Source organism: Sulfuricurvum sp. (assembly GCF_049587615.1).
Classification (GTDB): Bacteria; Campylobacterota; Campylobacteria; order Campylobacterales; family Sulfurimonadaceae; genus Sulfuricurvum.
The window spans coordinates 1-115,343 of record NZ_JBAVEF010000050.1; the positions used below are offsets into that span (position 1 = coordinate 1).

Below are 115,343 nucleotides of genomic sequence, written 5' to 3' on the forward strand. Positions count from 1 at the left end.
AAAGGTCAACGTCTTCGAGAAAGTCTCGAACCGTTTGACCTACTTAGTTTTCAATGATCTCAAACTCAAACTTAACCCTTCTTTCGAAGCGTCTCATCGTTTGTGGACGGGAATTATAGGGGAAATCAATAAAGATGTCAAGAGGTTTCTGGGAAAATATGTAAAATATGTCAAAAAGTTTTTATTTTTTATTCTTGTGCCCCAAAAATGTAACTTTTCTACTCATTTTACCCCTCTAAAGGCTACTTTTTACCCCAATTATCAAATGAACGGTTAATCAAACTCTTGTATAATCACTTTCGTAAAATCCCTTATAAGGAAAAAGCTATGGCTTTATATGATCGCGAATACGCACGAGAAGGTGCTTTTGGTTACGAGAGCGCACACAAGAGTGAGGCGCAGATCGTTTCGTTTGTTAAAGATACTTATAAATTGTTTGCCGCTTCGATGTTGGCAGGCGGGGTAGGTGCTTATGTCGGTATGCCGTTTGCCGGTGTGGTGGCGGCGAATTACTGGTGGATTGCCATCCCTTGGATGCTTTTCGGTATGTTTGGTCTTCAAATGATCAAAAACAAACCGGGCGTTAATATGATCGGATTGTTTGCGTTTACATTTGCAAGCGGTGTTATCATCACTCCGCTTCTTAGCCATATCCTCGGAATGGCAGGCGGTGCAACCATCGTAGGAAATGCGTTTTTCATGACGGCGGCGTTGTTTGGTGGTCTTAGTTTCTTTGCTATTAAAAGTTCTAAAGACTTCACGACGTGGACTAAACCGATTATGATCGCTTTCTTTATTATATTGGCGGTTTCATTGATCAACGTCTTTTTCTTGAAAAGCCCGATCCTTTATGTAGCGATTCAGGCAATTTTCTTGCTTGTTATCAGTGTTATGGTTTTGATCGATACCCAAAATGTCATCCGTGGTGCGTATGAAACACCGATGGACGGTGCTATCGCTTTGTACCTCGATTTCTTTAACTTGTTCGTCACCATGCTTCAACTCTTCGGAATTTTCGGAAACAATGATGAATAACTCTCTTCCGCCCGAACTCCTTCGGGTGGTCGATGCCAATCTCAACCGTCTCAAAGAAGGTATCCGTGTGATTGAGGATATAGCGCGCTATGTTCACAATGACAAGGAACTCTCCACCTCCCTTAAAACTCTCCGCCATCAATGCCGTATCGAACCCCTCGATGCACTCCTTGCCTCACGAGACAGTGTCAATGATGTACTCCGTCCGACGATGCAAAGCGAGATGAACCGTACCGATCTGCGTTCTATAGTGATAGCGAACTATAAAAGGGGACAGGAATCGGCACGGGTTTTGGAAGAGCTCTATAAGATTGTAGAACCGAGTTTAAGCGAACGGTTTAAAAATATCCGGTACGAACTCTATACATTAGAAAAGAAAAACCTTTTAGACTCCAACGAGAGTCATTGAACTCTAAACACATCGCCATTATCGGAGCAGGACCTGCCGGACTGATGGCAGCGGATGTTTTATCTGCGGCCGGGATGCGTGTCGAGATTTTCGAAGCGAAACCTTCTGTAGGTAGAAAATTTCTCATGGCGGGCAAGGGGGGATTAAACATAACCCACAACGAACCGATGAGCAATTTTATCCGCCGCTATGATCAACCAGACTGGCTTAAGCCTATGATCGATACTTTTGACGCCACTAGGATCAGAGCATGGATGGAAAGTTTGGGGGTGGATTCGTTCGTCGGAACATCGGGACGGGTTTTTCCCACCGAGATGAAAGCCGCGCCGCTGTTACGGCGATGGCTCTCTTCGTTAAAAAAACGGGGGGTTCGCGTCCATTGCCGCCATTATTGGCAAGGTTTTACCGATAAGGGGGATTTACGCTTTGCAACGGCAGAGGGTAAAAAAACCGTGGCACCCGATGCAACGATTTTAGCTCTAGGGGGCGGAAGCTGGGCAAGTCTCGGCTCAGACGGTGCGTGGATCACTATTTTAGCGCGCAAGGGTGTGAACATCAGTCCGTTATTACCCTCTAACTGCGGATTTAAAGCAACATGGTCCCCTTTCTTGCAGCCCCATTTAGGCAAACCGTTAAAAAATATCTCGGGATGGGTCAAAGGAAGTGAAGAGCATGCCAGCTCCGCCGAAGCCGTTTTGACAACCTACGGTATTGAGGGGGGATTGGTCTATGCACTCTCTCGGCCGTTGCGGGAAGAAATTATAGCGCACGGCTCGGCAATCCTCTATTTAGACCTAATGCCCCATATGAGCGAGGCTGCCTTAGTAGCACGCCTCACCTCATCACGTAAACAATCGTGTGATAACACATGGCGCAAAGCGAATTTGGAAGGGGTTAAAGCCGCGCTCATTCGGGAAGCGTTACCCAAAGAGCAATGGGGTAATCCCATCAACGTTGCGGCGTGCGTAAAGAAATATCCCATCACCCTGACCGGAATGCAGCCTATCGACGAAGCAATCAGTACTTCCGGCGGGGTGATGCGCGAATCACTGAATGAGGATCTTATGCTGCACACCCTGCCGAATGTCTTTTGTGCGGGTGAAATGCTTGATTGGGATGCGCCGACGGGCGGCTATCTCTTGACCGGATGTTTTGCCAGCGGAGTATTTGCGGCAAAAGGTGTTTTAAAAACTTTCGTTCGCAGTTCGACACGTTGAATCAGTGGCGGCACTCGCCGTCATGGCAATAGATTTGTTTCTCAACGTATTCTTCGGAAACATGAAGATTCGTACACGAACCCAGCAATCCGTAAAGTTCCATCTCCGCTCCGCTGATGTGACGAATCGTATTCCCTTGCTCATCGATAAAGACAAATCGCTCATATTTGTGTTCATTCTTTTTAATGTGCTGCGAGAAAATAACATATTCCGCTTTTTTTAGATCAGGAAATTTCTCGCAGGTCGCAATAAATTTTTTGCATTCTTTATCTATTTTTTTGATTTCCAAAAATTCGGACTGAATCGCATCCCTCAAGACAGGCATAAGATTCGGCATAACCTCTTTAAGGTTGTCGTATTTTTCAATTCCGCGCATATAAGCTCCTTTACTAGAATCCTATTTATCTAGGGATAGTATAACGGTTTACATCAAAAATATACACTTCTTTTGATTTAACCTTTCATTATAAATAAGAGTTCAAATTGGATTAGTTTTGTTCTCGCTTTTCCAACTCTTGTTCAAGTCCATGAAACACGCTCTCCATCATCTGCGAGTGGATCCGGCCGAGATTTACGAACATTCCGATCAATCCTATCAGAAGACCGTCGGCTTCTACATCCAATGTATAGCTCACCGTACAACCATGGGATAGAGGCTCGATATTCCACTCTCCGGTTCCGGTAATAAATCCTCCAAAATAGCGAATAAGCATCCGGCTCGCACCATTACTCGACTCTACCCGGCAAAAGAACTCTTGTCCACCTGAAGGTTTAATCCGCAGTGTGACACCGGCAGAGTCACCCTCTGAGAGGAGTTTGAGATTCAGCGACTTCGGCCACCACTGCGGATACTGTTTGATATCCGCAATCACCGCCCAGACACTCTGAGCAGAATAAGAGATCATAACCCTATCATCTGCATATATCCTTGTTTTCATCACAACCCCTTTGCCCTATTATAGAGATATTGTAATACTTTTTTACCCCTGCTCTTGGTACCCTTTCTCCCTATATCGGCCATTAGAAGAGAGGAAAAAAACACTGCAAGCTTATATTCGGTAAAATGCCGACAATAACCGATCAAAAAAGGGCTTTATGCATACGTTGGCACAACTGCGTTCCGGAGAGCTAAAGGGGATAAAACGGCTGACCCTCTCTGAAAATCTGACAACTTTTCCCGAAGAAATCTTCGAATTGGCCGATACGCTGGAGATTCTGGATTTGAGCAACAATCTCCTCTCTTCGCTTCCCGAAGAGATCAGTAGACTAACGAATCTGAAGATCGCCTTCTTCTCCAACAACCGCTTCACCACCGTCCCCTCTTTCAAAGGGTGCGAACACCTTTATATGGTAGGGTTTAAAAGCAATCAGATCGAAACATTCGACGAAGAGGTTCTCCCTGATAGTATCAGCTGGCTGATCCTGACCGACAACAGACTCAAATCCCTCCCCCGATCCATCGGAAACTTAAGCAAACTCCAAAAATGTGCTTTGGCAGGAAACCGCCTCGAAAAACTCCCCGAGGAGATGGCCGCGTGTCGAAACCTCGAACTCCTCCGCCTCTCAGCCAACAATCTCAAAGCAATCCCCTCTTGGCTGAGGGGTCTGCCGAAACTCTCGTGGCTCGCTTTTTCGGGAAACCCGTGCAGCGCAAAGGCGCAATTCACCCTTCAAGAGACCGTCTACGAATCGTTACAGGTCAAAGAGAAATTGGGTTCGGGAGCTTCGGGGGATATTTACAAAGCCTACTCGGAATCGCACGAAGAAGAGGTAGCCCTGAAGCTTTTCAAAGGTGCCATCACGAGCGACGGATACGCACACGATGAGATGAATGCCTGCATGAGTGTCGGGGAACATCCGAACCTCATCAAAGTCCTCTCAAAACTGCAAGGCTCAGAGCGTCTGGGGCTGGTATTGGAATATATCCCTAATGTTTACCGCAATCTGGGGCTTCCTCCCGATTTTGAGACCTGTACGCGCGATACATTCACCGAAGAAACCTCCTTTACCCCTGAAACCATCTACAAAGTGGCCAAAGCAATCGCCTCCGCTAGCGCTCATCTGCACGCACACGGACTCATGCACGGCGATCTCTACGCCCACAACATCCTCATCAACGACGAAGATCACTGCTATCTGGGAGATTTCGGGGCGGCGAGCTTTTATGAACTGCACCAAAAAGAGTTTGAGAGGATCGAAGTGCGGGCATTCGGATGTCTGCTTGAAGATATGCTCTCACTCTGCCCCATCAAAGAGGGGACTATCTATGAGAAACTGGAAGAACTGAGAGGGAAATGTATGAATGAAGCGGTAGAGGAAAGACCGCTTTTTAGGGAGATGGGATTTTAATCTTTTTATGACGTAATAAACACAACCTCAAATTCGAGGTAGTTCAGAGGATAGGTTTCCATCAGCCGTTTCGTCTGCGTAAAATCGAGAACCCTGCGTCCGCCGCTCACTCCGCTGCGCTTGATATAGCGAAACATCTCCCGCACCGAATCAAATTCCAATGTCGTGTGAAGCACTTCGAACTGCGCATCCACATATTTTTCGGAAATGGCAATCACCTCATCACTGGAACGTAACAACGGTGTGACCCCAGCACATTCATGAAGCGTTTTAAAGGTTCCTGCGGTGAAAATTGCCAAAGACATGGGGGTGTTGAGGGAAGCGAGGGATTGTAACACCCCCTCCAAATCATCAGCCCATTGCAATGCCGATGCCGAATAGATGCGATCGAAGTGTTCATTCCGCAATCTCTCAAAGAGTGCAGGATCGTTAAAATCCCCCAAAATCAATTCCACGTTCGGTGACGAGGGATGATGTTCGAGCATGGAGGCGGAAAAATCGACACCGACAAAACGTTCCACTTCCCAATCAATCAACGCGTAGAGAGTGCCGTTTCCGCATCCCAAATCCAAGATACGCTTTGGCTGACCTTCCGTAGAGGCAATCAGCTTATCCGCGACAAGGCGCTGAATAACATTGCGGCTCCCGTATTCGGCGGCATAGCGAGAAAATTCATGGCAGGCATTACTCATCGGCGATTGACCAGCAATGCGATGATAAAGATGACCAAAAGGCACAGTACAATCGCCGCACCGCTCGGGAGGGAGAAGAGATACGATGCACTAAGACCGATCACCACCGAAATCAAAGCGATGGCAATCGAGAGGAGGGTTGTCGGGTAAAAACCCATTCCGAATCGGATCGCGGCAACAGGGGGGATCACCATAAGCGCACCGATGAGGAGTGTACCGACGACCCGAATGGAAAGGGCAATAATGACGGCAATAACGCTTACCAGCATAAAGTTCAGGAGGGTGACGCGAATCCCCCCTGCGCGGGCAACATCCTCATCAAACGCGATAAAGTAGAGCTCTTTGAAAAAGGCTAACAGCAACGCCATCGCCAAAGAGCCGAAAATCCCCATCACCCATAGATCTTCCGTACTCACCGAGAGGATCGAGCCGAAAAGATAGCTAAAAAGGGAAGCGTTAAACGATCCCGCCATCGAGACGATCACAATGGCAAGGGCAAGAGAGCCCGAAAGAAAAATCGCCAATACCGAATCGGAATACATCCCGTGAACACTGCGCAGGTACTCAATCATCCATGAAGCGGCCAGCGAAGCCAGCACCGCCATCCATAACGGGCTCATTCCCAACAAAAGTCCCACCGAGACCCCGACGAGGGAGACGTGGGCTAATGTTTCGCTGAGGAGCGAGTAACGGCGAAGGACGATAAACGAACCACTCAAAGAGGCAAGAATAGCAATCATCAACCCTGCGATAAACGCGCGCTGCATAAAGGGGTAATCAAACATTTCGTATATCATTGCAATCCTTCGTATTGCGAACGGCAAAGGAATAAAATCCCTTTGCCTACGCTAGCCGCTGTGGCACATGCAGCTTGCGAAAAGCTTAGCCGTAGGCGACAGCAAACGCTTGCCCCTAAAGAGGCAGATTTATTAATGGTTATGGGACACAACATGAGCAGGGGTCCCGTACAATCGGCTCATCTCGTCACATCGGGTCATTTCGGCCGGATTTTGGGAAACCAACAGCGTCTGATTCACAAATAATACGCGGGTGATATCCTCCGCAATCACCCCGATATCGTGGGTGATAAAGAGGATAGACATTTTTTTCGTACGGTTGAGGATACGGAGAAGTTCATAAAAACGGTGCTGCGATTCGACATCGACCCCCGTATTGGGCTCATCAACGATCAAAACATCCGGATTGGAGGCCAAAGCGCGCGCAATCATCACCCTTTGACGCTGACCGCCGGAGAGGTTGCCGATAAGACGATCGGAGAGATCAGCCACCCCCATCAGCTCCATCGCTTCGAGGATCGATTCTTTGTCTTCGACGGATTCGAATCCCAATATCCCCCGTCGTGCGTATCGTCCCATCGCGACTACTTCGCGCACGGTTGCCGGAAATGTACTGTCCACTAAAGCAGAGCGCTGGGGAACGTAGCCGATACGGTTCCAATCGCGAAAACGTTTTTGGGGGATGCCAAAGAGTTTGATTTCCCCCGATGTCGGTTTTTCAAGCCCTAGCAAAAGGCGGACAAGGGTTGTTTTTCCTCCCCCGTTGGGGCCGATAATGGCGCAATACTCTCCCGGTAAAATACGAAACGTAGCCCCTTTGAGAACAAGATTGCCTTGCCGCTCAAAGTTGAGGCTGTTCACTTCGAAAAGACTCGGGAAAAATTTCAACGGCACTCCATCGCTTCACGCAGTTTTTTCAGATTCTCACGCATGATCGTAAGATAGGTTTGACGGGATTTTAACTCATCTTCGCTAATATTTTCCAGCGGTTGGAGCGCTACGGCTTTGGCACCCGTCTCTTTTGCAATGGTTTGGGAGACGTTATCGTTGATCAACTCTTCAAAAAAGATCGTTTTCATCCTGTGCTCTTTGACCACTTCGACCACATGGGCTACCGTTTGCGCGCTCGGCTGCTCATCGGATGACAGACCGATCACCGAAACGTTTTCAAGGCGGTTGGCATGGGCAAGATAACCGAAAGCATCATGGTTGGAGATCAAGGTACGGTTTTTACACTCGGCTAAACCCGTAGAAAACTCCAATTTAAGCTTTTGCAATTCGGCAATATAAGTGAGCGCATTTTTATGAAACTGTTCTGCTTTCACCGGAAGAAGTTTCGAGAATTCACCGTCCATCACCTGGGTCATTTTAATCATGTTGTCAATATCGAGCCAATAGTGAGGATCATACGCTCCATGATCGTGGTTAGCATGTTCGTCATGGTGCGCATCACCATCTTCTGCTTCATCATGATGTTCCTCTTCGCTTTTTTGCAACGCAACGTGCTGACTCATATCAAGAATCTGTGTTGTTTTCGGAAGGGTATGGGTCAAACTCTCCGCCCACATCTCGAATCCTGCGCCGTTATAAATAAACATTGCTGAATCCGAAATCTCGGCAACCTGCGATGGATTAGGTGCAAACATATGCGCATCACTTCCGAGCGGAACAATGGAGTGAACATCGATTCCATCACCGGCTACTGCATTGGCAACTTCCCAAAGCGAAAACGTACTGACAGAGACCATCGGTTTACCCGCTGATCCCTCTTCCTTTTTCTGAAGTTGAGGAGAAAAAAAAGTCAGCCCCCCGATAATCGCCAAAATAATACTTCCAAATACCAATAATCGTTTTGCATCCATTTTTAAATACCTTTGCTCTCTTTTTATTTTAGAATTTTAGTTGAGTTCCATTAGAAATAAGATTAAGGTTTTCGATTCAAGGGCGTTTATAATCACAGCGTAAACCCTTTAGCGCGTAAATAAGAAATAATAAGCGATCGTCGAAACAAAAATTGCAATGAAATATGCCAGTTTTTTCTTTTGGGTACATTTTGAGCACATAGCAGCCTCCCTTTTTTAAAGAGAACATTTTAGTCACAATCTCTTTAAAAGAGAGCTTCATCACCCTCTTATCAACACTGTGCTATAATCGCGAACTTTTTTATTAGGTAAGGACTAACATGACAGGTATTCTGCTCATCGTGCAAATCGTACTCGTAGTGATGATCACTATCGCGGTACTTTTGCAAAAAAGCTCCAGCATCGGTCTGGGTGCTTACAGCGGCTCAAATGAATCGGTTTTTGGAGCTAAAGGACCGGGAAGCTTTTTAGCCAAAGTAACTTTTTTTCTCGGATTTGTTTTCGTTGTGAATACGATCGCATTGGGCTATTTTTATGCGCAACAAAAAAATGCTTCCGTTGTCGATTCTATGGTTGAAACGACTGAAGTTGCCGCGCCAACGATCAATATCGTAAACGATACCAACACCACCAAATAAGACGAAGGGGAATTTTATGTTAAACGAAGTGTATGAGTTTTGTGAAGAGAAGATGCAAGGGAGTGTTGAGCATATGCTCAGCAATTTCCGTACGCTCCGTACCGGAAAGGTAACGACAAAAATCCTCGACAATATCCGTGTTGAGAGCTACGGTTCACTCGTTCCTCTGGATCAAGCGGCAAGTGTTTTGGCAACCGATGCGACCACCATCACCATCTCTCCGTGGGACAAATCGATGCTGAACGTCATCGAAAAAGCGATCATGAAAGCCGATATCGGGGTCAATCCGAACAACAACGGAACCGATATTAAACTTTTCTTTCCGGCTATGACGGTTGACCAACGTCATGACACCGTCAAAAAAGCAAAAGGGATGGCAGAAGATGCCAAAGTAGGGGTCCGCAACGACCGCAAAAAAGCAAACGATAAAATCAAAGTGCTCGAAAAAGACAAACTGGTAACCCAAGATGACTCTAAAAGTGCGCAAGACAAAGTCCAAAAAATCACCGATAAATACATCGCTAAAATCGAAGAATTGCTCAAAAACAAAGAGCAAGATATCTTGACGGTCTAATCATGGATATCAAAGCTATTTACATGAACGCCAATGCCATGCTTGAGGGGCATTTCAAACTCAGTTCAGGAAATCATTCGCAGTATTATCTCCAATCGGCAAAAGTGCTCGAAGATCCTAAAACTGCAAAACTCCTCGCCGATGCGTTAGCGGTAAAAATCCAAGACAACGGGATTGAAATCGATACCGTTTGTGCTCCGGCACTCGGCGGATTGATTGCCGGATTCGCCCTCGCAACCGCACTCGACAAACGCTCTATCTTTGCGGAGCGGGTCAGCGGTGAAATGCAGATTCGACGCGGATTTGAAATCACTCCGGGTGAAAAAGTACTCATTTGTGAAGACATCATCACCACCGGCGGCTCAGCAATGGAAGCGGCAAAGGCAATCGAAGCCCTCGGCGGAGTCGTCGTCGGATTTGCAGCGTTAGCGAACCGCGGATTTTGTAAACGTGACGGAAGTGCCTTGGAACGCAAAACCAATTGTGCATTACCAAGCGACAAACCTCTTTTTGCGCTCGCTGATTTTGACTTCGAGATGTACGCACCTGACAACTGCCCGTTGTGCGCTGATGGAAGCGAAGCTATCAAACCGGGAAGCCGTGGCAACTAAATTCTTCTGTCATTCCGTGCTACGACACGGAATCTAAATATACTAGATCCCGTATCAAGTACGGGATGACAATACAACATAAATCAAGAAAAGAAACAACTATGGAAAATCCTGAAAAATTTAAACTTGATATTGCCTATCTGCAAAAAGTGCAGCGTACCCTTCGTAAAGCGGGCAATATTTTCCCCAACGAAAAAGAGTTGGTTGCAACTTTGGAAGATTTAATTATCAAAGCCCAAGACGATACCTCTCTCAATACCTACTACCACATGGCGCAATACCTTAAACAGCGCCTCAAAGAGCTCAAAGCCAATCTGGATAAGCCTCTCGAAGCCGTTGACGTTGCTCTTGAAGATTTGGAGTGGTCTATCCGCTATCTTCAATGGCTCGTTACCGAGCAAAAACCCGTTTAAATCTCACAATAAAGGGCTTCGGATACCAAGCGTGCCGCGACTTCCTTTTTCCCATCAATCGTAATCGATATGGGAAGTCCCCGAAGTGACCGTTTTTCTTCCAAACTCACTACTTTCACGACCAGTTTGACATTGGGAGCATATCGGATAATCGTTTCACAAATAAGCCTCTTTTTTTCGAGATTATCGAGGGTTACGATGATACTCACAGCATCTTTCGTGCATAATTTATCCAAAATAGCGGTTTTGGACATATCCCCGAAATAGATCTCTTGCCCATCACGCAATGCCTCTTCAACATGCTTGTAACTGTTATCGGCGACAACGTAATCGACCCCTTCCGTGCGCAGCGCTTTCGCCACAAATTTTCCAACTATCCCATACCCGCAAACAATGACGTGGTTTTTACGTCCAGGAAGCATCGCAAAGGTTTCGGTAACACTCACATTTTTGAAAAAATAACTGCTGATTTTGGATAAATTGGCCAGAATAAACGGTGTGAGTATAATCGAGAGGACAACAACCAAAACCAAAATTTGGGAGAGTTCAGTCGGAATAAGTTTATAATTCCCTGCCAATGCAAAAATAGCAAACGAAAATTCTCCCACCTGAGAGAGGGCAATCGCCGTTTTAAAGGCGATTTTTGGTTGGGAATGGATGCGGACGACCCCGAAAATGACAACGGCTTTGACCAACAAAACGGCGAAAAGGATCGCCATAATTTCACCCAGATGGGTCACAAACAACGCCAAATCGATCTTCATCCCGACCGTAACAAAAAAGGTCCCCAACAGCAGATCTTTAAACGGGGCAATGTCCGATTCAACTTTATGATGATAACGGGTTTCGGCGATAATCATCCCCGCCACGAATGCCCCCAGCGAATAGGTAAAGCCTGCATACGACGCCACTAAAGATGAGGCGACGACAATCACCAGAACCGATCCCATAAACAACTCGTCTACTTCGCTTGAGGATGAGAAATGGAGCAGCCACGTCATAACCCGTTTGCCGATGATAAACAGCAATCCGACAATGACCACCGCACTGATCGCGGTTTGCAGCAATACCTCTGTGATATTTTCACCGTCAGAACTCAAAAAACCGATCAAAATCAAAATAGGGATGACGGCGATATCTTGAAAAATCAAAATTCCAGTCGATTTCTGACCATAAGGGCGTGCAATCTCTTTTGTCGATTTGAGATAACTAAGAACCACCGCCGTAGAAGAGAGGGAGAAGGCCATCGACGTAATCAAAGCAGTTTCAAGCGATATTCCAAATACGCCGTACGCCAGGGTAAAAAAGATAAGCGCCGACAGGATTACCTGCAAAGAGCCGTTAAAAAAAACATCCTTTTTCATTGTCGAGAGGCGCTGCAGGGAAACTTCCAGCCCGATCGTAAACATCAGAAAAACAACCCCGAATTCGGCAATTACCTCCAGCGTATGGGAATCAGCCATATGACGCAGATCAAAAAGATAAGCGACCGTCACCCCGGTCAGGATATAGCCGATGATCGGTGAGATCCCAAATCGTTTCAAGATAAGATTGACCACAATAGAGAAGCCCAATGCTATCGTAATGTAATAGAGTGCCGATTCCATTGAATTCCTGACTACTGATTTTTGTTTTTGAAGTAGCTTATTATAAGTCTTAAAAGTATATAATACGTTCCTTAAGAAGAGCGGCAGTTTGTCGACATTTTGGATCTTCACGACCCATTTAACCCCATCGTAAAAATGCTAAGAGCTAAGGAATGATTGAATGACCAAATATATTTTTGTAACCGGCGGTGTACTCAGTTCACTTGGAAAAGGGATTACGGCAGCCAGTATCGGCGCACTTCTCAAACATTCCGGCAAACAAGTCGGCATGCTCAAAATCGATCCTTACATCAATGTCGATCCGGGAACGATGAGTCCGTTGGAACACGGTGAAGTTTTCGTAACCAAAGACGGCGCTGAAACCGATTTGGACATCGGAAATTACGAGCGTTTTCTCAATGCCTCTTTTTTGCGTACCAGCAACTTTACTACGGGACAGGTTTACAGCAGTGTCATCGAACGTGAGCGCAGCGGCGGATATCTGGGGCAAACGATCCAAGTCGTTCCTCACATCGTCGGAGAGATCGTTGACCGTATCAAAAAAGCGGGCGAAGGACATGAAATTCTTGTCGTCGAGCTCGGCGGTACCGTAGGTGACATCGAGGGATTGCCGTACATGGAAGCAATTCGGATGATGAAACACGATGATGAAGTCGAAGGGACGTTTTTTATCCACGTTACTCTGATCCCCTTCATCAAAGCAGCCGGCGAGCACAAAAGCAAACCGACCCAGCACTCGGTTCAGGAGCTTCGCCGTATCGGTATCACCCCGCAAATGATCATCGCCCGCAGTGAAGAGCGTCTTCCGAAAACGTTCAAGAAAAAACTGGCTCTCGCCTGTGACGTCAGCAATGATAGCATCATCGAAGCGATGGATGAGCAAACCATTTATGCGGTACCGCTCAGCTTTTTACAGCAAAACATCCTCGCGCCGATCGCAAAAGAACTTGATCTCGGTGAACTCAAACCGGATATGGAACAATGGGATTCTCTCGTCAAAAAAATCGTCTCTCCAAAACACCACGTCACCATCGGTTTTGTCGGTAAATATTTGGAACTTAAAGAGTCGTATAAATCACTAATCGAAGCGCTGATCCACTCCGGTGCCCATCTCGATACCCGCGTAGCGATCCACTGGGTTGACAGTGAAAAAATTGAGACACAAGGAGCTGAGGCACTTCTCAGTGATTGTGATTCCGTCCTGGTTGCCGGCGGCTTCGGGAATCGCGGTGTCGAGGGAAAAATTCAAGCGATCCGTTACGCACGTGAAAATCGCATCCCGTATTTGGGAATCTGTTTGGGGATGCAGCTCTCCATCGTTGAATATGCCCGCAATGTATTAGGGTATGCCGATGCGAACTCGATCGAATTCAATCCGCAAACAACCCATCCGATGATCTATCTCATCGATAATTTCATCGACCAGTCGGGTGAAACGCAACTGCGAACCCACCACTCGCCGATGGGGGGAACTCTTCGTTTGGGCGAATATCCGTGTGAAACGAAAGAGGGATCAAAACTTCGTGCAGCCTATAACAACGAACCGCTTATTTACGAGCGTCACCGTCACCGCTACGAAGCCAACCCGACCTATCGCGAAGCACTTGAAGCGGCGGGAATGATCGTTACCGGAGAATCTCACGGTCTGATCGAAGCGGTTGAGATACCGTCACACCCATGGTTTTTAGGGGTACAGTTCCACCCTGAATTTACCTCACGTCTCCAAAGTCCGAATGCCTCTATCCTCGGATTTGTGAAGGCAACGTTTGCAAATGCCAATCCTGCCTGAGGTTCCCCTTCTCGATCATACCGCACTGGGAAGTTTTTTAGCACGCCGTTTTGAGGCGCAAAGCGAAAAGCTCTCCGATATCCCCCATCCCAAAGAACTTAAAGATGCCCAAAAAGGGGCGGAACGGCTTGCTCGCGCCATCTTGGGCGGTGAACGAATCGCCCTCGTCGGGGATTACGATGTCGATGGGGTCACCTCCACCGCAATCGTTAAACGTTTTTTCGACCTCATCCCCTACCCCCTTGTCACGACGATACCGAACCGTTTTACCGACGGATACGGGGTCTCTAAAAATGTGCTGGAGCGGCTGGATGCCGATGTTATCTTTACCGTCGATAACGGGATCAACGCGATAGAGGCGGCAGAGGTGTGTAAAGCCAGAGGGATTGACCTCATCATCACGGATCACCATACCCCCTCCGATACCCTCCCGAACGCGTATGCCATCATCAATCCCAAACAGCACGATTGCCCCTATCCGTTCAAAGAGATCTGCGGCGCACAGGTAGGATGGCTTCTGATGGGTCTCCTCAAACAAGAGTTGGGATTGTCCGTCGATATGCGCCAGTTTTTCCCGTTTCTCGCCCTCGCCATCATTGCTGACGTGATGCCGCTCGTAGGGATTAACCGCGCTATCGTCAAAACCGGGCTGGAGATGATGCAGAGCTCACACCTCTCCCCCTTTGTCCTGATTCGCGATTTTCTAAACCGTTCCACTGTCTCGTCAGAGGATATCGCATTTCAAATCGCCCCTCGAATCAACTCGGCGGGACGACTGGAGGATGCTTCCATCGCTCTGGAATTTCTCCTGGCTGACACCACCGAAAAAGCCTACCATCAATTCGAGCTCCTAACCTCCCTCAATACCCTGCGTAAAGAGACGGAAGCACAAACCACGCACGAAGCAATGGTACATGTTCATAACGACCAATCGATCATTGTCGTAGCAGGTGAGCACTGGAACGAAGGGGTCGTAGGAATCGTTGCATCACGCCTCGTCAACCATTTTCAAAAACCGGCCATCGTATTGAGCATCCACAACGGTATCGCCAAAGGCTCAGGACGCAGCATCGGCAATGTCGATCTCTATACCCTGATCAAATCCCAAGAGCACCTCCTCGCGAAATTCGGCGGTCATAAAATGGCGGCAGGGTTATCGATGAACAGCGATTATGTGGATGCGTTTCGTCAAGGCATTAACGAAGCGGCAAAGGGGGTAAATCCTTCCGATTTCATCCCTCATAATGAAATTGTCGGGGAGTTGGAGCACGAAATAATCAATTTTCAGCTCTTAGAACTGTTGGAGAAATTCGAGCCCTACGGCGAGGGAAATCCCCGCCCCCGTTTTCTCATCCGCAATGCCGATGTGGTCACCGTCAAACTTTTCGGAAGTGATCAGTCCCATAGCCGATTGGAGCTTCGCCCCTCCAGGGTAAGCCAAAAAACACTTGAACTCATTGCCTTTCGACGCACCCTTGAGTGTCCTGAGGATAAAAAAATCTCCTGCAGCTATACCGTCAATAAAAACGAATGGGGCGGCCGTGTCTCCCTCCAGCTTATGGTGGAGCGGATATTTTGATCTTTCGTCGATTCAGCGTGCCCGCTTTAGCTCTCTTATTCACCGGATGCCTCACGCAAAATACGGCGTTACCCTATTCTTTACGTATCACGGAGGAGGGTCTTGGCGCCATCCACGCCGACACCCCCTTTGATCAGGTGAGTACTTCTCTAAGCGGCTTCACCTTTGAAAAGCTGAGCCAAATTTCCCCCGACCAGAGCGAAATGATCTATCAAATGAAACGGGGAGAAAGGGTACTCGCCCATATTGTCTCGGATCCCTCCGGCAAAAAGATCGCGACGATTCACATCCTCTCTCCCCTTATCAAAAACAAATACGATCAAGGAGTCGGTGATCCTCTCCCTCGGGCAAATACGCTGCTGTGCACAGCAGAGGAGTGCCGTTACCAAGATGAGCCTTCCCTCAGCTACCGAATCGATCCAAATCAACGAACCATTCGCGAAATAACCTTTTCACGGCTATAATACGGCATGGACACATTTTTTATTGAATTTCGCGATCCCCTTTTCGGTGTTGTCGTTTTTTTTATCCTCCTCTTCACCCTCTCCTTTCTGAGTTACTGGTGGGGGCGGTATAAAGCCGCACGCGAACATCGTGATCTCGAATCTTTTTTGGGCAAATTCGAATCGATCGGTGAGGGGGTCAAGCTCACCGAGCAGGTACAGACCAACTCCCTCTCCTCCGAATCGTGGCTGTTGCTGGCACAAAGCTTCGAGCATCAGGGAAATTATGAGAAAAGTGTGGAGATTTATCACGCCCTCCTCTCCAAAAACCGTGACCCACTTTTTCAAAAAGATGCCCTTTTGCTCCTCGGAAAAAGCTTTTTTAAAGCCGGTTTTTTAGAACGCTCGCGTCAGACCTTTCTCCAAATTTTAAACAATGCCCCCCGAACACCTCAAGCCTTGCACTTTTTAGGACTTATCTACGAACAGCTCCAACAATACGATAAAGCACTCGAAGTCATGGAGTCTTTATGTGAACTCTCTCCCGACACCGTCAGTGAAAAACTCTATTTGGAATGTCGAATCCTTATCAGTGATCACCGAATCGCTCTGGATGAAAAAGCTGATAAGTTAATCGAACTTTACGAAACGCACCGTCATATGGGCTATATGGTTTTCGAATGGCTTTTTACCTATCGTCCGCTTTTGGGATGGAACCATTTTGATCAATCGCTGAGTGAACGGTTAAGCGACGTATTGTGGCGCATAGGGGATGAAAATCTTGATTTGGATATAATTGCAAGCAACACTTTCTTGCGTGAACTCTTCACGGCAAAAGGTTCCGTCGATCTGGCGGCAGGGAGTTCGATTTTCGAACTCGATACCCTTATTGCGCTCCGCCGCTGCGGTGAGATGAAAGCAACGTTGCAGTTTGAATACACGTGTGATAAATGTAAACAAATTTCATTTTTACCGTTTCACCGTTGTCCTCATTGCCATGCCATTGATTCAGTTCAAAGCATAATGAACCTCTCAAAGGAACGGTTTGAAGAAAATAACTCTCTTCAGTGACGGTTCATCTCTGGGGAATCCCGGACCCGGCGGGTATGGAGCCATTTTACGCTATGGAGACAAAGAGCGTATCCTCCGTGGCGGAGAAGCGCATACGACGAATAACCGGATGGAGCTGCTCGGAGTCATCGAAGGTCTTCGAGCCCTCAAAGAGCCGTGCGAGGTAACCGTTGTCTCCGACTCCAGCTATGTGATTCGCGGCATCAACGAATGGCTGGAGGGGTGGGTTAAACGTAATTTTGCCAAAGTCAAAAATCCCGATCTGTGGCAAGAATACATCACCGTCTCCGCAGGACACCGTATTAACGGGATATGGGTTCGAGGGCACGACGGCCATCCCGAGAATGAGCAATGCGATGTGATCGCACGCGAAGAGGCGGAAAAATTCAAAAACGGGATAAAATAATACTCGTCAATCCGTTCGCGGCAATACGATCGGAGCGAACGGAAATATTCATACAAAAGGATAAGGCAGAAAAATGAACAACTTAGAAGCCCTGCAAGAACGTTTGGGGTACACCTTTAAAAACAAAGAGCTCCTTATTGAAGCGCTGACGCATAAAAGCTACAAACAGCCCTACAATAATGAGCGCCTTGAGTTTTTGGGAGATGCGGTACTCGATCTCATCGTCGGTGAATACCTATACAAAAAATTTCGCAACTTTGATGAGGGAAAACTCTCCAAAATGCGTGCCTCCCTCGTTAACGAGGGGGGATTTACCTCATTGGCTATCCATCTCAAACTCGGCGACCATATCTATCTCTCCAATGCCGAAGAGAATAACAGCGGCCGAACCAAAAGCTCGCTCCTCTCCAACGCATTTGAGGCGGTCATGGGGGCGATTTATCTCGAAACGGGTTTGCAGAAAGTCCAAGAGATCACCATTACCCTTCTTGAACACGTCCATCCGGACATTTCTCTGGATTCCCTTTTTAAAGATTACAAAACTTCACTGCAGGAACTTACTCAAGCCCATTACGGAACAACTCCCGAATATCAGCTCATCGCCGCCCACGGCCCTGACCATAAAAAAGAGTTTGAAGTGGCCGTCATTATCGACGGCAAACGGTACGCTTCCGCGCAGGGAAAAAGTAAAAAACAAGCCCAGCAGGAAGCGGCACAAATCGCATTGGAGATGTTAAGCAAGGAGCTCAAATGAATCGGTTCGGAGAACGCTTTACGATCACCACATTCGGTGAATCCCACGGAAAAGCGATCGGATGCGTCCTTGATGGCGTCCCCGCAGGACTCGTGATCGACGAAGATTATATCCAAAGCGAACTCGACCGCCGCAAACCGGGACAAAACGAGTTTGCAACGGCGCGTAAAGAAGCTGACAAAGTCGAAATCCTCAGCGGTGTATTCGAAGGGCTCAGTACCGGAACTCCGATTATGATGGTCATTTACAACACCGATCAAAAAAGCGGCGACTACTCCAATGTCAAAGATATTTTTCGCCCGGGGCATGCCGATTTTACCTATTTTCACAAATACGGTCTTCGCGATTACCGCGGGGGCGGACGCTCATCCGCACGTGAAACAGCCGCGCGCGTTGCCGGCGGAGCGGTGGCGAAACTGATGCTCTCACAGCTCGGGATTTCGTTTCACAGTGGTATCAGCGCTATCCACGGTATCGAAGCCCAGACTCTCGACTTTACCTATCCCCCACAAAGTCCTATCTATGCTCTGGATAAAAATGTCGAAGAGGCACAGAAAGCGGCGATTTTAGAAGCTAAAAACGGACACGACTCGGTCGGCGGGGTAGCGACAATTAAGATTTCCAATCTTCCTATCGGACTGGGTGAGGGATTGTATTACAAACTCGATGCGGTTCTCGCCGAAGCGATGATGGGGATCAATGCCGTCAAAGCGGTCGAGATCGGCGAGGGGATTCACAGTGCTGAACTCTATGCAAGCCAAAACAACGATCCGATTACTCCCTATGGATTTAAAACAAATCATTCGGGGGGGATTTTAGGGGGGATGAGCAACGGGGACGACGTGACTCTCCGTGTCCATTTTAAACCGACCCCTTCCATCTTTGTCGATCAAGAGAGTATCACTACCGATAACGAAAGCGTTCAGGTCTCCCTCAAAGGGCGGCATGACCCTTGTGTCGCCGTACGCGGTTCCGTTGTTGCCGAATCCATGGCGGCATTGGTTATTGCCGATATGGTGCTCCTCAATATGGGATCGACTATCAACGGAATTAAGAACTACTACGCTTAAGATTATTTTTGCTACCATAGAGAATTCCTATAAAAAGGGTTCTTTGTGCTGAGTACAACTCAAAACTGCTACCTCTTAGATACCTCCGTAATTTTAGATGACCCGACCAACATCCTCCGTATCAGTGACGAAAACCAAAACGGTGTCGTCATTACAAACATCGTCCTAGCCGAACTCAACAGCAAAAAAGACGATATGCGCTCCGAAGCGGGGTTTCAGGCCCGCGAGTTTTTCCGCCTCGCCGATGTGGCATGGGGTGAGCCGATCAGCTCGGTTGAACTGCCGCAGTGCGTACGAGAGCGGATCGAGCTCTCTTTATGCCAAAACGACCGTTATTACCGCCTATCGCTCAATTTTGATCGCTCCTTGCATGGGGGAGAAGCCAATCTTATCGATCTCTTTATCGTCCACCGTGAACACTATCGTATCAGCAGCTCTTTTTCAGAGCCAAAGGGGATCAACGATGCCAAAATCGGCGAAATTGCCGATGATTATGATCTCACCCTCCTCACGAACGATATGTCGTTTCGGATTGCCGCGGAGATTCGGGGGATTCAAACGCAAAGCATCCGAAACAGCAGTGTTGAAGCCCCCGAAGAGATCGATTTTACCTACACCTACGAATACGAAGAGACCCCTGCTCTTCCCACGGATATTGTTCATCACAATTTTGACCAAATCACTTTTATCCAGAAAGCACTGAGTACAACCTCCGAAAGGTATGAAACAGGGATTCAGCGTCATGCCTTTAGTTTTAATAACCAAATCGAGTGGTGTGACTTCGATCGCCGTTTCGGAGAACATTTCAATGAAGAGCTTGTTCGGCCCCTCAATCTGGAGCAGAAATTCTATTACGCAATGATGACCCATCCTCAAAACTATGTCACCGTCGTAGCCGGTTCTACAGGTTCCGGAAAAACCCTCGTTGCTCTCCAAGCGGGGTTGGAACTCGTCGAAGAGGGAATCGTGGAAGGGATTGTCTATGCGCGCAATACGGTCACGGCCAATGATCCGCAAGCGGAACTCGGTTTTCGAAAAGGGGACGAAGAGCAGAAGCTGAGTTTTTTCATGTACCCTTTATATGCCGCAATCAACTTTACCATCGAATACCAAAGCAGCCGTTCGATCGATGCACGGGTTGAATATACCGGGAACATCAACTCGATCAAACGGGAAAATGCCACCGAAATTTTTATGAAAAAATACAACATTGAGGCGATGGACATTGCACACATGCGGGGAACAACGATTTCACGCAAATTCGTTATCATTGACGAAGCACAAAACATGACCAACGCAACGCTCAAGCTGATCGGGACCCGAATGGGAGATGAAACCCGTCTCGTTGTGATGGGAGACCCGGGACAAATCGATCACCCGTTCCTCTCCAAACGGCGTAATGCCTTGGTTAGCCTGCTGAATAAAGCGCAGCACAACGATTTTATTGCGGGAATTCAGTTACGGCATACGATACGAAGTCAGGTTGCGGATTGGTTTGATAAGAATTTCTAACTTACTTTTCTGTTTAGTCAGAAAAGTAGCAAAAGATCATACCGTGATCCAAGAACGCTCGTTCCTCTCGGCACTACTGCCAACGGAGCGGCTCTAGAGTTTGGATCACGGAGATTTGTTTATGAAATAAAATATTGTGCCCTCACACCACACCAAGAGCAAGGTCGCGTGCCGTAGGGCAAACGCGTACCGCCAGCGTTCTGGTGTGAGGGCGATTTTCTTTTCGTTCTTTTCTTTTCTAAAAAGAAAAGGACAAAGAAGAAATTAGATCGGCAATACGCGGATTTTTTGTGACAGTTTTTCTTTCAGCGTTGCTTCGATTGCGTACAACGTCCCCGTACTTGAACTCGCACAGCCGTTACACGCACCTAAATAGCGAATATAAACATCGATATAATCCGGTGAATCTTTAATATCGATAACTTCCATATTACCGCCGTCCATAATCAAAAACTGGCGGATTGATTCATCAACGACGCTGTCAATCGCTTTGATTTTCTGAACCAATGTCATCGCTTCGAAATCACCATGCGCTCCGGCATCGGCCGCTGAGCGCATTTTCTCTTCATCCATCTCACGGCGGACATCGGCCAAAATATCGACAAGATAGTACTCACGCGCTTCATGACCGCCCGGTTTGATACACGATTTACAAAAACCGCCCGCTTTCGTATAATCGGTCACCTGTTCGATGGTTTTAAGGTCATTGAGTTTAATAACCTCACGGAGGGTTCCAAGGCTCACGCGCGCACATTCACACACAATGATCTCATCTTCAAAACTCGACTCGTCGACACCGAGATACAATCCCGCCGCTTTTTTGATGACGTCGTACGCCATAACAGAACAGTGCATTTTCTGAGGCGGAACCGCAGGAGTTTCCGGATCGTCGCGAAGTGCCATCTCAACATCGATATTGGTGATTTTAACGGCTTCTTGTACTTTTTTACCGATACAAAGCTCTGCCATCATATCCGAACTGGCAATTGCCGTACCGCATCCGAAACTTTTAAATTTCGATTTGACAATCGTATCGCTCACGGGGTCAACCGCCCAGTACAAACGAACCGCATCACCGCAGCTCTCCGCACCGAAATCGGCAACGATCAGCTTGTGTCCTGATGCTGTGCACTCTTCCTCGGTGATTTCCCCTTGGTTATGAGGATTGTTCATCAATGTTGTAACTTTATTGGAGTACTGATCCCAAAGAGATCCGCCTAATAAATCATTTTTTGCCATAGTAGAATCCTTTAATAATGTATTCCACAGGCGGTTGCTTCACCACCTGCTGTAGGTTGTACGATTGCGTACGAACTTGAAATCGAACGCAAACGCTTGACTGCCGATTCAAACCGCTCAATGACGTAATCGATCTCTTCATCGGTCGTGAAACGGCTTAAACTCAAACGAATCCCTGTGTGGGCCAACTCATTATCAGCACCGATCGCCAGCATGACCGTATTGGCTTCGAGGTCTTCAGATGCACACGCCGATCCCGTAGAAGCACCGATGAGAGCATTGTTCAGATCCCATAGCATCCCCTCACCCTCAACACCGCGAATCGAAATCAAAATAGTGTTCGGGGTACGGTTATTACGATTTCCTACCACCATAACATCGCTAAGCCCTGCAAGAAGGGCATCTTCCAAACGGTCACGTTTGGCACGGATCGACGCCATTTTCTCTTCGATATTCTCCGTTGCCAGTTCGATTGCTTTCCCCATACCGACGATATAAGGGACATTCAATGTACCTGAACGGCGTCCCCCCATATGTTCTCCCCCATTGAGCAATGGCGAAAGTTCTTGGGAATTTCGGATATAAAGGGCTCCGATCCCCTTAGGGCCGTGAAATTTATGGGCAGACATTGACATAAAGTCAACATGAACGTCCTGCATATCGACGGGGATTTTACCCACCGCTTGAACACCGTCGGTGTGGAAAAGGACCCCTTTTTCTTTACAGATTTCGCCGATCTCTTTAATCGGGAAAATCATTCCGGTTTCATTGTTTGCCCACATAACCGACACGAGTGCCGTTTTTTCGGTAATAAAACTGCGCAGAGTATGCGCTTCAACAATCCCTTGATCATTTACGGGAAGATAGGTAACTTTGACCCCTTGCTCTTCGAGAAATTTGCAGGTTGAAAGAACGGATGGATGTTCAATTTCCGTCGTAACGATGTGGTTCTTATCACCGTTGAGGATTTTATCGACCCATACCGATTTCAGAACCCAGTTGTTCGACTCGGTTGCACACGAGGTAAAGATAATGTCATCTTTATCACTGGCATTGATCGCTTTATACATCTGATTGATTGCTCTGGTGATCGCAGGATGCGATGCAGTACCAAAGCGGTGGAGCGAGTTCGGGTTCCCGTAAATCTCACTGAAAAAAGGGACCATTGCCTCTACGACGGCTGGATCGACCATCGTTGTCGCGTTGTTGTCCAAATAGACTTGCATTTCATGCTCCTGAAAAGGGTTTCTAATAAAAGACTAAATTAGTCTTGTTTGATTTTTGGGATAATAGTGCAAACGATGTTATAGTAACCTTAAGGGTTTTTTATATTTAGGCCGGTTTAAGAATACTCATACTTTAGTCTAGATTGACTGTATTTTACATTTTTTTGTTAAAAAAATTATTTTTTAATTCAAGAAATACCTATTAATCGTTAAAATATTTTTTTTAGTTTTTATATAAAACGATATCACTATAAGGAAAATCATGCCTTCATCCAAAATCCTTCTCTCATTCGTCGCGTCCGCGTGTGTCGCAACCCTCTCCTCCGGTATGGAGTTTCAGGTATTAGGAGCCAAAGCAGCCTCTATGGGGGGAGCCGGTATCGCTACTTCTCCCTCATCGCTTGCAGCGTACAACAACCCTGCCCTTTTGGCGAATAACCCTGAAAAATTCAGTATCCACCTCGGTGCTGGAATCGGACTTAAAGATACGGGAGCCGGAAAAGCCGTTGGTGATTTGAGCGATCTTGATTTTTCTGGTGTATCCGATTTGGTTGATGGGAATGCTCAAAATGCTACCACAGAACAAATCGATACGCTCACCCAAGCACGAGATATTATTCTCGGGATGGATGGTACAGGATTTCAAGTCAATCCTACCGCTGATTTAGCCATTTCATTCGGCTCCTTTGGAACAGGACTATTTGGTACGTCCGATATTGGTGGAATAGCCAATGTCGATCAAACCCACACAGATTTGATTTTCGAGACATCAACTCCTGGTCAATATATTAACATTCTTACTTTCGATCCTCTCAATCCTGTCTATTTAACCACCACTGATTATCAAGCATCTTCTCTTTATTACGCTGCAGTGGATGAATCCAATACTAATAAAACCACCAACGTCGATATCGTAGGTCTCGCGGTTTTTGAGATTCCGCTTGCTTATGGACATGCTTTTAATACAGAATACGGTTCACTTTCTGTTGGGGGAGCACTCAAATATATGAAGGGTAAAACATTCTATAAAAGCGTTGCGCTTGATGATGATAACGCCCTGGATAATATCAACGACAATGCTGTTGACTCTTCAAGCTTCGGTATCGATTTGGGTCTTGCCTTCAAACCTGAATTTTCACAAGAGTTAACTCTCGCATTGGTAGGTAAAAACCTCAATACCCCCTCTTTCGATAAAATCGGTGGTGGAGAATATGAGATTAAACCCGCGGTTCGTGCCGGCGGTGCATACAAATTTAACGAGTGGGCAGAACTCGCGATGGATGTAGATCTCACTGAGAATGAGTCCCTTGTTGGGTACAACACCCGCTATATCGGCGGTGGAGCAAATTTCGATCTCAGCGCACTGGAGCTAAATATCGGTTTGATGAAAAACATTGCCTCCAATGACGAAGCAGGGGTAATCTACACTGCCGGCCTTGCAACAGGGCCTGATTGGCTTCACTTCGAGCTCTCAGCACAAATGTCAAGTAAATCAGGAGAAATTGATGGAAGTTCTTATCCGAAACAAGCGATGGTAAACTTCGCTATTTCATCGGCTTTCTAAATCAGTTAGGGGAATGAAGGCTCTTTAAAGAGCCTTCATTTTTTCTTCAAATAAAACTTTATCCAGACTGTTGTAAAAACCTTGGTACCAGGTACTATCATCAATGTTCCCACTTCCGACCATTGCGTAGCGACCCGTCAAAGGAACCGGTATCGGTAGACTAATCCCTGCAAACCCGAGCTGACCCGTATTTGATTTCTTTTCCATTACATTGTAACTTGCGATCATAGCAACGGTAGAGGTATTGGCATCCAGCGCTTTAAAAGATAAGGAAACCGTTATTTCTGTAATAGTTTCTTCATTATACTGATCCCCTTTTGCGGTCAAGACCCCATTTTCTTTCGTAACCGTAACCACATTCATATTTGACTGCATGAGCGTTTTTTTAAGCCCTTCAAAGAGCTCATCCAAACTACACATTACATCTCTTTGTTTGTAACTTGCATTTCCCTGATTGATACCATTCGATGCAGGTTCAGCCATCGCACCACTTAAAAAAAGAACGCAAAGCAATACTATCTTTTTCATATTACTTCTCCGCAACAACAGGTAATTTACAACTAAACGTTCCTATATGTTTTACTTTTCCGTCAACAAATTTAATAATTAGATTATGATAGGTACGATTCTCCGTCTTGGCATCACAAACATCCCCTTCATACTTCCAAATCTCTTCATTGTTGATTCTTTGCATGCTTGTCGGTTTCATAGGCATAATAGCGTTCACCGCACTTTGATTCATATCATTCGTAATCTGATACGAGTTACCCATTACATCTGCCAAGGGAGGCTGTTCTTTAGCACCGCATCCTACTAATACAGCGGCTACAATTCCAACCGACACAACCTTTTTTATCATCCTCACTCCTTGAAAAAATTTAATCGAATCCCCTGATTCTCTATGTATTATATCGTTTTTTTTTATTTCATCAATTCTATCATCTGATCAATACACTCTTGAAAATGAGTGTTACTCATCGCTTCTTGAGACAAAAATGCCTCCATCTGCCCTTTTTTAGCAATCGCTTCGTCCAGCTCTTTGTCGGTCCCTTTCACATACGCTCCGATACGGATCAACATCTCATTCTCTTTTAGAAGTGTATAAAGACGGCGAAAATGACGAACGGCAAGAAGGTGCTCGGGAGTGATAATGTCGTTCATGACCCGTGAAGCGGAGTTGAGGATATGGATCGGAGGATAAATTCCAAAATCGGTCAGTTCGCGTGACAAAACGATGTGACCGTCCAAAATAGAGCGGGACTGATCGGCAATTGGATCGCTCAAATCATCCCCTTCGACCAGGACGGTAAAAAAAGCGGTGATCGAGCCGTTCCCCTCCTCTTTTCCCGCACGCTCCATCAGTTGCGGCAGCAAGGTGAGCGAAGAGGGAGGATACCCTTTTGAGGTTGGCGGTTCACCGAGGGCGAGACCGATTTCACGCTGCGCCATCGCAAAACGGGTCACCGAATCCATCATAAAGAGGACATCCTGACCTTGAGCTTTAAAATACTCCGCCACACTCATCGCGCTGAACGCCCCGTATTTACGCATCAACGGCGAATCATCGCTGGTTGCGACGACAAGGACGGTATTCTCCAAATTGCCGCCGAGACTTTTTTCGATGAATTCGGGAACTTCCCGTCCCCGTTCCCCGATGAGGGCAACTACCTTGATGGGAGCATCCGCACCGCGGACAATCATCCCCATCAAGGTTGATTTCCCCACACCGCTACCGGCAAAAATGCCGAGTTTTTGCCCTTTTCCGCAGGTGAGCAATCCGTCGATCGTTTTTACCCCGACGCTGAAAGGCTCATCGATCATTCCCCGCTTCATCGCCGCAATGGGGGCTTTGATAATGGATTCGAGATGAGTACCCGCGATGGGGCCTTTGCCGTCAATGGGATTCATAAACGGATCGACTACCCGCCCCAGTAAGCCTTGACCCACCTCGATCATCATTCCGCTTTGGTTCGGATAGACTTTGTCGCCGGCACGGAATCCTTCCACAAACCGAAACGGGGTGATAAAAAAACGGTTGCGTTCCACCTCGCTCACCATCCCCAGCGCCTCCGTACCGCTGAGTTCAGACACCATCAACACCGTATCGCCGATGCTCACATGCAACCCTTCGGCAACAATCACGGTAGGACTTATTTTGGTTACGGTACCAAATACCGTTGTGAGTTTTTCAACCCCCAAGCGGCTACGCAATGCTTTTAATGGCATGACCTAGTAACGGTTACCGGTAGAAGAGTTGATGAGGCTAAAAAACTCCATCCGTGTCTTCTCATCGCGTTTAAATAATCCGCGCAGTGCACTTGAGGTTGTTGTAGAGCTGATCTTCTCCACACCCCGCATCTCCATACACATATGGCGTGCCTGAATAACAACCGCTACCCCTTTGGGAGAAACCGCTTCCATCAACGCATCGGCAATCTGTTCGGTTAACTGTTCTTGAATCTGCATCCGTCGTGCAAACACATCAACAACACGGGGGATTTTAGAGAGTCCCACCACTTTTCCATCGGGAATATAGGCTACATGAGCACGTCCGATAATCGGGAGAAGATGGTGTTCACAGGTGGAGTAAAATTCGATGTCTTTAATCAGTACCATCTCATCATTGCTACTCGCGAACATAGCCGAATTCAAAATAGTCTGAGGATCTTCTTTGTAACCGCCGAACATAAACTCATACGCTTTCAAAACACGGCTTGGAGTTTTTTCCAACCCTTCTCGATTCACGTCTTCACCGACGTAGCGGATCATTGTTTTAACCGCTTCTTCAAAGTTTTGCTGCTCATTTTCTTTTGACATCGGCACTCTCATCGTTAAAAATATTGTGTTGTTAAACTATCTCTATTACTCTATCATTACTTTGCTTTTATTTTAATTCAGCGTAGCATTAACCCTTTTTGGATATTATTGCCACCATTTAGTCTAATACGAGACGTCAACAAAAGGGATTCAATGCAAATTACTACGAACAAAATTGACTCAGCCAACGCGAAAATCAACGCGGCTATTACACGCGGAACGATCGATTCTAACATCGAAAAAATCGCCAACCAACTTTCCAAAGAGGCAAAAATTGCCGGCTTCCGTAAAGGTAAAGTACCTGTAAGTGCAGTCAAAAAACAATACGGTGAACGTTTGATTCAAGATGCCGAAGCACAAGCATTGCGCGATCTTTTAAGCGCGGGTCTTCAGGAGATGGCAATCGCAGCTGACGCATTGATCGGAGAGCCTCAAATCGCTAAATTTGAGAAAAACGACAACGGCATCGATGTTGAAGTCATCATCGCTACCCGTCCTGCCATCGAACTTGGAGATTATGCGGCAATGGTTCCTGAAGTTGCAAAACCCTCAATCGATGACGCAGCCATCACCGCGCGTATCGAAGAGTTGGCAAGCGCACAAGCTCCGTTGGTTAACGTAGACGAAGATCGTGCACTTGTAAGTGGCGATACCGCTCTTCTTGACTTTGAAGGGTTTGTAGATGGCGAAGCGTTTGAAGGTGGGAAAGCAGAAAATTTCTCTCTCCGTTTGGGCAGCGGCCAATTCATCCCGGGATTCGAAGATCAAGTGATCGGAATGAAGAAAGATGAAGAAAAAACCATCGATGTCACTTTCCCTGAAAACTACGGCGGAGCGAAACTAGCAGGCAAACCGGCACAGTTCAAAGTAAAAATTCACGCGATCCAAGCCAAAGAAGCGGTAACCATCGACGATGAACTCGCGAAAAAAATGCTTCCTGGATTTGAGGATGCCAACGTCGATATGCTCAAAGAGAAAGTTAAAGAGCAGCTCCAAAGCGAAGCGATGAGTGCACTATATAACGACGAACTCAAACCAAATCTGATGGAAGCGTTTGTCTCTGCATTCACCATCGATCTTCCGGAATTCATCGTTGAGCAAGAGATGGATATGGCTCTCAATAAAAAAGCGCGTGATTTGAGCGAAGCGGAACTCGAAGAGCTCCGCAACGACGCAGAGCAAGTCAAAGCAATGCGCGAAACATTCCGTGATGACGCATGCCGCGCCGTTAAAGCAACTTTTATCGTTGATGCATTGGCAAAAGCAGAAAATATTATCGTTAACGAGCAAGAGTTGATGCAAACCATCTACTTCGAAGCAATGCAAATGGGACAAGATCCTGCAGCCGTCTACAAACATTACCAGGAATCAGGTTACCTCCCGGCAATCCAAATGGCGATGATCGAAGATCGCGTGTTGAGCAAATTGCTTAACGACAAAATCAAAGAGGCGTAATGAGCTACATCCCTTACGTCATTGAAAAAACGGGGCGGGGCGAGCGTTCGTATGACATCTATTCGCGTCTACTCAAAGACCGTATCATCATGCTTAGCGGAGAGGTCAATGATGCGGTTGCCTCTTCGATCGTAGCACAATTACTCTTTTTAGAAGCGGAAGATCCTCAAAAAGATATCTATTTCTACATCAACTCTCCGGGAGGTGTGATCACCTCAGGAATGGCGATTTATGATACGATGAACTACATCCGCCCCGACGTTTGTACCATCTGTATCGGTCAAGCCGCATCGATGGGGGCATTTTTGCTCAGTTCCGGAACCAAGGGAAAACGATACGCTCTCCCTCATGCACGGATCATGATTCATCAACCTCTCGGCGGTGCTCAGGGGCAGGCAACCGACATCGAGATTCAAGCCAAAGAGATTTTGCGGATGAAAGCGGAACTCAACGAAATTTTGGCGAAGAACTGTGGTCAAAGTGTCAAAAAATTGGAAAAAGATACGGATCGTGATAACTTTATGTCTGCCGCTGAAGCGGTAACCTATGGTATCATTGACGAAGTATTAGTACAAAAAGAAAAAGAAGAGAAGTAAAATTATGGCGAATTTCGGTGATCCAAAACGCTCACAGCGCCAAAAAAGCACCGAAGAGGAGGGCTTTATCAGCGCCGGATCACTCGGTGACCCTACCAGTGATCTTGAAATCTTTGCAAAAGAGGTGCTGACTGCCCTGATTTCGGACAATCTTCCCCCTACCCCCAATAATTTTTCTCTCTATTTTGATCGTATTTTAGAAGATAAAAGTGAAAGCCTTCGGCGTCAAATCGGCTCAATTCTGGAGCTTGAAGAGGACAATCAAGACGAAAAAAGCATCGAGCTTGAAAAAACCCTCAAACAGGGGTTCTCTTCCGTTAAAAGTATTTTGCAGCTCAGTGCTACCTTGTACAAAAACATCTCATTGATGGAAAAAATACTCGATAAACGGCGTGAAGATATCAAAAATATCCCCTCCCTCTCAGGGGCAAATGATCTCATCGCTTCACTGGGCAACGACGTCGGCAAACTCAGCGGTATCTTGAAAAAACAAGTAACCCATATGAAAAGTATTTATGATGAGACCGCTACGATCGTCAAGCAGGTTGAGAATGAAACCATTTTCGATAATCAATACGGTGTTTACAATAAACGCTACCTTCTAGCCAAGCTTGAACAAGAGCGCAATCTAATCGATGAGTTTAAACACAAAAGCTCCCTTATCGTGGTCCGTCTTTCCAAAGAGACTGCCAATACAATACAGAGTGAAAAGGCTCAGCAGCTCATGGTCCGTACCGTAGCCAGACTGTTGCTCAAAACCTCTCGCCGCAGCGATATTGTCGCCCATTACGGGGAGGGTATTTTTGCCATGGTACTTAAACATACTGACATTGAAAGTGCCAAAAAAGCCTCTGAGCGTCTTTTCGACCTTGTAGCCACCAGTAATTTTTTCCTGGCCGAAAAGGAAATTCAACTTCGTATCGCCATCGGTGTTGCTGAGCTCCAAGCATCGATCGGAGTGGAACAAACGCTCGATGGCACACTCAACGCAATGGAAGAAGCAGACGCAACACCCGCAGTTCGCTATATGGTTTGCAATCCGTAAGGTTCCTATGATTCTCCCGATTATCACCTATCCTAACAAACAACTCAAAACCCGTTCGCTTGAAGTCGTCAATTTCGACGACTTGCTTCATCGCTTTTTGGACGATATGTATGAAACCATGATGAGTTCCAACGGCATCGGTTTAGCCGCGATTCAAGTGGCCAATCCCATCCGTGTTTTGATTCTCTGTATCCCGGATGATGAAGGGAATCAAACCAAAGAGAATCTTATCGAAATCATCAACCCTGTGATTCACGCCCCAAAAGGGAGCGTCATGTATCAAGAGGGGTGCCTCAGCGTTCCTGGGTTCTATGAAGATGTAGAACGGTATGAAACCCTCACCCTGCACTACCAGAACCGTCACGGTGAGTCCTGCTCGCTTGAGGCAAATGAACTACTCGCCATCGCTATCCAACATGAAATCGACCATTTGGAAGGGAAACTCTTCATTGAAAAGCTCACCTACAATCGTCGCAAGAAATTCGAAAAAGAGTACAAAAAAGCCCTCAAAGAGAAAAAATAACTCTCCCTTAAATATTGCATCTTGCAATATTTGTTTTTTTAAGCCCCATTCTTGATACAATAATCGTTAAATAATATTTTGGACTATTGTCATGAAACAATTACTATGTGCCACGTTTGAGGGTATCGATGCCAAAACCGTTGAAGTGCAATTCACGGCAACCAAAGGTTTACCCGCATTTACCATTGTCGGGATGGCCAATACGGCCATTACGGAGTCAAAAGAGCGGGTAAAATCAGCCCTGCTCAGCAACGGTTTCACCTTTCCTCCCAAACGTCTCACCGTCAATCTTGCCCCCAGTGATTTGCGTAAAGAGGGTTCGCACTTCGATCTCCCCATCGCCGCTCTTATCGCCTTGGGGAATTATGAGGGAGATTTATCGGAGTGGTTTGTGTTCGGGGAACTGGGATTGGATGGGAGCGTTACCGAAAACACCCTCCTCTATCCTATCATCCTCTCGTTGGCCAATCAAGGTACTATTAGCCGTGCGATTGTTCCCTCTGTCAGTCTTCCAAAACTCTCTAAAATTCCTAATATCACCTTTTACGGTGTTAATACGCTTACCGATACTCTCAATCTCCTCCGTGCTGAAGAGCTTCCCGAATCAAAAGCGCACATTAGTACCTTTGATTTTAACACCATCGTCCATGATGAAAAAAGTTACTATTTCCATGAGCACTATCCGCTTGATTTTATCGATATCAAAGGGCAAGAAAACGCCAAACGCTCAGCCTTGATTGCAGCAGCAGGAATGCATAATTTATTACTGGAAGGCTCTCCGGGATCAGGCAAATCAATGATTGCAAAGCGGCTGGTACACATAATGCCCCCCTTGCATAATGATGAAATGTTAGAGTGTGCCAAACTGGAAATTTTGGAGGGAAAAGAACCTTCATTTACCCCTGAACGCCCGTTTCGCTCCCCACATCACTCCACTACCGGAGCAAGTATTTTTGGAGGAGGAACTCACAAAGCCCAAATTGGCGAGGTAGGATTGGCACACGGTGGGATACTCTTTTTCGATGAGCTCCCCCATTTTTCCAAACCGGTCCTCGAAGCACTTCGAGAACCTCTCGAAGATCGCCATATACGCATCTCGCGAGTTAATACCAAAGTGACCTATGACGCTAATTTTTTATTTGTCGCCGCTATGAATCCCTGCCCTTGCGGCAATCTTTTTAGTACTACAACTGCCTGCAGATGCAGTGATTTGGAGATCAATCGATACAAATCACGCCTATCTGATCCCTTTTTGGACCGTATCGATCTGTACGTGCAAATGCACGCCGTGAATGCAGAAGACAAACCGAGTGTCAATTCGCATCAACTTCATAAAAAAGTACGAGAGGCTTTTTTACGTCAAAAAGAGCGGGGACAGATACGACTCAACGGTGCACTCAGTGATGCGGAAATATCTCAATATTGCCCCCTAACCCCTGAATCACAACAGGTGATCGATCAGGCTATCGGGAGGTTCAGTTTGTCGTTTCGAGCGGTGAGTCGTGTGTTAAAAGTAGCACGTACGATTGCCGATATCGAGGGGGCTGTTGATATAGGGAAAGGTCATTTATTGGAGGCGCTGAGTTATCGGAAGAGATAAGGGTTGTTTTCTTTTCTTGGTGACAAGAAAAGAAAATACACTATTAAAACGTCACTACCACCCATGTCGTAATAAAGTATCCACCGATCAAAAGCCATGCAAACATCGCTCCAGCCGTATAGAGGGGAGCCAATCCAAGCCCTTTGAATTTGGCAAAGCGCGTTCCCATCCCCAAAGCGGTCATCGCCATCGTCAGCAAGAATGTATCAATAAGATTGATATTTTCAACGGCAGAAGCAATGAAGGTAGAAAGGCTCTCTCCCGCATGTTGCAAACTGTATTGTGTGAGCAATGAGTTAACCCCTGCCATACCGATAAAATAGACAGCAAACCACGGAATCACAAGCTTGACACCGCCGCCTGCCGTTCCGCTTTTCTTCGCCACGTACGAGAGATAGATTCCCAAAACGATAAGCATCGGCGCAATCATAATAACGCGGGTCATCTTAACGATTACCGCCGCATCTGCGGCCTCTTTGCCATACGCTCCGCCGACCGCAACGACCTGCGCTACTTCATGAATCGTTCCGCCGACAAAAATACCGAATGTTCGATCGTCCATCCCTGCAAATACCCCTGCACTGTAAAGTGCCGGATACAAGAACATCGCAATGGTTCCGAACAATACGACCATCGAAACAGCGATTGCCGCTTTGTGCTCTTCGCTTTTTAATACCGGTTCGGTTGCCAAAACCGCCGCAGCACCGCACACCGATGCCCCCGATGCAGTAAGCATTGAGGTATCACGATCCATTTTAAAAATCTTTTGTCCCAAATACGTTCCGAGGATAAAGGTCGTCGAGAGCATGATCAAGGATACCATAAACCCCTCCATTCCTACTTCGGCAATTTGCTGAAACGTGATACGAAAACCGTAAAAAACAATCGCAAAACGGAGGATTTTTTTACCGGAAAAGGTAATCCCGCTCTCCCATGCCGAGGGAAACTTATTATGGAGGGTATTGGCATAAAAAATACCCAACACAATCCCTACTACCAGCGGTGAAATCCCTAAATTTTTGATGAGCGATAGATCGGCGATCATGGTCGCTGCTGCGGCAAATATGGCAACAAAAAGGATACCGTTAAGGGTACCGGCACGCTTCTGAGGTGAAAATGGCATCAATTCTCCTATCTAAAATAATTATGATATTATAGGACGAATCACAAAAATCTCAAAACCACCTACGGAACAACTAACTCCAGTCGAGCCGGAATCTCATTATTTTTTGTCTCCTTGATCGCTTCAATACCCTTGACGATGACCCGTTTTTCCAATTCCGGAGATTTAAGGAGATAATTTCGGATCATCTCGCCACGCTGCTGTGCCAATGCCTGAAGTTCCTGCGGAGTCAGCGGCTGAAGCGGGATCAGTTTATCGATAAGCGCTGCGGAGTAATGACGGACAAAGGCCGCCTCTTCGGGATACCGTTCTTCGAGTGACGCTTTTAACGCTTTACGCTCTTTTTTCTCGATCGCCTCTTCGGCCATATCCTCCAAAAGCTCCACGCTCATCGCCTGAGGGGAGTCGATTTTGAGATCTTTATTCCGCTTGAGTGCCGCTTGGACAAGCTTACGTCCTTTCAGGGCGTACGTATCACTCACCTCATCCCATCCACCGTAAACGTTCAACGAGAGTTTAGGACGCTTGGAGAGCATTGTGGCAATATTATCAAGCTTTTCAATCTGAGGCGGCAAAAGGGTCGAGGATCCCGCCTCAAAATCGATTGCAGCGAGTTGATCGCTCTCTATCCCCATTAAAGAGCCGAGCAATCTAAACGGAGAGGTAACGGCTTTGGTAAAGAGGTTTCCGATCACCTGCCATACCACTTTTCCATATTTGAACTCGGGGTTATTCACATCCCCCTCGATGGGAAGGTCGATATCAATGATACCGTCACTGTCTTCGATCAATGCCACAACAAACCGCATCGGCCACGGTGAGCCCCCCTCTTTTTCAGCGCCCAGTTCGATCTGTTTGATAACGACCTGATTCGCCCCGTTCAGCTTCCCTCCCTCGATCTTATATCCCAGATCCAAAAAGAGTTTTCCCCCGTCGATTTTGTATCCCAAAAAATGGAAAGAATACGGGGTATAGTGTTTGAGTTCAAGATTATCAAATGCCACTTTGATATCGGTAAATTTTTTGGGATCTTTCGTATTCAGAGAACCGTCGATTTTTGCCAATCCGTACTGATCGACCCCTCCGCGAAGTTTCACAAACGTCGTCACATCTTTCGTGGTCGAAATCCCCAGCACAGACCCCTTTAAGTCGTGAATGTAACTCTTAAACGGCAGCGGTAAAGACAAATCGCTGAACGTCGCACTACTGTCTCGCAAGAGGAGCTTAACGATATCCATCCCAAAAGGGTTTCCGCTGGATTGGGTGGTATTTGACTCGCTTCCCTTTTTTTTACTCAACGTGGAGTAATTAAGGACTTTTTTGGCATCGATGTGGGCATTGGTGTAGAATCCATCGATCGTCAACTGATTGATTTTAAGCCTATTGTCGGGATAAGCATAGACAAAGGGAGTGGCTCCGATCTTTTCCCATCCAAGCAATACCGAATTATCGCGGGTATCGTTCACAACCCAGTCGCTGAGGGCTATTTTCCCTTTTACTCCCGTTCGGGAGGGGTTATAATCATACTCCGCCGAGAGTGAAAGTTCCCCTCGACGCAAAGAGGCGTAAGTACTCGGCTCGATATACGGATCGGCCAACGCAACATCCAAATTTTTGATCTGTATACTCCCCTTGCTGCTTAGAGGAGCGCGTACCACAGCCCCGTTCACCTCAACGGTACTTTTTTGGTTGACCCGAGAAGAAAAGGTAAGATGATTTTTGACCGCCGGATTGTTCTCATATCCGCGAAAGTTGAGATTCAGCTGATCGAGATTCACCAATACCTTTTTTTTAGGAACCTCATCCACAAAGGCTACCGTGCCGTTACTCACATCAATCTCTTCGACACGGTATCCCCACGGAGCTTCCGAAGAGGACTCTGTTTTACCCGCCGGTGCGTACACGTATCGTGACAGATCGATCGATTCGTTTTGCAACCGTTTCAGCGCTGCCGTCGGCTGAACAAAAGAAAGCTTGTTCACCTGTGCAAATTTCCCGGCACGATCTATTTCAACCCCCTCTACACCGATCCCTTCCAATCCTGCCACTAACCCCTCATCCCTCTGTCGGGTTACACGAAGCGTATCGGTTGACATAGAGAGGTTCAGTAAGGCTCTTTCATCACTACTGAGGGCTCCCGTATGAATGCGTACGTTATTTAAGCTTGCTCGATACGGCTCACGCGGGGCATTATCGCTCCACTGCACCCCGACATTCTTTACGGCTACCTTTCCCAGGGTAAACTTCCACGGTTCTTTTGTCTCATTTTCATCTTCAGGGAAGGCTTTTTGGATGGCTTCGATGTAAGTTACCCAGTCGATTATCCCTTCACGGGAGCGCTGTGCGGAAAGATTGATTCCGTTGAGGGTAAGGGATTCAGCGTTAAAAATCTTCCGCATCGGCTGTACGCTTCCTTGATGGAGACGAAGCGACTCCATCGTTAACAAATTGCGCTTTTCCCCTTTGGGGATAATACGAAGCTTATCCGTCTCGAAATGGAGATTGGTAAGCTCGGTACCGTTCACATCGCTCCCCTCAAACCGGTAATCAAATCCAAACGCCGCCTTTCCATCCGCGACCTCGATCGGAAACTTCTCTTTAAAATAGCGCCACGGAGTATAGAGTTTCCCCGAATCAAATGCCACATTACCACTCAGAACAAGAGGAGAAAGGGAATCGATTTTTCCGCTCAGATCAATGAATCCCCCCTCGTTGATAGTCGCATACAGCCGCATCTTCCCTTCCGCACTGGAGAGATTCCGCAAATCGATGTTATCGAGATTAAATCCGATCGGCCCCAAGTCCAGAGAATACGCTTTTCCCTCGGCATAATCACGGTAGTTTATTTTTCCGTTTTTAAGAGCAAAATGGCTAATAATCAGTTTTAAAGGCTCCGAAGATTTTTCTTCCTCCTTCTCATCTCCCCCCAGTTCGGTAAGCCATTTGAAATTGAAATCACCTTCTGCATCGCGGTAAACCGTAATGTTGGGTTCCGTTAGCGAAATCTCCCGGATAACCCATCCTCCTCGCCACAGATAGCCCGTAGGGTCCACATTGATTGACAATCGTTGAAGTGCAAACAAATCCTTGCTTTCAGGCGTTTTAAACGACACTTTTTTCAGAGCAAGATGAAACGTAAAAGGGTTAAATGAGGCCGATTCAACCGTAAATTTCCCCCCATTCGTTGCTTCGGAAATACGTTCAGGAACACTATGCTTAAGGATGTAGGGGACTCCGAAAAAACCTGCTATACTGTAAATCATGGCCACCGCCGCCAACGATTTCAGTATTACCCCTCTTTTCATCATTACACCCCCTTCAAAAACTCTTTTCATTTTATCATAGTTAAATTCTTTTTAGGTGAAATGTGCCATAATCGTGACCATTTTTAACCACAGGTAGGTAGCTGACATGCAACGAAAAAAGATTTACAATCCGACTTCTTCCGAGCATGTCAACGATCGTCGCATTTTCGGCGGAAACCCTACCGGTATCTTTGAGCTGAACAACATCAAATACCAGTGGGCCTACAACCTCTGGGAGATGATGCTCAATAACACATGGTTCCCCAAAGAGGTGGATATGACCCGCGATGCGGTCGATTACAAATACCTCACCGAGATGGAGAAAACGGCCTACGACAAAGCCCTTTCTCAGCTCATTTTCATGGACAGTCTCCAAACCAACAATCTGATGGATAACATCAACCCCTACGTTACCGCCCCCGAAGTGAACCTCATTTTGGTACGCCAAAGTTTCGAAGAGGCGCTTCACTCCCAAAGCTACGCCGTTATGGTCGATTCCATCAGCCAAAACAGCGAAGAGATTTACGATCTCTGGCGCCGTGACATGATGCTCAAAACCAAAAATGACTCGATTGCATCGCGTTACAACGATCTCGCAAACGATCCTTCCGAGAGCGCATTTGTCAAAGCGTGTTTTGCTAACCAGATTTTGGAGGGAATCTACTTTTACAGCGGATTTACCTACATCTATACCCTCGCCCGCTCCGGTAAAATGTTGGGTTCTGCCCAGATGATCCGCTTTATCCAGCGCGACGAAGTGACCCATTTGGTACTCTTCCAAAATATCATCAATACCTTGCGCCGCGAGCGGAGTGATCTTTTTACCGAAGCGCTGATCGAAGAGGTGTATGACATGTTCCGCAAAGCAGTCGAGCTGGAAGTGGCCTGGGGGCAATACATCACCCAAGGACAGATTTTGGGTCTCACAAACGAAATCGTGGAACAATACATCCAATATCTTGCCGATAACCGTCTCACTGCGGTCGGCCTGAAACCTCTCTACAACGTTTCCAATCCGATAAAATGGGTTGATGATTTCTCAAAATTCAATGACCAAAAAACAAACTTTTTTGAGGGAACCGTCACCAACTATTCCAAAGGAAGCCTCAGCTTTGACGACTTCTAAAACCCGCTCCGTCGTCTCATTGAGTGTAGAGACCCATTCTGATTTTTCAAAAAATCTTGACCGTCTCCTGAGCCTGATCGATCAAACCCCTGAAGATGCCATTATCGTTGCCCCCGAAGTTGCCTTGAGCGGTTTCGCATACGAGCGGTTCGAGGAAGCGGCAGCCTTTACGGAGCACGCACTCGAAAAACTCCTGGAGAATGTTCACAACCGTCTCTTGATTTTCACCGCCATTACGAAAGAGAACGAAGCCTTTTACAATGTCGCGTACGCGCTGCATAACGGCCAAATTCTCCATCGCCAGGCCAAATCAAAACTCTTTGCCCTCGGAAATGAACACCAATATTTTAGTGCGGGAGAGGAGGGGAATATTGCCCCTTTTCTCTTTGAGGGGATAAAAATAGGTATTCTTATCTGCTTTGAACTGCGCTTTAAATCGCTCTGGCAGACGCTGGAGGGGTGCGACATTATCACCGTTACGGCGCAATGGGGAAAACTCCGAAGCGACCATTTTGTCACCCTTACGAATGCACTCGCCCTTATGAACCAATGCTACGTCATCGCCTCCGATGCAGCCAACCCCGATACCAGCGGTATGAGCGGTATCATCACCCCCTTCGGCGGCGAGATCCGCAATAAGGGAGCCGAAATGTTAACCTCGCACTTTGAAGAGCGTACCGTTGCCTCCATGCGCCGATACCTCAACGTAGGAATAGAATGAGCATCGATAAAATAACCATCATAAAAACGACCCGAATGGCCGAAGAGATTGTGAAAAAATTCCCCCTTCGCCCCCTCGTCAAAAACGCGATCATTCACACCAATCGTGAAGCATTCGTCCCGCTGGCCATGCGCCATAACGCCTATCGTCTCGATGCCCTTCCCATCGGCGCACAGCAATACATCTCTTCACCTCTTACGGTAGCAAAAATGACCCAGTATTTAAGCCCTGAAGGGTGCGACAGCGTCCTCGAGATCGGATGCGGAAGCGGCTATCAGGCAGCCGTCCTCTCAAAAGTCTTCCGTCGAGTCTTTACGATCGAGCGGATCGAATCGTTGCTATTGGAAGCGAAAGAACGGTTTCGTCATCTCCATCTGGGAAACATCCATACCCGTACCGATGACGGGCAAAACGGTTGGGAGCAGTATGCCCCGTTTGACCGGATTTTATTTTCGGCATCGGCGCGTGAAATCCCCCAAAAGCTTTTCCATCAATTGCGCGAAGGGGGGATACTGATCGCTCCGATCGACAAAGGGCATGAACAGGTGATTACCCGATTTACAAAGCAGGGGGGTAAAATCCACGAAGATCCGCTGGAAGTGTGCGATTTCGTCCCCGTATTGAACGGAGTGGTGCGAAGATGAGTGACCAAAGAGCTTTTTGGAATGAACGGTTTGGACGGGAAGGGTATTTTTACGGTACCACTCCAAACCTCTATGTCGCTTCGATCATCGATGCCCTTCAGCCAAACCAAAACATCCTTTTTTTAGGGGAAGGGGAAGGGCGCAACGCCGCTTATGCCGCCAAGTCAGGCCATACGGTCACGGCGCTCGATGCATCGGAGATCGGTCTGGAAAAAGCCCAAGCCCTTTGTAGCTCACTGGGTTGCAGCATCACTACCGTCCATACCGATTTGGAAGCGTGGAACCCTATCCAACGCTACGATGCCGTTTTGTGCTCATTTCTCCATTTGCCTGAACCGCTGCGCACTGAAGTATTTGCTAAAACGCTCGATACGCTCGGGAAGGGGGGAATTTTTGCCGGAGAGTTTTTTTCCATCCACCAAATGCCGCGCACTACCGGCGGTCCCAAAGATGAGACCCTTCTTTATACCTCCCAGGAGCTGCAAGCCATCCTTGCTACCTTACCCTGCAATGTCGTAGAGCTCTGCGAACTCGATACCGAGCTCAACGAGGGAAGAGGGCATGTCGGCCTTGCTTCCGTCGTCCGTATGAAGGTAACGCGCATATGAGCCTCCCAGAAGCCTTTGCCGAACGGCTTGAGAAAATTGTTCCACGTGAACAGTTTGAATCAATCATCCGCACATTCGACGCGCCCAAACGGGTCACCTTTCGATTCAACCCCCTTAAAACGACTCCCGAAGCACTTGAAGCTGAGTTGGAACAGGAAGGGATTACGGTAGAGAGAGTAGGGTGGACTATCCTAGAGGGAGTCTATCGGATCGCACCTGAAGAGAAACTCCGCCTCACCCAGAGCGCCGCGTTCTACGAAGGGCGTCTCTATATCCAAAACCTCTCGTCGATGGTTGCCCCCGTTTTACTCGCCCCCGAACCCGAAGAGACTGTCCTCGATCTCGCCGCCGCGCCGGGGGGCAAGACACTCATGCTTGCGGGAATGATGCAAAACACCGGATGGCTCTCTGCCGTAGAGCTTCAGCGAGAACGATTTTTCCGCCTCTGTGACAACCTCAAACACCAAGGGGTCACCAACGCCCACACCTACATGACCGACGGTCGGAGCGTCGGGAAAAAATGCCCTGAGATGTTTGATCGCATCCTCCTCGATGCACCATGTTCTTCCGAAGCACGGTTCAAAACCCATGAGCCGAAAAGTATGAGCTACTGGAGCGTCCACAAAGTCAAGGAGACCTCCAAACTTCAGCGCCGTTTGCTCCTCTCCGCATTCGATGCCCTCAAGCCGGGTGGCAAATTGCTCTACAGCACCTGTTCCTTCTCTCCCGAAGAGAACGAATCACCCCTTCAGCACCTTTTAGAGCGCCATGGTGAGGGTTTAAAGACCCTTCCCCTGACCTTGCCCTTCGATAACGTCCAAAAGCCTCTGATGCGGTGGGGAAAAGAGGTGTATGACGAGCGGATTCAAAATGCCGTCCGCATATTGCCGACCGATACCATCGATGGGTTCTTTATCTGTTTACTGGAGAAATTGGCGTGAAATCGATCCTCTTCGTCTGTCTGGGAAATATCTGCCGTTCACCCATCGCCGAGGGGGTTGCCCGAAAGCTGATAGAAGAGGGGGGTCATAAGATCACCGTCGATTCAGCGGGAACAGGGAGCTGGCATGTGGGCGAAACACCGTGCAAACACTCCGTAACCGTCGCACAAAACCACGATGTCGATATATCCGCCCTTCGCGCCCGTCAGGTCAAAAAAGGCGATTTCAGCGCCTTTGATCTGATCGTCGCACTCGATTCATCCAACTACCGTGATCTCAAAGCGCTAGGGTGTCAGAATCTGGTCAAACTCGGAGATTACGGACATGAGGGAGCCGATGTCCCCGATCCGTACTTTTTTGACGGTTTTGAGGGGTTTGAGCACGTTTACACGATGATCGAGTCGTGTGTGAAAGAGTTGCTTAACCGCTAAACGGGAGTTCTTCGTAGCCGATAGAGGTACCGAGGATATAAACCGGGGCTTCGTTCGCTCTGCCTGCATAGCTTCCGAGGGCTAACGCGGCGCTGTTAGGCGTTAGTTCCACCGTTATCCCCTCGCTCATATCCCAAGAACGCAGAATGGTGTCGCTCACAAGTTTGGCGTCATTCACCCCCTCGATGCGAAACACCACGTCGATCCAGTCGTAACCGCGCGCGATGTCCTGAACACTGAATCGGATTTCGATGGTAGTGGGGGAGTGGGGGATAAGAGAGCGGATCTCGCCCTGACGGGCGTCCTCGATCCGATCCATCAGGTTTTTGAGAGAATTGGAATTCAGTGGAGTCATTACTACCCTTAAAACAAATAAAGTGACCTTCTTCAACTGCGCTTAATTCAAAGCCATGTAGAATGTTGCTGTTTTTTCCCTAAAAACGAAAGTTCGCTACACACTGCAATGTGTAACGGACAACTTCTGTCAAATCGAATGTCATATAAATGACATATATCTTTATAACCATCTGTCCTCCTTTTCTTCAAATTGATCAAAAAAGAATGAACCAAGAAAGCTTTCAGAAGGCCACTTTATTTGTTTATGTAATAGTAATTATAGCAAAAAAGAGTTTTGCTTACTCTAAACTCTAAATAGATTCAACCCTTATTATAGGGGATTTCAGGGATCTTTGACAGGTTAAAAATAAAAAGTTTTAACCTTGACAAAATCACTATTATATGAAGGGCTTTACTGGCACCCTTCACACTCCATCGAGCGATCCGCCGTATCTTGTTTTTGCTCCGGTGATTGAGAGCGGAGATAGTAGGTCGATTTGAGCCCCAGTTTCCATGCGAGCATATAGATATCGTTCAGATATTTACCGCTGGCACGATCTAAGGTGATAAAGATATTGAGGCTTTGCCCCTGATCGATCCATTTTTGGCGGATAGCTGCCGCTTTGACGAGGATCGTTTGATCGAGATCATACGCCGGAGTGTAATAGCTCCATGTTTCAGGGGAGAGTTGCGGAGCAACGACGGGGATAAGCCCTGAGAGATTCTCTTCAAACCATTTGCGTTTGTAGATCGGCTCGATTGTTTGCGTCGTCCCGGTAAGGATCGAGATCGAGCTTGTCGGTGCGATCGCCATCAGATAGCCGTTACGCATACCCTGGCGTTTGATCGTTTCACGCAGCTCATCCCACTCGTAGTTCGGGGCAAACAAACCGCCGCGATCCACGAGATTTTGCACCTCTGCCGTCGCATGATCCATCGGAAGGATTCCGCGGCTCCATTTAGACCCTTCATACTCGGCATAAGAGCCTTTTTCTACCGCCAAATCAGACGATGCTTTGATGGCGTTATAACTGACCGCTTCCATCACTTCATCGACTTTGTCGAAATGCTCTTGGCTGCCCCATACGATTTTGTTTTCGGCAAGCATCTGCGCTTCACCCATAACCCCCAGACCGATCGCACGGCTGCGCATGTTGGTCCGTTTGACTTTTTCCAACGGATAGAAGTTAAGGTCTATGACGTTATCGAGAGCGCGGATCGCTACGGGAACGATACGATCAATATCCTCTTTCGTGTGAACGCGGGAGAGGTTAACCGATGCGAGGTTACATACCGCCGTCGCACCGTCCACTTTCTCTTTTTCCACGATGTAGATCGGACGTCCTTGAAGCGAATCGAGGGCGGTGATTTTATTCGCCGGTTTTTCGATTCCACTGTCGACTTTAACAATCTCATCTTCTTCGAACGTGACAAAGGTGCCATCTTCGTATTTAACTTTGATCAGATAGTGGTTCGGCTGCGTATTTTGAAAAATCTCGGTACACAAGTTTGAACTGCGGATAATTCCGAAATGGTCATTCGGATTGGCACGGTTTGCGCTGTCTTTAAAACACAGAAACGGACTTCCTGTTTCGAAATACGAGGTAAGGATTTTTTTCCAAAGCTCTTTAGCTTTGCAATGCTCTTTTACAATGTTTGGATCTTGTTCAAGCTCCAAATAGCGTTTCTCAAAATCATCCCCGTAAATCTCGCTGAGTTCTTTGACATCGAACGGGTCAAACATCGTCCAGATACCGTCTTCGACGACCCGCTTCATAAACATATCGTTAATCCACAGAGCAGGGAACAGGTCATGGGCACGTCGGCGCTCTTCTCCTGAGTTTTTCTTCACGTCGAGGAAATCTTTGACATCCATGTGCCACGGTTCCAAATAAACGGCGATAGCCCCTTTACGGGTTCCGAGCTGATCGACCGCGATGGCGATGTCGTTCGTGATTTTCAGAAACGGCACCGTACCGCCGGCCGCGTTTTTGTGTCCGTCGATAAAGGATCCCATCGCACGCACCTGTGTCCAGTCCCATCCGATTCCGCCGCCGAATTTGGAGAGCAATGCCATCTCTTTGTAGGCGTCAAAAATCCCTTCGATATTATCGGGAGAGGATCCGATATAACAAGAACTGAGCTGATGGCGAGTCGTACGCGCATTGGAGAGGGTAGGGGTTGCCATCATCACTTCAAATTTCGACATCATGTCGTAAAACTTTTTTGCCCATCCTTGACGATCTGTTTCGTTCTGAGCCAAGAACATCGCCACCGCCATAAACATATGCTGCGGAAGCTCGATCGGATCACCCTGACGGTCTTTGATCAAATAACGGTCATAAAGGGTTTTGACACCGAGATAATTAAACTGCAAATCGCGTTCAGGGACGATATAGCCATCCAAATCCGCCAAATCGTATTTTTCCTTGAGCCCGAGAAGAATACGCCCTTCGGCTTCTCCTCGCTCAAAATAGCTCTTAAGACTTCCATATCCGGTAAAGCCGTTCACCCGATGGTAAAGATCGTACAAAAAGAGACGCGATGCTACAAACGTCCAGTTAGGAGAATCGATATCGATTTTATCAACAGCGGTTTTGATGAGAGTGTGCTGAATTTCATTACTCGTAATTCCGTCACGGAACTGGATTTGTGCATCCACTTCGAGTTCGCTTTGCGATACATTGATAAGCCCTTTAACGGCGGCAGAAGTATATTTTTGAATTTTTGTAATATCTAACGGCTCGCGACGGCCGTTACGTTTGACAATGGTTAGCATCTCTCTCCCTTATAATCATTAATTCTGAACGCCAAGGGAACAGATCCACTCCCCTGCGTTTGCCTCATGTGAGGTGGAAAACATGGTGTATTATAATCACTCAATATTGTATTGTTTCTTATGTCGAAAAAAACTATTTTAATGATAATTATTTGAACACCCGTGCAAAAATTTTATCAACATTTTTGGTGTAATAATCGTAATTGAAGCATTCGCGAATCGCCTCTTCGCTCAAACTTTGGCGTAATTCTTCATCGTCCAAAAGATATTGAAGATACAAACTCTCCCCTTTATCATTGATTGCACTTTTGCCTTGCTGCAACCCTTCCCATACTTTCATCGCGTTGCGCTGAACGATGCGGTACGCATCTTCACGGCTCACCCCTTTGAGAGGAAGTTCGAGTAAAACGCGTTGTGAGAAAACGAGTCCTCCCGTGAGGTTGAGATTACGCATCATGTTCTCAGGATAAACGACGAGGTTGGCGATAACACTGTTAAAACGGTGAAGCATAAAATCGGACGTTACGAAACTGTCCGGCAGCCAAAAACGCTCGGTCGAGCTGTGAGAGATATCACGCTCATGCCACAGAGCGACGTTCTCCATCGCAGGGATAACATAGGCTCTAACCATACGCGCTAACCCGGTGATATTTTCGGTCAGAATCGGATTGCGTTTGTGAGGCATTGCGGATGACCCTTTTTGCCCTTTGGCAAAAAACTCTTCACACTCATACACTTCGGTGCGCTGCCAGTGACGAACCTGTACGGCAAACTTTTCGATTGAACTTGCCATCAATGCCAAAGCACTTGCCAAACGTGCATAACGGTCACGCTGGATAACTTGGTTAGACGCAGGTGCCGCTTTAAGACCTAACGCTTCACACGTATACTCTTCGAGTTCTAACGGTGCGTGAGCAAAATTCCCCATAGCACCTGAAACTTGACCGACACAAATCACTTCCATCGTTTGTTGCAGGTTTTCCAAATGGCGAGCCATCTCATCGTACCAAACGGCTAACACCAAACCAAACGTAATCGGCTCACCATGAATCCCGTGGCTTCGTCCGACCATCAATGTCATCTTGTGCTCTTCAGCTCTTGTTTTAATCGATGCCATAACCATTTTAACATCTTCAATGATTAGCGCCAACGAATCACGCATCTGAAGAGCGACTGCGGTATCAACCGTGTCCGAAGAGGTCATACCGTAATGGAACCAGCGACTCTCTTCTCCGAGGGTTTCCGAAACCGATGTGGTGAACGCGATCAAATCATGACGAGTGATCGCTTCGATCTCATCGATACGTTCAACACTGAATCCAGCATTCTCTACAATCTTTTTAGCATCTTCATCGGGAATGAGACCCAATTTATTCCACGCAACGACTACCGCTTTTTCAACATCAAGCCATGCTTGATATTTTGCTTGGATGCTCCATTTGGATTTCATCTCTTCTCTAGCGTAACGATCTACCATCTCTCAACTCCTTAGTATGCTAAAATGCGCTTATTAAATCAGACTTTTTTGTGTCCGTTCACCCTGAGCTTAGTCGAAGGGCTTTTTCATGGTTCGACATGCTCACCATGAACGATATCTACTGTATATATAAGTCTATCCAACCCTCCCTAAAAAGGAATTAAATTGCCCTTTGTCACTAAGCAACTTCATGCACCGGAGCGTCAAAAAGCATTTCGCTTTTTAATGCAAGAGTTAGGGATTACACAAAGCGAAGCACAACGTTTAATCGCCAAAGGGAGACTCTCTCAAGAGGGTGTCGTGATGTCGAATAACGCGGGATACATTGAAGGTTCCTTTGACTTTATCTGTTTTGAGCCTTTAACTTTAGGATTAGAGCCTACCTTTGTTGAAAAGGAATTTGCCGTCTACGACAAACCCAGCGGTCTCCTCGTCCATCCCCAAAACCGTCATACCCCCTACAGCCTCAACGATGAGATCAAACATCGTTTCGGACATGAAGCCAATATTACCCATCGTATTGACCAAGAGACCAGCGGTTTGGTTTTGGCGGCGCGTAACAAAATAAGCGAGCGTGTTTTAAAAATGATGTTTGAAGAGAGACAAATCACCAAGCGCTACCTCGCCATGGTTAAAGGGCATCTCAAAGAACCTCTCGATATCCAAGAGCCACTCTTGCGACGCGAAGATCCTAGTTCTATTATACGTATGATTGTGCGGGTTCATCCAGAGGGAAAAGCTTCTCGTACTTTTATCACACCTCTTCAGTATTTTCCCGAAACGGATACCACCCTCGTCGAAGCATCTCCGTTTACAGGACGTCAACATCAAATACGGGTTCATTTGTTCCACGTGGAACATCCGATCATCGGTGATCCGATCTATGGTCAGGATGAAAACGATGCCGTTCGCTTTTTAGATCGTGAGATGTCGCTCGAAGAACGCTTTAATAACACCTGTGCATCACGACTATTGCTTCATGCCCATTCGCTTGAATTTATCTACAATGACACTCCCTACCATGTTATCTCCAAAGAAGATTTTATAACGCAATGTTTTGAAGCCATGAAAGCGAAATAAACTGTATGCCGTTCATCACTAAAAAACTTCATGCCCCTACGCGTCAAATGGCTCTCACCTTTTTAATAAACGAACTGGGAATCTCACGCAGTGAAGGACAGCGTCTGATTGCCAGAGGACGTTTATCCCAAAACGGTACCGTTATGTGTGATCAATTCGGGTTCATAGAGGGGGATTGCGAGTTCATTTGTTTTGAACCGTTATCACGCGGATTCAAACCGATGTTTGTCACTAACGACTTTGCAGTGTACGACAAACCAAGCGGTTTGAGTGTCCATCCTCATAGCCGTCTTTCACCCTACACACTGAATGATGAGATCAAACATCAGTTTGGTGATGATGCTAACGCGACACACCGTATCGATCAAGAGACCAGCGGTTTGGTTTTAGTTTCTAAAAATAAAAAAAGCGAAACCGTTTTAAAAAAGTTATTCTCTGAACGTGCTATTACCAAACGGTATCTCGCCATGGTCAAAGGCCATCTCCAAGAACCTCTCGACATCCGAGAAGCTCTGTTTCGGAATGATCATCCCAATCTTTTAATCAGTATGGTTGTCAAAGTTGACCCCAAAGGGAAACCTGCTCATACTATTATTAAGCCTCTTCGTTACTTTCCAGAACACGATATGACACTCGTAGAGGCATCACCGTTAACCGGACGAACCCATCAAATACGAGTTCATTTGTTCCACGTGAAACATCCGATTATCGGTGATCCGGTCTATGGACCGGAGGAAAAGGATGTTATACGATTCATCAAAAAAGAGTTGTCACCCGAAGAGAGGATGGAAATAGGGCAGTCAACGAGACTGTTGCTTCACGCCCATTCGCTTGAATTTGAATACGAAAATGAGAAATATTCTATTGTTTCAGAGAAAGATTTTATCAAAGAGTGTTTTGATGCTATGAAAATTTTATAGTAATAAGTCTCTCTTTCTTTTCTTTTTCATAAGAAAAGAAACAAAAGAAAATCGCCCTCACCCCAAATCGCTGGCGGTACGCTTGTGCACTACTGCACGCGACCTTGCTCTTGGTGTGGTGTGAGGGCGTTATTTATTATAAAATTCCCGCGATCCATTACCTAGAGCCGTTCCGAAGGCAGTAGTGCCGAGAGGAACGAGCGTTCTTGGATCGCGGTATGATCTTTTGGTACTTTTCTGACTAAACAGAAAAGTACATACAAAACTTACGCAGCGTTACTAATATATCGCTGCCGTTTTGCCTCTTTGATCTTCCGAATATCAACTAAAATATATCCATCAATGCAACTGTTGAAATCCGTATCGATCCCGAAATCCATAAACTCTACTCCTCCCTCTTCACACAACTCACTGTACTGCTTATAGAGAGTAGGAACCGATACGTCTAACGCTCTGAGATAGTCTTTAAGCACTCTAAAATCCTCTGGATAGTTATCGCCGCTGAACAGTGTTTTAAACTCATTCTGGACATATTCAGAGAGCCGATACGGTGATTTGGCTTTAACCATCGTATGATTTGCACCAAAATAGAGGGTATAAAAATAGACTAATGCCTCTTGTGCATGTTTGGGAAAACTTCCCGATATACTTACCGGTCCTAACATATATTTGATCTGGGGATTATGACTGAGATATGCACCGATCCCCTGCCATAGATAATCGAGGGCACGGCTTCCCCAGTATTTGGGTTGAACAAAACTGCGCCCAAGTTCAATGGCATCTTCCAATATCGTTTCAAATTGCTCATTCATATCGCATAAATCGCTCATATAAAGGCCCTCTTTGCCCAACCATGAAAGAATCCATCCACACTCGCCGATACGGTATGCTCCGGCGATTTCAAGTGCTTCATCATCCCACAGTACCAAATGGTGGTAATAACGATCATACGCATCGATATCTCGCGCGTGACCGCTCCCTTCACCCACTTTGCGAAAGGAGTATTCACGAAGACGTCCGATCTCATTAATGATATTGGGGGCATTCTCATGTTCAATCAAATAAATTTGTTTGCTATCACTTGTCAGACCAAGCAGTTCCCCCTTGCGAAGTTCAGCTCTGAGTTCCTGGCGTGACACCGGATGGGCAATCGAACATTCAGTTGGATAGATTCCCTTTTTTCCTCTGGCGATGCGCAGAAGATGCTTTCGGAACAAACGTGCATGCCGTTTTTCGGTAAGATTGAAATCACTCAATGCTTTTTCGCTTACCATTTCTCCGATCGTAAAATCAAACACACGATTCCGTGCGGCAAAAATCTCATGACTCAGCAACAACGCACCCAAAGGTTTATAAATCCATGAGACACCGTAAAATAATGGGCTGTTTTTCCCTTTGATATGGATGGGAAGAATCGGAGTAGCATTGCGCTTGGCAAATTTGATAAATCCCCCTTTCCAGGTTCCCTCTTTGATTCCAAACAATCCGGCACGGGAAACTTCACCGGAAGGGAAAAAAATCACCGCCTCTTCGGCTTGCAGCGCATTATCGATTTGCCGTAAAGCATGCTTGGAGAGCTTGTCACTGAAATTGTCGACACCGATCATAAACTCTTTGAGCTGAGTGATTTCACCGAGAAGGCGATTGGCAACGATTTTCACTTTTTTGTCTTGACGCACCGAACATACCATCTGGATTAGACACAGAGCATCGAGTCCTCCCAGAGGGTGATTGGCAACAATGATTACTTTGCCCATCGTAGGAATATTCTCAATTTGACGATGAATCGTTTTATACGAAACATTTAAATACTCTAAAACCGCATTAATAAACTCTAAACCGGTTTTTTCCTGATGCTGTTCCATAAAACGGTTAATCGATTTTTCACGAAGAAGCAACCGTGTCAATCCTACAATCGTTTTATTGATGATCATCGGATAATGAAATATTTTCGGATGCTGTTTACGTAAAATAAATTCGGCACTGACCATGGTTGCAACCTTATATTAAGATATACCTATTTCTTATAAGTATTCTGATGATTGAAACGGTAAGCGATGTGCATTTCAGATCGGTTACATTTGAATTACCGGGTGATTACACCCTTAATCAAAGAAAAAAAACTGTCAATGAATGTGAATAACTTTTTATAACAATAGATTAATTGTCAATTAATGGGATAAAATCCTATAAAAGCCCTAGAATAGGGAGCTTAAGGCCGTTTAAAGAAATGTTAATTAAGAGTATTTTTAGATAAAATATTTCTGAAATTGAATCTAAATGTTTTACTTATTTTGCAAAAAACGACCTAACTTATTCACAATGTCATCACAGTGTGAATATTACACATTTAGAAAATATTTTGATTATTTTGCAACGATTCAGAAATCTTTCAGAGGGTTAACAGAGAGTAACACTTAAGTCTTTTATCAATCGAAAATTATTAAAGGATTCTAAGGCTCTTTCGATACACTTCTGACTTAGCGGCCCTCCTGGTGTGTTGGTCGCTTTTACTATTCATTTTATTACGCCAAAGGAGCAAAGCCCCTTTGTCTACGTTAACACTATGTTTTCTTCGGCAGAAAGCCCATTCATTTTTTTTCTCTACTCTTTTGGTTGATCTCTAGCTTAACACGTTGGGCATGGGTGATCGCTACCGCCATCGCATCGGTAATGTCCAGCGGCTTTATCTCTTTGGTTATTCCTAAAATCTGTTTTACCATAAATGCCACTTGTTCTTTTGCCGCTTTTGCTTTTCCCGTCAACGCTTTTTTGACTTGCAACGGGGTATATTCGGCAAACATCCCATACTCTTGCAATATTTTAAGGGTTAAAGCTCCGCGAAATTGTGCAAGCTTTAATACTGTTTTAGGGTTATGGGCATAAAAAATATCTTCCATCGCCACTTCATCGATTGTGTGCACGTGGAACAATTGCTCAATTGCTTCAGCTACTTGGGGAATTTGGTATTGGAGAGACTCTGCTTTTATTTTAATGAGTCCCGCTTCTATGAGGCGTAATTTTTGCCCTTCGATCGCCACAATGGCATAACCGCAGTTTCGAGTTCCGGGATCAATCCCTAAAATATTCATTTTAATCCCTATTCACAGGGTGAATGAATTCTATTCACCTCTTCTTTGAGGCTAATTATAGGCAAATATCGCTATTATTCACATTACTATTCACAGGAAAGGGAAAAGATGAATTCGATTGGGAAACAGGTTTTAAATGCACTCAAAGGGGAGATTAATGAGATCGATTACCAACGTTACATTAAACAACTCACCTACGATGAAGCTGAGTCCAAAAGCAATCTCGCTGTTTTTCGCGCTCCCAATACCCTTATTGCCAACTGGACCCGAACAAAATTTGCCGACAAAATAGCCCATCTTTTTGAAATTAAAACCAATATCAAACCCACCGTATCGATTTTGGTCCAATCTTCATCGGCACCCTCATCAACCCAAAGTGCCGCTGCACCCGTTAATGTAGAACGCCCCAGCGGTTCTTTGCTCAACCCCTCCTTTACTTTTCAAAATTTTGTTGTCGGCGATTCCAATAATTTCGCTTTTATTGCCGCCAAAAATGTGAGCGAAAAACCGGGTGTTGTCTACAATCCCCTCTTTATCTATGGAGGTGTCGGTCTGGGCAAAACCCATTTGATGCAATCGGTCGGTAATGTGATGCTCGCACAGGGCAAAACCGTTATTTATACCTCGGTAGAACAATTTTTAAACGACTTTACCCGCCATCTCAGCAACCGAACCATGGATCGGTTCAAAGACAAATACCGTAAATGCGATCTCCTTCTCATCGACGATATCCAGTTTTTGAGCAATAAAAATCAAATCCAGGAAGAATTTTTCCATACCTTCGATGCACTGCGAAACGAAAACAAGCAAATCATCATCACCTCCGATAAACCCCCGAAAAAAATCGGCGGTCTCGAAGAGCGCCTTAAAAGCCGCTTCGAATCGGGCCTTGTTGCCGATATTCAGCCTCCGGAACTCGAAACTAAAATCGAAATCATCAAGAAAAAATGTGAAATTAACCGCGTTAAGCTCGACCGTGAAGTGATCAACTACGTCGCTACGATTATCGAAAACAATACCCGTGAAATCGAAGGGATTCTCTCCAAACTCAATGCCTATTCCCAACTCATGGGGGTCGATATTACGATCGAGTTTGCCCGTAATGTCCTCAAGGAACAGATGGCGGAAAAACGGAGCAATATTACTACCGACCTGATCATGGATACCGTAGCCAAAGAACTCAATATCAAACCGAGTGAAATCCGTTCCAAAAGCCGTAACAGCAACATCGTTTATGCCCGTCGCATCGCCATTTATCTTTCCCGTTCTCTGACACCCAACTCAATGCCGCAATTGGCTCAATATTTTGGGATGAAAGATCACACTGCCGTCAGTCATACGATGAAAAAAATTCAAGAGTTGATGAAAAACGATGAAGATTTTCGTGTTAAAGTCGAAGAGTTGTCTAATAAAGTATCTGTTGCCACTCCAGAATAATTTTTTTGTGTTTGTAAAGGCTATTTAAAAAAGATATAATTCAGGATGTGAATAGAAGTGAATGAAAGAGAATCGTTTCATCACATCGCTAAAGCAGGAGAGATGGGAGTTTGTGGGCTGTTTTCACCCATTCACACCCCCTTATTACTAACTACTACAATTAATGCTATAAATAATAATAGGAGTCTTATATGAAAATTACCGTTGACAAGTCTGTCTTGGAAAATATCCTTCTGCATCTTCAACCTTTTTTGGAGAAAAAAGATACGTCACAGATTACTTCTCATATATTGCTCTCCACAGATGGCAGAACTCTCACCGCTAAAGCAACCGATTATGAAATAGGACTTGTCATTCAAACCAATTCGGTCAGTGTGGAAGAACCCGGTTCCCTCACTGCAAACGGTAAAAAACTTCTTGATATTATCCGTATCCTCAAAGATGAAGAAATTGAACTCAATTTAGATAAAGACACTCTTCATATTCGTCAAAAACGTTCAAACTTTAAACTCCCTACCTACAAAAGTTCCGAATTTCCAATTTTTCCGACAACCGATGGAAAACCAAAAATTGCAATCAATTCACAAGTATTGATTGAATCGCTGAAAAAAATTACCCCAGCAGCCGATACCAACAATCCTAAGTTCGAACTCAACGGTGCACTGATTGACATCAAAAGCAATCAAATCAATTTTGTCTCTACCGATACACGTCGTCTAGCACTGGTCCATATCGACAGTCAAAATGATGCAGAACTCTCGATTATCGTTCCTAAAAAAGCCATTATTGAAATTCAAAAACTCTTTTCCGACAATATCGAAATTTCTTACGACAATACCCATCTTATTATTACATCGGAAGACTCTCTTTTTTATACTAAACTGATCAACGGTAAATTCCCCGATTACAACCGTATCATCCCCAGAGAAGCTCAACGTTCAATAAAATTGCCAAAAAGCGCTATTATTACCGCTATCAAGCAAATCACGACCATCTCCAATGATCTCAAGCTTACTTTCCAAAACGATGCCATTTTATTTGAAAGTTTAAGTGACGACAACATTGAAGCAAAAACAGCTGTTGAAATCGAAAACGGATTTGAATCTCCTTTTATCCTTGCCATTAACAGCCGCTATATCTTGGATTTTTTATCCCAAGTCAACGGAACCGAATTTACCCTTGAAGCCAATGAATCCAATCAACCGTTTGTTTTAAAAGATCAAAATTTTAAAACCATCGTTATGCCAATAGTTATTTAACTTTATCTTTCTTCCTCATCCCCCAATTTTTATAGCTGGATTCCCGCCTTCGCGGGAATGACAGAGCTAAACCTTCTTTTTAGTTTATCTACGGTAAAATAAAGCATTAAACACGCTTAAAAGCTGGAGCAACTATGGAAAATTACGGTGCTAGTAATATTAAAGTCCTAAAAGGTCTTGAAGCCGTTCGAAAACGACCGGGTATGTACATCGGTGACACCGGTCATCGCGGGCTTCATCACCTGATCTACGAAGTCGTTGACAACTCGATTGACGAAGCGATGGCAGGACATTGTGATACGATCACTGTAACGTTAACGAAAAACGGTACGGCAATGGTAAGCGACAACGGTCGCGGTATTCCAACCGATATGCATCCAACGGAAGGGATCTCTGCGGCTACGGTCGTTTTAACCGTATTGCACGCCGGTGGTAAGTTTGACAAAGATACCTATAAAGTCTCCGGCGGTTTGCACGGTGTAGGGGTATCGGTTGTTAATGCGCTCAGTAGCGATTTAAAAATGACCATCTTCCGTGAAGGTCAATCGTTTGAACAAAATTTCAAATGCGGTATTCCCCAAGAACCATTAGCGGTAACAGGCAATACACGTAAACGTGGAACAACGATCGAATTTTTCCCGGATCCTTCGATTTTTACCGAAACTATTATTTTCGATTATGACTATTTGGCAAAACGGTTCCGTGAATTGGCCTACCTCAATCCCCGTATTACGATTATTTTCAAAGATGAGCGAAGCGGTGCTAATAATACCTACCATTTCGAAGGGGGTATCAGCCAGTTTGTTACTGATGTGAATAAAAAAACCGTTGTGGCTACTCCGTTTGCGTTCAGCGAAAAAATCGAAGATATCGAGATGGATATCGCTATCATGTATAACGACAGTTATGATGATAAAACCTTTACCTTTGTCAATAATATCAATACCCCCAACGGCGGTACCCACGAAGCGGGTTTTCGTGCGGGATTAACCCGTGTTATTTCCAACTACAACAAACAAAACGGTAATGCGAAAGAGAAAGATGTTCCTCTTACCGGAGAAGACGTATCCGAAGGGCTTATCTGTGTCGTATCGGTTCGTGTACCGGAACCGCAGTTTGAAGGTCAAACCAAAGGGAAACTGGGGAATACCTATGTTCGACCGTTGGTACAAAAAGTTACTTACGAAAAACTGACTAAATATTTCGAAGAAAATCCGATTCAAGCTAAAGCGATTATTCAAAAAGCTCTTATGGCAGCACGCGGAAGAGAAGCGGCAAAAAAAGCGCGCGAACTGACCCGTCGTAAAGATGCAATGACGGTTGGAACCTTGCCGGGTAAACTCGCAGACTGTCAGAGCAAAGATCCGTCTATCAGCGAGCTTTATCTGGTGGAAGGGGATTCTGCTGGAGGGTCTGCAAAACAAGGACGTGACCGTGTTTTCCAGGCGATTTTGCCGCTGAAGGGTAAAATTCTAAACGTTGAAAAAGCTCGTTTGGACAAAATTCTAAAGTCTGAAGAGATTACCAACATGATTACCGCACTCGGATGCGGAATCGGAGAAGAGTTTAATGAAGAGAAACTCCGCTACCACAAAATTATCATCATGACCGACGCCGACGTCGACGGAAGCCATATTCAAACCTTATTGTTAACATTCTTCTTCCGCTATTTGCCGAAAATTGTAGAGAACGGATATCTCTATCTGGCCCAACCGCCATTGTTCCGTTACAAAAAAGGGAAAAAAGAGATTTACTTTAAAGATGATCGTGTCATGAATGCCTTCTTGATCGAAAACGGTATTGAAGCATTGGATATGGAAAATCTGAATGTCGGTGTGAATGATCTGGTCTCTTTCTTTAAAATGGTCGATCATTACCGCAGTACTCTTGATGCATTGGAACGCCGTTATGCACTCGTAGAACTTATCCGTTATTTCATTGAAAATCCGGATTTAATTGCCTTGTCTTTGAGCGAACTTTATACCCATGTTGAAACATTCTTGAATGCTCAAGGCAATAACATTCTCAGTAAAAGTGTGAATGATGAGGATATGCACCTCTTTGTTCAGACGAAAGAGGGACTTGAAGAACTTCATGTCAATGATGAACTTTTTGCATCACCTCATTTTGCCGAGGCTAATTACATCTACCAAAAAATCCAAGATTGGAATTTACCGCTAGAAGGCGATTTGTTAGAGTTGCTTACCCAAATTACCGATTACGCGAAGAAAGGTTCTTATATTCAACGCTATAAAGGTCTGGGGGAGATGAATCCAGAACAGCTGTGGGAAACAACAATGACACCGGAAAACCGTGTATTGCTCCGCATCACGATAGAGGATGCTGAATCGGCCGGTGAATCGTTTAATCTCTTTATGGGGGATGATGTCGAACCGCGTCGTAATTACATCGAAACACATGCCAAAGACGTCAAGCATCTGGATATCTAAAGTAATAAGATGATGTGGAATACAATAAGTGCGGTTTACTGCACGTGGGCACTCTGCCGAAGAGAAAACAAGGGTACCGCTCGCGTAGCGATGTTTCCTGAGCCTAGTGTTAGCGTAGCAAAGGGGGACTTTGCCCCCGTAGCGTTTTAAATAATGACCTACACTGAAGAAAAAGAGCGTTCTCACCGTTTTGCATTGGCATTACGGATGGGATTGCCTATCTTTTTTCTCAGTTCGGTTACCCTTTTTGCCCTCTTTACCCAAACCTATACCACGCTCACTTCACTCGTAATCTTATCCATTGCCCTATTGGGGATAATGATTTATTTCATTTTTTATCTCATTTATCAAAGCAGCCAGGAAAATATTACCGATACGGTTACCCATACGTTTACTCCGGAATATTTTTTTCGGCTGTTTAAAAAATCGATTGCTAAAAAGACACAGACGCTTGTACTCATCAGCGTTGAGAATTTATGGTCGATAAACGAACGGTATGGGATAAAAAACGGTGATAAGGCATTGCAAAGCACCGTTATGAAACTTGATACCTTTTTTCGTGACAAAAAGATAGAAAAACTTCCTGTAGGGCGTTATAAGGGAAGTGATTTTTTAGTTTTTTTACCCGGAGAAAAAGAGCAGTATTTACCTTTTATCGAACTTTTTTTGAGTAAATATCAGAATCATATCAATGATGAGATAGAGATACGGCTTGAAGCCGTGATGATCGATTCACGCTTAGGGGATGATGTCGAGTTGTTGGTAAGCCGTTTATATGAGCTTCATAATGATCGGGTAAGTTCCGAAAAAGAGGACATTTATTCAATTAACGAACTTGAGAACGAGATTAGCGAAGCGCTTGAACAAAAACATTTTTCGATTGGATTCTGGCCGGTATACGGTGATGAAGATCCGGTATTTGACATGACGGTTAAGCTTATCGATTCGGAAGGGCGGTTTATCCATCAAAGCCGTTATATCCCTGTATTAAACCGACTGAATAAAATGCGTCGTCTTGAAAGCGAGGTACTGGAACAAATCGGCGCTTTATGCGATGAGCGAAACAGAAATTTTGTGGTAACCATTTCTTCTGTCACCTTGCGAAATCCCCATTTTTTTGAGCATGCCTTAACGTTGTTTGAACGTTATCCTCATGCCCGATATAAAATAACCCTGATGTTTGAAGAGAAAGAATATTGTCATCAGCTGGAACGTTTTGCCCATCAAATCGCCCATTACCGCAAAGCGGGGTATAAAATAGCATTGGATCGTTTGGGAGGATATCATACAACCCTTTTGTATCTCAAAGAGTTGGAAGTGGATCTCGTCCGTTTCGATCCGCTCTATACCCGTCATATCAAAGAAGCAGGGTATCAGAACATTATCCAGGGGCTGAATCTCAGCGCCCACCTGTGCGGAGCTAAAACTTGGATGTCGATGATTGAAGATGGTATTACCGATACGGTTGCCCAATCTCTAAAAATCAACTACCGTCAGGGAAATTTTCATGGTAGTATTTTGACAATGGAAGAACTGATTCAGTCTCAATAAAGCAAATAGAACCAAAGGGATGGTGTTTCTTTGGCAGTTAAAATAAAATAAAGAAGGTAAACCATGAAATATGGAGAACAAATCGTAGAAAATTTCGATATCGAAAAAGATTTCGAAATATGGCCGAATCAACATGAGCGTGATTATGTGATTAAAGTAACGTTACCGGAATTTACCTGTTTGTGTCCTCGCAGCGGATATCCCGATTTTGCAACGATTTACGTCGAATATACGCCGGACAAATGGGTGGCAGAACTCAAAGCGATCAAACTGTATATTAATTCATTCAGAAACCGCCATATTTCGCACGAAAACAGTGCGAATGAGATCTACAGCACTTTCGAGTCAAAAATTGCTCCTAAGCGCTTAAAAGTTGTTGCAGACTATTATCCGAGAGGGAATGTTCATACCGTCGTTGAGATCGACAGCGAAAAAATGGTGAAAGAGAAATAGAGAAAAATTCAGATCATTCACACTACGGGAGAATATTTATATCTCTTCCGTATGGACGATACTCATATGCGTGGGTGATTTTTTTGCCTTTTTTTTCTGTTGAGCAAACAACTGTTGCAAATGTTCTCCCGTGAGAAGGGTTGAACCGCTCCCGATTCGGATAATCACTGCACTTACGGCAAGAAGTTTAAACTCTTTGATATTTCCCTCTCTATCTTCGGAGAGGATGTATCCCCGTTCGCGGTCTTTTGCATCATAAAAATCACGTACTTCTTCAATAAATTTTTGTATCAATGTCTCGATATGGGTGCATACCGATTCAAAGGTGACGGTACCGTGCAAGAGCGCCCCCATGAAAAAATCATCGCCTCCAATGTGCCCTTTAAAGTACTCAAGCGGGAGACATTTGTGCATAAGTTCTGTAAAAAGTAAAATTACCCGATCCCCGTTACGAAATCCGTAATGATCATTATAGGGTTTAAAATGGTCGAAATCAAAATAAACGACAACGGCCTCTTCGCGATTATCCAGAGTATGGGCAATGTACTCGTTAATCCTAAAATTTCCCGGTAATCGGGTCAGCGGATTCTCATCACGGGCGGAGATAAGATGGCGTTCATGTACGACTTCGATCAATTCCCGTGCACTTAGATAACCGATATAGCGGGATGATTCGGTAACTAAGACTCCGGGAGCATTGGGTGAGAGCGAAAAGAGTTCAATAATGGTTTCTAAAGGCATGGCGACATCTACAACCGGAATCGGTTCGATGTAGGTATCTAAAACGGAAAGATTGGAAGAGCGATTTTGAATTAAGGATCTTCCGAAGGGGGAATAAATAACCGATTTAAGCCGGTGTTCATGTATTATCCCTTTCGGATACGAGGCGGAATCGACGATAGGTACTAAAAAAAGTTTATCATCGGCTTTGAGCAAATCCAACAATGATTCCACAGAATCACCGATGACGATCGGTTTAAGAGGTTCCAGCCGCTTTAGAATAATACTTTGTTCCCCTTTTAATCGCTCTTCCCTCACGGTCGTCCCTACGACATGAGGATAACGAGCAATGATTTTGCTGGTATCGATCGTCGGATGCTGAACAAAATATCCCTGTACCATGTGGGCACCGATCTCTTTACAGACAAAAAGTTCTCGATCGGTCTCTACCCCCTCGGCAACTACTCTGGACCCTATCAGTGTTGCCAATTTGACCATATTACGTGCCAAAAGCTTCTTTTTAGGATCTTTATCAATCGAACTCAAGAAAAAACGGTCGATTTTAATAATATTAGGGGAGCAGTGATAGAGAAGCTTATATCCGGACTGCCCGATACCGAAATCGTCAATGGCAATGCAAAATCCCTCGTCACTGTAATGGTGCATTAGACGGCTAAAATGGTCAATATTGGTGATTTCATTCTGCTCTGAAAGTTCAAAAACAATACTTTTATGATCCAGACCGTAGCGTTTGAGGATACGAAACGTATTTCCTTTTGAAAAATCGGTCATTTCCAAAACGCGATTATCCAAATTGTAAAAAAGTTTGAGGTGCTCATACCCCTCTATCATACAAAATTTTTCGATCACTTTTTCGCGTAAACGAAGATCAAACGTATAGAGAATATTGTTGTCATACAGATGGTCAAAAAAAGATGCGATACTCACATACCCCAGTACATCCGTACCGCGTAAAAGTGCTTCTACAGCAAAGGTAATTCCCGAATGGATATCGACTATAGGCTGAAAAGCGATGTCCAAAACATCAAAATATCGTTCATAAAAAGGGTGCAGTGGTTCCATACTTATAAGTATAAGTTGCTCACATTGCAAACAGATTACATAAAAGTGCTGCTGAAACAACAAGGTGTAATTTCTTTGTAACCGCCTTATTCTATATTGCGGAAAACTTTACACCCCTGGAGATTAAAAATGAAAAAAATGTTTTTGCTTTTACCTGTCGGTTTGCTGGCAGCTACAGGATTGGTTTGGATAGGTACCTATTCCACATCGCAACAACCCTCAACTCCATCCGCACAGGTGCTTTCCCAAAATCCGGAGGAACTTTTTACCCTGAGCCAGAATTCGCTCCGTCAAATCATCCGCCATGGAGATGACAAATCAATTCCAACCCTCCAAAAATCATTAGATGCGCTCGAAACGACCCTGGTGAAATATGAAGAACAGGGGCTAAGTGTAAATAAAGTGGAAGGATTGATTGATCAGTATATCCAGGACAGTTCCCAAATCGCTCAAGCAAGTGCCCCTTATCTGCAAAAACTTAAAATATACGATACTTTTGAACAGGAAAAGGAAGCAGAGTTTATCCGTTCACTTGAACAAATCGGTTTAAATGAACTGATAGCTGCGAATACGAAGCTTAACAAAAAACGGTTGGAATATATGAAAGAACCATCTCTTGAAAACGAGCAAAAATATCTTGAGATGGTTTCCGGTATGAAAAAAATGATTACGGAACTTTACCTCGACACTACTATTGAGGAGCCGCTTTTCGCCTATATCGAAAATCATAGCCACTATTTCAAAACCGTAGAATCTTTCTACACTGTGGCGGGAATAGAGAGGGTTCATCGTTTGCGTGAAAACAGTTATGCGATTAAAACAGAGTTGCAGCTTCTTCCGAAACTGTAAAAGAGGAACGATAGGAGATACACAGAGGAACTTAAAGAGGTTCTTGTCCTCTTTAGAGCATGACGATCTATCACCCGAACTTACCGGTGATATACTCTTGGGTGAGTTTTTCTCTCGGGGTGACGAAGAGTTCTTCGGTGTGTCCCAGCTCAATAAGTTCGCCCAGATACATAAATCCTGTGTAATCACTGACACGTGCCGCTTGCTGCATGTTGTGAGTAACGATGATGATACTTACCCGTTCTTTGAGCTCGATGACCAGTTTTTCGATTCCCTGCGTTGAAATCGGGTCAAGTGCGGATGTCGGTTCATCGAAAAGCAATACTTCGGGTTCTACTGCGATAGCACGTGCGATACACAACCGCTGCTGCTGACCGCCGGATAGACCGTTGGCATCATTTTTAAGACGGTCGCTTACCTCTTTCCAAAGAGCCGCATCTTGGAGTGCTTTTTCGACACGGTCACGCAGCTCGGTTTTGTTTTTAATCCCCTGAAGACGCATACCATAGGCCACGTTATCGAAAATGGACATGGGAAATGCCGTCGGTTTTTGGAAAATCATCCCGATTTTGGTACGCAAGTGGATCAAATCTTCTTTTGCTCCGAGGATATTGCGCCCTTCGAACTCGATCTCTCCGTTGTAGGTATTGCCCGGATACAAATCATGCATTCGGTTAAATGAGCGTAAAAGGGTGGTTTTTCCGCAACCGGATGGCCCGATAAGTGCCGTTACCGCATTTTTGGCGATCGGCATGGATACTTTTTTCAAACTTGGAGCGGGTGCACCTTTATAGGTAAACTCAAAATTACGGACTTGAAGTGCGCACTCTTCTTTGATATCGATAATACTTGCCATAAGGTTATTTCCTTTTTCCCATTAATAAAATAAGCCGTCCCACAATATTGAGACCTAAAATAAACATTGAGAGGATAAAGGCTGCCGCCCATCCCAGCTGTTGCCAGTCATCATACGGACTGATTGCATAGTTAAACATCGTCACCGTCAGTGAAGGCATCGCTTCGTTCAAATCGGTCGTGAAAAAGTTGTCATTAAATGAGGTAAATAGCAGGGGTGCCGTCTCTCCTCCGACACGGGCAATCCCGAGAAGTACCCCCGTTAAAATCCCCGCTTTAGCGCCGCGATACACAACATCGATAATCACTTTGTACTTTGGAGCACCCAGAGCAAACGCCGCTTCACGAAGCGTTCCCGGTACCAGTTGAAGCATATCGTCGGTGGTGCGCAAAATAACCGGAATCATAATGATTGCGAGGGCAATGGCCCCTGCCCATGCGCTGAAATGCCCCATCGGCATAACGATGACGGCATAGACAAATGCTCCGATAACGATTGAAGGCGCCGACATCATAATATCCGAAATATCACGAATCGTATGGGCGAGTTTGGAATTCTTGCCGTATTCGCTCAGGTAGGTCCCCGCCATGATTCCCAGAGGAACCCCTATGAATGTTGCCAGCCCTACAAGGATCAGTTGACCGACAAGGGCGTGTTTAAGACCGCTTTCCGCATATCCCGGAGGGGAGCCTTCGAAGATAAAAATGTTCCAGTTCAGGGCATCGACCCCTTTCATCATGAGAACACCGAGAATCCAAAACAAAAAGGCGAGGGCGATTACCGCGCTCAACGTTGAAAGGATTAAGGCGATTTTATTGATGATGATCCGTTTTTGGATTGCGGTCATTGTCCTTTCCTCACTTTACGTAAAAAGTAAAATTTCGCAACGGCGATAACGACGAAACTCATTATGAGCAATGTCAACGCCAATCCGAATAAGCTGGAAAAATAGAGTGAACTGTCCGCTTCGGTAAATTCGTTGGCAAGTGTTACCGGAATCGACGTCGTCGGATCCATGATCGAGCTTGGGGTGTGGTGAACATTCCCCATAACAAAGGTAACGGCCATCGTTTCACCGATTGCCCGTCCGAGGGCGAGGATCAATGAACCGATAATCCCTGCTTTTGCGTAAGGGATGATAATGTCTTTGATAACGTCCCATTGGGTTCCGCCGAGGGCGTAGGCGGATTCTTTGAGGATATCGGGAGTGGTGTTCATCGCATCACGGGTAACGGCTGCCATAAACGGCAAAATCATGATGGCCAAAACGATTCCGGCAGCGAGGAGCCCAATCCCCATCCCTCCAAAAAGGTCACGTAAGATCGGAACGAAGAAAAACAGGCCCCACATACCGTAAATAACCGAAGGGATAGCGGCGAGGAGCTCGACGCTGACACCGAAGAACCCTTTGATTTTATCATGAGCGATTTCGCTCAAAAAGATCGCTACACCGATCGCAACAGGAATCGCCAAAAGCATCGCCAAAAAGGTGGAAGCGACCGAGCCGAAAATGGCCGCATAGGCACCAAACTTCTCAAGATTCGGCGCCCATTCATCTTTGGTAATGAAATCGAGTCCAAACGTCTGCATCGCTTCAATGGAGTGGTCAAAAAGAACCACGAATATCCATGCAACGATGAAAAGGATCAGCAGTGCGCTGGTGCGGGTCATGTTTAAGAAGATTTTATCAATCATGCCAAGCCTTGCCTAAAAAATATAGGCAATTTTATTACATAATGATTACAACACTGTTACCAAAAGATTATTTTGAACGCCAAAGGGATAAAATCCCTTTGTCTACACTTGCCGCTATGGCTCTAAAGCTTGTCACTTTTGAGGCAAAAATTTAGCCATTTAAGTGCCTGATCATGGGTATTGAATTCCTGATCGAGTTGGGCATTATAGGCATTTTCCAGTATCGTTTTAAACTTCTCGGACGGTGTTAGCCCCAATCCGATCAGATCACGTCCCATCAGCAGAGGGGATGGTGGCTCAAACAAGACACCCAATGCATCGGCACGCTCCCGGAGCCATTCGCCTGCTTCGTAACGTTTCGGTTTTTCACCGTTAAAAGCGCGTCCGAAAAAATCGGCTTTGGCAACCAAAATCAAATCGTCAATACACACGTGTGTACTGAGATTGAGAATCTCGCGATCATTAGCCTTTGCTTGATACAGTTTTCGAGGTTGTCCATGGTAACGAATCAGAGGGAGAATCCGGGCGACAAGGGCTTTGTCCTCGGTGATCCGATTGAGCCATACTTGAGCGATTTCGACCCCCATTCCGGCATGTTTCGGGGCATTGAGGATTCCGTTTTCGATGATGGTGGTATCGGGTTTGCCGATATCGTGCAATAACACGGCTAACAACAGTGCCATGTCCTTTTGCCATTCGCCGGTACGCATGGATGCCATTGTATCGATCGCCATAAGGGTATGGATCCAAACGGATCCCTCGGGATGAGATGTTCTCTCTTGAGGGGTATCCTCAAACCGATCGAGGGGGGCAAAAAAACGCAGCCCCCCCATTTCTCTCAGCAGTTCCATCCCTATCGAGGGGTGGGTGCTTTGGAGGAGAAGTTTTTTGAACTCCTCAAAAATCCGCTCTTTCGGGAGCTCATCAAAGGCACCCTCCGCAATCATCTTACGGCACAGAACTAACAGTTCTTGATCACAGGTTAGCTCATATCGGGCGGCAAACTGTACTGCTCGCAACACTCTCAGCGGATCATCGACAAAGGTGTGCGGATCGACACATCGGAGTCGTTTGTTTTTTAAATCATCGACTCCTCCAAACGGGTCTAATAGCGTCTGGGTAAGGGGATCATACCCGATGGCATTGATCGTAAAATCACGTCGTCGGGCGGCTTCGGTAAAATCAAGAGAGTTAAACCACACCATCTCAAATCCCTTATGCCCGAATCCATGCTTGGATTCGGTTCTGGGTGGGGAAAAATCAATCGAGTATTCCCCATACGAGAGTTTAAGTACCCCGAAGCTTTTGCCGTAGAGTCCCAGTTTGCCAAACGGGGTTAGGAGGGTTTCGAGCGACTCAATCGATGTTACGCCGTAGAGTTCGATATCAATATCATGGGTGAGGTGTCCTGTGAACGTATCACGGACAAATCCTCCAACAAGGACAGGTTTGATCCCATGGGAGGAGAGATGTTCTATCAGTCGTATCAGAGGAGGGGAAAGGGGGATCATTTTTTGGTTAGCTTGTTTTTTTGGATCAAATTTTCGAGTGAGAAACTAAACGTTGAACCGACCCCGAGCGTACTCTCGATATGGAGCATCGTATCGTGGAGTTTGAGGATGTAGGTGACGATAGAGAGTCCCAGCCCCATTGAGTTGTCCCAGCGGTTTTTTTGGACGCGATAAAATTTAGAGGTGATTTTATCCAGTTCTGCCGGAGCGATTCCGATCCCTTTGTCACTAACGGAGAGGGTGCTCTCGGTTAGGGTAACCATTACCTCTTCTTCGGAATATTTGAGGGCGTTGTCAACGAGGTTGGTGATGATCAGTTCGATCATCGTTTTATCGGCAAATACGGTTTTAGAAGCTCCGTTATAGCGAATCAAACGAGCAGGATATTTAGCCTGTAAAATGGAAATGGACTCACGACATACCTCGGAAAGTTCAAACGATGAGGGTTTGATAGAGAGGTCATTGTTCTCAAGTTTTACCGAAAGGGCAAGACGATCGAGCATCAGGGTGATACGATGGGTGTTCGCGAGGATTTTGCCTGAAAATTTTTCACGAATTTTTGGGTCAAGACTCAGATCGTCATGAAGGGTTTCGGCGTATCCCATGATGGCGGCAATCGGGTTTTTAAATTCATGGCTTATCGCTGAGAGAACATCGTTTTGCTGTTTGTTGATGAGGCGGAGCTTGGCGGTGTGTTTGCGCTTTTGTTTGTCGCGGTTATGGAGTTTCTTGACCAGGTTTTTGAGCATGATCGAGATTTGCAAAAATTCGCGGAAATATTCGGGTTTGAGGACAGCCCGATAGTTTTTTGCCGAAATCTGGTCTAAATAATGGGTGATCTGGAGAATATCGTAACGTGTTTTTTGGGAGATGTTGTAAGCGATCGCGAGGGCGATAACGATCAAAACACTAAATGCCCCTACCAGCTGGAGCCATAATCCATAAAAATGGTCCATGACACTCTCTAAACTCATCGCCAGGCGGATGTAAAATACCCGTTCAGGAGTAGTGATTTGGCGGGCGACATAGATAAAATCGGTTTTAACTGTATTGGAATAACGGACAGCCACTCCATAAGGTGCGCTCATCGCATGCATCACTTCAAGACGTCCGGAATGGTTTTCCATTGCACGTTTATCGGCATCGCTTTCGGCAATCACATCCCCATTCTCAGCAATAATAGTTACCCGCAAAAAGGTTTTTCCTGCCACCTGTGCCACAAAACGGTCAAAGTCATTGGTTGTGGAGAGGAGAGGTTCCAAGAGGTTGATATTTTCTTTCAGCCGCTCTTCACCGTCGTGAATGATCATCGATTTGAGGGTGAAATAGCTGATTAGGGAGGCACCCAAAAGCGCGGCAACAAAAAGTCCTAAAATATTGAGGAAAAAAAGTTGATGAATTCTTAACACAGGGTGTATCCGACTCCCCGTACCGTTTTGATATACTCTTTTGTTTTATCGGGGTCAATTTTTTCTTTGAGGCGGTTGATGGCGACATTGACCGTACGGTCTTGGTACACCTCATCACTTCCCCAGACGTGTTCGAGGAGATAATCCCGATCCAATACGATATTCTGGTTCGTGATGAGGGTATGGAGGAGATCAAACTCGAGTTTGGTAAGTTCTACGGATGTTCCATCGATCTGTACGGTGCGCGAAGCGAGATGGAGGGTAACATCGCGATAGGTGAGGTTTCCATCTATGGAGTGTTTTTTCGTACGGCGCAGGACCGCTTTGACTCGCAACACCAGCTCTTTCATACTGAAAGGCTTGGTGATGTAGTCGTCCCCTCCTCGCTCAAATCCCTGTTCGATCTCTTCGTCTTTGTGTTTGGCACTGACAAAAATGACGGGGGTTTGAATCCCCCGTTTACGGAGTGATTCGATGAACTCGCTCCCCTCGGCACCGGGGAGATTCCGATCCATTAAAATGAGATCTATTTTCTCCTCTTCAAGAGCATCAACGACATGTTTGGTATTGAGAAAGCCGATGGTTTCAAACCCCTCTTTTCCAAGATGGTATTCCATCAGTTCCAAAATATCCTGTTCATCTTCGACAATCAGTATCAGGGTATCCACTGCTAACCTCTTCGATATAGAGTTAAATTTATACACAATAGTCTAATCGCGTATTAATGAAGGTGCAATTCGCCGCCTTTTTGTGCATAAAGCATAAGAGAGGCGATATTGACCGTGCGGTCACCGATCCGCTCCAATTTGCGCAACGTTCCTAAGACATTGACGTATTCAACCGCGAGTTCATCCGCGTTGATAATGAGGGTAAGAAGTTCTTTTTCCATAATGGAGAAAAGATCGTCATTTTTAGACTCTTCGACCATTACTTTACGATAAACATCATCCGCGTCACATGTCTCCATCGTATTTAAACATTCAGTGATGTATTGTAACGCATGAATTGTTGTTTTGTGCAGCTGAATAATGGCATTGGTCAAAACAGACATGTCACATCCCCCCATACAGTGGTCATGGAGACGTTTGCTGTATTTTTTGAGACCGTCACCGATACGGTCGATTTCATTGGTCATTTTCAGATACGCCACCAACAGTCGCAATTCATCCGCTTCCGGACCGAAGAGGGCAAAGGTTTTGATGATTTCGTTATCGATTTTATTGGCATCGACTTGAATGTTTTTGATGTAGCTGCGAGAGGTTTCGTAGAGATCCAAGTCGTTGGTTTCAAATGCCTGGAGGGTCTCTTCGCTCGATTGGATGATTTGAGAGAGCATAACAGAGATCATTCCGCGGATTTCGTTTAATTTGTTTTCATAACGTGGTAGCATTGGTGTGCCTTTGATTAAATAATGGTGCGCGATTATAGCAATGGTTTATAACCGTGAGATTACAAAGAAATTTTTCTCATTGTAATCATATTGTTACCCGAAGCTTCTACAATACCGTCATCAAAAATTCCAAAAGGATTCCAGTATGTTTAAAAAAGCTACACAAGGTTTGGTTATCGCGGCGATCGCGGCAACTTCGATGATCGCAGCCGACAAAATCAGCGGCGCAGGTGCGACCTTCCCAGCCCCATGTTATTACGACTGGGCTTACAACTACCAAAAAGCGACTAAAACACGTGTGAACTACCAAGCAATCGGTTCAGGCGGAGGGATCAAACAAATCTCTGAGCGTGTTGTCGATTTCGGTGCAACCGATGCTCCGATGACTCCAAAAGAGTTGGATAAAGCAAAATTGACTCAGTTTCCTGCCGTTATCGGTTCGATCGTTGTAGCGCATAACCTTCCGGGTGTAGCGGATGAAAAATTGAAACTCAAAAACAGTGTTGTAGCCGATATCTTCGCCGGTAAAATCACTATGTGGAACGATCCTGCTATCGCTGCGGACAACGCGGGCGTTAAATTGCCGGCTGAAAAAATCATCGTGGCTCACCGTTCAGACGGGTCAGGGACTACGTATGTATTTACCGATTTCTTGAGCGATTCATCTAAAATGTGGAAAAGCAAATTCGGTATCGGTAAAGCAATCGGCTGGGCAACCGGTGTCGGCGGAAAAGGGAATGAAGGGGTAACCAACCTTATCAAACAAACCCCTTACTCTATCGGATACATCGAAAACGCCTATAAAGAGAAAAACAACCTTGCAGCCGCTACCTTGCAAACGGCAAGCGGTAAATGGGTAACGGCTACTAAAGCAAACTTTATGTCAGCGGTTAAACAAGCATCATGGAAAAAATCTGAACACTTTTACGGTTCATTGGTATCTCAAAAAGGGGACACTGCTTATCCTATCGTAGCGGCTACGTATATCCTTTTGCCAAAAGAGAAAGCGGAAACCAATGCACAGGTTATTCAATTCTTTGACTATGCATTCAAAAAAGGTGACAGCGCGGCTGAAAAACTCGGCTATATCCCACTTCCGGTGGAAACAACAAACCTTGTTCGCGAATACTGGGCAGAAACCAAATAAATTTTTCTTTCCTTCCCCTTTGGGGTGGGTACTTTTAAGCCCATTTTGTGTGTTTAAAAGTGCCTCAGGGCACGTTCATTCTCACTTCTTCTTCAAATCCTTAAGTTTTGCTCACCTTCCCTTGCGTATGCGTTTAGGTGAGTGTTTTCGGTTTTAAAATTTCCCCGTTTTTTATTCATTTTCCTTATCGTAACCATTTCGTAATGTAACAATCACGTAATCAAACTTCTCTACAATGACACCACTAAAAAACAGGAGTGATTCTTATGAAAAAAGTTGCATTATCTGCCCTTGCTGCGGCGATGATCAGTGGTGTTGCATCGGCTGATGCATTGACCCTTTACAGTGATCCGAAAACAGGACAAGTCTACACGACTCCGGCTGAAGGCCGTGTTGAGATGGGCGACTTCGTTGATGCGAAAACTGTTGATATGTCTGACCGTGAAATCGAATCAGGTTTTGCAGAGTACAAAGATGCGATGAAAAAATATACCAACGTTACTTCTAAAGCGAAAAAAATCGAATTTAGCGGTACGCATTATCTTGGGTACACAAGCACAAACCCAGATACTACAACATCTGTGACAGGTGGCGATACAGCAAAATATTCTGATAGTTCAGCAGGTTTTGAAATGCGCCGTAACTACGTTCAAGTAAAAGCCTATTTTAACGATAAGGACTATTTCCGTGTAACCATGGATGCAACAAAAGAGTTAACTTCTTCTGAAACAGCATCTTCGACTACAACTACAACACTTAAAGAAAGTGCTACAACTGGAGATTTAAACGGAGATGGTGATACAACAGATACTTTTACCGGAACTTCAAGTACTTCAACAACAGTACCACGAAACGGGTATGCTAACGTATTTGTAAAATACGCCTACCTTTATTTGGATGAAATCCTCCCTTATACCGGTGTTGAAGCGGGTATCGCTCACCGTCCATGGATCGATTACGAAGAGCATAATGCTTGGTACTACCGTTCATTTAACAAAGTTGTTATTGAAGAAAAAGGGACAGGTACTGAAACGGGTGTTGACCTTGTAAACTCAGCTGACTTCGGTATGAACTTTAAAACAAAAACAGATGTGTTCTCTTCTGAAATTGGTATCTTCAACGGTGAGGGTTACCATGCGGATAAAGCGGCAGCTAACCAAAAATACAGTGGTGATATGTCACTTGAATGGCGTTTGACGGCTCACTTGCTTGGTAGTGGTACAAAAGTAAGTAAAAATGATCGTGTGAAAGATACTTATGCACACCTTTCAACATTTGGGTTAATGTCTAAAAATCACAAAGACGATAGTGCAACATTGGATCAAACTAGTACAAGTGCATTAAAAGGTGAATATGACCGTAATTTCTATGGTATCCATGCCGTTTATAACCAGCCGGAATTCTTGATCGCAGCGCAATATGTTACTGCTGAAGACAAAGGTCAAGATCAGGCGACTGCTAGTAACTGGGGTAAACGTGAATACGATGTATTTTCTGTGAATGCTGAAATCCGTCCAATTCAAGACTGGACCGTTATCGGACGTTATGATGATTATAAAATTGACGATACTAAAGTGGATGGTAGTGCTCTGAGCTCGAGTGTTGAAGGAACAAAAATCATTGCTGGTGTAGCTTATAAAATGAATAAAAATGTGAGCTTTATTGGTTCAGCTAAATGGGCTGATGAAGAATATACCGCAGGAAGTCTTGCTGGATTCGATACTGGTGAATCGAAAACAGTGTATCAATTGACTACCGAAGTTAAATGGTAATCTTTTAACCCTTCATTTTCTCCTTCTTCTCCCGCACAGTGCGGGAGTCCCATTCTCCTTCATCCCTTTTTCGCTACAATATACTCCATATCAATCTAAGAGCACCCTCATTATGATTCCTGTCAATTTAATATTTACCATTGTTGGGTTATCGTTTGTTTTAATCCTGTTAGTCTCGCTTTACGTTTGGGGCAATAAACGTAAAGCGGTATCAGTCGCCCCGGCGAGTATCGAAACCTTTGAATCGCTCAGCGCCATTATCAACAACCCCTCATCCGGCAGCGCGGCGTTAACGTATGCCGTCGAGATGATCCTAAGCCGTTTCGGAACGATTACACCTCACAGCGTGGGCAGCTACAAACATTTGATTCAATCGCTGTGCGTTCATCCCCGAACCGATTCGAAACTCATACTCCGATTTGAAAAAACATTGCGGGTGAACAATCCGCCGTTCTCCCATGAGATTGAAAAAGCACTGGCGGCAGGATTGGCGGCCAGAGGGTAGGTTTATCGGAGTTTATAGGCGATCGGAACGGTAATACGGACACTTTTGGAGGGTTTTGGAAATTCGCTCGCGGAGTTCTCGATGAGGCTGCGTGCTGCCTCGTCGAGGAGTTCAAATCCGGAGCTTTGGGTGATGGTGATTTGGCTCACTTCGCGGTTGGTTCCGAGGGTAAAGGTGACGCTGGTCTCCCCTTGCTGTTTTAGACGCAGGGCATTTTTAGGGTATTTGAGCCGTTCCGCTAAAATAGCGCGAATACGCCCTAAGTTCTCTTCCTCATAATTTTCTTGGGCTTTTGGTGGCGGAGGTGGTGCTTTTGGTACGGTCACGGGCGCTGCTTCGGAAGCTTTTGGGAGTGCTGCGGGAGGAGTAACCGTCGGAATATTCTGAGGTGTCGGTACAGTCGGGTTGCTTTGGGCAATCACGCGCGGTTTGGGCGGCGTGATGATACGCGGCGTTTCGGGTTTGGGAATGGGGATTGGTTCCGCTGTTTTCGGCGAAGGCTCGGATAGCGGTGCTTCGGGAACAATCACGGCAGGGGAGTGGAGCAAAATTTTCAGGGTAATTTTCTCAGGCGGTATCGGCAGAGCTGTGCGCACCACGCTGAATGCTCCGATCGCCAGAGTAATAATAGTGATGTGAATCCCTATCGAGAGGGCGAGAGATTTGGTGGGGCGCACGTGTTCCAACGTCAATTAGAGTTTGACTTCTACTTTGGCCGCTGAGCGGAGAGAGTCCGTCGTTTTATTCATATGGGCTTTGAATTTTTCCACTTTTATAAATTGGGTAATCTCTTTTTTCACTTGCTCGTAGGTAAGTTTTTTATCCCCTTGTTTCATTTTGTCACCGTTGGCATCGTAGAATGCTTTTGTCTCTTTATCGGTCACGGTGATTTTGTTCATTTGCTGTTTCATCCACATATCAACCGCCAAATCATCTTTAATTGCCGCATATTTGGCTTTGAACGCAGGGGTACTTTGAATCCCGCTTTTGAGTACTTGATCTTTGATCAGGGTTTGGTTGACCAGTTGCTCGACGACTTGGCGTTTCATCTTCGCATCGAGTTTCTCATAACTCATTCCCGGAAGCGCTTTTGACATGAATGCGTTGGCATCGTTGGTGGTGATGGCTTTACCGTTTACGGTAGCGAGTGTAGCAGGTGCGGCAAATGCACATGAAGCACTTAAAATAAGTGAAGTGAAAGCAAGAGAAAATCGCATAGGGTTCCTTTAGGAAAATAATTAAAGATATTATAGTGAGGTTTGGTTATTAAAATGTTAATGAAGAAAGAAAAGTGGGGAATACTACTGGTGGACCCTAGCGGGATCGAACCGCTGACCTCGTCGCTGCCAGCGACGCGCTCTCCCAGCTGAGCTAAGGGCCCAAAGATGTTTGGAGCAGAATTATACGTTGAGAGCTCTTAAAAGTCAATGCGGAGTAAAAAGGGTGTTTTAGGGATAAAGTTTTGTTCGTGTCGTGTCGATATAGAGAGTATGAAAAAATTAGCCCTGATAATGATGTTTAGTGTCGCAAGTGTAGTGTTGAGTGCGGAGGAATATACGATTCAAACGATCAGCGCTCTCAAAGAGAGTTCGATCACTCCGGCATTTGAAAAAAAAGTGCAAAAAAGTGCACTCTCTTCGGCCCAGAAAAAAGAGGGGAACTGTAACATTGTAACGGTGGGCAGTTATCCAACTCCTAAAGCGGCTACGTCGGACATTCAAAAAGCAAAAGCGATTAGTAAAGATGCTTTTGTCCGTCCCACCAATCGGACTGTACCCCAAGTATGCCTGGGTAAAAACAATACACATACAACCGCCCTACAGGATACCAATCCGTCAGCTGTTGAATCTAAACAAGATGCTGTTGCCCTAAAAGAGAACACAGCGGCTGCGAAAGTAGTGCAGGAAACGTCACAGTCTGCTTTGAGCGCCAAAGTGCAACCATGCGTAAAGGGCTTAACCGCGGTCTATCTCTGCGATCGAAACCTCGCCCGTAAAAGTGATATTCACGAGGCGATTGAATATTACAAAAACTCTCCATACCACTCTTTTCAACCGATAGCGCTGCAGAAATAAAGAGTCTTACGGCTCTTTATTCATTGCGCTATAAAGACAATCCAAATCAATTTTATGTATTTTTTTCGCTTCGACATGAAGTGCTTCGAGCAGTTCGGATGAATTTTCGCCGTTAGACGGGTAGCATACCGCGCAGGAGGGGATGGATACGGTGAAAAGATCTTCGATCATCCGTTTTACGATACCACATCCGTACCGATCAGTATACGGCATTACGAAAAAGTAATAATGTTCGCAATGGACGATGGAATCGGAAGTGCGAAGAAGGCTTGGAAGATTCATATCGATTAATGTTTGCGAAACCTTTGAAAAGTCGCAAAATAAAATCGTAAAACTCTCTGAACGATTTTCATCCAATCGATCTGATATCCCGATGTTGAGATCGATCAACGATGAAAAATTGTAAAATGAAAACATTACTCCCGCCATCCCGGCTCCTTAGAAAAAATCTTCCTGTAGTATAACGTAAAGTTTTATCTTCAGATTAAATCGGCAAATCGAAAAAGTAGGCCAATCCGTAATAGACACTGTAGAGACCGTAAATGAGGATCGCTAACGCCGCAATGCGGTTCATGGTTTGACGAAATGCGATCTCTTTGAAAAAGCTCACCGATTGCCCAAGGGCAAGGAGTGTCGGGACGGTGGCCAGACCGAACGCCGCCATAATCAATCCTCCTTCAAGGATAGATGCCGAAGCCGCTGCTTTTGCCGCGAAGAAAAAGACAAACCCGCATGGGAAAAAGCCGTTCATTACCCCTAAGGCGAAAAAACTTCCGATGCTTTTACTTTTGATAAGGCGGGAAAAGAGGGTTTTAAAGAGGGGATTGGTGGAAAAAGAGCGTTCCAGAATATGGATCAGTTTGGAGAGACCGAACATCCCCAGTGCCGTGATGATCATCACAAGCCCGGCAAAGATGAACAAGGCTCCGTGCATCTCCATGCTCAGGGCGAACAGCGCTCCGATAGCGCCAAAAATCATCCCCAGAATGACATACGAACTGACACGCCCGAGGTTATACGCTCCGTGACGGATGAGTTGCGCACCACGAGACATTGAGGCATCGATTTTGGTGGAGCTGTAGGCGACGATAAATCCTCCGCACATCCCGATGCAGTGGCCGAAGCTCCCGGCAAATGCTATGGAAATAATCAACCACCATTCGATTGAATACATAAAACTCCTTTGTCGTTTTTATACGCTATTGGAACGCGTCCCCATTAGCTACGCTAACGCTGAGTTTCCCTCGGCGGGAAGCCCACGCACACCTGTGTGCTTCTAAATATTAATTATTCTTCTAAAAAATATTAATAGTGTAAATTTTTTTTGTTACAACCGTGTTAAGACTTAACATAATTTTAACAGTTCTATGAAACAATAGCACGAAATGATTTAAAGGATTTGTGTATGAAAAAAGTTCTACTCTCTTTGGCCGCTTTTGTGGCCGTGGCAAGTGCTGATCAGCTGGTCAACTTAAAAATCGATGGGATGATGTGTCCTGCCTGTGTCAAAAATGTAAAAGGCTCTTTAAATGATGTCAAAGGGGTTAAAGATACGAGTGTTTATCTCAAAGAAGGGCGCGCAGAAGTGAAAGCCGCAGACGGCACCAAAGCTGAAGCGATGTGCGACGCGGTTAAAAAAGCGGGTTACGGCTGTTCGGTCGCTAAATAAAATATTTTTGGGCATCGTTGCGGCTGAGATCGCTAACGGTGCTGAGTGCAACTCCTCCGAAATCCAGTGTTTGTTCCCCTTCAAAGCCCGCTTTACAATAGGCTAACACCAGTTTAGCCGCTAACACTCGGTCGTTATTACTCGCGTTTTGTGAGAGCATCGCATGCGGTCCTACGAGTTCGGTAGAAAGGTGGATATATTTTGGGTTCTCGATCGCTTCTAACACCGCGTTATCTTCCGCATTGCGTCCGATGATAAGTTTTGCCCCTTCGGGAAGGCGAAGCTGACGACCGTATTTGAGGGTCGGGATATCGGCGACTTCAAACGTATCATGGGCGATAAAATCGCGAATTTTGTTGGAAAAATTTTCATCCGTGAGCAGACACCCTCCACCCGGTGCTTCATAATCTTTAAGGCCAAATTGTTCTGCCAGTTCCATTTGGCGCTCACGATTGCGTCCACTGATATTTTCGAGTTTTTCACGATCAACCCATCCGTTGATCTCGGGAAGCGTCGGTTCGAGCGATTTGGCACTCATCGGGCGTAGAAGGAGGCCGTCACAGTTGCTGAGGTTCAGTACTTTATCGAGCGATTCACGATTTTGGCTCATTGGCCGTTGACCAAGGACCTCTCCGCTGATCAGGAAACTCGCTCCCCACTCTTCCATCTTCCGTTTGGCCACTTCAAACATCTTGGCATGGCAGTCGATACAAGGGTTGAAGTTTTTGCCGTAGCCGTATTTGGGGGTAAAAAGTACCTCTTTGATGTATTCATCGCGGATGTCGACACTCCGAAACTCGGCGCCTACCTGTTCACACATATTTTTCATATGGGTAAGACGGTCTTTGGTTGAACCGAATCCGGTGTTTATGTTGCAGGCGATGACTTCGATCCCTTGATCAATGATCAGTTTCATTGCGAGAGTTGAGTCGAGTCCGCCGCTGAAGAGGGCTATAGCTTTCATAAAGTAGTCCTTTATTATGTAATAATTATCTCTCAAACATCCTTATCAGAGCCGCGCGCAAAGCAGCAGTGCGAGAGTCGCGCAGGCGATTTGTTTGAGAGATGAGGTTTTTTGGTACTTTTTTACCGGAACAAAAAAGTAATAACGTATTAACTTAACGGCACGAGTTCACCCCGCTTGAGGCGTTCAATTTTATCCCGAAATTGACGTATTAAATACGACTTTTGATCGAATGATACCGTATTTTGGGTGGTTACTTTTTTGAGCTCACGATTATAATGGGCACTCAAGAAAGTAATAAGTTCCAGTTTTAGCCCTTCATCTCCCTCAAATACCCGAATCCGATCGTCCATCATGAGGGCACTTAGTCGGGGATCATCCAAACGCCCCTGAAGAGCTGCTTCAAATTCGCTTCCATGGTATTGGAGAATGGACGCATCGATAAAATCGAGCAGGGTGTCAGTGATATGGGGGCGTTCGATGAGCGTCTTGATAAAGCTCAGCTCCCAAATGTCATGATGGGAAAAATTGATCGGTTGGGCAGCACTCTTTTTAGTGTGTCCCAGGGGGACCAGAGAGGGGGAAATCCCGAGCTTTGATGCGACGAGAGGACGGTACTCTTCTTGGAGTAGGGGGGAGAGGGTTTTGAGAAAACCGATGCTCTCATGCAGAGCGCTCTCTTTGGCTTTTGGGTCTTGAAGATTGTAATTCTCCATCATTTCGGAGATAACGAACTCGATAAAGGGGATCGGACGGTGCAGCAGGGCGTTAAGTGCTTCGATTTGACCGTTTTTAATCATATCGGCAGGATCCAGTCCCCCTTCGAACAAGACCACACCCCCATCAAACCCCGACATACTCAAAAGTTTTGAGGCTTTAAAGGCGGCGGCACGTCCCGCTTTGTCTCCGTCATACGCCAAAAAGATTTTGGGTTCCCCTTTGCGCAGCAGCGGCAGATGCTCGGCCGTCAGAGCTGTGCCCAGTGTTGCGACGGCATGGGTAAAACCCGCCTGATGGAGCATCACGACGTCCAAATACCCTTCGGTGACGATGATCTCGCGGCGGCGGTAGATGGCCTCTCGGGCGAGGTGATAGGCGTACAACAGACGCGATTTGTTGAAAATAGCGCTTTGTGGGGAGTTGACATACTTTGCCTGATGTCCCGTAATCGTTCGTCCCCCGAATCCGACAATGGAGCCGCTGGTGGAGTGGATCGGAAAGGTGATCCGCTCGATGAATCGGGCAAAGAGGCGCCCGTCATCCCCCCGTCCGATGGCCCCTTGTTCGATCGCTTCGGTGCTAGAGAGTTTGCGTTGTTCCAAAAAACGGAGGGTTTCCGGGGATGTCGGGGCGTATCCGATACCGAAACGCTCGATGCTGGAGGCATAAATCCCTCGCTCATGGAGATACTCATGTGCTGTGCGGTTTTGCTCCAGAAGTTTTTGGTACCACTCATTGAGGGTTTCCAGGAGATTGGAGCGTTTTTTCTGTTTCGTATCGTCGGTGTAATGGAGGGTGAAATTGTTCGTTGCGGCTAGTTTTTCGATTGCTTCGGGATAGTTGAGTTTCTCATACTCCATGACAAACTTGATGCTGTCACCATGGACGCCGCATCCGAAACAGTGGTAGCTTTGGCGCGCGGGATTGACGACAAAACTGGGAGACTTCTCATCGTGAAACGGGCAAGGTGCTTTGAAGCTGCTTCCGGCACGTTTGAGCTCGATGTAGGAGCCGACGATATCAACAATATCAAGTCGGGCTTTGAGAGCCTCAATGGAGTCTTGGGTAATCATAGGTTTATTTTAGCGTAACGGTGCTTTGGTTTTGATGGCGTTTTGAATACATCTATGCTATAATTCCAATTCGAAAAATTTTAAATAGAAAGTAGGTGATGTGAATGCCTGGTATCGTTCTTAGACAAGATGATAACTTTGATGCTGCTTACCGCCGTTTCAAGAAACAAACAGATCGTAATCTGATTGTTACTGAAGCCCGTGCTCGTCGTAACCATGTTACAGAGACTGAAAAACGTAAACAGTTCAAAATCAGCGCTCGCAAAAAGATGTTAAAACGTTTGTATATGATGCGACGTTACGAATCTCGCCTGTAATTCCTCGCGCTTTGGCGCTTGGGTTACAACCCTCTTCTCCTCAACTTTTCCCTCTGTAACAAAACCTTTACTAACCCTATGCTAAACTTAGTATAACAATTTTTGCACAAGGCTATATTATGCTCTTTAGCGCACCTCTCAAAAGCAATTCCAAAAAAATCATGTTGTTAGGCTCCGGCGAGCTCGGTAAAGAAGTAGCAATCGAGGCACAGCGTCTCGGGATCGAAGTCGTTGCGGTAGACCGTTATCCTCATGCCCCTGCCCATTTGGTTGCAAACCGTTCTCATGTGGTGAATATGCAGGATAAAGAGGCCGTACTCAAACTGATCCGTAAAGAGAAACCCGATTACATTCTTCCTGAGATCGAAGCGATCAGCATCGATGCGCTTTTTGCTGCCGAAGCGGAAGGGTTTTGTGTTATCCCCAATGCCGAAGCGGTTAACAAAACGATGAACCGTAAAAATATCCGCCGTTTTGCCGCGGAGGAGTTAGGACTTAAAACCAGTCGTTATCATTTTGTGAGTACGTATGAAGATATGTGCGCCGCAGCGGAAGATGTCGGATTCCCGTGTGTTATCAAACCGGTTATGAGTTCATCGGGTCACGGACAAAGTATCGCGCATAGCCCATTTGATTTGGAAAACTCATGGGAAATTGCCAAAGAGGCACGCGGCGATGCGAGCGAACTGATCGTCGAGGAGTTTATCCGTTTTGATTACGAAATTACTTTGCTCACTGCCCGTAACGGTAACGAGACGGTATTTTGTGAGCCGATCGGCCATATCCAAAAAGACGGCGATTACATCTACAGCTGGCAGCCGATGGAGATGTCCAAAAAAGCGCTCAAACGTTCTCAAAAGATTGCCAAAGCGATTACCGACGGATTGGGCGGCAAAGGGTTGTTCGGTGTTGAACTGTTTGTAGCGGGAGATGAGGTTTATTTCAGCGAAGTGAGTCCGCGCCCGCACGATACCGGGATGGTAACCCTCATTACTCAAAGTCAAAGCGAGTTTGCCCTTCATATACGTGCTGTTTTAGGACTGCCTCTCGGATTTACCTTTTACGGCGCGGGTGCGAGTGCGGCATTCAAATCGACAGTTGAATCGCATGAACCGGTGATCGATGTCGCCGATGAGTTGTTTGATGATAACAGTTTTGTCCGTGTCTTCGGTAAACCCGAAGCGCATGTCGGACGTCGTATGGCGGTGGTGTTGGTATTTGACAAAGTGAACAAAGCGATGAAAAAAGCGAAAAAATTGATCAAAAAGATACAAGACGCATAGCCTCGTCATTCCCGCGTAGGCGGGAATCCAGCTAAAATATAAAGATGGATCCCCGGGTCAAGCCCGAGGATGACGGAGAAAAAATGAAGATTGTAATTTTAGATGCACTAACCTACGGTGATACTTCGTTAGCAGGTTTTAATGCGTTAGGCGAAGTAACAGCGTATGCAACGACATCTGCTGATGAGACGGCAGAGCGTGTCCGTGATGCTGAAGTGATTGTTACTAACAAAGTGGTTATCAACGATGCCGTAATGGCAACAGCCCCGAATCTCAAGCTCATCTGTGTGGCGGCGACGGGGATGAATAATATCGATCATGAGGCGGCGGCACGTCATGGAATCAGCGTCAAAAACGTGGCAGGCTATTCGACCGATGCGGTCGTACAGCACACGTTTTCGATGTTGTTTTACCTGATGGGTCAGAGTCGTTATTATGACGAGTACGTTAAAAGCGGATCATGGCAGAAGGAAGCGGTATTTGCTCATATCGGTCCCTCGTTCAGCGAACTTCGCGGAAAAACCTGGGGGATCATCGGACTGGGTGAAATCGGTCGCGGTGTGGCGAACATTGCCCGTGCGTTTGGTGCAAACGTCTGTTATTACTCGACATCGGGGAAAAATGAGAACACTGATTACGAGAAAACGACACTGAGCCGTTTGATCGAGAACAGCGATATCATCTCTATCCATGCACCGCTGAACCGATCGACGGAGAATCTCATCTCTCACTCCGAACTGTTGCAGATGAAAGACGGTGCGGTATTGTTGAATCTCGGACGGGGAGGAATCGTCGATGAGGATGCCCTTTCGGTCATCATCGATGTCAAACCGATTTTTGTGGGACTCGATGTCCTTTCAAAAGAGCCAATGAAAACACCCCATCCTCTGTTGGGGGTAAAACACTCAGAACGCCTCTATATTACTCCCCATATCGCATGGACGTCACGGGAAGCGAGAGAGCGGTTGATCGCCACTACGATCGAAAATATCAAAACATTTGTAACAGCGTAGGTAAAATCAGCGCGATTCCTAAGAATACGACGGAGGTTGTAAATACCTCCACGGTCACAGTTCGAGGGGCACAGTTATAGAGCGAGGCGAGGTTCACGTTTGCTACCGCTAGCGGGACGATCAACTCTAAAAATAAAATCCCCTTCACCATCGGATCCATCTCCACTAACCCTAACACACCAAATGCGATGACGGGTATCAAAATAAATTTCGTTCCGTTGACCCATGCGGTCAGACGCAGATCGATTTCACCTAATTTAATGCCGTAGAGATAAATCCCAAACAATACGAGCTGCATCGTCATCGACGCATATGCCCCCATCATGAGGGTTTTATCGACCGCAGGGCTGGGAACATATCCGATGAGATTCAGTGCGATGGCGACCATTGCCGCCCAAAGAACGGGGAGTTTGAGGATATTGAGAAGCGATCCGCGGACACTGAATTCTCCGCGTGAGTAATAAAATACGCCGATCGTATAGACCACGAAAACGTTGACAAGGTTGATAAGGGTGGTGTAGGGGATACTCTCTTCACCAAAGAGGGCAATTCCCAGTGGAATCCCAAGGTTTCCTGTATTGCCGATCAATGCGGCGACAGTGGCAATGGAACGTTCTTTCGTGTCGTTGAATAACATCCGTGCCAATGGAATCATCAGTAGCAATGAGAGCAGTGTGATTCCCAGATAGAGGGTAGGGGCAAATATCAGCTCCGTATCGATAGGGCGTTTGAGTAGCCCCCAAAAGGTCAAAAATATCTGTAAAAAATAGACACTGAGGAGGGTAATAGTACGGTCATCGATTTTTTCTTTGAAGGTCCATTTAGCACCGAAACCGACAGCGATAAAGAGGTAAATACCCATAATGGAGAATAAAGTTTGCATAGTTTATTTTATCTAAAAAATTAGTCAATCTTTTTGAGTGAGAGCTAACACTCCATCGGGTAAAATCGCAACAATAAGGAGTCACACTATGGCGAGAGTATTGATAATCGGCAGCGGCGGTGCGGGATTGGTGAGCGCATTGTCGGCATGTGAAGCGGGTGCAGAAGTTGTTGTTGCATCAAAAACACTTCCGACACGTTCCCAAACCTCTATGGCGCAGGGGGGGATGAACGCCGTCTTGAACAGCGATGACTGTATTAGCGATCATATAGAAGACACGCTTCGCTCAAGTGCGGGTCTAGGAGATGAAGAACGGATAGCTTTGCTATGTGAAAAAGCGCCCGAGGCTGTCCGTTGGTGCAACAGTATAGGTCTTCCGTTCAGCCGTGATGAGGGGGGAGAAATCGCACGCAGACGACTGGGCGGTGCATCGGCACCACGAGCTTGTTATGCGCAAGACTATACGGGTCTTAAACTGCTTCATACCCTCTACGATCAATGCCTAAAAGCAGGGATTGAATTTAAAAACGAGCGTTTTTTGCTCAACCTGATTGTCGATGAAACCGCTAACCGTGTATTGGGGGCAACGTTTTTACATATCGAAACGGGAGAAGTAGAAGAGATACGTGCCGATTCGGTGATACTTGCGACGGGCGGATACGGTGCATTGTACGGAAAGCACTCGACGAATTCGGTGCAGGCCACAGGAGATGGATTAGCGGCGGCCGTACGTGCGGGGGCAAAACTCGCCGATATGGAATTTATCCAGTTCCACCCTACGGCACTGAAAGGCTCCTCTATTTTGATTTCTGAGAGTGCACGGGGGGCGGGCGGATATTTAGTCGATGCCCAGGGAGACCGATTTACCGATGAACTGGCTCCCCGCGATGTTGTTGCCCGCGCAATCCATGATGAAATAAACAAAAGTGGTGCTGTTTATCTCGATATCCGCCATTTGGGAGAACATTTTGTCGATCATGAACTTCCCCAAGAGCGGAAATTGGCCAAAATCTATGAGGGGATCGATCCGGTGAACGAGCTTATTCCGATCAAGCCTGCCGCCCACTACAGCATGGGGGGGATCGAAGTCAACGCCGCATGTATGAGCAGTGTTAGCGGTTTGTTTGCTGTCGGAGAGTGTGCCAATCATAAAACCCACGGTGCTAACCGTTTGGGTGGAAATTCACTGTTGGAACTTGTCGTTTACGGACGTGAGTGCGGTAAAAATGCAACCGAATATGGAGATAAATCCCCTGCTCCTGCATGCGAAAATCCACAGTTAGCCAAAGATACCAATTTTGTCCGCGGAGTGATGTATTTTACCAACCAGATCGATTTTTACCAAAAACAGGAGATGCTTGCTAACATCTTCTATAACAACGTCGGTTTGGTACGTGATGATATGGGGCTCAAAGCGGTTCTTGGGGCGATTCGTCAGATGCAAAAAGAGTTGCCGTTTATGGGACCGCGTGACAAGTCCAAAATTTGCAATACCAATTTAGTCGAGTTTATTGAATTCGGGAATAAGATTGAGTTAGCGGAGATTATCGTCGTGAGCGCGATCAGCCGTGTCGAGAGTCGAGGAGCGCATTATCGGATCGATGCACCACAGAGAAACGACCGAATGTTCGGAGCTCACACAATTACATGGAAAGAGGATGGAGTGCTATGCGCCGATTTTATACAATGAACCAAGATATAGATGATGATTTTGACGATGACGAAGAAGAGTATGAGAAAGAGTGGTGCGACTGATGAATATTTCAATACTACGATCTCATAACGATGAAGAACAAACTTATAACGTCGAGTTAGAAAATGTCACGCTCCTGACTCTTCTCAATCATATCAAAACCAAAATCGATCCAACACTGACCTATTCGCATGGGTGCCGAAGCGGAGTATGCGGCAGCTGTGCCGTTCGTGTAAACGGTCGCGAGCAGCTGATGTGTGAGTACAAAGCTCAAGACGGTGATACCGTGGAACCTGTCCGCAATACCCGTGTGATTCGGGATTTGGTGGTTGATTCGAGTAGGGTTGAACGTTTTAATCGTGCCGGGATGGCATGGAGCGAATCGTCCAAAGAGATGAACGTGAGTGCCGAAGAGATGGAGCGGATTGAGACGCAAAGCGATTGTATTTTGTGTACATCATGTTTTAGTGCCTGTCCGGTGTATGCCGCTAATCCTGATTTTATCGGCCCGTTTGCTCTTACTCGTGTATGGCGTTATGTGAATGATCCCAGAGAGACTAACAGTGATGCGAAAATGGAAGCGATCCAAACTAACGGCATTTGGGATTGTACCCTCTGTGGAGCGTGTGTTCCCGTTTGTCCTCAAGCGATTGCTCCGATGCAGGATATTCGAATGTTACGAACCAAAAGCGGTATGTTGGGCTATCCTGATCCGACGATGAATTTTGGAGGAGGTTTTGATTTTGGAGGATGGAACTTTTAGCCCTTGTCATTCCGTGCCACGACACGGAATCCAAAAATAATAGATACCGTATCAAGTACGGTATGACGAGTACAATAAACTTTGTCTAGAATCTAAAAACAATGTGTTATACTAACTGTTATAAAAACTAACAGGATTTTGTATGGCATCTGAACACTCTCTCGATATTTCCGCAAAAATCGATCTTCAAGCCTTTAAAGACGCGATTGCCCAAGCTGAAAAAGAGGTTATAGGCCGTTATGATTTCAAAGGGGTTACCTATGAGATCAACTACCGTGAAAAAGAAAAACAACTTATTCTTCTTGCTTCCAGCGATAACAAACTCGACGCGCTTAAAGATATTGTCGTCGCCAAACTGATCAAGCGAGGTCTCTCCTCCAAAGCGCTGAATGAACTCAAAACGGAAGATGCAAGCGGCGGGAGCCGCAAGGCAACCTATAAAATCGTCGACACCATCGATGCAAAAGAGGCGAAAAAAATTCAGGCAGAAATCAAAAATTTAAAAACAAAAGCCTCCGTCGCGATCGAAGGGGAGCATATCCGCGTCAAGTCCAAACAGATTGATGAACTCCAAAAGATCATTGCTGCAATCAAGGCATTGGAGTGGGAAGCGCCGCTCGTGTTTGATAATTTCCGCTAAGGTTTTGTAATGAGCAAAAAACGGTATAAACCGATCGACAAGCGGCTCATAACCGAGGGGGCTCAGATCGATTTTAACCTTTTTTTGACGAATGAAACCAAAACGGAAATGAGCCTTTTTTTGCAAAGTGATACGGCCGTTGATGGCAATGCTAAGGTCAAGCTCCGTGAAGTTGAGACGCTCTATATCCGTGAAGAAGAAGAGGAACGTTATAACGCGTATGTGACGCGTCATCTCCAAAGCATTGCACAAAACAAAGATATCCCCACCGAACAAAAAGCACGGCTGGTCTATGAAAAAGCGACTGAAGTGATTGATGCGATGTTTAAAAATCCTGAATCGCTCGAAAATGTCAAAAATGCACAGCCGGTGGTTGATAATTTTATCGATATTATTTTGCACGATTATAATGCCGTTGAATCGTTGATGAAGATTACGGCACACGATTTTTATACCCATACCCATTCCATTAACGTCAGTATTTATACCCTGAGTCTGGGGTCATATCTTGGTATAAAGGGAAGAGAATTGGAGGTTTTGGGGATGGCGGCGATTTTGCATGATTTAGGGAAAAGTAAAATCGATTACGACATTATCAATAAAAACGGGAAACTCACGGACGAGGAGTTTTCCCAGATGAAGGATCATCCGGCGTTGGGACATGAGATAGCCTTGATCCTGGGGATTACCGATGAACGTATTTTAAGCGGTATCCGCCATCATCATGAAAAAATGGAGGGGGGCGGTTATCCCGATAATATTAGGGGGGAAGAAATCAGTCAATTTGCCCGTATTATCGGCGTGTGTGATGTGTTTGACGCCCTCTCTACCAAACGTTCCTATAAAGACCCCATGAGTTCTTATGAATCATTGCATCTGATGAAACAGCAGATGAGGGGACATTTGGACATGGAAATGGTGGATGCGTTTATTAAGATGTTACGAAAACAAGAGCAAGGAAAATCATGAAAAAAATGACGATCGCTGATGCGGCTGAATATTTCAAAGTATCCAAAGAGGCGATCCATAACCGTATCCGACGCGGCAGTCTGGATTGTATTGTTGAAAACGGGGTGAAATACGTTGCCGTTGAATCGGCGAAAAATAACACTGCGGCTAACACGGTGGGTGATAACCGTTATACCCAATACATCGAACAAGAGAATGAACGGCTCCGTGAAAAAGTGGATACACTCGAAAAAGAGACGACCCGTTTGCGTGATCAACGCGAACAGATGCTGATTGATGAGAAGATCAAAGTCGAACAGATCTATAAAGAAAGGGATGCGCAGCTGCGCAGCGTCTTGCATGTCGTCGCGACGAAATTTCTCTCTCATGTCAATGCCGATACGGTAATACAGGAGGGGCTGGGAGGCGATGCTATCAATGCAGATGTTGTCGATATCGAAATCGATGAATGGATTTCGCTCAAATCATTTTTAAAACTCAAACGGATCAAAGATAAAGAAAAGAAAAAAATTAAAAGCCGTTTCGCAGAGGCCGCAGAGAATGATGACGAACGCCTTAGCGTCCGCGACGGAAAGATTTTCTTGAATCCCTCTCATTATGCTTACTCGGACTTATTGCGTTTTTAATCCCTTGTTTGGCCCGATTGAGATTATTGAAACAACTTTGACAAATAGCAAACTCACTCTGCGGCGCTAACGGTTTTCCGCAGGTTTTGCATCGTGGGACAAAATGGCTTTGTTGGAGGGAATTTTCGATAAAACGGTTCAGTTCTCCCCGAAACATGCGTGCTTTTTCCGCATCCACAAAAAATTCCCCCATCCGATACGATAGCCACAGATAGAGACTGATCTCTTTTATCCGGTCTTCCGCCTCTTGGAGCTCTTCCATAGAGAGGGCATGATTGCCCAAACGCTGCGGAGGAATGTAGGCGATCGGTTTTTTTTGCTCGAGGGCCCGAACGTAGCGCTCGAAGGCCGCCATCACGAGGGGTGACGAGGTCGAGAGGGGTGCGGTGGCAAGGGTGTATTTGGTCCGCATATCGAGATCGTAATGATCGACGATGGCGGAGGCTTCCTGCATCGATTCGAGATTTGCGGCGCGGAAAGGGCCTTCAAATTTCATATTTTGGACAAAAAAATCGACGATGTTGGAGAGAGATTTCTCTTCCAAAATGTTAGAAACGAGCATGATGTGATCGAAATTTGCCATGACGTTAAACGGCAGAGTGATCGGCTCTATATTTTTTGTAAAGAGGGTAGAAATCGTTTTGAGTACGTCATTGGTGAGGGCTCCGACATACCCTTTTTCACTCAATCCGTAACGTCCCGCCCGTCCGGAAATCTGCCGTACCTCGGTAGCGGTAAGATTGCGCTGGTTTTGTCCGTCGAATTTGTCGGCCTTGGAGAAGAGGAGTGTTTTGATCGGGAGGTTCAGCCCCATACTGATTGCATCGGTCGCGACAAGGATATCGGTTTCCCCTTCGCGGAAACGGCGCGCCTCTTCACGGCGTACTTCGGGGCTGAGGTTGCCGTAGATGACGCTGGTACGGTAGGTTTTGGAGAGCTGTTGTTTCAACCGCAGGGCGTTGGAACGGGTGAACGCGATGACGGCTGTTTTCGGTTCGATCGCATCGATCGGGGTAGGGGATTTGAGCAGTTCCAGAGGATTTTTCCGCTCAAATTCGACAATCTCCAACGGTTCGCCCAAATATTCCGCGAGAGCAACAACCGCTTCACGGGCATTGGGGGATCCCGTCATAATAACGGTTTTGGCCGGGGCTCCGATGATGGCATTCGCCCACGCCCATCCGCGGTCACGGTCATCGATCATCTGCACCTCATCGATGACACAGCAATCGACTTCCGTCTCGAAATTCAGCATCTCGATGGTGGAACTGATATGGGTTGCATCTTCATCGAGGAGCTGCTCTTCTCCGGTAATCAGCGAAGCACTGACCCCCTCGTCGCGGAGGCTCTCGTACCCCTCTAACGCTAACAGACGCAACGGGGCGAGATAATATCCCGTCCCCGCCTTTTTCAACTGCTGAAACGCCGTGTAGGTTTTGCCGCTGTTCGTGGGACCTGTGTGAAAAATGAGGCGGCGGCGCAAGGAACGGGCAAGGGGAAAGAGGTTTTTAAAATCGCGCACCGTTCGGGCCAGGAGGGCCTGACGTTGACGTTTGAGCAATTCGCCGGCAATGCGCTGATCAAAGGCGAACAGCACCCGCCGTGACGTTTTAGAACTGATGTGCGGAGTGAGGGAGAGATAGGGGAGGAGTAACTCATAAACGATACCGTAAAGGAGTTCTTCACTCATCTCCAGCAGTTTGGCACGGGTCCGGCACTCATTCACCAAATGGTTCAGCTCCTCTAAAAATGCCCTCTCTTCATGGATACTTTGCTCCTCTACCATTGCGGTAATGGTGAGTTCTTCTTCGTTCCAGATCTGGCGGCTTAGCTCTGTGGCATCCAGATGAAGGGAAAGAGTATATTCAAGTGGGAGACCTCGGTGGGGGAGATGGAGTTGTTTGTCAATCTCGATCATCAGATCTTCCGTCCCGATAGAGGTGAGCGGCGTATGAAGATGATGCGCTAAAACCTCTCTGAGGATGTCGGGGCTGAGGGTTCCATAGGTTTGTATAGAGGGAGGGGCACTTTTGAGAGAGGAAACCATTTGTTCTTGCGTCAAATAACGATGGGACGTGAGATTGAGGGAAGATAAAAACAGGTTTGTTTGCTTTTGTTTTTGTGTTGTTAGTGTTGTTTTAAGCTCTGTTATTTCAGGAATCAAAACGTCCAATGTCTCTTCATGGAGCCGTTTTTCGTTCATTGGAGCTGTTTTGAGGACATGAATTTTGGTAAAGGTTTCGGTCCCTATATGATAGGTGATCGGGGCATAATATTCTAAGGTATCGTCAAAATTAAATTTCCCCTCCAGCGCTTTTTCGAGTGCTTCGCGTTTACGGGTATAGCGGATATGCTCCAGTTTCCCGGCAATCTTTTCGGGGGTTATTTTACGGGTACGTATGTCGATAAAGGAGGCATGGAGCGCTCTGCGCTCTTCCGGGGTGATCTCAAAAGCCTCTAAGAGCTCATCTATCTTTTCTTCACGCTCATGCGGTTTTTCTTTGGGCTTGGGATTGGGATAGATTTTCCCCTCATTTTTAAAAAATGCGACAATCATTTCACGATTATCACTCTCACCTTCCGACCACAAACGTCGGAACATTTTAATTAAAGCCGTTTTGTCAGTGCTTCCGCTAAATACCCCTAAGGTATGGGCGAGAGCGATCAGCGATTCGGTAGGGACCCGCTCTATCCCCTCGTCAAATCCTTCATCGCCGAAAAAATGGCGGATGGATTGATTGAGTTTGATCATTTTTTTCTTTTTCTTTGCCATAGTGTAAGTGTAGCCTAAAATCCTAAGGCTAAAGCCTTTATAGCTTTGATAAACTCTCATGAAATAACAGATGGGGAAAGCAGATGATCGATTTGAGCGTCGATGAATGGACTCAAGAAGAGTTTTTGCGAAACAAACAAACCTTAGAAACCCAAGGGATCAGGGTCCTCTTGATTGATACGATTCTCAATCCTATCGACGGTACTGAGACGACCCTTTATGCTCCGCCGCTTCTTAAGAAAGAACCGGAGGGGAGTGTGTTCGTCTTTTACTGCGACACGGGTAAATCATCCAAAGAGCGGCTGAAGGAATTTAGAACCAAATTTCCGGATCACGTGTGTATCAGCTTACGGGGAGGGCGAGGGTATTGGCGCAAGAATTTTCGGATATAACAGCAGCGTTTGCGGCTTATGCGTGTTCGATCCATGAGGAGCGTTTTTATGATGCCCATGAGGATTTGGAGCAGCTGTGGTTCCCTCGTCGTTTTGAGGATAACGATGAGGTAAAACTTTGGAAAGGGTTTATCAATGCGGCGGTGAGTTTTGAGCTGATCAAGCGGGGGCGTCCAAGCCCTTCTGAGGTTGCATGGAAAACCTATCTCAAATATCGTCCGCTTTTAGAGTCGCTTGTTACTCCCCATAAAGAACTCTACGGTAAAATGATGGAATTGATAGAAAAAAAACATCAAGTATTGTTTTTCCCGTCATTCCCGTGAAAACGGGAATCCAGCTGCTTTTGGGGATGGATCCCTGATCAAGTCGGGGATGACAATGCATCCAAAGGAATATACTATGTCCGAGTTCTTAAAAGCAATGGCATTTCGTCATGCGTGCAAACAGTTTGATACCGAAAAACAGATTCCGGCGGAGGAGTTTGAATCGCTTTTGGAAGTCGCCCGTACTTCACCCTCTTCATTTGGAATGGAGCCGTGGAGGCTTATGGTCATCCGTAAACCGGCTCTGCGTAAAGCACTCAAAAGTGCGTGTTGGAATCAAAACCAGATTACCGAATGTTCGGAGTTGGTCATTTTTACCACCGATAACGATACGGTTCGCAGCGGCACGCCGTATGTACGGAAGATGTTCGAACGTCGCGGACTCCCTGCCGAAGCGGTTGATACTTATATGGGTGTGTACAAAAACTATCTTGAACCGATCGAGTGCGATGAGGTACTGCTGGAGAACTGGACGGCGAAACAGTGTTATATTGCTATGGCCAACATGATGACCTATGCGGCGACACTGAAAATCGACAGTTGTCCGATTGAGGGGTTTGATAAAGAATCGGTAGAAGCGATCTTGGATCTCGAATACGGTCATAGTGTAGCCGTGATCTGCGCGTTTGGGTATCGTGTGAACGCTCAAAGTGAGCAAAAACGACTCGATATGAAACAGATTGTTGAATACCGCTAAGGAATAGCCAAATGTTCAGTAAAATCGAACACGTCGAAGATAAAGTAGTCCACTACAGTGATATTGTATTGGAGTATGCAACCGAATACGGGTTGAAAATTCTCGGTGCTCTTCTCATCTTTTTTATCGGAAAATGGGTAGCCCGTAAAGTTGTCACCTTGATGGGTGCAGGTATGGCGCGCGCTCATGTTGATTCAACATTGATTTCGTTTGCAAGCAATGCGCTGTATGTTGCGCTGATTGTGATTGTGATCGTGGCAGCCATAAGTAATATCGGGGTTGAGACGACCTCATTTATCGCCGTCTTCGGTGCGGCAGGGCTAGCCATCGGATTGGCGCTCAAAGATACCCTTGCCAACGTGGGTGCTGCAGTCCTTATTATCTTTTTTCGTCCGTTTAAAGTAGGGGATTTTATTGAAGCATCAGGGGTGATGGGGAATGTCAAATCGATCAATCTTTTTTCAACAACCCTCACAACCGCCGACAACCGCTCCATTATCATCCCCAACGGAGCGCTGATCGCCGGTAATATTATCAATTACACGGGAAATCATACGCGGCGTATCGATATGGCTTTCGTCATTGATTATAAAGATGATCTGAAAGTGGCCAAAGAGGTTGTCAAGAATGTACTTCAAACCCATGCAAAAGTGCTTAACGATCCTGAACCGATTGTTGCGGTGGGTGCATTGGAACGCGATGGGGTTCAGTTGATCGCACGCCCATGGGTCGCTGTAGACGATTATTGGAATGTTATGTTTGAGATCACCGAATCGGTAAAACTTGAATTTGACAAGCACAAAATAACGGTTCCCTTTCCGCAGATGGATTTGCATGTCAAAAGAGGGGAACTATGATCCAAAAAGGGTTTCTTCCCTCTTTGTTTTTAGGTGTCACGTTGATGGGGCATGAATCACCACTTATAACCCAAAGCAAGATTTTGTATATTGATACCAAAAGAAGTACCGATATTCCATTGATTGCTTTTGAGGGTGTCGCAAAAAAACAATGGGATGAACATGCGTTAGGTATCAATGTCAATTTGTGCAAATCAACCGACAGCGAGAAGATGTCCAAAGATAAATGGTCGAGTGAGTTGAGTTATAACTACAAAATCGGTTCTCGGACGTGTATAAACTATTTGGTGGGCTATAAAGAGGATCGTTTTATCGGATTGGATTATCAGCTTTACAGCAAACCGGAGATTGGAGTGAAGGCGATTGACTCTGCTGAGCATCAACTCGATTTCAAAGCCAATCTTCTGTATGGGGAAAATAAATCTGAAAATGGTCCAAGTGATAGTTATTCTTCGAGCAGAGTCGGCGCAATTTATCGTTGGCAGGTAAAAGATAATTTGAAATTTACGCAAGAATCGTTTTATCGAGTTAATTTGGAAAATACGCAGTACAATTATTTTAACAGTAAAATTGCAATGGAAACAAAAATCACTCCAATCCTCTCGATGGGGATAAGCTACAAAGTCGATTATATGAATATTCCTTTGTCTCCATCGACAATCGATCGAACATTTTTAGTCTCGTTGATTGCTAAAAGATTTTAGTGCTTTTTAGTGACCCAAAATGCCACTGCTGCACCCAGCGCTGCAACCGCCCCTCCGATAAATAAAAAGGTCGGAGTGTACTGATACAGTGCCCCCGCCCCGATCGCCCCCACAAATCCCCCAAGGCCGTACGAGATACCAAAGAAAAACTGCTGAGAGAGACGGCGACGTGCGCTGTAAAGCTCAAAAAGCATCGCAATAGCGGCCGTATGAAACAGGGCAAAACTGAAAGCATGGAGGCTCTGAGAGGCAAAAAGGAGCGGTGTAGAGTCAGGGAAAAAGGCGACAATCAGCCAACGCAAGGCTGTGATGAATGCCGTAACCTGAAGGAGGCGTAACAAATTGCCCCGCAGCAGCGGTCCTTGAAAGTAGAACATCACTATTTCGGCGATAACGCCGAAGCTCCAAAGCCATACCGTGGTGTTCAAAGAGATGCCGTGATCGGTCGTATAGATGGTAAAAAAGTTGTAAAAAGGGCCGAAACTCACCTGCATCAGGAAAAATCCGATCCACAAAGGGATATGGTCTCGAATAGAAAAGAAACACAGGTTATCGGTTGCACCGCATTCGTTTGAAGCGACTCCGTGCTGGCGCAGTGCGATCAATGCCCCAAAGAGAAGGGTAGTAAGAGCCATGGAAATTAAAAAGGAGATTCCGATGTAGGGGGTGGTGAGAAATTCGACCAGTACGAGCGAAACGGCAATAAAACCGAGTGAACCGAACATCCGGATCCGCCCGTACCGCTCCCGCCCGATCTGCTCCAGCGAAATGACCTCAATGTAGGGGAGAATCAGGGAAATCCCGATTCCAAAGAGTATATTGACGATGAGCAGAGGCCAAAAATATTCCAAGGCACTGTAAAAACCGATGGCGCTAAGTCCCATAAGGGCCAGGGCGGCAAAAAAGGTTTTTTGATTTAGCCGGAATCCTCTCAGAAACAAAAACGGTATGGCAAACCGCACCAGCGGGGCGGAGGCAAAAATAATGCCGATGTCGAGCGGATTGTAACCCACTTCAGAAAGAATTTTGGGGACGAAAATGATGTGGACCCCGATTAGGGCAAAATAGAAAAAATAAAAAGAGGCAATTAAAACAGCCACGTTAGGGGACGCGGATAACGGCAGTGCCGCTGATGAGATCATGGAGGGTCCGTTTGTCTTTGCGGAATAAGCCGATAAAAAAACCAACCAAGGTAATAAGAGAGAAAAAATAACCGATAAAACGCAAGGTTAGCTTCCAATAAGGGGCACTCCCCAGCGTAGCGGCATCCACGACGCGGATATGGGCGAGTTTTTTCCCCGGCGTTTGACCGCTTCGATGCCATAGCCCTACATACGTTATGAAAAATAGGACCATTTGCAGGATCGATGCGATCGGATTGGGGGGATTGGTATGGGCTTTGGGATCGTTCACGAGGACATCCAACCCGCTTGCCGTGTGCATCTGATCGTATCCAAAGAGCATCATCATCAGCAAGGATATGGGTAAGCCGATCATGAAGATGTCCGTTACAAAACCAAGAGCACGCGGCCCAAAAGGGGCAAATAAGGTTTTTGGTTTAGTCGATAAAATTTGGTGCTGTTTTTTTGTTTTTAGGGTTCGCCATCGCATAAGCAATTGTAACGAAGTGGAGATTAAAACACGATGTTATTACTGTTCGTTTACTAATTTGGTTCATAATTCTTTTATCCCGATTGACAGCAGCAAGTCAAGAGAGATTGTTTCATTCATCACTCACTCCTTAAGTTTCAAAGCACCGGCGAGACCTCCTTACTTGCCGGGCCTATCTCCCAAACAAACAAATCCAAAACAAAAAATAAAGAAATATTTTACGCCCATTCAACCTTCAAGTACAGCCAAAGGGATTCTATTCCTTTGGCATTTAAAAAAAAGTAATATTAACGTTTGATTCCGAGCAGTGTTTCGAGAAGAGTATCTGAGGTGGTAATCGTTTTGCCGTTCGCCTGATATCCCCGTTGGATAATGATGAGGTTCGTCAGTGATTTGGACAAATCGACGTTTGAGGCTTCGAGCGCTGAGGATTGCATAAAACCGCGCCCTGCCGTCGCTGCCGTACCGATGATCGGATCACCGGAGTTGGCCGATTGCAAATAGACATTGCCTCCATCGCTGACTAACCCTTCGTTATTGGCAAATTTTGCCATCCCAATTTGTGCCAAACTAAACGAGCGCCCGTTGGAAAAAGATCCGATCAGGGTACCGCTTTGGTCGATCCGGATACCGACAAGATCCCCACCCGGGAAACCGTCTTGGCTAATACCGCTGGTTGCCGATGGATTGTCGAAACTGGTGATACCGTCAAATCCGCCGATTGATCCGAAATCGAGGCTGACCGCTTGATTCGGAGCTGCACCGTTATTCGGGGAGAAGTCGATGCTGGGAATATTGTATCCGGCGAGTTGACCGTTGCTCCCAAATTGGATAATTCCCCCTTCGAGAATATTTTCATACGGAGCCACACCGCCGATCGAACTGGATTGAGGGGCGGTAATGGTATAACTCCATTCGGTTACTCCGTCTTTGGTATTGATCGATTGTTTGCGAAAATCCATTTTAATCGTATGTTTGCTTCCGAGCGAATCGAAAATATCGATACTGGCAGAGTGGGTTGCGGCATTGACCGATTGGGACTGTTTGAGCGAGGTCCCCGGAGGCAAAGAGCCGGCCATCGTGATAAAATTTGATGTAAAACGGATGTTTTCAACCGTATTAAGATCGGTAATTCCATCGACGGTAATGGTTAAAGGGCTTCCGGCAGCGGTATCCGGATTGCTCACCACAAATTTCCCTTGATTGTTGAGCGTTACGGTTGCACCCGTTGATACGGTAGAGGCCATTGCTTGCATCCCGGCACGGAGATCTTCGGTTGTTTGAAAATAGTAGACACCGGGTATCGCGGCAACGGCTTCGTCGACAAGAGGGGTGAGAGGGTCATCTACAACGCCGGATGTCCCCGCACTGGCAAGTCCGACAAGGGCTGCATCATTGGTATAGCGAAATTCCATCGTATCGAGGTTGTTATTGAAAGAGACCAAAACACCCTGTCCGGTTGTTCCGGCTGTAGCATTTTCAGGGATCAGTTGAAATGCTTCTCCGCTTGCGTTAAACATAACGCCCATATCTTCTGCTTTTTCTTTGGTCAGCGGATCCAACCCTGCGGTTGCATCCAGTACATAGGTAGGACTGAATTGCTCAACGATGGCGCTGGAACTGAGGTTGGCTTTGACGACGATTTGGCTGCTGGCATTTGCGGGAGTCGTGAGCCCCGGCGGGATTTGGATATTGGCGATCGGTGCGGTCGAGTCTACGAGCCCGGTATCGGCATCGCGAACCCATCCTTGGACAATAAAGCCGTTATTATCGACAAAATTCCCGACCGCATCAAATTTGAAGTCACCGGAACGGCTGTATTTGTAGGTATTTCCCCCATCGGATGAGACGATGAAAAAACCGTCACCCTGAATGGCTACGTCGGTGTTTTTATCGGTATTTTGGATCGAACCTTGGGAGTGGATACGCGTCACAGAATTGACCGTGGCTCCCAATCCGATTTGGACGGCATTTTTTCCTCCCAGTTCTCCTTGCGGGGCCGTAGCGATCTGATTGGTCTGGGCGAGCAGATCCGAGAAATTGGCACGAGAATATTTATAACCGATGGTATTAACGTTAGCAATGTTGTTCGATTCGACGTCCATCGCAATCTGATGTGATTGCAATCCGGTAACACCTGCGAAAAGTGAGCGTAACATAATGTGTCCTTTATGACAAAGTAAACAGAATAAGCAAAAAATATTCCATTTTTAAAACGTGATCGGAAGGAAATCCCGATCAGCTACATGAATACTTGAATTTCCCGCAAGCAGGAAGCCAAACGGATAAATCCGTTTCATTATCGGTGCATTTGCAGCGCTTTTTGGATCATTTCATCTACCGTTGTAATGGTCTTGGAGTTGGCCTGATAGGCACGCTGCATGATAATCATATCGGTAAGCCCAACCTCCGAGCGGACGTTAGAAGCCTCCAGACTCCCGCTTCGAACGGTCGCTCCCGTCGTCGCATTGCCATCAGCATCACTCCAAAAGAGGGGCTTTCCGCTATCGGCACTTTCACGATAATAGGTTCCCCCCTCACGGTTCAGCCCCTGGTCATTTTGGAAATGGTAGACCGCTACCCGACCGATGGCACTTTGGCGCCCATTGGAGAAATCGGCGATAATCACCCCGTCGGAATTGATGCCATACTTGATTAAAGACCCCTCATCGAGGCCATCGGATTGCGATGCGCCGCTGATGCCGAGATTGTCAACCGAGACCACACCGTTGTAGTTGCTTCCCAAATCGATGGCGACCATGCTTCCGTTGTTGTTGACCGAGGGGATGGTAAAACTAATCAATTCTCCAAACCCTCCGAAGAGTGCCTGACCGTTTTGGGTGTCGTAGACGATGCTTTCATCATGAGAGGTGACCGTAGCTACCATATCCCATGCCGTTCCAATAGAGGGCTGGGTCGCACTTTGGGTAAACGTCAGTTTGAGGCGGTTGTGTTCACCGGCTGCATCGATGATATCGGCATTCATGGAACGTACTTCATTGTCTAAGCCGAGATTTCCGGAAAATTGGGTTAGGGTGGTCGCTTCTGCGGGATATGCTAGGCGGGCTGGAAACTCCAGTTGTCCCTGCGCATTGACTCCGGACAAGGGAGCATCGCTGCTCGGATTATTCAGAACATAGGCACCCGGAGTACCGTTGCTTAGGGTGTCCCCGTAATCATAGGCTGCGTCATAGGCAAAATTGGTGAGCATGGTTCCCGCCACATATTTTCCGTCCGGTGTTATCAGCCGTGCGGAAGAGGAGTTTACATCTGCGGGTATTTGCTGATAGGTATCAAAGATGAAATGACCGTCACGGGTAAAATAGTGCTGATCTCCGGAGGTGACACCGAACCATCCGTTCCCTTCGATCGCCAAATCGCTAAACCTGTCGGAAGGGATGAAGGCTCCTTGTTCCATTTGGAACGTGGTCGCTTGCAATTGCACCCCATAACCGATGTCGTCAGAAGTCGGGGTAGAGGCATTACTGCTGGTCAGCGCCCGGCTAAAAAGATCGGAAAACTCCGTTGACGTACTTTTATAGGCAGTAGTGGAGGTATTGGCGAGGTTGTCTGCAATGACGTCCAATCCGAATTGATGGGTTTGAATCCCCGTAATCCCTGCGTAGTATCCTTGTGTCATGGTTAGTTGCCCACCACTTCTTTGATCGTACTGAAATCGACATAGCTAGATCCGAGTTTGGCATAGGTTTTGCCGCTGTCAAATTTGATCGATTCGATCGGATAGAGTCCTACCCGTGCGGTAGCAGATGTTCCGTCGGTTTTGGTATAGGCCGACTCAACATAGTAAATCCCTTCGTCGAGTTCTACGCCGCTGTTGTTTTTGCCGTCCCATGTGTAGTGTGCAATGCCGGCATCGGTAGCGCCGATCGCCATCGTTCGCAATACATTTCCGTTGTTATCGAGGATATTGATGTTCCCGGTAGCGACATCATGCGGAAAATAGAGTTCAAACTCAGTATTGGCCCCTTTTTCTTTGATGACGGCATTGCTCCCCGTATCGGCGATCTTACCGATTGCGGCAATACCGGAGTATTGCATGGATGCACTGAGTGAAGCCGCGAGCGTTTCAAGCGCTTTATTCGTTTTTTCCGTCGATTCCAGGGTTGCCAGTTGCGACGTTTGGGTCAAAATTTTCTCACTGTCCATCGGGGCGGTCGGGTCTTGGTATTTGAGTTCCAAAAGGAGTAATTTCAGGAAATCATCTTTCCCGAGAATACTGTTAGGATTAGTCGTACTGGTAGAAGCCGTTGTCGTAGCAGAGGTTGCTCCTAAAGTGTTGCCGTATGCGTCGATTGCCATAATATTCTCCTTACGCGTAATGCGGAATAATGATTTCAAGAGCCGATACTTGCTCTTCGTTTAGGTCGAGTTCTTCAAACGACGGGTAAGAGCGGAAGTGATTGTGCCGCTGTTCTTGCTGCTGGGATTGCGGATTGCTTTGCCCTTCTCCTCCGGACATAAAGTTCATGGTGGCATTGGTAATTCCCTGACTGGCAAGTTGGGCTTTGAGCTCCGTGGCATTGTGTGCCAAAAAGGCGACACTGTTCGTGTTATTTGATTGGATATTGACGTGGACATTGTTGCCGCGTTGAATTAAGGTTACTTCAACTTCTCCCAGTTTTTCGGGATTAAGTTTCATGGTGAGACGGGTAAAAGGGGGTTTGTACTCTTGTACGGCCTCTTTGAGATCACTCGCGAAAAGGCGCATGCTTTGCTGCGCCTCTTTAGACTTTACTTCGAGCGAATCGGCTTTCGGAAGATGGACACTTTTAGCAGAGTCCCCTTCGCTTTTTAATACATTCGTGGTTTCGGATGGAGCCTCTTTGTTCTCATTCGTCCCTTGCAAAAGAGCGATAAGGGTATCGGTTTTGATATTAGCAGCTGCGGTGGAAACGGGTTTCGCTTCCGGCGTATTGGTCGTTTCGGAAAGTGAAACAAGATTCGCTGCCATTTCCCGCTTTTCCAGAGTTTGGAGGAGCGCTTTTAGCGGCTGAGGTTCTGATTTACCGGATGTTTCGTGTGTTGAAATCTCCGTGGAATCTGTTTTTACCTTTTTTTGCTCTTTGTTTTTGAGTTCGTTGAACAGTTGCGTAATCGCTTCTACGGGGGATTCTTCGTGAATCATCGCGGGAAGGGCGGCAAGCGCTTTGGCTTCTAAAAGGGGCTTGGAGAGCAGTTCGGGAGTCAATGAAGCTTTCTCTTCGGGGTCATTTACAACGGCAGAGAGGGTAATGGACTGCGGCTCTAATCCTAACTTTTCCGCTAATTTAATGAGTCCTGCCAATGTTTTCGGAAGCGGTTTTTCGTCGACTTGGTATTCGGGATTTTTTGCCGTAATCCCATTTTTTAGGTACTCTTTTGCCCGATTGATGAGCGTGCGTACCTGATCATGGGATAGACTATTGAGGAGCTCATTAGAGACAAGCGCCGATTCTTTATCGCTACTGCCGGTTAAAAGGGATTGAAGCTCTTTGTGGGGAGATGCCTTACTATCACTATTTTTGACGGAGCTGTTTTTAGGATCGATGATCGCTTTAAAATCATTCGATTTTACGATTTTTCCCTCATCGTCTTTGGTTTGCATCCCAAAAGAGTTTAAAAGTTTGGAAAACAGATCATTTGATTTGGTAGAGGGTCCCTTTTTGGAATCCCCCCCTAATAAATCGATGAGCGACGTTTTCGTCTGGGCATCTTTGTTTTGAATGATCATGAACGATCCTTATGACGAGCGTACAATAATCCGCTCTCTTTGTTAAAGTAGTTAAGTAAAGCAAAAAATATTCCACTTAAAAAAAGTAATCAAACGGTAACACTCTTCAATCTGCTTAACATTTCCTTAACCTTAAATAAGATATAATCCGCGAAAATTATTGCCTACCTACAAGGATACTCAGTGCAAAAAATTCGTAATATTGCCGTCATCGCCCACGTTGACCATGGTAAAACGACCCTAGTTGACGGATTGCTCAAACAATCCGGAACGTTCGGAAGCCACGAACAAGTAAATGAAAGAGCGATGGACTCTAATGCCCTTGAAAAAGAGCGTGGGATTACCATTCTTTCTAAAAATACGGCGATCCGTTATGGTGACCATAAAATTAACATTATCGACACTCCGGGCCACGCCGACTTCGGTGGAGAAGTTGAACGTGTTTTGAAAATGGTTGACGGTGCGTTGATCCTCGTTGATGCCTATGAGGGTGTTATGCCTCAAACCAAATTCGTTGTTAAAAAAATGTTGGGCCTTGGAATTAAACCCATCGTTGTTATTAACAAAATTGACAAACCATCCGCTGATCCTGAGCGTGTAGTCGATGAAGTATTCGACCTTTTCGTTGCGATGGATGCGACGGAAGATCAGCTTGACTTCCCGATCATCTACGCTGCGGCGCGTGACGGTATCGCGAAAATGGATATGTCTGAGCCGGACGGTGATTTCACTTGTATGTTCAACACCATTTTGGAAAAAGTACCTGAGCCTACCGGTGATGCAGAAAACCCGACTCAGTTACAAGTATTCACTCTCGATTACGATAACTATGTCGGTAAAATCGGTATTGCCCGTATTTTCAACGGACGCATCTCAAAAGGGGATAATATCCTCCTTGCAAAAGCCGATGGGGAAATGGTCAAAGGGAAAATCTCTAAATTGATCGGATTCATGGGTCTTAACCGTATGGAGATCCAAACCGCGGAAGCGGGTGACATCGTCGCCGTTGCCGGTATTGAAACCGTTGACGTCGGAGATACCATCTGTGACCCTACTAACCCGATGCCACTTGACCCGATGCACATCGAAGAGCCTACCTTGACCGTTGTTTTCTCGGTTAATGACTCTCCGCTTGCAGGACAAGAGGGTAAACACGTTACCTCAAACAAAATCCGTGAGCGTCTTGATGCTGAGATGAACACCAACGTTGCAATGCGTTATGAAACCATCGGCGAAGGGAAATTTAAAGTTTCCGGTCGTGGTGAGCTTCAAATCACGATTTTGGCTGAAAATATGCGTCGTGAGGGCTTCGAGTTTGGTATCGGACGTCCTGAAGTTATCGTTCGTGAAATCGAAGGGGTCAAATGTGAACCGTTCGAGCACCTCGTTGTTGACCTTCCGGCTGATTTCGCCGGTACGATCATCGAGCGTCTTGGCCGCCGTAAAGCGGAAATGACAGCGATGGTACCGATGGGTGAGGGCTTTACCCGCGTAGAGTTCGAAATCCCTGCACGTGGTTTGATCGGTTTCCGTGGTCAGTTCTTGACCGATACGAAGGGTGAAGGGGTTATGAACCACTCATTCTTGGAATTCCGCCCTTATACCGGAAGTGTTGAGAGCCGCCAGTACGGAGCATTGATCTCTATGGAAGACGGTGTTGCACTTGCGTACTCATTGTTCAACCTTCAAGATCGCGGTGTCCTTTTCACAGCGCCTCAAACGAAAGTGTACAAAGGGATGATTATCGGTGAGCACAGCCGTTCAAACGACCTTGATGTTAACCCGATCAAAGGGAAAGCGCAATCAAACGTCCGTTCATCAGGAGCAGACGAAGCGATTAAATTGGTTCCGCCACGCGAAATGAATCTTGAGCGTGCTCTTGAATGGATTGAAGACGATGAGCTTCTTGAAGTAACTCCTCTTAGTATCCGTATCCGTAAACGTTGGTTGGATCCTACCGATCGTAAGCGTTACGCGAAAAAATAATCTCTTCCGATACTTTTCTTTTTCATAAGAAAAGTATCCAAAAGAAAATCGCCCTCACACCAGAACGCTGGCGGTACGCTTCGCCCTGCGGCGAGCGACCTTGCTCTGGGTGTGGTGTGAGGGCATTATTGATTTGATTATTTCGCCATCTCACGACCCGCAATCATTCCGCTAGCCCATGCAAAATTAAAATTATAACCGCCGCGCTTTCCGACGATATCCAAAACTTCACCTGCAAAATAGAGCCCATCAACCCGTTTTGATTCCATCGTTTTGTTATTGATCTGTGCCGTAGAGACTCCGCCGCCACTCACTTCGGCATGTTTGAACCCGTGGGTATCGGTCACTTCAAATCTCCATTCACCGATCAAGTGAGCGAGTTTTTTGATCTCTTTTGGATTGAGAGAGGATACGGTTGTGTTTTGTGGAACAGCGGCATCTTCGAGGAGATAGGTGATTATTTTTGTGGGGAGTAGTCCGCAGAGGGCGGTATGAATATCATGTCGAGCGACGGAAGCGAATAGCTTTTCGATGACACTCACAAGTTCTCCTCTATCATAGCGCGGGAGGAGATTGAGGGAAATGCTAACGCGTTGTTTGTTCATTAGAGCATGGGAAGCGCGTTGGCTGACGTCGAGGATCGCTAATCCTGAAATCCCGTACGCAGTAAAGAGGATGTCTCCTGTTACTTTTGTGTTACTTTTGCCGTCGATGATGAGGGTGACTTCCGCCGTCGTTTTAACACCCGCCATTTTATGGTGATTTTTAGAGTTTAGATGGAGTTGTACGAGACTTGGGTAGGTTGGGATAATCTCATGTCCGAATGCACGGGCAAAACAGTAGCCATCTGCCGTTGCACCGAGTTGCGGAGCCGCTTCACTCCCTGTGGCGATTAAAATCTTGTTATAGCTTTGTTTGTCATGTTCGGTTTGGACACTAAAATGGGAGTCATTTTTGGTAATTGCGGTTACTTTGAAATCGGTGATAATGCTGACCCCTGCATCACTCACGGCACTTTTGAGGGCGATCAATACCGATTTGGCTTCATTAGAGAGGGGATAACATCTGCCGTCGTCTTTGATATCGAGTAACAGTCCGATAGAGTGGCAGAATTTCTCAAAATAGTGAAAATTTAGTTGTTTGAGGGCATAGGTGGCGAACTGAGGATCATTACCCGCATAGTCTTCTGACGAGGCAGTCGTGTTGATGATATTGCACCGTCCGTTGCCTGATGCGAGTATCTTTTTTCCCACGCTATTGTTATGTTCGTATATTGTGACGTTTGCTCCTGCGCGTGAAGCAAAAAGTCCCGCCATGAGTCCTGCCGCACCGCCACCGATAATCGCTATCTTTTTCATGGCCGTATTGTATCAGTCTGGAGCAATGGAAATGCTAAGGGTGTCTGAGTTTTAAAAAGGGTCGCTATAATTCCACATGTATATTGGTATCAAAGGATATGATTGCGCTTTTTTCTCCTCCTCCTTCCCTTGTTGATGTCGACACCGCTTTTCGCGTTGGTCACCATTGCCCCGGTCGATATCGGTTCACATCCGGGTTTGAGCGGCAATGTCTCGGGATCGCTCAGCTCGAAAAGTGGCAATACGGATAAAAAAGAGTATGTTCTCGGTCTTAGAGTGCAATACGATCAGGGGAAAGAGTATCTGGCGTGGGGTACCTTCACCTACAATTACGGTGAAAACAGCGGAACGAAGAATGAGGAGAAAATGTATGGCCATCTTCGCACGATTCACGCTTTGGATGGAGGGGATTGGTGTGCAGAGCTGTTCCTCCAGTCCGAACAAGATGATTTCAAGGATATCAATGAACGTTCCCTTGCCGGTGCAGGGGTGCGCTGGCGCTTTTTCAACTCAGAGGAGTGGGGAAAGGGATATGCGGGGATCGGCGGTTTTTTTGAGAGGATCGACTATTCCCACCCCCTGATCAACCCCCATGAAGCGAACAAACGCCTCAATAGCTACGTCGCCTATACCAAAAGCTTTTCGGTTGGTTCAAAACTCAGCTACATCGGCTATTATCAGCCGCTGATCGCAGACAGTGGTGATTACGTCACGTCACAGACCGCTGAGCTGATCGTCCCCGTTTACGGAAAGCTCAGCCTCACACTGCTGGCAAAATACCTCTACGACAGCCGCCCGCCGATCGGCGTTGAAAAAAAAGATACAACTTTCCTAACCAATTTGTTATGGGAGTTTTAATTTTGATCGAGGGGGACACGCCCATTTACCCCTCTCTCCCGTACAATTCGTTATACAGCTCCATCGCATAGCGGTCCGACATACTCGCAATATAGTCGCTGATCACCCGATGGGGGTTACGTCGTTCGCACTGTTCCAGATAATAGCGGGGCAGCATTTTCGGCTCTTCCATCAGGGCATTGAACAATCCGATAATCGCCTGCTTGCCGGAAAACATTTTACGGACGATCTGTTTGTGCTGATAGAGTTCTTTAAACAAGATCTTTTTGAGCTTTTTGATTTGCGTTTCGAGTGATGGCTCAAATCCGATGACGATCGGTTCGGATGCCGGGATAACTGAAGCTAACACACGGCTGTTATCGATTTTGTCGCGCGAATATTCCAATAGGGAATAGACCAAATGGTTGATGAGATGGGAGCTGAAACGGTAACGGAACATCTCATCCTCATCTTCGTGTATCCCTTCCTCGTATACATTTTGCAGAACGGTTTGGATGAGTTCACTGGATTTGAGTGTCTCAAAGGTGATCAATCCGGAGGCCACACCATCATCGATGTCATGGCTGATATAGGCGATTTCATCGGCACGGTCGACGATCATCGCTTCGATGCTGGGATGGGTGTCGAGAGCGAAGGCATCGCGGATACTTTCAGGTAAAAACGGTTTGTTATAGGGATAGGAGTGTTTTAAAATACCCTCCAGTGTCGCATAGGTGAGGTTGAGACCCAAAAACGCTTTATAACGCTGTTCGAGTTTGGTAACGACGCGGAAACTCTGAAAGTTATGTTCAAAGCCGCTTGCAAATCCCCGTTCCCGCAAACACTCATCGAGGGTATCCCCGCCGATGTGTCCAAAAGGGGTATGTCCCAAATCGTGGGAAAGGGCGATACTTTCGGCAAGCGATTCCTCTAATCCCAAATGGGATGCAATCGAACGGGCGATTTGGCTCACCTCGATGCTGTGGGTGAGACGTGTCCGGAAAAAATCGCCTTGAGAATTTAAAAAAACCTGTGTTTTGTATTCAAGCCGCCGAAAACTTCCCGAATGGATGATACGGTCTCGGTCCCGGGCGTAGGGGGATCTAAAGTCGTCACTGATGGGATAAAAACGTTGATGAGGAAGCACGAAAACCCTTTTGTGATTGTGTTGTACCATTATATCGTGACTCTTTACACTAAATTAACACTTCTTTTCTACAATGGTGTTTCGATTCTCCTTCGATAGTTTGGCCGAAACACTCCTCCTTCGTGTTTCGGTTTACTATGATTTTTACTGCTACGCAATTCTTTTCACCTATTTTGAAACATTTTTATAAAACAAGATATAATTAATGATCACGCGTTAAGGCGGGCAAAGATGGATGAGAATACAGAACACCACCTCCATTCAACATTAATCGTGGAGAATGCGCGGGAAAATGCTAAAACATATCAGCAGGAAAATCTTAAAACGCGGCGTCAAATGGAAGAGGGTTTTTTTAAAAAATCCCACGATTATCGTGATTTCGTTTTATCACCGGAAGGATATGAGGGTATTGTTGTTGCCCTATACATTCTAACCATTCCCTATTTCGCGGGATTGCTGTTTTTATTTTTATTGGTTGCCAAAGCCAGTTATGAGTACTTTTTGCAGTTTAATTTAGCTTCTTTCTTTGTGATTTGGGCAATCGGGTATGAAGTGTGTGCGGCTTTAATTTTGATCGGGATTTTTTTAGCATGGCTCAAATATATCAGCAACCGTTGGAAGAAAGAGCAAGCACGTAAAATACCGTCCACCAATCGTTATGATCTTTAAGGGTAACCCAAAGCCTTATTGGGTAGAATTCTGCTCTTTCTTAAGATGGACAGCTGGCCGAGTGGTCGAAGGCGCACGCCTGGAACGCGTGTATAGGGCAACCTATCTAGGGTTCGAACCCCTAGCTGTCCGCCATACAATCTCCCTATTTACCGTACTTTCAGAGACTTAAAAAACTTCCAGTGACATTATAGTGCCCTCGCATTAACACCTTAAATATCAATCGATTGATTAAACTGCCCCTCAAACACTTGAGGGTTATCTACCCTCTAGCTCTTATTTGTTTGTCTTCCATTAGCATTGCATTGAGCGTATTAATCACTTCGCGACTCGCACGTTCCGCATCTTGAAAGTACGTCATCACGTTTTTAGACTCTTCTGCACAGGTACCGGCTGTTACGCAGTTTACCGCTGCGATAATATTATCGTGCACCAATTTATGCGGAGATTCGAGTTTTCTAAAACTCGGGGTATGCCCAAAGATTTGCGACCCTTTTCCGCCTGTAGCCCATTTGCCAAGACGGCAGTGATGGTGATCGGCAAATTCACTTTCAACTTTGAGGTTAAAGACACTTTTGTATCCGTTAGCTTTAAAGAGCAAGTGATCTAATTTTACAAGGACAATAAAGACAGAGTACAAAACATTAGTAGAATCTTTTTCGATCTCTTCTGCACGTTGTCCCAAATCTATGAGAGTAGCGCGGAATTGTTCAAGTTTATTGGTTGATCTCGACGAAATAGATTCCATTATGTTTGAGCGTTCATGAATTTCTGTAGCATTTTGCTTGAGGCTTTGTACACTCATGGCGACTTCCGCGGTTGCTTTTTGAGTACGCTCTGCGAGTTTTCGTACTTCATCCGCTACGACTGCAAAACCTCGACCGTGCTCACCGGCCCGAGCCGCTTCAATAGCAGCGTTTAAAGCTAATAAATTTGTCTGATCAGAGATGTCTTTAATGAGATCAATAACTTGTCCAATCGAACCTACTCCATCATTGAGTTGGCCGACCGATCCATAGTTTTCGGTAATATTTCCGACAAGCTGCTGTTGAATTTGAAGGATTTCAACGATTTCCTCATTGATCTCTATCGCATTGGTGCGATTGCTTTTATTGAGTATTTCAATTTCCTCTAGATGATTAACATTATCCGCAAGATCTTTTTGGAGTAAAGATAAATCGTATTGACACGCTCCTGTTAGTGTCTCTGTGAGATTATGGATGAGATCAAACATAACGGCGTTGTTTTTGAGCTGCGTATTTTCTTGGCGCAGTCTGTTGATTTCATCGTGTAGATTGCTATTGTCTTTTTCCAATTCAGCAATTTTTGTGTGAAGTGGTGCAATATCTTCCTCTTTGTACTTACATCCGAAAAACATTAAATAAACCTTTGAATTTTAAATTATTCGTAGATTACAATGTTACGGATTAAATTATGACTTTTTAGTGATTTTTTTTTAAAGAATAACCGATAAAACGATACGACAGTTTCTATTTGAAGCATTCGAAGTATATCGTCTTGTTAGGTATACGGTTTGACAATGCTAAAACTATTGAGTGCCATACCTACGATACGATACCTTTTTGGCGGTCAAAGAAAGCTATAGCTTAAATATTTGAATTTCTGTCGTTTCTTCCGACGAACTTTTTACGAATTTGAGTACAATACCTTCGAATAAAGGATAATTTTTATCGCGCTACGAAGATAATTTATGAAAACAATGAGGGATGATGGGGCAGTTGGTAAAGTTTTGGGCGGCAATGTCTCTAATGCTGGTTGCTTTTAGCGGATGTGACCATGTCAATGAATCCAATACCGAGTACCGCCCCGTAGGTGTTTTCAAAGAAAATAAAAACTACGTTATCGGAATCAACGCCTTTGTAAGCAGCAAGGAGATGTTTGTTGCTTACCGCCCGATTCTCAATTATCTTGAACGCAATATCGACGGCGTAAAATTCGATCTCGCAACATCCAAAGATTTTGTCGAATATGAAAAACGGGTTCGCCAGCGTGAGTTTCATTTCGCCCTCTCCAACCCTTATCAAAGTGTTATCAGTTTTGAATACGGTTACCGTCCGATCGCAAAAATGAAAAACGATACCCTTTTTCGGGGGATTTTGATTTCCCGTAAAGATGCGCACATAACACGTTTTGAACAATTACACGGAAAAGTGATCGCTTTTTCTGCCCCTACCGCGCTCGCCGGAGCCATCATGCCAAAGTATTTTTTATGGGAGCACGGTATCGATGTGCATCGTGATATGGTCCCCTATTATGTCGGATCCCATTTTTCGGCGATTCTCAACACCTATACCAAGGATTCGCTGATCACGGCAACATGGCCTCCGGCATGGGAAAAATGGAAAAACGAGAATCCGACAAAGGCGGCAGAGATGGAGATTGTTTGGGAGACCGAACCGTTATTGAACAATGCCCTTTCGGTTCGTTCAGACGTCGATCCGGTATTGGCCGCTAAAGTGGCATCACTACTAATGGCGTTGAACACTACTCCTCAGGGGCGTGCGCTTCTCGAGCAGGCAGGCTTGGAAGGGTTTGAGAAGGCGGAAGATAAAACATTCGAACCCGTAAGGGTATTTTTACACCATTATGAATCCGCATTAGGAAAAATTCAATGAACCCTTTTCAGACGATACGCGGGAGACTTTTGGTCACTATTTTCTTCATCCATGCGGTGTTGATGGGATTGGTGGCGTATGATTTGGTAGAACGACAGCATCGGTTTATGGAAAAACAGCTTTCCCAAAACGGGTATTCTTTGAGTTCTTTGCTCGCTTCCAATGCGGCCTTAGCGTTGCAAAATAACGATTTGTCGGCACTTGAAGATTTGCTGGATGATGTCCGAAGCCTCCCCGATGTTTCGATGATTTTCGTGATGGATACGACCGGGCGCATTCGCGCGGCCTATCCGGAAGAGTATCTGAATCAAACCCTCGTCGATCCGGCAAGTGAGTCAATGGCTCGGAATCTGGAGAAAAGCGGCGTAGAAGCGTATCAGCAAAAGCACGAAGGGCTAATCGATACGATGCAGGTGGTTAAACTCGATGGCCAGGTTATCGGATATTGCCGTATTGTGATGAGTGACGCCTCCATGACGCGTGAACTGAAAATTTTGATACAAAGCGGGATGGTGTATGTCGTATTGGCGATTATCATTGGGGTTTTGTTGGCCTGGGCTGTTGTACGAAAAATGACCTTTCGTATTACGAGGCTCTCGGAAGCGGCGACGCAGATAGCCCAAAAGAATTTTGAGGTCAATCTTCCCACGGAAAAGGGATCGGATGAAATCGCCATCATGGAGCAGGGATTCCGGGTCATGGTCGATTCAATCAAAGCGCACGTGAGCAATCTTGCGCAGATGGGTAAAACCCGTTTGCTGCAAAGTCAGCGCTACCAAAAAGCACTCCTTGAATGGGCTAAACTGGATTATCAAGACGCCAAAACGGCGATTCGCAAAGCAACGGAAATAGCGGCAGAGACCCTGGAGATCGAACGGGTCAGTATTTGGCATATGACATCCGATGGATCGATGCTCGTGTGCGATGATCTTTATTGTAAAGCCGAAGGGGAACACACGGAAGGGTCCGTGCTGCATCAAGAGGAGTTTCCCCATTATTTTGCAGCGCTGCAGCGAGGGGAGGTGATCGTCGCCAATGATGCGCAAAATGATCCTCGAACGTCTGATTTTACAGAGAATTATCTCAAGCCGCAGGGGATTTTGTCCATGCTGGACATTCCGATTCTTCAGGAAGGGAAAGTGGTTGGAGTCGTGTGCCATGAACATCTCGATACCCCAAAAGTGTGGCAGCCCGAAGAGCAGGACTTTGCGATCGCCATGGGGAGTACGATTTCATTGGCGCTGGAGATGGAACGGCGTAAAAAGGTCGAAGAGCGTTTGGCGTATCGCGCAGATCATGATGAGTTGACCGAGCTTCCTAACCGCAGGCTGTTACTCGATCGGTTGGATCAATCGATCCGGCATGCACGTCGTAATGATCAGAATGTGGCGGTGTTATTTCTTGATCTGGATCACTTTAAAGAGATCAATGACTCGCTCGGGCATTTGGTCGGGGATTATGTTTTGGTCCATGTTGCCAGGTTGATAGAAACCCAGTTTCGCAATGTGGATACGATCGCTCGGCTGGGGGGAGATGAATTTTGTCTGATTATCGATTCATTGGAAGATATTCAAAAGGTGAGTGTGGTTGCCGAAAAGCTGGTGGAGATGCTCCAGCACCCCATCTGCATAGACAAGCATGAGCTCTATGTGACCAGCAGTATCGGTATCAGTATCTTTCCCTCAGACGGAGACACTCCTGAAACTTTGCTGCGTAATGCCGATGCCGCGATGTATAAAGCCAAAAATGAAGGGCGAAACAGCTATCGGTTTTATACGGAAGATATGACGGTGCGGGCGTATGAGCGGGTGGCTTTGGAAGCGAATTTGCGTCGGGCATTGGAACATCAGGAGTTTCATGTCTATTATCAGCCGCAGGTCGACGGAATGAGCGGAAAACTGATCGGAATGGAGGCGCTGATACGGTGGGAACATCCTGAATTGGGGATGATTCCTCCGGTTAAATTTCTCCCCTTGGCGGTAGAGACGGGACTCATCATTCCGATCGACCGTTTCGTGATGCGCAGTGCGATGACGCAGTTGAAAGCGTGGATGGATGGAGGGCTGAACCCCGGAATTCTCGCGTTGAATTTAACGATTAAACAGCTTCGGCAGGATGATTTTATAACGATGCTGAGCACGATGCTGAATGAAACGGGGTGTGTGAGCGAATGGATCGAACTGGAGGTAACCGAGGGGGAGATCATGGAAAACCCCGAACAGGCGATCAAAGTCCTTCAGCAGATCAGCGAGATGGGAATTACACTCGCCATCGATGATTTCGGGACAGGGTACTCCTCATTGGCCTATCTTAAACGGCTTCCGGTTGATAAGCTTAAAATCGACCGGTCGTTTATCAGTAATCTTCCCGATGATGAAGAGGATATTGCCATCGTTCAGGCGATTATCGCGTTGTCGAAAAGTCTGCGGTTGAATCTTATCGCCGAAGGGGTTGAGACGTTGGAGCAAAAAGAGTTCTTAACCGAAAACGGATGTCCGCAGATACAAGGGTATTTGTATGGAAAGCCGATGAAAACAGAGGAGATGACGGTGCTGTTGAGAGAATACAGCCAAAAATTAAGCGTATAAGCGCCATCTCAAAATCCGGTTTATTTTTGGGTGAGCGGCATCGCGCTGTAACCCGTCTGTGAAACGGCATCTTGCAAACTTCGGAGGGTTACTGACTCATCGGTTGTTACCGTTGCTGTTTCCTTTTTAAAATTAACCTTGGCCTCTTTGACCCCCGGCACACTCAGCAGCGCTTTTTTGACGGCTAACGTGCAGGCGATACAGTGCATCCCCCCGATCCGAAGGGTCCATGTCTGTCCGTAGGTAAGGGTGGCTAACACTAACAAACCCAGTGTTATTCTCCCCATATCCACCCCTCATAGTAGGGATAGAAGAGTGCGGCAAGGCTGAGGAGGAAAAGGGCCCAAAAGAGGGTTATCAGAATTTTAGAGGTTAGGCTCGGCTCACAATCGCATTCAATCTGCTTTTTGATCACCATGCGGTAAAAGCCGATACTCAGCATCACGACCGCTGCAGAGGTGAAAATCCATCGGTAGCTTTCAAGTGCGGCAACATTGAGGATACCGGCAAAAGAGATTCCGAAAACCATAAAAAGGGTCGGAACGATGCAGCATGAGGCCGAAAGAAGCGCCGTGATCAATGCTCCGGAGAGGACGAGGACGGCACTGCGCCGTTCCTGCTGCATCATAATATCGACAGGATTCTCCTCTTCCGGACGCCCGACATACCCCTTTCCTTTGACGATAATGAGTCGTGTCGCCCCCCCCTCGAGTGCCTCTTCGGTATAGGTGCAGTGCTGGGAGAGGGCGAACCGTTTGCAGTTCTCCCGACCGCTGAGGGTGTTGACCTCTACGGTGAGGGTCGCATCATCAGGGAGGGCATCCAGCGCTTTTTTCGTCTCCAGTACGGGACGCGGGCAATCCATATCACGGCAGTCGAGAATCATCAAGCCTCTTTTGCGGAGCGGATCGTATAACGATAGCTTTTCGGATCAAAGGGGTCGAGGTATTCGCCCTCCACTTCGGCGTACGGGTAGCCGAATGAGTCGAGCGAGCCTTGGGTATTGGCAGGGTAGAGGTCAAAGTCGCGGGCGTGGTTGAGTGCCATCCAGTTGTTTTCCCAAAAGCCGAAAAATTTGTCGGCGAGCTCGCGGGCACGGGGTGAGGTTTTCTCGATCCCCTCTTTCAGTACCAGTTTGGTGATGTCGGCGGGATCGCACGGTATCCACCCCATATTCGGGATAAAAAATTCCACTTTGCAGTGTTGCGCTTTGGTGATATCTTCGCCCGCTCCGAATGCCGGAGAGAGACGTGAGGCTCCGACACGAATCCCCATAACTTCCCGTGCGGGGATATGGGAAGCGCGCATCAGCGCAACGCAGAGTGCTGACATATCGAGGCATTTCCCTCCCATACGCCCTTCGTTTTCGAGTTGGGCCAGCATGGCATTGGGGCTTCCGACACCGCATCCGTGGACATTTTCATCGCGGTAGCTATGCTCAACAATCCAGTCGTAGATTTTTCGGGCTTTTTTGAGGGGGTCTTTTTCATTTTCGACGATGCTCTTGGCAACTTTGGCAACGGCTCCGTCGGTGGGGATATGGGCACTCGGGGCTAAAAATTCGCGAGATTGTTCGAGCGTTTCAGGGCAGATCCGTTTGGGACGGAAGTCACATTGACGGTCTCGTAATGCCAATGTCATTGAGAGTTCGAGGGTTTTGCTCAGGGCACTTTTTTCCCAACGGGCATAAAAGGTACGGGCGCCGTAACGGTTGTGGTCGCTCTCGAAATGGGTCTCTGCCTCGGTTGAATCTCCAAGCTCGATAAGGTGCTGAAATCCGCTGATATCACAGGGGAGGGGAACCCATAGTGCGCACGCTTTACCGCTGTGGTGGGAGAGATCAAATTTCCAGCGGAGTTCATATACCGCAAGCCCCTCTTTGAGAGGAGGCGTTGAGGAGGCGTTAAGAAAAGAGGGGGTAAAGCAAATCGCCCCTGAAACAGCGGTAATTTTAATGAATTCGCGTCGGTGCATCGTGTTATCCTACAATAATATCGGTATCGGTTTTGGCGACAACCTGTGCGACAATGGCTGCGGGTATCCCCTCGTTCAGACATCGCATTGCAATTTTTTTGGCATTTTCAGGGGTTGCAGCGATCAAAAGCCCCCCTGATGTTTGTGCGTCAAAAAGGATCATCTCCCTATCGGCTCCGACGTCACGTTTGAAGTGTACTTTGGATTCGAGATACTCTTTGTTGGCATAGCTTCCTGCAGGGATAATCCCCATCGAAGCCATCGGCAACGCTTCGGCGAAAAACGGGACGGCGGAACTCTCCACCTCGATCGATTTTGTCCCTCCGCTCATCTCCGCCAAATGTCCCAGAAATCCGAACCCCGTCACATCGGTACACGCATGGGCATCGAACTCCCGTGCGATGAGGGAAGCTTTATAGTTGAGGGTGCGCATCGTCTCCGCGACTTTTAGCACGGTAGCCTCATCTAAGAGGTCGGCTTTGATCGCGGTGATCAGAATCCCCAGTCCAAGCGGTTTGGTGAGGACGATCAAATCCCCCTCCTGCACCGTATTGTTGCGGAGGATTTTATCGGGATGGACGAATCCGGTGCATGAGAGACCGTAAAGCATCTCAGGGGTTTCGATCGTATGCCCGCCGACGATTACCGCACCGCACTCTTGCGCTTTGCTTTGCCCGCCTCTGAGAATCTCGGTTAGCACTTCAGTAGGGTGGTTTTTGCCGTCAAATCCGACGAGATTGAGGGCGGTTTTCGCATCTCCCCCCATTGCGAAGACGTCGCTCAGAGAGTTCGCCGCCGCGATTTGACCGTAGATGAAGGGATCATCCACCACAGGGGTGATGAAATCGACCGTCTGTACCATCGCGAGGCTTTCATGGATCCGATAAACCCCCGCATCCTCATTCCCCTCAAATCCGACGAGGAGATCTTTGTGAAACGATTTCAGATGGCAGGTGACGTTTTCGAGTGAGCCGGGGGAGAGTTTGGCGGCGCATCCCGAAGCGCGGACGAATTTTGTCAGCTTAGCACTGGTGTTCACGTTGTATTCCTCTGAGTATGTCGAGCGTTTTGGAGTGGTCATCGTTATAGATGGTCATGTCGGGCTTGATCGTCACTTTGTAGACTTTGTCGTAATACTGCGTCAGCAATATCTCAGAAACACGAGCCAGATCACCGTTTTCGAAGGCGGCGATGCTGGAAGCTTTGTCCTCTCGGCTGATGTAGGGGGAAATCCGCTCCATCCGCTCTCTGAAAAAATGCTCATCCATCGTATCGTACATCCGCATAATCCGTTCTATCCGCTGTTCCAGAGGAGCCGTGATCTCAATACGAAATCCTGATTCCATCTGCTTGTAAAGAGGGGCGGGGAGCATGATTTTCCCGATCCGTTTGCTCTCCGCTTCGACAAACCCCTTTTGTTCAGGTTTTAAAGCGAGGAGGGCATGGGTCAGCCGATTTTGAAACTCTTTTTGGCTCGGCTGTGCGCCGTTGACATCGCCGAATACGGAGCCGTAGTGGTTGGCCATCTTTTCTAGATCGATCACATTGTCCAGTTCGTTGAGGAGGTCGCTTTTGCCGCACCCCGTATTTCCTGAGAGGGTTATAAAGTTTACGGAGGGGAGATTTTCCAGATAATTCGTTACAAAGGTTCGATACGCTTTATATCCGCCTGTGACACGGTCGATTCGGTATCCTATGTTGGAGAGGATGGTTCCCAAAGAAGAAGATCGCATACCGCCGCGGGCACAATAAATAGCGATTCTGGAGTTGGGGGTGAACGCCGGATAGATATCGTGAATATGACGAGCGGCATTCAAGCAGACGTACGATGCCCCTTTGACCCGTGCTTCAAAAGGGGAAATTTGTTTGTAAATTGTCCCGATTTCGTGGTGTTCTTCGTCATTAAGGGCATAAAAATTTTGGGCAAGCGGAATATGCGATTCGTCGTATTCGTGCGGACTTCGTGCGTCAATAATGAGATCGTAGGTGTCAAACGATTCTAAAAAGGTTTCAATCGGTATGGTTTGTATCATTCAAAATTCTAGCATTTATCGTCTAATACCCTGATTAGCCAAAGGGTTAACGGGTGTGTTGGAGGATGAAAAGAGCCGTTATGGCGAAGGCACCGACGGAAATCAGATAGTACATCAGCACGATTCGAAAGAGTACGATTTTCCCAAAAAAGAGGACAAGAGCTGCTTTCGCGACGGTATTGCTAATGATGGCAATGAGAATCGCATAGTGAGCCGTCGCCGGATTGAGACCATTTTTGGCCAATGCGCTGAGCGATAGGACAATCGCATCGACATCGGCGATTCCGGATACCAAGGCGACCGCGTAGACCCCAATATTGCCGATATAGCGGTTTGAGAGTTCGATGAGGGCGAGGGTAACACCGAATATCAGACCCATTATGAGGGCTTCTTTAAGATCAAACGGATTTTTAAATTTGATGTTTTGGGAAATATTTTCACGTTTCGAGGTGAAATACAATACGGCAATGTATCCATACCCGAAGAGGGAGCCTACGGCTATGGGGAGGATAAAGGGATATAGCAATGCAGGGTTGATTACCCACATTTCGATCCCGGCGCGAATGAGCATCATGGAGGAAGCCAGGGCGATTCCGAGTGCCAGATTTTTGGCTAAAAACCCGTTTTCGTGAACCCGCCGTGCCATACTCATGGCTACTGCCGTCGAGGAGACCAGCCCTCCAAAGAGACCGGCGACTCCGATACCGTGGGTAGAGCCTAAAATTCGGATGGCAATGTAGCCAAAAAAAGAGATTCCCGCAACCAAGACGACCATA

110 protein-coding genes, 2 tRNA genes and 1 pseudogene (1 of these 113 running past the window's edge) are annotated in these 115,343 nt (G+C 46.3%); 60 read left to right on the forward strand and 53 right to left on the reverse strand.

Annotated features, from left to right (window positions below):
• Positions 1-327 precede the first annotated feature (327 nt).
• From WB308_RS08540 to WB308_RS08550, 3 genes are read left to right on the forward strand one after another with little or no spacing between them, the layout of a single operon-like run.
• Positions 328-1,035, forward strand: a complete 708-nt coding sequence (locus WB308_RS08540) for a Bax inhibitor-1/YccA family protein (RefSeq protein ID WP_424190832.1) — start codon at positions 328-330, stop codon at positions 1,033-1,035.
• Positions 1,025-1,444: a thiamine-phosphate pyrophosphorylase gene (locus WB308_RS08545; protein WP_424190833.1), complete on the forward strand. Its 420-nt coding sequence runs from the start codon at positions 1,025-1,027 to the stop codon at positions 1,442-1,444. Before WB308_RS08540 ends, WB308_RS08545 begins: the two co-directional genes overlap by 11 nt.
• Entirely contained in the window at positions 1,441-2,661 is a 1,221-nt protein-coding gene (locus WB308_RS08550; protein ID WP_424190834.1) for a TIGR03862 family flavoprotein, read from the forward strand. The genes WB308_RS08545 and WB308_RS08550 overlap by 4 nt, the downstream gene beginning before the upstream one ends.
• A gap of 1 nt (position 2,662) precedes the next feature.
• Here WB308_RS08550 and WB308_RS08555 read toward each other — a convergent pair whose 3' ends face one another.
• Both WB308_RS08555 and WB308_RS08560 read right to left on the reverse strand, forming a co-directional pair.
• Positions 2,663-3,037 (reverse strand): hypothetical protein, encoded by a 375-nt coding sequence (locus WB308_RS08555; protein ID WP_424190835.1) that lies wholly within the window; start codon positions 3,035-3,037, stop codon positions 2,663-2,665.
• A 112-nt stretch (positions 3,038-3,149) separates the two neighbouring features.
• A complete protein-coding gene (locus WB308_RS08560; protein WP_424190836.1) occupies positions 3,150-3,599 on the reverse strand; it encodes an SRPBCC family protein in 450 nt (149 codons plus the stop codon).
• A gap of 157 nt (positions 3,600-3,756) precedes the next feature.
• Here WB308_RS08560 and WB308_RS08565 point away from each other — a divergent pair, with 157 nt between their 5' ends.
• A complete protein-coding gene (locus WB308_RS08565) occupies positions 3,757-5,010 on the forward strand; it encodes a leucine-rich repeat-containing protein kinase family protein (protein ID WP_424190837.1) in 1,254 nt (417 codons plus the stop codon).
• 5 nt (positions 5,011-5,015) lie between these two features.
• Here WB308_RS08565 and WB308_RS08570 read toward each other — a convergent pair whose 3' ends face one another.
• From WB308_RS08570 to WB308_RS08585, 4 genes are all read right to left on the reverse strand, one after another.
• On the reverse strand, positions 5,016-5,702 hold the full coding sequence (locus tag WB308_RS08570; RefSeq protein WP_424190838.1) for a methyltransferase domain-containing protein: 687 nt from the start codon (positions 5,700-5,702) through the stop codon (positions 5,016-5,018).
• Positions 5,699-6,499: a metal ABC transporter permease gene (locus WB308_RS08575; RefSeq protein WP_424190839.1), complete on the reverse strand. Its 801-nt coding sequence runs from the start codon at positions 6,497-6,499 to the stop codon at positions 5,699-5,701. The genes WB308_RS08570 and WB308_RS08575 overlap by 4 nt, the downstream gene beginning before the upstream one ends.
• A gap of 132 nt (positions 6,500-6,631) precedes the next feature.
• Positions 6,632-7,393 (reverse strand): metal ABC transporter ATP-binding protein, encoded by a 762-nt coding sequence (locus WB308_RS08580; protein ID WP_424190840.1) that lies wholly within the window; start codon positions 7,391-7,393, stop codon positions 6,632-6,634.
• The gene (locus WB308_RS08585; RefSeq protein ID WP_424190841.1) at positions 7,384-8,361 is read right to left on the reverse strand and encodes a metal ABC transporter solute-binding protein, Zn/Mn family; all 978 of its coding nucleotides are present in this window, start codon (positions 8,359-8,361) and stop codon (positions 7,384-7,386) included. Before WB308_RS08585 ends, WB308_RS08580 begins: the two co-directional genes overlap by 10 nt.
• 320 nt (positions 8,362-8,681) lie before the next feature.
• On the opposite strand from WB308_RS08585, the gene secG reads away from it, so the two are divergent.
• The 4 genes from secG to WB308_RS08605 all read left to right on the forward strand — a co-directional run bounded on the left by secG (position 8,682) and on the right by WB308_RS08605 (position 10,597).
• Positions 8,682-8,999 carry a preprotein translocase subunit SecG gene (gene secG / locus WB308_RS08590; RefSeq protein WP_424190842.1) on the forward strand — a complete coding sequence of 106 codons (318 nt, stop codon included), beginning with the start codon at positions 8,682-8,684 and terminating at the stop codon, positions 8,997-8,999.
• Between the two features lie 16 nt (positions 9,000-9,015).
• Positions 9,016-9,573 (forward strand): ribosome recycling factor, encoded by a 558-nt coding sequence (gene frr / locus WB308_RS08595; RefSeq protein ID WP_424190843.1) that lies wholly within the window; start codon positions 9,016-9,018, stop codon positions 9,571-9,573.
• Positions 9,574-9,575: 2 nt separating this feature from the next.
• Entirely contained in the window at positions 9,576-10,184 is a 609-nt protein-coding gene (gene pyrE, locus WB308_RS08600; protein WP_424190844.1) for an orotate phosphoribosyltransferase, read from the forward strand.
• Between the two features lie 101 nt (positions 10,185-10,285).
• Entirely contained in the window at positions 10,286-10,597 is a 312-nt protein-coding gene (locus tag WB308_RS08605; protein WP_424190845.1) for a hypothetical protein, read from the forward strand.
• On the opposite strand, the gene WB308_RS08610 is transcribed toward WB308_RS08605, so the two are convergent.
• Positions 10,594-12,204: a cation:proton antiporter gene (locus WB308_RS08610; RefSeq protein ID WP_424190846.1), complete on the reverse strand. Its 1,611-nt coding sequence runs from the start codon at positions 12,202-12,204 to the stop codon at positions 10,594-10,596. The genes WB308_RS08605 and WB308_RS08610 overlap by 4 nt on opposite strands.
• A 160-nt stretch (positions 12,205-12,364) precedes the next feature.
• Between WB308_RS08610 and WB308_RS08615 the strand changes: the two genes are divergently transcribed.
• The 8 genes from WB308_RS08615 (at position 12,365) to WB308_RS08650 (ending at position 20,828) form a co-directional block, all read left to right on the forward strand.
• A complete protein-coding gene (locus tag WB308_RS08615; RefSeq protein WP_424190847.1) occupies positions 12,365-13,993 on the forward strand; it encodes a CTP synthase in 1,629 nt (542 codons plus the stop codon).
• Complete coding sequence (gene recJ / locus WB308_RS08620; RefSeq protein ID WP_424190848.1) at positions 13,977-15,572, forward strand: single-stranded-DNA-specific exonuclease RecJ; 1,596 nt, start codon at positions 13,977-13,979, stop codon at positions 15,570-15,572. Before WB308_RS08615 ends, recJ begins: the two co-directional genes overlap by 17 nt.
• Positions 15,569-16,036, forward strand: coding sequence for a hypothetical protein (locus WB308_RS08625; RefSeq protein WP_424190849.1), 468 nt, complete (start codon positions 15,569-15,571; stop codon positions 16,034-16,036). The genes recJ and WB308_RS08625 overlap by 4 nt, the downstream gene beginning before the upstream one ends.
• Positions 16,037-16,042: 6 nt before the next feature.
• Complete coding sequence (locus tag WB308_RS08630) at positions 16,043-17,086, forward strand: tetratricopeptide repeat protein (protein WP_424190850.1); 1,044 nt, start codon at positions 16,043-16,045, stop codon at positions 17,084-17,086.
• Positions 17,061-17,492 (forward strand): ribonuclease HI, encoded by a 432-nt coding sequence (rnhA, locus tag WB308_RS08635; protein ID WP_424190851.1) that lies wholly within the window; start codon positions 17,061-17,063, stop codon positions 17,490-17,492. The genes WB308_RS08630 and rnhA overlap by 26 nt, the downstream gene beginning before the upstream one ends.
• A gap of 73 nt (positions 17,493-17,565) precedes the next feature.
• Positions 17,566-18,246 carry a ribonuclease III gene (gene rnc / locus WB308_RS08640; RefSeq protein ID WP_424190852.1) on the forward strand — a complete coding sequence of 227 codons (681 nt, stop codon included), beginning with the start codon at positions 17,566-17,568 and terminating at the stop codon, positions 18,244-18,246.
• A complete protein-coding gene (gene aroC / locus WB308_RS08645; protein WP_424190853.1) occupies positions 18,243-19,316 on the forward strand; it encodes a chorismate synthase in 1,074 nt (357 codons plus the stop codon). Before rnc ends, aroC begins: the two co-directional genes overlap by 4 nt.
• 45 nt (positions 19,317-19,361) lie before the next feature.
• On the forward strand, positions 19,362-20,828 hold the full coding sequence (locus WB308_RS08650; RefSeq protein WP_424190854.1) for a PhoH family protein: 1,467 nt from the start codon (positions 19,362-19,364) through the stop codon (positions 20,826-20,828).
• A gap of 264 nt (positions 20,829-21,092) precedes the next feature.
• Here WB308_RS08650 and WB308_RS08655 read toward each other — a convergent pair whose 3' ends face one another.
• Both WB308_RS08655 and WB308_RS08660 read right to left on the reverse strand, forming a co-directional pair.
• The gene (locus tag WB308_RS08655; RefSeq protein ID WP_424190855.1) at positions 21,093-22,067 is read right to left on the reverse strand and encodes an iron-sulfur cluster assembly scaffold protein; all 975 of its coding nucleotides are present in this window, start codon (positions 22,065-22,067) and stop codon (positions 21,093-21,095) included.
• 11 nt (positions 22,068-22,078) lie between these two features.
• The gene (locus WB308_RS08660; protein ID WP_424190856.1) at positions 22,079-23,293 is read right to left on the reverse strand and encodes a NifS family cysteine desulfurase; all 1,215 of its coding nucleotides are present in this window, start codon (positions 23,291-23,293) and stop codon (positions 22,079-22,081) included.
• Positions 23,294-23,555: 262 nt separating this feature from the next.
• On the opposite strand from WB308_RS08660, the gene traF reads away from it, so the two are divergent.
• Positions 23,556-24,857 (forward strand): conjugal transfer protein TraF, encoded by a 1,302-nt coding sequence (gene traF, locus WB308_RS08665; protein WP_424190857.1) that lies wholly within the window; start codon positions 23,556-23,558, stop codon positions 24,855-24,857.
• A gap of 24 nt (positions 24,858-24,881) precedes the next feature.
• On the opposite strand, the gene WB308_RS08670 is transcribed toward traF, so the two are convergent.
• The 4 genes from WB308_RS08670 to folE form a co-directional block, all read right to left on the reverse strand.
• Positions 24,882-25,385, reverse strand: a complete 504-nt coding sequence (locus WB308_RS08670; protein WP_424190858.1) for a hypothetical protein — start codon at positions 25,383-25,385, stop codon at positions 24,882-24,884.
• Position 25,386: 1 nt separating this feature from the next.
• Entirely contained in the window at positions 25,387-25,716 is a 330-nt protein-coding gene (locus tag WB308_RS08675) for a hypothetical protein (RefSeq protein ID WP_424190859.1), read from the reverse strand.
• Between the two features lie 62 nt (positions 25,717-25,778).
• A complete protein-coding gene (fliI, locus tag WB308_RS08680) occupies positions 25,779-27,083 on the reverse strand; it encodes a flagellar protein export ATPase FliI (protein WP_424190860.1) in 1,305 nt (434 codons plus the stop codon).
• A gap of 3 nt (positions 27,084-27,086) precedes the next feature.
• On the reverse strand, positions 27,087-27,674 hold the full coding sequence (folE, locus tag WB308_RS08685; RefSeq protein ID WP_424190861.1) for a GTP cyclohydrolase I FolE: 588 nt from the start codon (positions 27,672-27,674) through the stop codon (positions 27,087-27,089).
• Positions 27,675-27,827: 153 nt separating this feature from the next.
• Between folE and tig the strand changes: the two genes are divergently transcribed.
• The 5 genes from tig (at position 27,828) to WB308_RS08710 (ending at position 32,893) form a co-directional block, all read left to right on the forward strand.
• Positions 27,828-29,129 (forward strand): trigger factor, encoded by a 1,302-nt coding sequence (gene tig, locus WB308_RS08690; RefSeq protein WP_424190862.1) that lies wholly within the window; start codon positions 27,828-27,830, stop codon positions 29,127-29,129.
• Complete coding sequence (clpP, locus tag WB308_RS08695; RefSeq protein WP_424190863.1) at positions 29,129-29,725, forward strand: ATP-dependent Clp endopeptidase proteolytic subunit ClpP; 597 nt, start codon at positions 29,129-29,131, stop codon at positions 29,723-29,725. Before tig ends, clpP begins: the two co-directional genes overlap by 1 nt.
• Before the next feature lie 4 nt (positions 29,726-29,729).
• Positions 29,730-30,770 (forward strand): GGDEF domain-containing protein, encoded by a 1,041-nt coding sequence (locus tag WB308_RS08700; protein ID WP_424190864.1) that lies wholly within the window; start codon positions 29,730-29,732, stop codon positions 30,768-30,770.
• 7 nt (positions 30,771-30,777) lie between these two features.
• Positions 30,778-31,293: a peptide deformylase gene (gene def, locus WB308_RS08705; protein ID WP_424190865.1), complete on the forward strand. Its 516-nt coding sequence runs from the start codon at positions 30,778-30,780 to the stop codon at positions 31,291-31,293.
• Between the two features lie 91 nt (positions 31,294-31,384).
• On the forward strand, positions 31,385-32,893 hold the full coding sequence (locus tag WB308_RS08710; protein ID WP_424190866.1) for a YifB family Mg chelatase-like AAA ATPase: 1,509 nt from the start codon (positions 31,385-31,387) through the stop codon (positions 32,891-32,893).
• A gap of 43 nt (positions 32,894-32,936) precedes the next feature.
• On the opposite strand, the gene WB308_RS08715 is transcribed toward WB308_RS08710, so the two are convergent.
• Positions 32,937-34,016 carry a YeiH family protein gene (locus WB308_RS08715; RefSeq protein WP_424190867.1) on the reverse strand — a complete coding sequence of 360 codons (1,080 nt, stop codon included), beginning with the start codon at positions 34,014-34,016 and terminating at the stop codon, positions 32,937-32,939.
• Between the two features lie 62 nt (positions 34,017-34,078).
• Positions 34,079-37,324: a DUF748 domain-containing protein gene (locus tag WB308_RS08720; protein WP_424190868.1), complete on the reverse strand. Its 3,246-nt coding sequence runs from the start codon at positions 37,322-37,324 to the stop codon at positions 34,079-34,081.
• A gap of 103 nt (positions 37,325-37,427) precedes the next feature.
• On the opposite strand from WB308_RS08720, the gene WB308_RS08725 reads away from it, so the two are divergent.
• The 6 genes from WB308_RS08725 to WB308_RS08750 are packed head-to-tail and all read left to right on the forward strand — an operon-like array spanning position 37,428 to position 41,792.
• A complete protein-coding gene (locus WB308_RS08725; RefSeq protein WP_424190869.1) occupies positions 37,428-38,447 on the forward strand; it encodes a ribonucleotide-diphosphate reductase subunit beta in 1,020 nt (339 codons plus the stop codon).
• Positions 38,434-39,168 carry a carbon-nitrogen hydrolase family protein gene (locus tag WB308_RS08730; RefSeq protein WP_424190870.1) on the forward strand — a complete coding sequence of 245 codons (735 nt, stop codon included), beginning with the start codon at positions 38,434-38,436 and terminating at the stop codon, positions 39,166-39,168. Before WB308_RS08725 ends, WB308_RS08730 begins: the two co-directional genes overlap by 14 nt.
• Positions 39,165-39,812 (forward strand): protein-L-isoaspartate(D-aspartate) O-methyltransferase, encoded by a 648-nt coding sequence (locus WB308_RS08735; RefSeq protein WP_424190871.1) that lies wholly within the window; start codon positions 39,165-39,167, stop codon positions 39,810-39,812. Before WB308_RS08730 ends, WB308_RS08735 begins: the two co-directional genes overlap by 4 nt.
• On the forward strand, positions 39,809-40,420 hold the full coding sequence (locus WB308_RS08740) for a class I SAM-dependent methyltransferase (protein WP_424190872.1): 612 nt from the start codon (positions 39,809-39,811) through the stop codon (positions 40,418-40,420). The genes WB308_RS08735 and WB308_RS08740 overlap by 4 nt, the downstream gene beginning before the upstream one ends.
• On the forward strand, positions 40,417-41,361 hold the full coding sequence (locus WB308_RS08745; protein WP_424190873.1) for an RsmB/NOP family class I SAM-dependent RNA methyltransferase: 945 nt from the start codon (positions 40,417-40,419) through the stop codon (positions 41,359-41,361). Before WB308_RS08740 ends, WB308_RS08745 begins: the two co-directional genes overlap by 4 nt.
• On the forward strand, positions 41,358-41,792 hold the full coding sequence (locus WB308_RS08750; protein WP_424190874.1) for a low molecular weight protein-tyrosine-phosphatase: 435 nt from the start codon (positions 41,358-41,360) through the stop codon (positions 41,790-41,792). Before WB308_RS08745 ends, WB308_RS08750 begins: the two co-directional genes overlap by 4 nt.
• Here the strand turns inward: WB308_RS08750 and WB308_RS08755 are convergent.
• The 3 genes from WB308_RS08755 to purB form a co-directional block, all read right to left on the reverse strand.
• Positions 41,782-42,147, reverse strand: coding sequence for a hypothetical protein (locus tag WB308_RS08755; protein ID WP_424190875.1), 366 nt, complete (start codon positions 42,145-42,147; stop codon positions 41,782-41,784). The genes WB308_RS08750 and WB308_RS08755 overlap by 11 nt on opposite strands.
• 393 nt (positions 42,148-42,540) lie before the next feature.
• Positions 42,541-44,907, reverse strand: coding sequence for a ribonucleoside-diphosphate reductase subunit alpha (locus WB308_RS08760; protein ID WP_424190876.1), 2,367 nt, complete (start codon positions 44,905-44,907; stop codon positions 42,541-42,543).
• A gap of 148 nt (positions 44,908-45,055) precedes the next feature.
• Entirely contained in the window at positions 45,056-46,384 is a 1,329-nt protein-coding gene (gene purB, locus WB308_RS08765; protein WP_424190877.1) for an adenylosuccinate lyase, read from the reverse strand.
• Between the two features lie 165 nt (positions 46,385-46,549).
• Here purB and WB308_RS08770 point away from each other — a divergent pair, with 165 nt between their 5' ends.
• On the forward strand, positions 46,550-47,464 hold the full coding sequence (locus tag WB308_RS08770; protein WP_424190878.1) for an RluA family pseudouridine synthase: 915 nt from the start codon (positions 46,550-46,552) through the stop codon (positions 47,462-47,464).
• A 5-nt stretch (positions 47,465-47,469) separates the two neighbouring features.
• The gene (locus WB308_RS08775; protein ID WP_424190879.1) at positions 47,470-48,384 is read left to right on the forward strand and encodes an RluA family pseudouridine synthase; all 915 of its coding nucleotides are present in this window, start codon (positions 47,470-47,472) and stop codon (positions 48,382-48,384) included.
• A 266-nt stretch (positions 48,385-48,650) separates the two neighbouring features.
• Here the strand turns inward: WB308_RS08775 and WB308_RS08780 are convergent, their stop codons facing one another.
• On the reverse strand, positions 48,651-50,375 hold the full coding sequence (locus WB308_RS08780; protein ID WP_424190880.1) for a lysophospholipid acyltransferase family protein: 1,725 nt from the start codon (positions 50,373-50,375) through the stop codon (positions 48,651-48,653).
• Positions 50,376-50,975: 600 nt separating this feature from the next.
• Complete coding sequence (ruvC, locus tag WB308_RS08785) at positions 50,976-51,476, reverse strand: crossover junction endodeoxyribonuclease RuvC (RefSeq protein ID WP_424190881.1); 501 nt, start codon at positions 51,474-51,476, stop codon at positions 50,976-50,978.
• Positions 51,477-51,584: 108 nt separating this feature from the next.
• Between ruvC and dnaA the strand changes: the two genes are divergently transcribed.
• The 5 genes from dnaA (at position 51,585) to queF (ending at position 58,626) form a co-directional block, all read left to right on the forward strand.
• Complete coding sequence (dnaA, locus tag WB308_RS08790) at positions 51,585-52,913, forward strand: chromosomal replication initiator protein DnaA (RefSeq protein WP_424190882.1); 1,329 nt, start codon at positions 51,585-51,587, stop codon at positions 52,911-52,913.
• Positions 52,914-53,104: 191 nt separating this feature from the next.
• On the forward strand, positions 53,105-54,172 hold the full coding sequence (gene dnaN, locus WB308_RS08795) for a DNA polymerase III subunit beta (RefSeq protein ID WP_424190883.1): 1,068 nt from the start codon (positions 53,105-53,107) through the stop codon (positions 54,170-54,172).
• Between the two features lie 134 nt (positions 54,173-54,306).
• The gene (gene gyrB, locus WB308_RS08800) at positions 54,307-56,622 is read left to right on the forward strand and encodes a DNA topoisomerase (ATP-hydrolyzing) subunit B (RefSeq protein ID WP_424190884.1); all 2,316 of its coding nucleotides are present in this window, start codon (positions 54,307-54,309) and stop codon (positions 56,620-56,622) included.
• 153 nt (positions 56,623-56,775) lie between these two features.
• Positions 56,776-58,173 carry an EAL domain-containing protein gene (locus WB308_RS08805; RefSeq protein WP_424190885.1) on the forward strand — a complete coding sequence of 466 codons (1,398 nt, stop codon included), beginning with the start codon at positions 56,776-56,778 and terminating at the stop codon, positions 58,171-58,173.
• Positions 58,174-58,236: 63 nt separating this feature from the next.
• On the forward strand, positions 58,237-58,626 hold the full coding sequence (queF, locus tag WB308_RS08810) for a preQ(1) synthase (protein WP_424190886.1): 390 nt from the start codon (positions 58,237-58,239) through the stop codon (positions 58,624-58,626).
• 36 nt (positions 58,627-58,662) lie between these two features.
• On the opposite strand, the gene WB308_RS08815 is transcribed toward queF, so the two are convergent.
• The gene (locus WB308_RS08815) at positions 58,663-60,429 is read right to left on the reverse strand and encodes a GGDEF domain-containing protein (protein WP_424190887.1); all 1,767 of its coding nucleotides are present in this window, start codon (positions 60,427-60,429) and stop codon (positions 58,663-58,665) included.
• Between the two features lie 129 nt (positions 60,430-60,558).
• On the opposite strand from WB308_RS08815, the gene WB308_RS08820 reads away from it, so the two are divergent.
• Positions 60,559-61,278 (forward strand): hypothetical protein, encoded by a 720-nt coding sequence (locus tag WB308_RS08820; protein WP_424190888.1) that lies wholly within the window; start codon positions 60,559-60,561, stop codon positions 61,276-61,278.
• Positions 61,279-61,348: 70 nt separating this feature from the next.
• On the opposite strand, the gene pstB is transcribed toward WB308_RS08820, so the two are convergent.
• The 7 genes from pstB to WB308_RS08855 form a co-directional block, all read right to left on the reverse strand.
• Entirely contained in the window at positions 61,349-62,134 is a 786-nt protein-coding gene (pstB, locus tag WB308_RS08825) for a phosphate ABC transporter ATP-binding protein PstB (protein ID WP_424190889.1), read from the reverse strand.
• A gap of 4 nt (positions 62,135-62,138) precedes the next feature.
• Positions 62,139-62,981: a phosphate ABC transporter permease PstA gene (gene pstA, locus WB308_RS08830; RefSeq protein ID WP_424190890.1), complete on the reverse strand. Its 843-nt coding sequence runs from the start codon at positions 62,979-62,981 to the stop codon at positions 62,139-62,141.
• Positions 62,978-63,829: a phosphate ABC transporter permease subunit PstC gene (gene pstC / locus WB308_RS08835; protein ID WP_424190891.1), complete on the reverse strand. Its 852-nt coding sequence runs from the start codon at positions 63,827-63,829 to the stop codon at positions 62,978-62,980. Before pstC ends, pstA begins: the two co-directional genes overlap by 4 nt.
• Before the next feature lie 122 nt (positions 63,830-63,951).
• Positions 63,952-65,340 carry a CCA tRNA nucleotidyltransferase gene (locus WB308_RS08840; RefSeq protein WP_424190892.1) on the reverse strand — a complete coding sequence of 463 codons (1,389 nt, stop codon included), beginning with the start codon at positions 65,338-65,340 and terminating at the stop codon, positions 63,952-63,954.
• Entirely contained in the window at positions 65,337-66,749 is a 1,413-nt protein-coding gene (locus WB308_RS08845; RefSeq protein WP_424190893.1) for a sensor histidine kinase, read from the reverse strand. The genes WB308_RS08840 and WB308_RS08845 overlap by 4 nt, the downstream gene beginning before the upstream one ends.
• Positions 66,743-67,417: a response regulator transcription factor gene (locus WB308_RS08850; RefSeq protein WP_424190894.1), complete on the reverse strand. Its 675-nt coding sequence runs from the start codon at positions 67,415-67,417 to the stop codon at positions 66,743-66,745. Before WB308_RS08850 ends, WB308_RS08845 begins: the two co-directional genes overlap by 7 nt.
• 53 nt (positions 67,418-67,470) lie before the next feature.
• The gene (locus tag WB308_RS08855) at positions 67,471-68,139 is read right to left on the reverse strand and encodes a phosphate signaling complex PhoU family protein (protein ID WP_424190895.1); all 669 of its coding nucleotides are present in this window, start codon (positions 68,137-68,139) and stop codon (positions 67,471-67,473) included.
• Positions 68,140-68,284: 145 nt separating this feature from the next.
• Between WB308_RS08855 and pstS the strand changes: the two genes are divergently transcribed.
• The 3 genes from pstS to WB308_RS08870 all read left to right on the forward strand — a co-directional run bounded on the left by pstS (position 68,285) and on the right by WB308_RS08870 (position 71,563).
• The gene (gene pstS / locus WB308_RS08860; protein ID WP_424190896.1) at positions 68,285-69,286 is read left to right on the forward strand and encodes a phosphate ABC transporter substrate-binding protein PstS; all 1,002 of its coding nucleotides are present in this window, start codon (positions 68,285-68,287) and stop codon (positions 69,284-69,286) included.
• Positions 69,287-69,552: 266 nt separating this feature from the next.
• Positions 69,553-71,058 (forward strand): hypothetical protein, encoded by a 1,506-nt coding sequence (locus WB308_RS08865; RefSeq protein ID WP_424190897.1) that lies wholly within the window; start codon positions 69,553-69,555, stop codon positions 71,056-71,058.
• 112 nt (positions 71,059-71,170) lie between these two features.
• Positions 71,171-71,563 carry a hypothetical protein gene (locus tag WB308_RS08870; protein WP_424190898.1) on the forward strand — a complete coding sequence of 131 codons (393 nt, stop codon included), beginning with the start codon at positions 71,171-71,173 and terminating at the stop codon, positions 71,561-71,563.
• A gap of 2 nt (positions 71,564-71,565) precedes the next feature.
• Here WB308_RS08870 and WB308_RS08875 read toward each other — a convergent pair whose 3' ends face one another.
• From WB308_RS08875 to WB308_RS08885, 3 genes are all read right to left on the reverse strand, one after another.
• The gene (locus tag WB308_RS08875) at positions 71,566-72,240 is read right to left on the reverse strand and encodes a TonB family protein (protein ID WP_424191020.1); all 675 of its coding nucleotides are present in this window, start codon (positions 72,238-72,240) and stop codon (positions 71,566-71,568) included.
• Positions 72,241-72,255: 15 nt separating this feature from the next.
• A complete protein-coding gene (locus WB308_RS08880) occupies positions 72,256-72,780 on the reverse strand; it encodes a hypothetical protein (RefSeq protein WP_424190899.1) in 525 nt (174 codons plus the stop codon).
• A gap of 88 nt (positions 72,781-72,868) precedes the next feature.
• Positions 72,869-72,944, reverse strand: a tRNA-Ala gene (locus WB308_RS08885).
• A 109-nt stretch (positions 72,945-73,053) separates the two neighbouring features.
• On the opposite strand from WB308_RS08885, the gene WB308_RS08890 reads away from it, so the two are divergent.
• Entirely contained in the window at positions 73,054-73,638 is a 585-nt protein-coding gene (locus tag WB308_RS08890; protein ID WP_424190900.1) for a hypothetical protein, read from the forward strand.
• A gap of 6 nt (positions 73,639-73,644) precedes the next feature.
• On the opposite strand, the gene WB308_RS08895 is transcribed toward WB308_RS08890, so the two are convergent.
• The gene (locus WB308_RS08895; protein WP_424190901.1) at positions 73,645-74,067 is read right to left on the reverse strand and encodes a hypothetical protein; all 423 of its coding nucleotides are present in this window, start codon (positions 74,065-74,067) and stop codon (positions 73,645-73,647) included.
• A gap of 55 nt (positions 74,068-74,122) precedes the next feature.
• On the reverse strand, positions 74,123-74,812 hold the full coding sequence (locus tag WB308_RS08900; RefSeq protein WP_424190902.1) for a sulfite exporter TauE/SafE family protein: 690 nt from the start codon (positions 74,810-74,812) through the stop codon (positions 74,123-74,125).
• Positions 74,813-75,043: 231 nt separating this feature from the next.
• Between WB308_RS08900 and WB308_RS08905 the strand changes: the two genes are divergently transcribed.
• Positions 75,044-75,307 (forward strand): cation transporter, encoded by a 264-nt coding sequence (locus tag WB308_RS08905; protein ID WP_424190903.1) that lies wholly within the window; start codon positions 75,044-75,046, stop codon positions 75,305-75,307.
• Here WB308_RS08905 and WB308_RS08910 read toward each other — a convergent pair.
• On the reverse strand, positions 75,300-76,271 hold the full coding sequence (locus WB308_RS08910) for an argininosuccinate synthase domain-containing protein (RefSeq protein ID WP_424190904.1): 972 nt from the start codon (positions 76,269-76,271) through the stop codon (positions 75,300-75,302). The genes WB308_RS08905 and WB308_RS08910 overlap by 8 nt on opposite strands.
• A 149-nt stretch (positions 76,272-76,420) precedes the next feature.
• Entirely contained in the window at positions 76,421-78,064 is a 1,644-nt protein-coding gene (gene dnaG / locus WB308_RS08915; protein ID WP_424190905.1) for a DNA primase, read from the reverse strand.
• A 104-nt stretch (positions 78,065-78,168) separates the two neighbouring features.
• Between dnaG and rpsU the strand changes: the two genes are divergently transcribed.
• The 3 genes from rpsU to WB308_RS08930 all read left to right on the forward strand — a co-directional run bounded on the left by rpsU (position 78,169) and on the right by WB308_RS08930 (position 80,677).
• Complete coding sequence (gene rpsU, locus WB308_RS08920) at positions 78,169-78,381, forward strand: 30S ribosomal protein S21 (RefSeq protein ID WP_015652475.1); 213 nt, start codon at positions 78,169-78,171, stop codon at positions 78,379-78,381.
• A gap of 119 nt (positions 78,382-78,500) precedes the next feature.
• The gene (purT, locus tag WB308_RS08925; RefSeq protein ID WP_424190906.1) at positions 78,501-79,664 is read left to right on the forward strand and encodes a formate-dependent phosphoribosylglycinamide formyltransferase; all 1,164 of its coding nucleotides are present in this window, start codon (positions 78,501-78,503) and stop codon (positions 79,662-79,664) included.
• 83 nt (positions 79,665-79,747) lie between these two features.
• Positions 79,748-80,677, forward strand: coding sequence for a D-2-hydroxyacid dehydrogenase (locus tag WB308_RS08930; RefSeq protein ID WP_424190907.1), 930 nt, complete (start codon positions 79,748-79,750; stop codon positions 80,675-80,677).
• Here WB308_RS08930 and WB308_RS08935 read toward each other — a convergent pair.
• Entirely contained in the window at positions 80,655-81,560 is a 906-nt protein-coding gene (locus tag WB308_RS08935) for an AEC family transporter (RefSeq protein ID WP_424190908.1), read from the reverse strand. The genes WB308_RS08930 and WB308_RS08935 overlap by 23 nt on opposite strands.
• Before the next feature lie 88 nt (positions 81,561-81,648).
• Here WB308_RS08935 and WB308_RS08940 point away from each other — a divergent pair, with 88 nt between their 5' ends.
• From WB308_RS08940 to WB308_RS08960, 5 genes are all read left to right on the forward strand, one after another.
• A complete protein-coding gene (locus WB308_RS08940; protein ID WP_424190909.1) occupies positions 81,649-83,250 on the forward strand; it encodes an FAD-dependent oxidoreductase in 1,602 nt (533 codons plus the stop codon).
• Positions 83,251-83,314: 64 nt separating this feature from the next.
• The gene (locus WB308_RS08945; protein ID WP_424190910.1) at positions 83,315-84,016 is read left to right on the forward strand and encodes a succinate dehydrogenase/fumarate reductase iron-sulfur subunit; all 702 of its coding nucleotides are present in this window, start codon (positions 83,315-83,317) and stop codon (positions 84,014-84,016) included.
• Positions 84,017-84,158: 142 nt separating this feature from the next.
• On the forward strand, positions 84,159-84,656 hold the full coding sequence (locus WB308_RS08950; protein ID WP_424190911.1) for a YajQ family cyclic di-GMP-binding protein: 498 nt from the start codon (positions 84,159-84,161) through the stop codon (positions 84,654-84,656).
• Positions 84,657-84,665: 9 nt separating this feature from the next.
• Entirely contained in the window at positions 84,666-85,625 is a 960-nt protein-coding gene (locus WB308_RS08955) for an HD-GYP domain-containing protein (RefSeq protein WP_424190912.1), read from the forward strand.
• Positions 85,622-86,251, forward strand: a complete 630-nt coding sequence (locus WB308_RS08960; protein ID WP_424190913.1) for a DNA-binding protein — start codon at positions 85,622-85,624, stop codon at positions 86,249-86,251. Before WB308_RS08955 ends, WB308_RS08960 begins: the two co-directional genes overlap by 4 nt.
• Here the strand turns inward: WB308_RS08960 and WB308_RS08965 are convergent.
• Positions 86,181-89,024: a helicase-related protein gene (locus WB308_RS08965; protein WP_424190914.1), complete on the reverse strand. Its 2,844-nt coding sequence runs from the start codon at positions 89,022-89,024 to the stop codon at positions 86,181-86,183. The genes WB308_RS08960 and WB308_RS08965 overlap by 71 nt on opposite strands.
• Positions 89,025-89,107: 83 nt before the next feature.
• On the opposite strand from WB308_RS08965, the gene WB308_RS08970 reads away from it, so the two are divergent.
• From WB308_RS08970 to WB308_RS08990, 5 genes are all read left to right on the forward strand, one after another.
• Complete coding sequence (locus WB308_RS08970; protein WP_424190915.1) at positions 89,108-89,416, forward strand: hypothetical protein; 309 nt, start codon at positions 89,108-89,110, stop codon at positions 89,414-89,416.
• Positions 89,392-89,739, forward strand: coding sequence for a DUF309 domain-containing protein (locus WB308_RS08975; RefSeq protein WP_424190916.1), 348 nt, complete (start codon positions 89,392-89,394; stop codon positions 89,737-89,739). Before WB308_RS08970 ends, WB308_RS08975 begins: the two co-directional genes overlap by 25 nt.
• A gap of 76 nt (positions 89,740-89,815) precedes the next feature.
• Complete coding sequence (locus WB308_RS08980) at positions 89,816-90,436, forward strand: NAD(P)H-dependent oxidoreductase (RefSeq protein WP_424190917.1); 621 nt, start codon at positions 89,816-89,818, stop codon at positions 90,434-90,436.
• 11 nt (positions 90,437-90,447) lie between these two features.
• Positions 90,448-91,293: a mechanosensitive ion channel family protein gene (locus WB308_RS08985; RefSeq protein WP_424190918.1), complete on the forward strand. Its 846-nt coding sequence runs from the start codon at positions 90,448-90,450 to the stop codon at positions 91,291-91,293.
• Positions 91,290-91,997, forward strand: a complete 708-nt coding sequence (locus WB308_RS08990; RefSeq protein ID WP_424190919.1) for a DUF481 domain-containing protein — start codon at positions 91,290-91,292, stop codon at positions 91,995-91,997. The genes WB308_RS08985 and WB308_RS08990 overlap by 4 nt, the downstream gene beginning before the upstream one ends.
• Here the strand turns inward: WB308_RS08990 and WB308_RS08995 are convergent.
• From WB308_RS08995 to WB308_RS09020, 6 genes are all read right to left on the reverse strand, one after another.
• Positions 91,994-93,139 (reverse strand): MFS transporter, encoded by a 1,146-nt coding sequence (locus WB308_RS08995; RefSeq protein WP_424190920.1) that lies wholly within the window; start codon positions 93,137-93,139, stop codon positions 91,994-91,996. The genes WB308_RS08990 and WB308_RS08995 overlap by 4 nt on opposite strands.
• On the reverse strand, positions 93,099-93,494 hold the full coding sequence (locus WB308_RS09000) for an RDD family protein (protein WP_424190921.1): 396 nt from the start codon (positions 93,492-93,494) through the stop codon (positions 93,099-93,101). The genes WB308_RS08995 and WB308_RS09000 overlap by 41 nt, the downstream gene beginning before the upstream one ends.
• 401 nt (positions 93,495-93,895) lie before the next feature.
• Positions 93,896-95,767, reverse strand: a complete 1,872-nt coding sequence (locus WB308_RS09005; protein WP_424190922.1) for a flagellar hook-basal body complex protein — start codon at positions 95,765-95,767, stop codon at positions 93,896-93,898.
• Between the two features lie 140 nt (positions 95,768-95,907).
• Positions 95,908-97,248: a flagellar hook-basal body complex protein gene (locus WB308_RS09010; protein WP_424190923.1), complete on the reverse strand. Its 1,341-nt coding sequence runs from the start codon at positions 97,246-97,248 to the stop codon at positions 95,908-95,910.
• A 2-nt stretch (positions 97,249-97,250) separates the two neighbouring features.
• On the reverse strand, positions 97,251-97,928 hold the full coding sequence (locus WB308_RS09015; RefSeq protein ID WP_424190924.1) for a flagellar hook capping FlgD N-terminal domain-containing protein: 678 nt from the start codon (positions 97,926-97,928) through the stop codon (positions 97,251-97,253).
• A gap of 10 nt (positions 97,929-97,938) precedes the next feature.
• Positions 97,939-99,339, reverse strand: a complete 1,401-nt coding sequence (locus WB308_RS09020; RefSeq protein WP_424190925.1) for a flagellar hook-length control protein FliK — start codon at positions 99,337-99,339, stop codon at positions 97,939-97,941.
• Between the two features lie 183 nt (positions 99,340-99,522).
• Between WB308_RS09020 and typA the strand changes: the two genes are divergently transcribed.
• Positions 99,523-101,325 (forward strand): translational GTPase TypA, encoded by a 1,803-nt coding sequence (gene typA / locus WB308_RS09025; protein WP_424190926.1) that lies wholly within the window; start codon positions 99,523-99,525, stop codon positions 101,323-101,325.
• A 137-nt stretch (positions 101,326-101,462) separates the two neighbouring features.
• Here typA and WB308_RS09030 read toward each other — a convergent pair whose 3' ends face one another.
• Positions 101,463-102,683: an NAD(P)/FAD-dependent oxidoreductase gene (locus WB308_RS09030; RefSeq protein ID WP_424190927.1), complete on the reverse strand. Its 1,221-nt coding sequence runs from the start codon at positions 102,681-102,683 to the stop codon at positions 101,463-101,465.
• Between the two features lie 102 nt (positions 102,684-102,785).
• Here WB308_RS09030 and WB308_RS09035 point away from each other — a divergent pair, with 102 nt between their 5' ends.
• Positions 102,786-103,541 carry a DUF481 domain-containing protein gene (locus WB308_RS09035; RefSeq protein WP_424190928.1) on the forward strand — a complete coding sequence of 252 codons (756 nt, stop codon included), beginning with the start codon at positions 102,786-102,788 and terminating at the stop codon, positions 103,539-103,541.
• 25 nt (positions 103,542-103,566) lie between these two features.
• Here the strand turns inward: WB308_RS09035 and WB308_RS09040 are convergent, their stop codons facing one another.
• Positions 103,567-104,667: a deoxyguanosinetriphosphate triphosphohydrolase gene (locus WB308_RS09040; protein WP_424190929.1), complete on the reverse strand. Its 1,101-nt coding sequence runs from the start codon at positions 104,665-104,667 to the stop codon at positions 103,567-103,569.
• A gap of 231 nt (positions 104,668-104,898) precedes the next feature.
• On the opposite strand from WB308_RS09040, the gene WB308_RS09045 reads away from it, so the two are divergent.
• Positions 104,899-105,336: a hypothetical protein gene (locus tag WB308_RS09045; protein WP_424190930.1), complete on the forward strand. Its 438-nt coding sequence runs from the start codon at positions 104,899-104,901 to the stop codon at positions 105,334-105,336.
• Positions 105,337-105,383: 47 nt separating this feature from the next.
• Positions 105,384-105,471 (forward strand) — tRNA-Ser (locus WB308_RS09050).
• Between the two features lie 127 nt (positions 105,472-105,598).
• Here the strand turns inward: WB308_RS09050 and WB308_RS09055 are convergent.
• Both WB308_RS09055 and WB308_RS09060 read right to left on the reverse strand, forming a co-directional pair.
• A complete protein-coding gene (locus WB308_RS09055; protein WP_424191021.1) occupies positions 105,599-106,021 on the reverse strand; it encodes a CZB domain-containing protein in 423 nt (140 codons plus the stop codon).
• A gap of 30 nt (positions 106,022-106,051) precedes the next feature.
• Positions 106,052-106,714, reverse strand: a pseudogene (locus WB308_RS09060) (methyl-accepting chemotaxis protein); the annotation flags it as partial.
• Between the two features lie 352 nt (positions 106,715-107,066).
• On the opposite strand from WB308_RS09060, the gene WB308_RS09065 reads away from it, so the two are divergent.
• Positions 107,067-107,972 (forward strand): phosphate/phosphite/phosphonate ABC transporter substrate-binding protein, encoded by a 906-nt coding sequence (locus WB308_RS09065; RefSeq protein WP_424190931.1) that lies wholly within the window; start codon positions 107,067-107,069, stop codon positions 107,970-107,972.
• A complete protein-coding gene (locus tag WB308_RS09070) occupies positions 107,969-110,560 on the forward strand; it encodes an EAL domain-containing protein (RefSeq protein WP_424190932.1) in 2,592 nt (863 codons plus the stop codon). The genes WB308_RS09065 and WB308_RS09070 overlap by 4 nt, the downstream gene beginning before the upstream one ends.
• A 20-nt stretch (positions 110,561-110,580) precedes the next feature.
• Here WB308_RS09070 and WB308_RS09075 read toward each other — a convergent pair whose 3' ends face one another.
• The 6 genes in view from WB308_RS09075 to WB308_RS09100 are tightly spaced (at most 46 nt apart) and all read right to left on the reverse strand, a layout consistent with a single transcriptional unit that may run on beyond the window.
• Positions 110,581-110,847, reverse strand: a complete 267-nt coding sequence (locus tag WB308_RS09075; protein ID WP_424190933.1) for a heavy-metal-associated domain-containing protein — start codon at positions 110,845-110,847, stop codon at positions 110,581-110,583.
• Positions 110,835-111,446 carry a mercuric transporter MerT family protein gene (locus tag WB308_RS09080; protein ID WP_424190934.1) on the reverse strand — a complete coding sequence of 204 codons (612 nt, stop codon included), beginning with the start codon at positions 111,444-111,446 and terminating at the stop codon, positions 110,835-110,837. Before WB308_RS09080 ends, WB308_RS09075 begins: the two co-directional genes overlap by 13 nt.
• Positions 111,446-112,534 carry a transglutaminase-like domain-containing protein gene (locus tag WB308_RS09085; protein WP_424190935.1) on the reverse strand — a complete coding sequence of 363 codons (1,089 nt, stop codon included), beginning with the start codon at positions 112,532-112,534 and terminating at the stop codon, positions 111,446-111,448. Before WB308_RS09085 ends, WB308_RS09080 begins: the two co-directional genes overlap by 1 nt.
• A 4-nt stretch (positions 112,535-112,538) precedes the next feature.
• The gene (gene selD / locus WB308_RS09090) at positions 112,539-113,573 is read right to left on the reverse strand and encodes a selenide, water dikinase SelD (RefSeq protein ID WP_424190936.1); all 1,035 of its coding nucleotides are present in this window, start codon (positions 113,571-113,573) and stop codon (positions 112,539-112,541) included.
• Positions 113,557-114,567 (reverse strand): tRNA 2-selenouridine(34) synthase MnmH, encoded by a 1,011-nt coding sequence (gene mnmH, locus WB308_RS09095; RefSeq protein ID WP_424190937.1) that lies wholly within the window; start codon positions 114,565-114,567, stop codon positions 113,557-113,559. Before mnmH ends, selD begins: the two co-directional genes overlap by 17 nt.
• A gap of 46 nt (positions 114,568-114,613) precedes the next feature.
• Positions 114,614-115,343 carry the 3' portion of an MgtC/SapB family protein gene (locus WB308_RS09100; protein WP_424190938.1) on the reverse strand. It continues 533 nt past the right edge of the window, so 730 of the gene's 1,263 nt are visible here — the last part of the coding sequence; its start codon lies beyond the right edge, outside the window; the stop codon is at positions 114,614-114,616.

Excerpts from the sequence above, each read along its gene's own strand:
- WB308_RS08540 (WP_424190832.1), top strand. The coding sequence starts at position 328 with ATGGCTTTATATGATCGCGAATACGCACGAGAAGGTGCTTTTGGTTAC.
- WB308_RS08545 (WP_424190833.1), top strand. The coding sequence starts at position 1,025 with ATGATGAATAACTCTCTTCCGCCCGAACTCCTTCGGGTGGTCGATGCC.
- WB308_RS08555 (WP_424190835.1), bottom strand. The coding sequence starts at position 3,037 with ATGCGCGGAATTGAAAAATACGACAACCTTAAAGAGGTTATGCCGAAT.
- WB308_RS08560 (WP_424190836.1), bottom strand. The coding sequence starts at position 3,599 with ATGAAAACAAGGATATATGCAGATGATAGGGTTATGATCTCTTATTCT.
- WB308_RS08565 (WP_424190837.1), top strand. The coding sequence starts at position 3,757 with ATGCATACGTTGGCACAACTGCGTTCCGGAGAGCTAAAGGGGATAAAA.
- WB308_RS08570 (WP_424190838.1), bottom strand. The coding sequence starts at position 5,702 with ATGAGTAATGCCTGCCATGAATTTTCTCGCTATGCCGCCGAATACGGG.
- WB308_RS08575 (WP_424190839.1), bottom strand. The coding sequence starts at position 6,499 with ATGATATACGAAATGTTTGATTACCCCTTTATGCAGCGCGCGTTTATC.
- WB308_RS08585 (WP_424190841.1), bottom strand. The coding sequence starts at position 8,361 with ATGGATGCAAAACGATTATTGGTATTTGGAAGTATTATTTTGGCGATT.
- secG (WP_424190842.1), top strand. The coding sequence starts at position 8,682 with ATGACAGGTATTCTGCTCATCGTGCAAATCGTACTCGTAGTGATGATC.
- frr (WP_424190843.1), top strand. The coding sequence starts at position 9,016 with ATGTTAAACGAAGTGTATGAGTTTTGTGAAGAGAAGATGCAAGGGAGT.
- pyrE (WP_424190844.1), top strand. The coding sequence starts at position 9,576 with ATGGATATCAAAGCTATTTACATGAACGCCAATGCCATGCTTGAGGGG.
- WB308_RS08605 (WP_424190845.1), top strand. The coding sequence starts at position 10,286 with ATGGAAAATCCTGAAAAATTTAAACTTGATATTGCCTATCTGCAAAAA.
- WB308_RS08610 (WP_424190846.1), bottom strand. The coding sequence starts at position 12,204 with ATGGAATCGGCACTCTATTACATTACGATAGCATTGGGCTTCTCTATT.
- WB308_RS08615 (WP_424190847.1), top strand. The coding sequence starts at position 12,365 with ATGACCAAATATATTTTTGTAACCGGCGGTGTACTCAGTTCACTTGGA.
- recJ (WP_424190848.1), top strand. The coding sequence starts at position 13,977 with ATGCCAATCCTGCCTGAGGTTCCCCTTCTCGATCATACCGCACTGGGA.
- WB308_RS08630 (WP_424190850.1), top strand. The coding sequence starts at position 16,043 with ATGGACACATTTTTTATTGAATTTCGCGATCCCCTTTTCGGTGTTGTC.
- rnc (WP_424190852.1), top strand. The coding sequence starts at position 17,566 with ATGAACAACTTAGAAGCCCTGCAAGAACGTTTGGGGTACACCTTTAAA.
- aroC (WP_424190853.1), top strand. The coding sequence starts at position 18,243 with ATGAATCGGTTCGGAGAACGCTTTACGATCACCACATTCGGTGAATCC.
- WB308_RS08655 (WP_424190855.1), bottom strand. The coding sequence starts at position 22,067 with ATGGCAAAAAATGATTTATTAGGCGGATCTCTTTGGGATCAGTACTCC.
- WB308_RS08660 (WP_424190856.1), bottom strand. The coding sequence starts at position 23,293 with ATGCAAGTCTATTTGGACAACAACGCGACAACGATGGTCGATCCAGCC.
- traF (WP_424190857.1), top strand. The coding sequence starts at position 23,556 with ATGCCTTCATCCAAAATCCTTCTCTCATTCGTCGCGTCCGCGTGTGTC.
- WB308_RS08670 (WP_424190858.1), bottom strand. The coding sequence starts at position 25,385 with ATGAAAAAGATAGTATTGCTTTGCGTTCTTTTTTTAAGTGGTGCGATG.
- WB308_RS08675 (WP_424190859.1), bottom strand. The coding sequence starts at position 25,716 with ATGATAAAAAAGGTTGTGTCGGTTGGAATTGTAGCCGCTGTATTAGTA.
- fliI (WP_424190860.1), bottom strand. The coding sequence starts at position 27,083 with ATGCCATTAAAAGCATTGCGTAGCCGCTTGGGGGTTGAAAAACTCACA.
- folE (WP_424190861.1), bottom strand. The coding sequence starts at position 27,674 with ATGTCAAAAGAAAATGAGCAGCAAAACTTTGAAGAAGCGGTTAAAACA.
- tig (WP_424190862.1), top strand. The coding sequence starts at position 27,828 with ATGCAAATTACTACGAACAAAATTGACTCAGCCAACGCGAAAATCAAC.
- clpP (WP_424190863.1), top strand. The coding sequence starts at position 29,129 with ATGAGCTACATCCCTTACGTCATTGAAAAAACGGGGCGGGGCGAGCGT.
- WB308_RS08700 (WP_424190864.1), top strand. The coding sequence starts at position 29,730 with ATGGCGAATTTCGGTGATCCAAAACGCTCACAGCGCCAAAAAAGCACC.
- def (WP_424190865.1), top strand. The coding sequence starts at position 30,778 with ATGATTCTCCCGATTATCACCTATCCTAACAAACAACTCAAAACCCGT.
- WB308_RS08710 (WP_424190866.1), top strand. The coding sequence starts at position 31,385 with ATGAAACAATTACTATGTGCCACGTTTGAGGGTATCGATGCCAAAACC.
- WB308_RS08715 (WP_424190867.1), bottom strand. The coding sequence starts at position 34,016 with ATGCCATTTTCACCTCAGAAGCGTGCCGGTACCCTTAACGGTATCCTT.
- WB308_RS08720 (WP_424190868.1), bottom strand. The coding sequence starts at position 37,324 with ATGATGAAAAGAGGGGTAATACTGAAATCGTTGGCGGCGGTGGCCATG.
- WB308_RS08725 (WP_424190869.1), top strand. The coding sequence starts at position 37,428 with ATGCAACGAAAAAAGATTTACAATCCGACTTCTTCCGAGCATGTCAAC.
- WB308_RS08735 (WP_424190871.1), top strand. The coding sequence starts at position 39,165 with ATGAGCATCGATAAAATAACCATCATAAAAACGACCCGAATGGCCGAA.
- WB308_RS08740 (WP_424190872.1), top strand. The coding sequence starts at position 39,809 with ATGAGTGACCAAAGAGCTTTTTGGAATGAACGGTTTGGACGGGAAGGG.
- WB308_RS08745 (WP_424190873.1), top strand. The coding sequence starts at position 40,417 with ATGAGCCTCCCAGAAGCCTTTGCCGAACGGCTTGAGAAAATTGTTCCA.
- WB308_RS08755 (WP_424190875.1), bottom strand. The coding sequence starts at position 42,147 with ATGACTCCACTGAATTCCAATTCTCTCAAAAACCTGATGGATCGGATC.
- WB308_RS08760 (WP_424190876.1), bottom strand. The coding sequence starts at position 44,907 with ATGCTAACCATTGTCAAACGTAACGGCCGTCGCGAGCCGTTAGATATT.
- purB (WP_424190877.1), bottom strand. The coding sequence starts at position 46,384 with ATGGTAGATCGTTACGCTAGAGAAGAGATGAAATCCAAATGGAGCATC.
- WB308_RS08775 (WP_424190879.1), top strand. The coding sequence starts at position 47,470 with ATGCCGTTCATCACTAAAAAACTTCATGCCCCTACGCGTCAAATGGCT.
- WB308_RS08780 (WP_424190880.1), bottom strand. The coding sequence starts at position 50,375 with ATGGTCAGTGCCGAATTTATTTTACGTAAACAGCATCCGAAAATATTT.
- ruvC (WP_424190881.1), bottom strand. The coding sequence starts at position 51,476 with ATGAATATTTTAGGGATTGATCCCGGAACTCGAAACTGCGGTTATGCC.
- dnaA (WP_424190882.1), top strand. The coding sequence starts at position 51,585 with ATGAATTCGATTGGGAAACAGGTTTTAAATGCACTCAAAGGGGAGATT.
- dnaN (WP_424190883.1), top strand. The coding sequence starts at position 53,105 with ATGAAAATTACCGTTGACAAGTCTGTCTTGGAAAATATCCTTCTGCAT.
- gyrB (WP_424190884.1), top strand. The coding sequence starts at position 54,307 with ATGGAAAATTACGGTGCTAGTAATATTAAAGTCCTAAAAGGTCTTGAA.
- WB308_RS08805 (WP_424190885.1), top strand. The coding sequence starts at position 56,776 with ATGACCTACACTGAAGAAAAAGAGCGTTCTCACCGTTTTGCATTGGCA.
- queF (WP_424190886.1), top strand. The coding sequence starts at position 58,237 with ATGAAATATGGAGAACAAATCGTAGAAAATTTCGATATCGAAAAAGAT.
- WB308_RS08815 (WP_424190887.1), bottom strand. The coding sequence starts at position 60,429 with ATGGAACCACTGCACCCTTTTTATGAACGATATTTTGATGTTTTGGAC.
- WB308_RS08820 (WP_424190888.1), top strand. The coding sequence starts at position 60,559 with ATGAAAAAAATGTTTTTGCTTTTACCTGTCGGTTTGCTGGCAGCTACA.
- pstB (WP_424190889.1), bottom strand. The coding sequence starts at position 62,134 with ATGGCAAGTATTATCGATATCAAAGAAGAGTGCGCACTTCAAGTCCGT.
- pstA (WP_424190890.1), bottom strand. The coding sequence starts at position 62,981 with ATGACCGCAATCCAAAAACGGATCATCATCAATAAAATCGCCTTAATC.
- pstC (WP_424190891.1), bottom strand. The coding sequence starts at position 63,829 with ATGATTGATAAAATCTTCTTAAACATGACCCGCACCAGCGCACTGCTG.
- WB308_RS08840 (WP_424190892.1), bottom strand. The coding sequence starts at position 65,340 with ATGATCCCCCTTTCCCCTCCTCTGATACGACTGATAGAACATCTCTCC.
- WB308_RS08855 (WP_424190895.1), bottom strand. The coding sequence starts at position 68,139 with ATGCTACCACGTTATGAAAACAAATTAAACGAAATCCGCGGAATGATC.
- pstS (WP_424190896.1), top strand. The coding sequence starts at position 68,285 with ATGTTTAAAAAAGCTACACAAGGTTTGGTTATCGCGGCGATCGCGGCA.
- WB308_RS08865 (WP_424190897.1), top strand. The coding sequence starts at position 69,553 with ATGAAAAAAGTTGCATTATCTGCCCTTGCTGCGGCGATGATCAGTGGT.
- WB308_RS08870 (WP_424190898.1), top strand. The coding sequence starts at position 71,171 with ATGATTCCTGTCAATTTAATATTTACCATTGTTGGGTTATCGTTTGTT.
- WB308_RS08880 (WP_424190899.1), bottom strand. The coding sequence starts at position 72,780 with ATGCGATTTTCTCTTGCTTTCACTTCACTTATTTTAAGTGCTTCATGT.
- WB308_RS08890 (WP_424190900.1), top strand. The coding sequence starts at position 73,054 with ATGAAAAAATTAGCCCTGATAATGATGTTTAGTGTCGCAAGTGTAGTG.
- WB308_RS08895 (WP_424190901.1), bottom strand. The coding sequence starts at position 74,067 with ATGGCGGGAGTAATGTTTTCATTTTACAATTTTTCATCGTTGATCGAT.
- WB308_RS08900 (WP_424190902.1), bottom strand. The coding sequence starts at position 74,812 with ATGTATTCAATCGAATGGTGGTTGATTATTTCCATAGCATTTGCCGGG.
- WB308_RS08905 (WP_424190903.1), top strand. The coding sequence starts at position 75,044 with ATGAAAAAAGTTCTACTCTCTTTGGCCGCTTTTGTGGCCGTGGCAAGT.
- WB308_RS08910 (WP_424190904.1), bottom strand. The coding sequence starts at position 76,271 with ATGAAAGCTATAGCCCTCTTCAGCGGCGGACTCGACTCAACTCTCGCA.
- dnaG (WP_424190905.1), bottom strand. The coding sequence starts at position 78,064 with ATGATTACCCAAGACTCCATTGAGGCTCTCAAAGCCCGACTTGATATT.
- rpsU (WP_015652475.1), top strand. The coding sequence starts at position 78,169 with ATGCCTGGTATCGTTCTTAGACAAGATGATAACTTTGATGCTGCTTAC.
- purT (WP_424190906.1), top strand. The coding sequence starts at position 78,501 with ATGCTCTTTAGCGCACCTCTCAAAAGCAATTCCAAAAAAATCATGTTG.
- WB308_RS08930 (WP_424190907.1), top strand. The coding sequence starts at position 79,748 with ATGAAGATTGTAATTTTAGATGCACTAACCTACGGTGATACTTCGTTA.
- WB308_RS08935 (WP_424190908.1), bottom strand. The coding sequence starts at position 81,560 with ATGCAAACTTTATTCTCCATTATGGGTATTTACCTCTTTATCGCTGTC.
- WB308_RS08940 (WP_424190909.1), top strand. The coding sequence starts at position 81,649 with ATGGCGAGAGTATTGATAATCGGCAGCGGCGGTGCGGGATTGGTGAGC.
- WB308_RS08945 (WP_424190910.1), top strand. The coding sequence starts at position 83,315 with ATGAATATTTCAATACTACGATCTCATAACGATGAAGAACAAACTTAT.
- WB308_RS08950 (WP_424190911.1), top strand. The coding sequence starts at position 84,159 with ATGGCATCTGAACACTCTCTCGATATTTCCGCAAAAATCGATCTTCAA.
- WB308_RS08955 (WP_424190912.1), top strand. The coding sequence starts at position 84,666 with ATGAGCAAAAAACGGTATAAACCGATCGACAAGCGGCTCATAACCGAG.
- WB308_RS08960 (WP_424190913.1), top strand. The coding sequence starts at position 85,622 with ATGAAAAAAATGACGATCGCTGATGCGGCTGAATATTTCAAAGTATCC.
- WB308_RS08965 (WP_424190914.1), bottom strand. The coding sequence starts at position 89,024 with ATGGCAAAGAAAAAGAAAAAAATGATCAAACTCAATCAATCCATCCGC.
- WB308_RS08970 (WP_424190915.1), top strand. The coding sequence starts at position 89,108 with ATGATCGATTTGAGCGTCGATGAATGGACTCAAGAAGAGTTTTTGCGA.
- WB308_RS08980 (WP_424190917.1), top strand. The coding sequence starts at position 89,816 with ATGTCCGAGTTCTTAAAAGCAATGGCATTTCGTCATGCGTGCAAACAG.
- WB308_RS08985 (WP_424190918.1), top strand. The coding sequence starts at position 90,448 with ATGTTCAGTAAAATCGAACACGTCGAAGATAAAGTAGTCCACTACAGT.
- WB308_RS08990 (WP_424190919.1), top strand. The coding sequence starts at position 91,290 with ATGATCCAAAAAGGGTTTCTTCCCTCTTTGTTTTTAGGTGTCACGTTG.
- WB308_RS08995 (WP_424190920.1), bottom strand. The coding sequence starts at position 93,139 with ATGATCTCATCAGCGGCACTGCCGTTATCCGCGTCCCCTAACGTGGCT.
- WB308_RS09000 (WP_424190921.1), bottom strand. The coding sequence starts at position 93,494 with ATGATCGGCTTACCCATATCCTTGCTGATGATGATGCTCTTTGGATAC.
- WB308_RS09005 (WP_424190922.1), bottom strand. The coding sequence starts at position 95,767 with ATGTTACGCTCACTTTTCGCAGGTGTTACCGGATTGCAATCACATCAG.
- WB308_RS09010 (WP_424190923.1), bottom strand. The coding sequence starts at position 97,248 with ATGACACAAGGATACTACGCAGGGATTACGGGGATTCAAACCCATCAA.
- WB308_RS09015 (WP_424190924.1), bottom strand. The coding sequence starts at position 97,928 with ATGGCAATCGACGCATACGGCAACACTTTAGGAGCAACCTCTGCTACG.
- WB308_RS09020 (WP_424190925.1), bottom strand. The coding sequence starts at position 99,339 with ATGATCATTCAAAACAAAGATGCCCAGACGAAAACGTCGCTCATCGAT.
- WB308_RS09030 (WP_424190927.1), bottom strand. The coding sequence starts at position 102,683 with ATGAAAAAGATAGCGATTATCGGTGGCGGTGCGGCAGGACTCATGGCG.
- WB308_RS09045 (WP_424190930.1), top strand. The coding sequence starts at position 104,899 with ATGGATGAGAATACAGAACACCACCTCCATTCAACATTAATCGTGGAG.
- WB308_RS09065 (WP_424190931.1), top strand. The coding sequence starts at position 107,067 with ATGGGGCAGTTGGTAAAGTTTTGGGCGGCAATGTCTCTAATGCTGGTT.
- WB308_RS09070 (WP_424190932.1), top strand. The coding sequence starts at position 107,969 with ATGAACCCTTTTCAGACGATACGCGGGAGACTTTTGGTCACTATTTTC.
- WB308_RS09075 (WP_424190933.1), bottom strand. The coding sequence starts at position 110,847 with ATGGGGAGAATAACACTGGGTTTGTTAGTGTTAGCCACCCTTACCTAC.
- WB308_RS09080 (WP_424190934.1), bottom strand. The coding sequence starts at position 111,446 with ATGATTCTCGACTGCCGTGATATGGATTGCCCGCGTCCCGTACTGGAG.
- WB308_RS09085 (WP_424190935.1), bottom strand. The coding sequence starts at position 112,534 with ATGCACCGACGCGAATTCATTAAAATTACCGCTGTTTCAGGGGCGATT.
- mnmH (WP_424190937.1), bottom strand. The coding sequence starts at position 114,567 with ATGATACAAACCATACCGATTGAAACCTTTTTAGAATCGTTTGACACC.